Origin of the sequence: Pseudomonas moorei, from assembly GCF_008801475.1 — a bacterium.
Taxonomy (GTDB): Bacteria; Pseudomonadota; Gammaproteobacteria; order Pseudomonadales; family Pseudomonadaceae; genus Aquipseudomonas; species Aquipseudomonas moorei.
Genome location: NZ_VZPP01000017.1, coordinates 1 through 115,343, shown reverse-complemented (window position 1 = coordinate 115,343; position 115,343 = coordinate 1). Strand labels below are relative to the sequence as shown.

General features: G+C 59.7%; 96 protein-coding genes, 1 tRNA gene and 1 pseudogene (1 of these 98 running past the window's edge). 43 read left to right on the top strand and 55 right to left on the bottom strand.

The features are described from left to right. Positions 1 to 436, bottom strand: partial view of a 1-acylglycerol-3-phosphate O-acyltransferase, YihG family gene (locus F7R06_RS27010; RefSeq protein WP_090325813.1) — the 5' end (the start) only. 452 nt of this gene lie to the left of the window's left edge; the window shows 436 of its 888 coding nt (coding positions 1–436); its start codon is at positions 434 to 436; the stop codon falls past the left edge of the window. Positions 437 to 741: 305 nt separating this feature from the next. On the opposite strand from F7R06_RS27010, the gene rloA2 reads away from it, so the two are divergent. After that, positions 742 to 1,245, top strand: a complete 504-nt coding sequence (gene rloA2, locus F7R06_RS27005; protein WP_090325810.1) for a retropepsin-like aspartic peptidase RloA2 — start codon at positions 742 to 744, stop codon at positions 1,243 to 1,245. 104 nt (positions 1,246 to 1,349) lie between these two features. Here rloA2 and F7R06_RS27000 read toward each other — a convergent pair whose 3' ends face one another. From F7R06_RS27000 to F7R06_RS26960, 9 genes are all read right to left on the bottom strand, one after another. Then, on the bottom strand, positions 1,350 to 1,979 hold the full coding sequence (locus F7R06_RS27000) for a glutathione S-transferase (RefSeq protein WP_090327577.1): 630 nt from the start codon (positions 1,977 to 1,979) through the stop codon (positions 1,350 to 1,352). Positions 1,980 to 2,148: 169 nt separating this feature from the next. Next, entirely contained in the window at positions 2,149 to 3,447 is a 1,299-nt protein-coding gene (locus F7R06_RS26995; RefSeq protein ID WP_090325807.1) for an MFS transporter, read from the bottom strand. Positions 3,448 to 3,734: 287 nt separating this feature from the next. After that, positions 3,735 to 3,914 (bottom strand): hypothetical protein, encoded by a 180-nt coding sequence (locus tag F7R06_RS26990; RefSeq protein WP_090325805.1) that lies wholly within the window; start codon positions 3,912 to 3,914, stop codon positions 3,735 to 3,737. Continuing rightward, entirely contained in the window at positions 3,911 to 5,041 is a 1,131-nt protein-coding gene (locus F7R06_RS26985; protein ID WP_090327574.1) for a PepSY-associated TM helix domain-containing protein, read from the bottom strand. The genes F7R06_RS26990 and F7R06_RS26985 overlap by 4 nt, the downstream gene beginning before the upstream one ends. A gap of 72 nt (positions 5,042 to 5,113) precedes the next feature. Continuing rightward, positions 5,114 to 7,549, bottom strand: a complete 2,436-nt coding sequence (locus F7R06_RS26980) for a TonB-dependent siderophore receptor (protein ID WP_090325802.1) — start codon at positions 7,547 to 7,549, stop codon at positions 5,114 to 5,116. 214 nt (positions 7,550 to 7,763) lie between these two features. After that, the gene (locus F7R06_RS26975) at positions 7,764 to 8,747 is read right to left on the bottom strand and encodes a FecR domain-containing protein (RefSeq protein ID WP_090325800.1); all 984 of its coding nucleotides are present in this window, start codon (positions 8,745 to 8,747) and stop codon (positions 7,764 to 7,766) included. Beyond that, positions 8,744 to 9,262: an RNA polymerase sigma factor gene (locus F7R06_RS26970; protein WP_090325797.1), complete on the bottom strand. Its 519-nt coding sequence runs from the start codon at positions 9,260 to 9,262 to the stop codon at positions 8,744 to 8,746. The genes F7R06_RS26975 and F7R06_RS26970 overlap by 4 nt, the downstream gene beginning before the upstream one ends. A 186-nt stretch (positions 9,263 to 9,448) precedes the next feature. Further along, on the bottom strand, positions 9,449 to 10,156 hold the full coding sequence (locus tag F7R06_RS26965) for a 3'-5' exonuclease (protein WP_090325795.1): 708 nt from the start codon (positions 10,154 to 10,156) through the stop codon (positions 9,449 to 9,451). Next, positions 10,153 to 12,087 (bottom strand): putative nucleotidyltransferase substrate binding domain-containing protein, encoded by a 1,935-nt coding sequence (locus F7R06_RS26960; protein ID WP_342671318.1) that lies wholly within the window; start codon positions 12,085 to 12,087, stop codon positions 10,153 to 10,155. The genes F7R06_RS26965 and F7R06_RS26960 overlap by 4 nt, the downstream gene beginning before the upstream one ends. A gap of 260 nt (positions 12,088 to 12,347) precedes the next feature. Here F7R06_RS26960 and F7R06_RS26955 point away from each other — a divergent pair, with 260 nt between their 5' ends. Next, positions 12,348 to 12,794 carry a response regulator gene (locus F7R06_RS26955; RefSeq protein ID WP_090325790.1) on the top strand — a complete coding sequence of 149 codons (447 nt, stop codon included), beginning with the start codon at positions 12,348 to 12,350 and terminating at the stop codon, positions 12,792 to 12,794. A 172-nt stretch (positions 12,795 to 12,966) separates the two neighbouring features. Here F7R06_RS26955 and F7R06_RS26950 read toward each other — a convergent pair whose 3' ends face one another. After that, a complete protein-coding gene (locus tag F7R06_RS26950) occupies positions 12,967 to 15,144 on the bottom strand; it encodes a malate synthase G (RefSeq protein ID WP_090325787.1) in 2,178 nt (725 codons plus the stop codon). A 565-nt stretch (positions 15,145 to 15,709) separates the two neighbouring features. On the opposite strand from F7R06_RS26950, the gene F7R06_RS26945 reads away from it, so the two are divergent. Continuing rightward, on the top strand, positions 15,710 to 16,228 hold the full coding sequence (locus tag F7R06_RS26945; RefSeq protein WP_090325785.1) for a glycine cleavage system transcriptional repressor: 519 nt from the start codon (positions 15,710 to 15,712) through the stop codon (positions 16,226 to 16,228). 215 nt (positions 16,229 to 16,443) lie between these two features. Here the strand turns inward: F7R06_RS26945 and rarD are convergent, their stop codons facing one another. The 5 genes from rarD to F7R06_RS26920 form a co-directional block, all read right to left on the bottom strand. Next, positions 16,444 to 17,331, bottom strand: a complete 888-nt coding sequence (gene rarD, locus F7R06_RS26940; protein ID WP_090325782.1) for an EamA family transporter RarD — start codon at positions 17,329 to 17,331, stop codon at positions 16,444 to 16,446. A 184-nt stretch (positions 17,332 to 17,515) separates the two neighbouring features. Continuing rightward, complete coding sequence (locus F7R06_RS26935; protein WP_090327572.1) at positions 17,516 to 18,490, bottom strand: serine/threonine protein kinase; 975 nt, start codon at positions 18,488 to 18,490, stop codon at positions 17,516 to 17,518. 174 nt (positions 18,491 to 18,664) lie between these two features. Further along, positions 18,665 to 20,566 (bottom strand): PhoX family protein, encoded by a 1,902-nt coding sequence (locus tag F7R06_RS26930; RefSeq protein ID WP_090325779.1) that lies wholly within the window; start codon positions 20,564 to 20,566, stop codon positions 18,665 to 18,667. Between the two features lie 67 nt (positions 20,567 to 20,633). Further along, positions 20,634 to 21,398, bottom strand: coding sequence for a TOBE domain-containing protein (locus F7R06_RS26925; RefSeq protein WP_090325777.1), 765 nt, complete (start codon positions 21,396 to 21,398; stop codon positions 20,634 to 20,636). A 63-nt stretch (positions 21,399 to 21,461) separates the two neighbouring features. After that, the gene (locus F7R06_RS26920; RefSeq protein WP_090325775.1) at positions 21,462 to 22,202 is read right to left on the bottom strand and encodes a ComFC family protein; all 741 of its coding nucleotides are present in this window, start codon (positions 22,200 to 22,202) and stop codon (positions 21,462 to 21,464) included. Between the two features lie 86 nt (positions 22,203 to 22,288). On the opposite strand from F7R06_RS26920, the gene bioB reads away from it, so the two are divergent. The 7 genes from bioB (at position 22,289) to F7R06_RS26885 (ending at position 29,409) form a co-directional block, all read left to right on the top strand. After that, positions 22,289 to 23,344 carry a biotin synthase BioB gene (gene bioB, locus F7R06_RS26915; protein ID WP_090325772.1) on the top strand — a complete coding sequence of 352 codons (1,056 nt, stop codon included), beginning with the start codon at positions 22,289 to 22,291 and terminating at the stop codon, positions 23,342 to 23,344. A 193-nt stretch (positions 23,345 to 23,537) separates the two neighbouring features. Continuing rightward, positions 23,538 to 24,716, top strand: coding sequence for an 8-amino-7-oxononanoate synthase (gene bioF / locus F7R06_RS26910; protein ID WP_090325768.1), 1,179 nt, complete (start codon positions 23,538 to 23,540; stop codon positions 24,714 to 24,716). Further along, positions 24,709 to 25,440: an alpha/beta fold hydrolase gene (locus F7R06_RS26905; protein WP_090325761.1), complete on the top strand. Its 732-nt coding sequence runs from the start codon at positions 24,709 to 24,711 to the stop codon at positions 25,438 to 25,440. The genes bioF and F7R06_RS26905 overlap by 8 nt, the downstream gene beginning before the upstream one ends. Continuing rightward, complete coding sequence (bioC, locus tag F7R06_RS26900) at positions 25,433 to 26,245, top strand: malonyl-ACP O-methyltransferase BioC (protein WP_090325759.1); 813 nt, start codon at positions 25,433 to 25,435, stop codon at positions 26,243 to 26,245. The genes F7R06_RS26905 and bioC overlap by 8 nt, the downstream gene beginning before the upstream one ends. Then, positions 26,242 to 26,922, top strand: a complete 681-nt coding sequence (bioD, locus tag F7R06_RS26895; protein WP_090325756.1) for a dethiobiotin synthase — start codon at positions 26,242 to 26,244, stop codon at positions 26,920 to 26,922. The genes bioC and bioD overlap by 4 nt, the downstream gene beginning before the upstream one ends. A 107-nt stretch (positions 26,923 to 27,029) precedes the next feature. Further along, entirely contained in the window at positions 27,030 to 27,326 is a 297-nt protein-coding gene (locus F7R06_RS26890) for a pyrroloquinoline quinone biosynthesis protein PqqE (protein WP_090325755.1), read from the top strand. Positions 27,327 to 27,603: 277 nt separating this feature from the next. Continuing rightward, positions 27,604 to 29,409 (top strand): phenylacyl-CoA dehydrogenase, encoded by a 1,806-nt coding sequence (locus F7R06_RS26885; RefSeq protein ID WP_090325754.1) that lies wholly within the window; start codon positions 27,604 to 27,606, stop codon positions 29,407 to 29,409. Positions 29,410 to 29,486: 77 nt separating this feature from the next. Here F7R06_RS26885 and F7R06_RS26880 read toward each other — a convergent pair whose 3' ends face one another. Next, positions 29,487 to 31,268 carry a hypothetical protein gene (locus F7R06_RS26880; RefSeq protein WP_090325753.1) on the bottom strand — a complete coding sequence of 594 codons (1,782 nt, stop codon included), beginning with the start codon at positions 31,266 to 31,268 and terminating at the stop codon, positions 29,487 to 29,489. A gap of 1,185 nt (positions 31,269 to 32,453) precedes the next feature. Between F7R06_RS26880 and F7R06_RS26875 the strand changes: the two genes are divergently transcribed. From F7R06_RS26875 to F7R06_RS26860, 4 genes are all read left to right on the top strand, one after another. Continuing rightward, positions 32,454 to 34,541: a cytochrome-c peroxidase gene (locus tag F7R06_RS26875; protein WP_090327568.1), complete on the top strand. Its 2,088-nt coding sequence runs from the start codon at positions 32,454 to 32,456 to the stop codon at positions 34,539 to 34,541. A 155-nt stretch (positions 34,542 to 34,696) separates the two neighbouring features. Then, complete coding sequence (locus tag F7R06_RS26870) at positions 34,697 to 35,989, top strand: GGDEF domain-containing protein (RefSeq protein WP_090325751.1); 1,293 nt, start codon at positions 34,697 to 34,699, stop codon at positions 35,987 to 35,989. 86 nt (positions 35,990 to 36,075) lie between these two features. Further along, positions 36,076 to 37,872, top strand: a complete 1,797-nt coding sequence (locus tag F7R06_RS26865) for an acyl-CoA dehydrogenase C-terminal domain-containing protein (protein ID WP_090325750.1) — start codon at positions 36,076 to 36,078, stop codon at positions 37,870 to 37,872. Between the two features lie 187 nt (positions 37,873 to 38,059). After that, complete coding sequence (locus F7R06_RS26860; RefSeq protein WP_090325749.1) at positions 38,060 to 39,838, top strand: acyl-CoA dehydrogenase C-terminal domain-containing protein; 1,779 nt, start codon at positions 38,060 to 38,062, stop codon at positions 39,836 to 39,838. A 226-nt stretch (positions 39,839 to 40,064) separates the two neighbouring features. Here the strand turns inward: F7R06_RS26860 and F7R06_RS26855 are convergent, their stop codons facing one another. Beyond that, entirely contained in the window at positions 40,065 to 40,994 is a 930-nt protein-coding gene (locus tag F7R06_RS26855; protein WP_090325748.1) for a LysR family transcriptional regulator, read from the bottom strand. Between the two features lie 169 nt (positions 40,995 to 41,163). Between F7R06_RS26855 and F7R06_RS26850 the strand changes: the two genes are divergently transcribed. Both F7R06_RS26850 and F7R06_RS26845 read left to right on the top strand, forming a co-directional pair. Beyond that, positions 41,164 to 42,447, top strand: coding sequence for an aspartate aminotransferase family protein (locus F7R06_RS26850; RefSeq protein WP_090325747.1), 1,284 nt, complete (start codon positions 41,164 to 41,166; stop codon positions 42,445 to 42,447). Between the two features lie 208 nt (positions 42,448 to 42,655). Then, entirely contained in the window at positions 42,656 to 42,814 is a 159-nt protein-coding gene (locus tag F7R06_RS26845) for a YqaE/Pmp3 family membrane protein (protein WP_003228885.1), read from the top strand. Between the two features lie 90 nt (positions 42,815 to 42,904). Here F7R06_RS26845 and F7R06_RS26840 read toward each other — a convergent pair whose 3' ends face one another. The 10 genes from F7R06_RS26840 to F7R06_RS26795 all read right to left on the bottom strand — a co-directional run bounded on the left by F7R06_RS26840 (position 42,905) and on the right by F7R06_RS26795 (position 53,884). Next, complete coding sequence (locus F7R06_RS26840) at positions 42,905 to 44,731, bottom strand: S9 family peptidase (RefSeq protein WP_090325745.1); 1,827 nt, start codon at positions 44,729 to 44,731, stop codon at positions 42,905 to 42,907. Further along, complete coding sequence (gene pqqE, locus F7R06_RS26835) at positions 44,697 to 45,869, bottom strand: pyrroloquinoline quinone biosynthesis protein PqqE (RefSeq protein WP_090325743.1); 1,173 nt, start codon at positions 45,867 to 45,869, stop codon at positions 44,697 to 44,699. The genes F7R06_RS26840 and pqqE overlap by 35 nt, the downstream gene beginning before the upstream one ends. Next, positions 45,841 to 46,116, bottom strand: a complete 276-nt coding sequence (gene pqqD, locus F7R06_RS26830; RefSeq protein ID WP_090325741.1) for a pyrroloquinoline quinone biosynthesis peptide chaperone PqqD — start codon at positions 46,114 to 46,116, stop codon at positions 45,841 to 45,843. The genes pqqE and pqqD overlap by 29 nt, the downstream gene beginning before the upstream one ends. Further along, complete coding sequence (gene pqqC / locus F7R06_RS26825; protein ID WP_090325739.1) at positions 46,113 to 46,865, bottom strand: pyrroloquinoline-quinone synthase PqqC; 753 nt, start codon at positions 46,863 to 46,865, stop codon at positions 46,113 to 46,115. Before pqqC ends, pqqD begins: the two co-directional genes overlap by 4 nt. A 149-nt stretch (positions 46,866 to 47,014) precedes the next feature. After that, positions 47,015 to 47,926 carry a pyrroloquinoline quinone biosynthesis protein PqqB gene (gene pqqB, locus F7R06_RS26820; RefSeq protein WP_090325737.1) on the bottom strand — a complete coding sequence of 304 codons (912 nt, stop codon included), beginning with the start codon at positions 47,924 to 47,926 and terminating at the stop codon, positions 47,015 to 47,017. An 86-nt stretch (positions 47,927 to 48,012) separates the two neighbouring features. After that, a complete protein-coding gene (pqqA, locus tag F7R06_RS26815; protein ID WP_009045898.1) occupies positions 48,013 to 48,087 on the bottom strand; it encodes a pyrroloquinoline quinone precursor peptide PqqA in 75 nt (24 codons plus the stop codon). Positions 48,088 to 48,242: 155 nt separating this feature from the next. Continuing rightward, entirely contained in the window at positions 48,243 to 50,672 is a 2,430-nt protein-coding gene (gene pqqF / locus F7R06_RS26810; protein WP_090325735.1) for a pyrroloquinoline quinone biosynthesis protein PqqF, read from the bottom strand. 38 nt (positions 50,673 to 50,710) lie between these two features. Then, positions 50,711 to 51,505: a carbon-nitrogen hydrolase family protein gene (locus F7R06_RS26805; protein ID WP_090325733.1), complete on the bottom strand. Its 795-nt coding sequence runs from the start codon at positions 51,503 to 51,505 to the stop codon at positions 50,711 to 50,713. 12 nt (positions 51,506 to 51,517) lie between these two features. After that, on the bottom strand, positions 51,518 to 53,200 hold the full coding sequence (locus F7R06_RS26800; protein WP_090325731.1) for a flavin monoamine oxidase family protein: 1,683 nt from the start codon (positions 53,198 to 53,200) through the stop codon (positions 51,518 to 51,520). Between the two features lie 222 nt (positions 53,201 to 53,422). Beyond that, a complete protein-coding gene (locus F7R06_RS26795) occupies positions 53,423 to 53,884 on the bottom strand; it encodes an Lrp/AsnC family transcriptional regulator (RefSeq protein WP_007980298.1) in 462 nt (153 codons plus the stop codon). Between the two features lie 175 nt (positions 53,885 to 54,059). Here F7R06_RS26795 and F7R06_RS26790 point away from each other — a divergent pair, with 175 nt between their 5' ends. Both F7R06_RS26790 and F7R06_RS26785 read left to right on the top strand, forming a co-directional pair. Further along, positions 54,060 to 56,414: a glucose/quinate/shikimate family membrane-bound PQQ-dependent dehydrogenase gene (locus F7R06_RS26790; protein WP_090325729.1), complete on the top strand. Its 2,355-nt coding sequence runs from the start codon at positions 54,060 to 54,062 to the stop codon at positions 56,412 to 56,414. A 113-nt stretch (positions 56,415 to 56,527) separates the two neighbouring features. Further along, positions 56,528 to 57,148, top strand: coding sequence for a zinc metalloprotease (locus tag F7R06_RS26785; RefSeq protein ID WP_090325727.1), 621 nt, complete (start codon positions 56,528 to 56,530; stop codon positions 57,146 to 57,148). A 123-nt stretch (positions 57,149 to 57,271) separates the two neighbouring features. Here F7R06_RS26785 and F7R06_RS26780 read toward each other — a convergent pair. From F7R06_RS26780 to rpsU, 5 genes are all read right to left on the bottom strand, one after another. Beyond that, a tRNA-Ile gene (locus F7R06_RS26780) sits at positions 57,272 to 57,348 on the bottom strand. Between the two features lie 15 nt (positions 57,349 to 57,363). Continuing rightward, positions 57,364 to 61,110 carry a bifunctional diguanylate cyclase/phosphodiesterase gene (locus tag F7R06_RS26775; protein WP_090325724.1) on the bottom strand — a complete coding sequence of 1,249 codons (3,747 nt, stop codon included), beginning with the start codon at positions 61,108 to 61,110 and terminating at the stop codon, positions 57,364 to 57,366. A gap of 123 nt (positions 61,111 to 61,233) precedes the next feature. Further along, a complete protein-coding gene (gene rpoD / locus F7R06_RS26770) occupies positions 61,234 to 63,081 on the bottom strand; it encodes an RNA polymerase sigma factor RpoD (RefSeq protein ID WP_090325723.1) in 1,848 nt (615 codons plus the stop codon). Positions 63,082 to 63,148: 67 nt separating this feature from the next. Continuing rightward, positions 63,149 to 65,116 carry a DNA primase gene (gene dnaG, locus F7R06_RS26760; RefSeq protein WP_090325722.1) on the bottom strand — a complete coding sequence of 656 codons (1,968 nt, stop codon included), beginning with the start codon at positions 65,114 to 65,116 and terminating at the stop codon, positions 63,149 to 63,151. A 478-nt stretch (positions 65,117 to 65,594) separates the two neighbouring features. Continuing rightward, positions 65,595 to 65,810 carry a 30S ribosomal protein S21 gene (gene rpsU, locus F7R06_RS26755; protein ID WP_002551877.1) on the bottom strand — a complete coding sequence of 72 codons (216 nt, stop codon included), beginning with the start codon at positions 65,808 to 65,810 and terminating at the stop codon, positions 65,595 to 65,597. A gap of 199 nt (positions 65,811 to 66,009) precedes the next feature. On the opposite strand from rpsU, the gene tsaD reads away from it, so the two are divergent. Further along, positions 66,010 to 67,035, top strand: coding sequence for a tRNA (adenosine(37)-N6)-threonylcarbamoyltransferase complex transferase subunit TsaD (gene tsaD, locus F7R06_RS26750; RefSeq protein WP_090325721.1), 1,026 nt, complete (start codon positions 66,010 to 66,012; stop codon positions 67,033 to 67,035). A gap of 23 nt (positions 67,036 to 67,058) precedes the next feature. Here the strand turns inward: tsaD and plsY are convergent, their stop codons facing one another. Then, the gene (gene plsY, locus F7R06_RS26745) at positions 67,059 to 67,628 is read right to left on the bottom strand and encodes a glycerol-3-phosphate 1-O-acyltransferase PlsY (protein WP_090325720.1); all 570 of its coding nucleotides are present in this window, start codon (positions 67,626 to 67,628) and stop codon (positions 67,059 to 67,061) included. 74 nt (positions 67,629 to 67,702) lie between these two features. Between plsY and folB the strand changes: the two genes are divergently transcribed. Continuing rightward, positions 67,703 to 68,059: a dihydroneopterin aldolase gene (folB, locus tag F7R06_RS26740; RefSeq protein WP_015097071.1), complete on the top strand. Its 357-nt coding sequence runs from the start codon at positions 67,703 to 67,705 to the stop codon at positions 68,057 to 68,059. Continuing rightward, positions 68,050 to 68,568, top strand: coding sequence for a 2-amino-4-hydroxy-6-hydroxymethyldihydropteridine diphosphokinase (gene folK, locus F7R06_RS26735; RefSeq protein WP_090325719.1), 519 nt, complete (start codon positions 68,050 to 68,052; stop codon positions 68,566 to 68,568). The genes folB and folK overlap by 10 nt, the downstream gene beginning before the upstream one ends. 73 nt (positions 68,569 to 68,641) lie before the next feature. Here the strand turns inward: folK and F7R06_RS26730 are convergent, their stop codons facing one another. The 11 genes and pseudogenes from F7R06_RS26730 to F7R06_RS26680 form a co-directional block, all read right to left on the bottom strand. Next, the gene (locus F7R06_RS26730) at positions 68,642 to 69,871 is read right to left on the bottom strand and encodes a multifunctional CCA addition/repair protein (RefSeq protein ID WP_090325718.1); all 1,230 of its coding nucleotides are present in this window, start codon (positions 69,869 to 69,871) and stop codon (positions 68,642 to 68,644) included. Positions 69,872 to 69,934: 63 nt separating this feature from the next. Beyond that, the gene (locus F7R06_RS26725) at positions 69,935 to 71,497 is read right to left on the bottom strand and encodes a SpoVR family protein (protein WP_090325717.1); all 1,563 of its coding nucleotides are present in this window, start codon (positions 71,495 to 71,497) and stop codon (positions 69,935 to 69,937) included. Continuing rightward, positions 71,494 to 72,765: a YeaH/YhbH family protein gene (locus F7R06_RS26720; RefSeq protein ID WP_007947798.1), complete on the bottom strand. Its 1,272-nt coding sequence runs from the start codon at positions 72,763 to 72,765 to the stop codon at positions 71,494 to 71,496. The genes F7R06_RS26725 and F7R06_RS26720 overlap by 4 nt, the downstream gene beginning before the upstream one ends. 201 nt (positions 72,766 to 72,966) lie before the next feature. Beyond that, positions 72,967 to 74,889, bottom strand: coding sequence for a PrkA family serine protein kinase (locus F7R06_RS26715; RefSeq protein ID WP_047534149.1), 1,923 nt, complete (start codon positions 74,887 to 74,889; stop codon positions 72,967 to 72,969). Positions 74,890 to 75,185: 296 nt separating this feature from the next. Next, positions 75,186 to 75,515, bottom strand: coding sequence for a thiosulfate sulfurtransferase GlpE (glpE, locus tag F7R06_RS26710; RefSeq protein ID WP_090325716.1), 330 nt, complete (start codon positions 75,513 to 75,515; stop codon positions 75,186 to 75,188). 33 nt (positions 75,516 to 75,548) lie between these two features. Further along, positions 75,549 to 76,441 (bottom strand): annotated as a pseudogene (locus tag F7R06_RS26705) (symmetrical bis(5'-nucleosyl)-tetraphosphatase). Next, complete coding sequence (gene apaG / locus F7R06_RS26700) at positions 76,441 to 76,821, bottom strand: Co2+/Mg2+ efflux protein ApaG (protein ID WP_090325715.1); 381 nt, start codon at positions 76,819 to 76,821, stop codon at positions 76,441 to 76,443. Before apaG ends, F7R06_RS26705 begins: the two are co-directional and overlap by 1 nt. Before the next feature lie 123 nt (positions 76,822 to 76,944). Continuing rightward, positions 76,945 to 77,763, bottom strand: coding sequence for a 16S rRNA (adenine(1518)-N(6)/adenine(1519)-N(6))-dimethyltransferase RsmA (gene rsmA, locus F7R06_RS26695; RefSeq protein ID WP_090325713.1), 819 nt, complete (start codon positions 77,761 to 77,763; stop codon positions 76,945 to 76,947). Then, positions 77,760 to 78,749, bottom strand: coding sequence for a 4-hydroxythreonine-4-phosphate dehydrogenase PdxA (pdxA, locus tag F7R06_RS26690; RefSeq protein ID WP_090325711.1), 990 nt, complete (start codon positions 78,747 to 78,749; stop codon positions 77,760 to 77,762). Before pdxA ends, rsmA begins: the two co-directional genes overlap by 4 nt. Next, the gene (gene surA, locus F7R06_RS26685) at positions 78,746 to 80,068 is read right to left on the bottom strand and encodes a peptidylprolyl isomerase SurA (RefSeq protein ID WP_174552489.1); all 1,323 of its coding nucleotides are present in this window, start codon (positions 80,066 to 80,068) and stop codon (positions 78,746 to 78,748) included. The genes pdxA and surA overlap by 4 nt, the downstream gene beginning before the upstream one ends. Further along, positions 80,043 to 82,841, bottom strand: coding sequence for an LPS-assembly protein LptD (locus F7R06_RS26680; RefSeq protein WP_090325709.1), 2,799 nt, complete (start codon positions 82,839 to 82,841; stop codon positions 80,043 to 80,045). Before F7R06_RS26680 ends, surA begins: the two co-directional genes overlap by 26 nt. A gap of 130 nt (positions 82,842 to 82,971) precedes the next feature. On the opposite strand from F7R06_RS26680, the gene F7R06_RS26675 reads away from it, so the two are divergent. From F7R06_RS26675 to F7R06_RS26665, 3 genes are read left to right on the top strand one after another with little or no spacing between them, the layout of a single operon-like run. Next, on the top strand, positions 82,972 to 83,991 hold the full coding sequence (locus F7R06_RS26675; RefSeq protein WP_090325707.1) for an aminoglycoside phosphotransferase family protein: 1,020 nt from the start codon (positions 82,972 to 82,974) through the stop codon (positions 83,989 to 83,991). Then, entirely contained in the window at positions 83,988 to 84,659 is a 672-nt protein-coding gene (murU, locus tag F7R06_RS26670) for an N-acetylmuramate alpha-1-phosphate uridylyltransferase MurU (protein WP_090325704.1), read from the top strand. Before F7R06_RS26675 ends, murU begins: the two co-directional genes overlap by 4 nt. Before the next feature lies 1 nt (position 84,660). Further along, positions 84,661 to 85,425, top strand: coding sequence for a DnaJ domain-containing protein (locus F7R06_RS26665; RefSeq protein WP_090325703.1), 765 nt, complete (start codon positions 84,661 to 84,663; stop codon positions 85,423 to 85,425). Between the two features lie 98 nt (positions 85,426 to 85,523). Here F7R06_RS26665 and F7R06_RS26660 read toward each other — a convergent pair whose 3' ends face one another. Next, entirely contained in the window at positions 85,524 to 86,516 is a 993-nt protein-coding gene (locus F7R06_RS26660; protein ID WP_090325701.1) for an alpha/beta hydrolase family protein, read from the bottom strand. A gap of 73 nt (positions 86,517 to 86,589) precedes the next feature. On the opposite strand from F7R06_RS26660, the gene F7R06_RS26655 reads away from it, so the two are divergent. From F7R06_RS26655 to F7R06_RS26590, 14 genes are all read left to right on the top strand, one after another. Next, positions 86,590 to 88,989, top strand: coding sequence for a PAS domain-containing sensor histidine kinase (locus F7R06_RS26655; RefSeq protein ID WP_090325699.1), 2,400 nt, complete (start codon positions 86,590 to 86,592; stop codon positions 88,987 to 88,989). Continuing rightward, entirely contained in the window at positions 88,990 to 89,619 is a 630-nt protein-coding gene (locus F7R06_RS26650) for a response regulator (RefSeq protein WP_090325697.1), read from the top strand. A gap of 319 nt (positions 89,620 to 89,938) precedes the next feature. Further along, entirely contained in the window at positions 89,939 to 91,063 is a 1,125-nt protein-coding gene (locus tag F7R06_RS26645) for an ABC transporter ATP-binding protein (protein WP_090325695.1), read from the top strand. 48 nt (positions 91,064 to 91,111) lie between these two features. Beyond that, positions 91,112 to 92,155: an ABC transporter substrate-binding protein gene (locus F7R06_RS26640; RefSeq protein ID WP_047534118.1), complete on the top strand. Its 1,044-nt coding sequence runs from the start codon at positions 91,112 to 91,114 to the stop codon at positions 92,153 to 92,155. A 196-nt stretch (positions 92,156 to 92,351) separates the two neighbouring features. After that, positions 92,352 to 93,599: an ABC transporter permease gene (locus F7R06_RS26635; protein WP_090325693.1), complete on the top strand. Its 1,248-nt coding sequence runs from the start codon at positions 92,352 to 92,354 to the stop codon at positions 93,597 to 93,599. Positions 93,600 to 93,611: 12 nt separating this feature from the next. Next, positions 93,612 to 94,436, top strand: coding sequence for an ABC transporter permease (locus tag F7R06_RS26630; protein ID WP_090325691.1), 825 nt, complete (start codon positions 93,612 to 93,614; stop codon positions 94,434 to 94,436). A 228-nt stretch (positions 94,437 to 94,664) separates the two neighbouring features. Continuing rightward, positions 94,665 to 95,819 carry an iron-containing alcohol dehydrogenase gene (locus F7R06_RS26625; protein WP_090325688.1) on the top strand — a complete coding sequence of 385 codons (1,155 nt, stop codon included), beginning with the start codon at positions 94,665 to 94,667 and terminating at the stop codon, positions 95,817 to 95,819. A gap of 85 nt (positions 95,820 to 95,904) precedes the next feature. Beyond that, the gene (gene rpe, locus F7R06_RS26620; RefSeq protein ID WP_033044299.1) at positions 95,905 to 96,579 is read left to right on the top strand and encodes a ribulose-phosphate 3-epimerase; all 675 of its coding nucleotides are present in this window, start codon (positions 95,905 to 95,907) and stop codon (positions 96,577 to 96,579) included. Continuing rightward, positions 96,576 to 97,394, top strand: coding sequence for a phosphoglycolate phosphatase (locus tag F7R06_RS26615; protein WP_090325686.1), 819 nt, complete (start codon positions 96,576 to 96,578; stop codon positions 97,392 to 97,394). The genes rpe and F7R06_RS26615 overlap by 4 nt, the downstream gene beginning before the upstream one ends. Positions 97,395 to 97,464: 70 nt before the next feature. Further along, a complete protein-coding gene (gene trpE / locus F7R06_RS26610; protein ID WP_090325684.1) occupies positions 97,465 to 98,946 on the top strand; it encodes an anthranilate synthase component I in 1,482 nt (493 codons plus the stop codon). A 113-nt stretch (positions 98,947 to 99,059) separates the two neighbouring features. Continuing rightward, positions 99,060 to 99,653, top strand: a complete 594-nt coding sequence (locus F7R06_RS26605) for an aminodeoxychorismate/anthranilate synthase component II (RefSeq protein ID WP_090325683.1) — start codon at positions 99,060 to 99,062, stop codon at positions 99,651 to 99,653. Positions 99,654 to 99,662: 9 nt separating this feature from the next. Next, positions 99,663 to 100,712 (top strand): anthranilate phosphoribosyltransferase, encoded by a 1,050-nt coding sequence (trpD, locus tag F7R06_RS26600; RefSeq protein ID WP_090325681.1) that lies wholly within the window; start codon positions 99,663 to 99,665, stop codon positions 100,710 to 100,712. Beyond that, complete coding sequence (gene trpC, locus F7R06_RS26595; protein ID WP_090325679.1) at positions 100,709 to 101,545, top strand: indole-3-glycerol phosphate synthase TrpC; 837 nt, start codon at positions 100,709 to 100,711, stop codon at positions 101,543 to 101,545. Before trpD ends, trpC begins: the two co-directional genes overlap by 4 nt. A 145-nt stretch (positions 101,546 to 101,690) precedes the next feature. Beyond that, positions 101,691 to 102,392, top strand: coding sequence for a lipoate--protein ligase family protein (locus F7R06_RS26590; RefSeq protein ID WP_090325677.1), 702 nt, complete (start codon positions 101,691 to 101,693; stop codon positions 102,390 to 102,392). Here F7R06_RS26590 and crp read toward each other — a convergent pair. Further along, complete coding sequence (crp, locus tag F7R06_RS26585; RefSeq protein WP_090325675.1) at positions 102,389 to 103,033, bottom strand: cAMP-activated global transcriptional regulator CRP; 645 nt, start codon at positions 103,031 to 103,033, stop codon at positions 102,389 to 102,391. The genes F7R06_RS26590 and crp overlap by 4 nt on opposite strands. A 229-nt stretch (positions 103,034 to 103,262) precedes the next feature. On the opposite strand from crp, the gene F7R06_RS26580 reads away from it, so the two are divergent. Together F7R06_RS26580 and speD are read left to right on the top strand one after the other, a co-directional pair. Then, on the top strand, positions 103,263 to 103,685 hold the full coding sequence (locus F7R06_RS26580) for an OsmC family protein (RefSeq protein WP_039590822.1): 423 nt from the start codon (positions 103,263 to 103,265) through the stop codon (positions 103,683 to 103,685). A 237-nt stretch (positions 103,686 to 103,922) separates the two neighbouring features. Continuing rightward, positions 103,923 to 104,717, top strand: coding sequence for an adenosylmethionine decarboxylase (gene speD / locus F7R06_RS26575; protein WP_090325673.1), 795 nt, complete (start codon positions 103,923 to 103,925; stop codon positions 104,715 to 104,717). Positions 104,718 to 104,798: 81 nt separating this feature from the next. Here the strand turns inward: speD and coq7 are convergent, their stop codons facing one another. From coq7 to hemJ, 6 genes are all read right to left on the bottom strand, one after another. Further along, positions 104,799 to 105,446, bottom strand: a complete 648-nt coding sequence (gene coq7 / locus F7R06_RS26570) for a 2-polyprenyl-3-methyl-6-methoxy-1,4-benzoquinone monooxygenase (RefSeq protein WP_090325671.1) — start codon at positions 105,444 to 105,446, stop codon at positions 104,799 to 104,801. Between the two features lie 208 nt (positions 105,447 to 105,654). Continuing rightward, positions 105,655 to 105,993: a histidine triad nucleotide-binding protein gene (locus F7R06_RS26560; RefSeq protein ID WP_047534088.1), complete on the bottom strand. Its 339-nt coding sequence runs from the start codon at positions 105,991 to 105,993 to the stop codon at positions 105,655 to 105,657. Between the two features lie 81 nt (positions 105,994 to 106,074). Beyond that, positions 106,075 to 106,863 (bottom strand): SDR family NAD(P)-dependent oxidoreductase, encoded by a 789-nt coding sequence (locus F7R06_RS26555; protein ID WP_090325668.1) that lies wholly within the window; start codon positions 106,861 to 106,863, stop codon positions 106,075 to 106,077. Between the two features lie 61 nt (positions 106,864 to 106,924). Further along, positions 106,925 to 107,875, bottom strand: coding sequence for a DUF805 domain-containing protein (locus F7R06_RS26550; protein ID WP_090325666.1), 951 nt, complete (start codon positions 107,873 to 107,875; stop codon positions 106,925 to 106,927). Between the two features lie 74 nt (positions 107,876 to 107,949). Further along, positions 107,950 to 108,918: an NAD(P)H-dependent flavin oxidoreductase gene (locus F7R06_RS26545; RefSeq protein WP_090325664.1), complete on the bottom strand. Its 969-nt coding sequence runs from the start codon at positions 108,916 to 108,918 to the stop codon at positions 107,950 to 107,952. A gap of 33 nt (positions 108,919 to 108,951) precedes the next feature. Beyond that, positions 108,952 to 109,383, bottom strand: coding sequence for a protoporphyrinogen oxidase HemJ (gene hemJ / locus F7R06_RS26540; protein WP_090325662.1), 432 nt, complete (start codon positions 109,381 to 109,383; stop codon positions 108,952 to 108,954). 135 nt (positions 109,384 to 109,518) lie between these two features. Between hemJ and argC the strand changes: the two genes are divergently transcribed. Next, positions 109,519 to 110,553, top strand: coding sequence for an N-acetyl-gamma-glutamyl-phosphate reductase (gene argC / locus F7R06_RS26535; RefSeq protein ID WP_090325660.1), 1,035 nt, complete (start codon positions 109,519 to 109,521; stop codon positions 110,551 to 110,553). A 168-nt stretch (positions 110,554 to 110,721) separates the two neighbouring features. Next, complete coding sequence (erpA, locus tag F7R06_RS26530; protein ID WP_007906865.1) at positions 110,722 to 111,072, top strand: iron-sulfur cluster insertion protein ErpA; 351 nt, start codon at positions 110,722 to 110,724, stop codon at positions 111,070 to 111,072. A gap of 66 nt (positions 111,073 to 111,138) precedes the next feature. On the opposite strand, the gene F7R06_RS26525 is transcribed toward erpA, so the two are convergent. Together F7R06_RS26525 and F7R06_RS26520 are read right to left on the bottom strand one after the other, a co-directional pair. Beyond that, positions 111,139 to 112,230, bottom strand: a complete 1,092-nt coding sequence (locus F7R06_RS26525) for an anhydro-N-acetylmuramic acid kinase (RefSeq protein WP_090325658.1) — start codon at positions 112,228 to 112,230, stop codon at positions 111,139 to 111,141. A 3-nt stretch (positions 112,231 to 112,233) separates the two neighbouring features. Then, complete coding sequence (locus F7R06_RS26520) at positions 112,234 to 113,652, bottom strand: peptidoglycan DD-metalloendopeptidase family protein (RefSeq protein ID WP_090325656.1); 1,419 nt, start codon at positions 113,650 to 113,652, stop codon at positions 112,234 to 112,236. Positions 113,653 to 113,865: 213 nt separating this feature from the next. Here F7R06_RS26520 and tyrS point away from each other — a divergent pair, with 213 nt between their 5' ends. After that, entirely contained in the window at positions 113,866 to 115,065 is a 1,200-nt protein-coding gene (tyrS, locus tag F7R06_RS26510; protein ID WP_090325654.1) for a tyrosine--tRNA ligase, read from the top strand. Positions 115,066 to 115,343: the final 278 nt, after the last annotated feature.

Genomic DNA, 115,343 nt, shown 5'->3' with positions numbered 1-115,343 from the left:
TGGCCAGAAACGCCTTGGAGTAGCGCTTCATGAACGGGTAATCCAGCGCCCACCACGCCAGGCCCAGGAACGGCACCCAGATCAGCTCTTTCTTGAGGAAGAATTTGAAGAAGGGTGTGCGTCGGTTGAGTGTCTGGATCAGCGCCGGGATGTCGACCCAGGATTGGTGATTGCTGATGACCAGGTAGGAGGTGTCGCGACGCAGGTCGTCACCGCCGCGTATGTCCCATTGAGTGGGGATGCACAGACGGAAGATCAGCTTGTCGATTTCCGACCAGGTCTCGGCGATCCACATCACCGACCAAGAGGCGTAATCGCGAAAGCGGCCGGGCAGGATCAGTTTGAGCAGGGCAAACACCATCAAGGGCCCGATCAGGGTCAGGGTGTTGAGTAACAGCAGCAGGGTGACGAAACAGCCGGTGAGCAGGCGGCGCATAGGTAACTCTTGAAAGCGTTTGGGCGCGCCATGATAAGCAGCTTCGGGCGGCAGGCCAAATCGGCTGATGACGAATGTTTCACCCTTGGGTGGGTAGGCTGGGTGGGAATATCAGGCCCCATCACGATGTTGATGGCACCGGCCCCTTCGCGGGCAAGCCCGCTCCCACCGTCGATTGTGGTGTTTTTGAGTCACACAAGACCCTGTGGGAGTGCGGCTTGCCTGCGAGGCGATTTCAAGAACGAACGAATTGCCCGCTGAGGGTCTAAAATTTCGCTGCCCCATTTATCCAGGACGCCCATCACGTGAAATCCCTTCTCGCACTGTTGTCCCTTTTAGCCCTGCCGGTGCTGGCCGCCGAGCCCACCCTGTACGGGCGTTACGAATACATCGCGCTGCCGGAAATCGGCGGTGAAGTACTCAAGGCGAAAATGGACACTGGCGCCCTGACGGCGTCGCTGTCGGCCAAGGACATCGAAACCTTTACCCGAGATGGCGAGAACTGGGTGCGTTTCCGCCTCGCCACCAAGGATGCGAGCAACAAGGTCTACGAACACAAGGTCGCGCGGATCAGCAAGATCAAGACCCGCTCCGAAGAGGACGAAGACGAAGAAACCGCCGCACCGACCAAGCGCCCGGTGGTCGAGCTGGAATTGTGCCTGGGCAACGTCAAGCGCACGGTTGAGGTCAACCTGACGGATCGCAGCAACTTCAACTATCCGTTGCTGATCGGCGCCAAGGCCCTGCGCGAGTTCGGTGCGGCGGTGAATCCGGCGAGAAGGTTTACGGCGGACAAGCCGGATTGTTGATTCATGGGTTGAGCACCGTGCAAGGTCCGGTTGGCCGGACCTTGCACGGAGCTTTTTCAGTGTTTGCCCACTATCAGAACGGCTAGTGCGTTGGCGTCGTCAGGTTAAACCTTCGGCATCGTGGCTAACATCGAAGGCCGCTGGCTCACCTCGAAATACCACGCCGCCAACTGCGGATTCGTATCACGCCAGGCCAGGTCCGGATGGCGCAAATCCAGGTAACCCAAGGCACAGGCCACGCTGATCGCCGCCACATCGAAATGACTGGTCAGTTCGGCGATCGCGTCTTTTTCCAGCAAAGCCAGGGCGCGGCGGATTTTGTCACGCTGACCGTCGAGCCATTCATCCCAGTGTTTTTCCGGGGCGCGCAGGGCCACTTCGTAACGGATCAGCACGGCGGCGTCCATGATGCCGTCCGCCATGGAGGCCAGCGTCAGGCGCCGCCAGCGGGCGGAGCCCTCGCGGGGAATCAGCGGGTTGCCGACGTGCTGGTGGTCGAGATAGTCGAGGATCACCCGGCTGTCGTGGATGACGTTGCCGTCGTCCAGACGCAGCGCGGGGATCTTGCCCAACGGGTTGTCTTCGTTGAGGGTCAGGTCGGGACTGACCGGCGTCAGTACGCTGGTCTGCAAAGCCACGCGGTCCTGTTGACCGGTTTCGTGCAGCAGCACCATGACTTTACGCACGAAGGGCGAGAGAGGGTTGTGGTACAGGGTCATGCTCGGGGTGGACATGGCAGTGACTCGGTCGGTGGCGGTGTCACGCAGCATAACGTGTGGAGGCGATAGCTCAAGATCACCGTCACCTGTAGGAGCGAGCCTGCTCGCGAAAAACCTGAGCGCGCCGAGCGGTGTCAGGTGCCCGGCGTCATCGTTATCGGCCATCGCGAGCAGGTATTGCGTTTTAGCTGGCGGGTTGCAGCGTCTGCGCGGCTTCAGGGCCTGAAACTGCCTGAGGCTTGAGCTCGCGAGCAACGGTCCAGACGATGAACGCTGCCACGATGTCGAAAATCGCCAGCACCACGAACAGCGGGCTGTAGCCGATCTTGGTCACCATCACGCCAAACACCAGGGTGAAGGCGGCCGCACCCAGGTAGCCGAACATGCCGCCCATGCCCGTGGCGGTGGCCACTTCGTTTTTGCCGAACGAGTCGGAGGTGATGGCGTACAGCGCGCCGGACAAGGTCTGGTGAGCGAAACCACCGATGCACAGCAACGCAATGGCGGTGTAGGGGCTGGCGACCAGGCCGATGCACGCCGGGCCGATCATGCACGAGGCACCGAACAGCAGGACCATTTTGCGCGAGGTGAACAACGACACTTTGCAGTACTTGTGGAAGAACGGGCTCAGGTAGCCGCCGAGCACGCAGCCCAGATCAGCGGCGAGGAACGGCAGCCAGGCGAACATCGCGATTTCCTTGATGTTCATGTGGCGCTCGGTCATCAGGTACAGCGGAATCCACGCGTTGAAGGTCTGCCAGGCTGGCTCGGAGAGCATCCGGGCGCTGGCGATGGCGTAGAAGTTGCGGCTGCCGATGATCTTCTTCCAGCTGCCTTTTTTATGGGTGGTGTCTTTGAAGTGATCTTCCTGGCCGCTGAGGATGTAGTCGCGCTCTTCATCGCTCAGGCGTTTTTGATCGCGCGGATGTTTGTAGAGGATCATCCACAGGAACGTCCAGGCCACGCCCAGACCACCCACTATCAGGAACGCCAGCTCCCAGCCGCTGTGCAGGATGGCCCAGACCACCAGAGGCGGCGCCAGCACGGCGCCAATCGACGAGCCGATGTTGAACCAGCCGATGGCCACCGAGCGCTCTTTGGCCGGGAACCATTCAGTGGAAGTCTTGACCGCCGCCGGCAAACCGGCCGCTTCCGTCAGGCCGAGCAGGCCGCGGACAAACGCCAGTCCCTGCCAGCCCGTCGCCAGTGCCGCCAGCGCGCAGGCGATCGACCAGGCGAAGGCAAAAATGGCGAAGCCCATTTTGGTACCGATGGCATCGATGATGTAGCCGGCGACCGGTTGCATGAACGCATAGCAAAGCTGCCATGCAACGACGATGTGCGAGTACTGCTCGGTGGAGATGTTCATTTCGCTCATCAGGGTCGGAGCGGCCACTGAGAGGGTATTGCGAGCCAGGTAGTTGACCATCAGGCCGGCAGTCACCAGACCGACCATCCACCAACGGATGCCTTTGACTTTCATCACTTCACCATTCTTTATTTTTGGATTTTTTGGTGTTGCCGTTGTTGTAGGTTGTCGTACAACATGCGTCTTTATAGAAGCACACAGGTTAAAGTGTCAACAAATATGTCAGGGTATTTGCAGGGTGAGGCGACCGGCGGAATAGATAGTCGTCGTATAACTTGTAGGAGCGAGCCTGTCGAATCGTCGCACCGTCGCGATGGTCGTCAACGATGACGCGGGGAGCCTGATGCCCCGCGGCGAATTCGAGTGCATCGCGAGCAAGCTCGCTCCTACAGGGGGGGGCGTCAATTGCGTTGCAACAACCCTCGCAGGCCAAGCGCAGCGGGGATGCCGAGGCCCAGCCAGCTCAGGGCGTCCCAAACGCCATCGCCCAGCAGCGCGGCAAACAACCCGGCGGCGCTGAACAGAGCGATGACGGCGGGAGTCGCGAAGACCTTCCAGAAGTTCGACTGCCGGGGCCTCATGCCATGCTCTCCGCTTTTTCCAGCAGCGGTTTCGCGGCTCTGCGCCGTACCACCCAAAGGTAAACCCCGCTGCCGAGCACGATGATCGTCAGCACATCCAGGGTCGCCCAGAGGATTTTCATCGGCAGGCCGCCGTAGTCACCGAAGTGCAGTGGCTGCGACATGCCCATGGCGTCCATGTACCACGGGCGTTCGGCCACGGCTGTGACTTGCAGGGTGCTGGCGTCGATCAGGACTGGCGTCAGCAGGTGCGAGGTCAGGTGCGTGCTGCCTTTCATGAACACTGCGTAATGGTGCTCGCTGGAGAAGCGGGTGCCGGGGAAGGCGATGAAGTCTGGCTGCATGTCTGGCGCGACTTTGTTGGCGATGTCCAGTAAGCGGGTAGCGGGCGCCCGTTGTGTCAGCGGCGGTGCATCGCGGTACGGCGCGATCATTGCGCTGAGGCTGTCGTTGCGCCAGGCGGCGATCAGCAAGTCGGCGCAGGCGCTGATGACCCCGGTCACGCCGACCACCAAGGCCCAGGTCAGGGTCACGACACCGATCAGGTTGTGCAGGTCGAGCCAGCGCAGGCGGGTGGATTTGTCCTGGCGCACGGTGGCGAATTTCAAGCGCCGCATGAAGGGCAGATACAGCACGGTGCCGGAGATGATTGCCACCACGAACAGGATGCCCATGGCCGCCAGCAGTAACTTGCCCGGCAGCCCGGCGAACAGGTCAACATGCAGGCGCAGCATGACCATCATCAAGCCGCCATTGGCCGACGGCATCTCCAGCGCCTGGCCGGTGCGGGCGTCGAGCATGAAGGTGTGAGACGAATTCGGTTCGGTTCCGGCCGTGGGCGCCATGATCGCGATCACGGCGTCGGGCTCATCGTCCTCGAAACCGAAATACTGCACGACGTCGCCGGGGCGATGCTTTTCGGCGGCCTGCACCAACTGCTGCAAGTTCAGGTGCGGGGTGTCCGCAGGCATAACCTTCAGCTCGGCGGCGTCGCCCAGCAAATGGTCGATCTCGTGATGGAAAATCAGCGGCAGGCCGGTCAGGGCCAGCATCAGCAGGAACACCGTGCAGATCAGGCTGCTCCAGGTGTGCACGACGGACCAGCGGCGAATTGTTTTGCTTTTCATTTCATGGCCTTCGGATATACCGAAGCCGTCCATGGAGGACGGCCTGGTTGTGGGGCAGGTCAGGTCACGCCCTTACCACTTGTAGTTGACGCTGGCCATGACGTTGCGGCGGTCGCCGTAGTAGCAATAGAAGCCGTCACAGGTTGAGATGTATTCCTTGTCGAATACGTTATTGGCATTGACGGCAACACTGACGCCCTTGAGCGTATTGTTCAGACGGCCCAGGTCGTAATGAACAGCGGCGTCATAGACGGTGTAGGAATCGGTATGGCCGTCTGATTTATCGCGCACGAATTCCATGCTTCCGATCGCGATGTTGTCGGTCTCGCCGATGTAGCGCACGCCGAATCCAAGTCCAAAACCATCCAGGACGCCGGTATGCCAGGTGTAGTCAGCCCAGGCAGAGGCCTGGTTTTCCGGCGTCAGTGGCAGGGGGCGATTTTGGTCCAGGGGGCTGGTGACTTTGGTCATCCTGGTGTTGGCGTAGGTATAGGCTGCCGTCAATTTGAGGTTTTCGTTGACGTCGCCGGTGGCTTCCAGCTCGAAGCCACGCACTTTGGCTTCACCCAGTGGACGCGATACGCCAAGGGTGTCGCTGAGCACGATGTCTTTTCGCGTCAGGTCATAGGCGGCGGCGGTGAACAGCATATCGCTGCCTGGAGGCTGGTACTTGAGCCCCACTTCATATTGTTTGCCAGTGCCCGGGCGAAAAGCCTGGCCATTGGCACCACCTGCTTCGGCTTGAAAGGACTCGGCATAGGAGACGTAAGGGGTGAAGCCGGAATCGAACACATAGCTGAGGGCGGCATTGCCGGTGAAGGCGGTGTCGTTACGGGTGTCCCTGGCGTCGTTCAGGTTGTAGAAGGTCGAGTCGGTGTGCAGCCAGTCCTGCCGCCCACCCACCGTCAGGCGCCAGTTATCGAGGGCCATCTGGTCCTGGGCATAGAGGCCTGTGTCATGGGTCTTCTGGTTGTAGTCATTGAACGCGGTGTAGCTGACGTTGCTGAAGTCCTGGCCGTAAATCGGGTTGATGATATTGCTGGTCGGTGCGCTGCCATACAGCCATTGGTAGTTGGTGTTGACGCGCTGATGGTCAAGTCCCAGCAACACAGTGTGCTTGAGCGGGCCCGTTTCAAAATCGGCCTGGAAGTTGTTGTCCACGGCGAACTGGCTGATGTCTTCGTTGACGATGTTGGCGCCCCGGGCCACGGTGCCGTCGTCACTGACCGAACCATAAAACCCGCCCGCGGTGATGCCCTGGAAGGATAGATCGCTCTTGGTATAGCGCAGGTTCTGACGGAATTGCCAAACGTCGTTCATCCGGTGCTCAAAGGCATAACCCAGGGCGTAGTAAGTCTTGTCGTAGAACTCCCATTGCGGGTCGCCGAGGTTTTTGTGGTACTTCACCTCGCCGGCAGGCGATGAAAGCTTGGTGCCTTGCAACGGCAGAAACTGGCTGGTGATGCCGGTATCGTCACGGTTGAACTGGCTGAGGAGGGTCAGTCGGGTATCGGGATCAATGTTCCAGGTCAGGCTGGGAGCGATGTTGTAGCGTTTGTCGTCGTTGTGCTCGATGGTGGTGTTGCTGTCCCGTACCACGCCGCTGACACGGTAAAGAAAACGCCCTTCGTCGTCGACGGGGCCGGTGCTGTCGAAGCTGATCTGCTTGCGCTGATAACTGCCGATCTGCAGTTGCACTTCGTTGCTGGCAAAGGCTTCAGGACGACGGCTGACCATATCGATCAACCCTCCGGGCGGTGTCTGGCCGTACACCGAGGATGCGGGGCCGCGCAGCAAGGCCACGCGCTCGAGATCCCAGGTTTCCATTTTCGGCATGGTGTAGGCGCCCTTGGGGAGCGGCAAGCCATCGAGAAATTGAGTCGGTTCAAATCCGCGGACCTTCAGCCACTCGGCGCGGCTGTCACTGCCGTAGCTGCTCGCGACAACACCGGGCATGTAACGGACGGCGTCGTCCAGGTTCTGTACGGCGCGATCTTGCATCTGCTCGCGAGTGGCGACCGAAATCGAACGCGGCACTTCGGCCAGAGCCGTATCCGTCTTGGTCCCGGCGGCCGTGCGCTTGGCCAGGTAGCCTTGCACCGGTCCCCAGGCGCTTTCAGTGTCTTCTACGCCGATCACGCTGGTTGCCGGCAGGGCCAACGCGCCCTCGGGAACGGCCGCCAGACTGTAGGTGCCGGTGCCGCTCTGTTCCAGTTGCAGGCCGCTGCCGCGCAAGGCTTCACGCAGGGCGCCAGGGGCGTCGAACTGGCCTTTGACCGGTGCCGAGGTCTTGCCCGCCGCGAGCGACGGATCGAGCGACAACGCCAGGCCGGCCTGACTGGCGATCTGGTTCAGCGTGCTGGCCAGGGGCGCGGCCGGCAAGTCGTAGGCGCGAACGCTGGTCGCCTGTTCAGCGGCAATCAATTGGCTGCTGGCCAGGGGGGCGCAAAGCGCAATGGCAACCGCCAGCAAACCGGGGCGCAACAAGGTGTCTGGGGAACGGGGCATACGGCGGCTCCTGAAAGGGAATATTTCTCAATTGCCTGGGTGCCGAGTGAAAAATGAAAAGTGATAGGGCGGGATGAAAATAATTTCGATTCAGTTATTTCGAGGTCATCGCGGACCAGCATGAGCCGGTTTGCCCAGCTATGCCCTTAAAAGCCCCGCGTTTATCCAATGAGCATGGCGTTATCGTTAACGACCATCGCTGGCAGGCCAGCTCCTACAGGGGATTGCGCTTGGCCTCAGTCTTCGCCGCCACCGTCACCCACCATGGCGTGTGCTGGTCGATCTGCACCGGCAGGGTCGGCAGCAGCGCGTTCAGTGCCAGGTTGGTGTCCTTGAGCGGGAAGCTGCCGGTGATTCGCAGGTTGGCCACTGCCGGCGTGACGCCCAGATGTCCGGGACGATAACGGCCGAGCTCACGGACCAGGTCCTCCAGGCGCGCGTTATCCACCACCAGCATGCCGCGGGTCCAGGCATCCGCGCCGAGGTTGAGCGCACCGATCGGCCCCATGCCGTTGTTGCGTATCAGCACTTGCTGGCCTTCGCGCAGGATCTGTTCTTCCGGGCTCGATTCAGGATGCGCAGCCACCGCCGACTTCAATACGCTCAGGCGCGTGCCTTCTGCTTCGCGCTTGACCAGAAACCGCGTACCGAGGGCACGCATGCTGCCTTCGCGGGTTTCGACGATAAACGGACGGGCATCGCCATGGGCGGTTTCGACCAGGATTTCGCCTTCCTGGAGAATGAGCCGGCGCTGCTTCTCGTCGAAGCGCACATCGATGGCACTGTGGGTGTTGAGGTTGATCAGCGTGCCGTCGGCCAGGCGCAGGGTGCGTTGCTCGCCGGTGGCGGTACGCTGGTCCGCCAGCCAATAGTCGATTGGCAGGTACCGATCCGCAGTGAACAGCGCCAGGCCAATCACGGCGACGACACTGGCCAGGCCGCTGCCAAGCTTGCGCACTCGCCGGCGAATGTTTTCGCGCGATTGCAGCAGGGCGGTGCGGGCCGGACCGCTGGCGACGCTGAAACGCTGGTCAAGCATGCCCAGTTGGCGCCAGGCGCGCGCATGCTCTTCGTGGGCGGCGTGCCATTTGGCGAACGCTTCGCGCTCGACCGGGGTACCGGAATCCAGCGACAGCTGCCAGGCGATCGCGGCGTCCAGCACCTGTGCCGACACCGGCCTGGAACTGAGCGGGCTCACGTCGGCTCGCCGTACAGCGCGATGTAGCACTGACGAATACCTTGGGCCAGGTATTGGCGCACCCGTGGCACTGAGACACCCAGGCGTTCGGCGATTTGTGCGTGTCCTAGGCCGTCGAGACGGTTGTAGAGAAACGCCGCCCGCGCCTTGCTCGACAGTTTGCCGAGCAGGCGATCGATGTTTTTCAGGTCTTCGAGGATCATTTGCTGTTCTTCCACCGACGGTTGCTCGGCTTCGGGAATCAGCATCAGTTCGGTCAGGTAAGCCTGTTCCAGTGCGGCTCTGCGGAAGTGGTCGAACAGCAGGCCCTTGGCAATCGCCACCAGAAAGGCCCGCGGTTCGCGTGGCGCCGTCAATTGCTCACGGCCGAGCAAGCGCAGGAACGTGTCCTGACTCAGGTCTTCGGCGCGTTGCGGGCAAGCCACGTTGCGCCGAAGCCAGGCCAACAGCCAACCGCGATGGTCGCGATATAACGCACCGACGAGCTCATTTTGGGGGCTTGGGACTGGCGTCACGTAGCATTACCGATTGGGAAATATTAACTAACGAGAATGGTTCGCGATTGTGTCAGAGGCGGGGGAGGTAATGCAATTGGCATTGGTCGGGAGACCGCGTCATCGTTCATCGCGGGCAAGCCGCGCTTCCACAGGGATTGTGCGTAACCTTGTGGGAGCTTGGCTTGCCCGCGATGGGGCCGGAGATCAGAAGGACGGTGTGTGCTGCCGTCGCTTCCACTGATTCAAGCGCTGCTGCAAATTCAACGGGCTATGAATCTGCTGCTGCCGCGCCCGGCTGAACAGGATCAGCGCCAATTCGGCGGTGGCCAGGGCATCGGCGCTGGCGTTGTGGCGTTCGAAGACTTCGAGCTTGAACCAGTCGATCCACTCGTCCAGTCCGCCTTCGCGGATGTTGGCTTGCGGGCACAGCAGCGGGGCGATGTCCGCCACATCCAGAAATGGATGCTGCAACTTGTAGCCCAGATGGTCTTTCAAGGCGCGACCGAGCATGTGTTGGTCGAAAGGCGCATGAAAGGCCAGGATCGGGCTGTCGCCGACGAACTCCATGAATTCGACCAATGCCTGCGCCGGGTCACTGCCGGCGGCAATCGCGCTGGGACCGATGCCGTGGATCAAGACGCTGGGGCCGAGTTTGACCTCGGCGCACTGCAGGGTGCGTTCGAATTGCTGGCTGAAATCAATCGCGCCGTCCTCGATCACCACCGCGCCGATGGACAGCACGCGGTCCTTGTTCAGGTTCAGCCCGGTGGTCTCCAGGTCGAGTACCACCCAGCGCTGTTCGCGCAGGCTGCACTCGCTCAGTCCGGCGGGCGTTGGCAAGCGTTGCAGGCGTTGTTGCAGCTCCCCGGACAGGATCGGGCCGGCCGGGCGCAGCCATGAAAACAGGCTCATAGCTGATACCGCAGGGCCAGGCTGCTTTGCAGGCGTTGTGCCTGGCGCAGGGATTCACGCAGGATCCGTCGATCCAGATGATTGAGGCTGTCCGGATCGACGCGGTTGGAGTAGGGCAGATTCTCCCGGGTCTGGAGTTGGTGTTGCTGCATGCGGGTTTGCTGGATGAAGTGATACGCCTCTTCATACGCTGCGCCGTCCAGCGGCTCGATGACCTCTTTGTCGACCAGCTGGCGAAACCGCTCCAGGGTATTGTTGGCTTCGATGCCGTTGGCCAATGCCAGTAATCGTGCGCCGTCGACGAACGGGGTCAGGCCCTGAACCTTCAGGTCGAGGGTGGCCTTCTCGCCATTTTTTCGGGCCAGGACAAACTCGCGGAAACGGCCCACGGGCGGACGATTGCGCAGGGCGTTCTCGGCCATCATGCGCTGGAACAAGCGGTTGTCGCCGACTTGATCGAGAATCGCGCGGCGCAACTGTTCGCAGCCTTGCTCGCTGCCCCAGACCACGCGCAAATCGAAATAGATGCTCGAACCGAGCAGGTTCTCAGGCGTCGCCTCGCGGATAAACGCAGCAAAGCGCCGTGCCCATTCAGCTCGGGACAAACACAGTTCGGGGTTGCCGGCCATGATGTTGCCCTTGCACAGGGTGAAGCCGCACAGGGCCAGGCTCTGGTTGATCTGTTGGGCGATGGGCAGCAACTTGCCGCGGATCTCAGCGGCGTGGGCGGCGTCCCGCGCTTCAAAAATGATGCCGTTGTCCTGATCGGTATGCAGGGTTTGTTCGCGGCGGCCTTCGCTGCCGAAGCACAGCCAACTGAACGGTATGCCCGGGTCGCCTTTCTCGGCCAGGGTCAATTCGATCACTCGGCACACGGTGTGATCGTTGAGCAGGGTGATGATGTGGGTGATCTGGGTTGAAGACGCCCCGTGGGCCAGCATGCGTTCCACCAGTTGGCCGATCTCGCCGCGTAGCGTGACCAGGTTTTCCACGCGCTGGGCGCTGCGAATGGTGCGCGCCAGGTGCACCAGGTCGACCCGTTGCAGGGAAAACAGGTCACGTTCCGAGACCACGCCACACAGACGCTGATCCTTGACCAGGCAGACGTGGGCGATGTGGCGTTCGGTCATGGCGATGGCCGCATCGAAGGCGCTGTGATCCGGCGACAGGAAAAACGGCGCCTGGGTCATGTGCCGTTCGATGGCTTCGTTGAAGTCATTCGTGCCGTTGGCCACGACCTGGCGCAAGTCGCGCAGGGTGAAAATCCCCAGCGGCGCCTTTTGCTCGTTGACCACCACAATGCTGCCCACCTGCTGTTCGTGCATCAGGGTCACGGCTTCGCGCAGGGGCGTCATCGGGTTGCAGGTCACCGGATGGCGCATGGCCAATTCGCCGAGGCGGGTGTTAAGCGAGTATTGGGTGCCGAGGGTTTCCACGGCTTTTTGCTGGACTTGCTGGTTGACCTGATCCAGCAGGCTGCTGACGCCGCGTAGGGCAAAGTCGCGAAAGGTGCTGGAAATGGCGAACAGTTTGATAAAGGCGAGCTTGTTCAGCTGTAGGCAAAAGGTGTCTTCGGCGGCCAGATGCTCGGTACGGGTCGCCCGTTCGCCCAGCAGCGCGGCGAGGGGAAAGCACTCGCCGGTGGTGATCTCGAAGGTCGTTTCGGTGCCGCCCTTGGCCGTGTGCGGACGCTCGCCCACGACCCGACCCTGCTTGACGATGTAAAAGTGCTCAACCGGGCCATCGGCAGGCTTGATGATGCTCTCGCCGGGCGCATAAAAACGCAGCTGACATTGTTCAACCAGGTACGCCAGGTGCGCGTGCTCCATCTGATTGAAGGGCGGGAAGCGCTGAAGAAATTGCAGGGTGCCCTGGATGTTTTGCAACACCGCCGTTTTCCCTGCTTGTGTGAAGGCGTCCGCTTTACTCATAACCATAACCGCAGTCTTTTTTGGATTTGTTGTCGTCGGATGACTCAGTCATGGTCGGCCCCTGCGGTCCGGGTGCCCATTGGACGTAAGTCTAGGTAGGTGATGTGTGAGAGGGAATGTCGGAAAAGCCTTACGCGATTGTGCGAAAAACCTCTCCGTTCCCCTATTGGAAAAATATCCGACGAAGTGCACATTGGAGGTCTGCTTAGCGATGTCTGACCACGGTGCTAGGGAATTGAACTGAACATGTAGAGAAAGCCATGTCCGACCACGATATTTTGAGTGACGCCGAGCGCGAGGCGCTCAGTGCCGTCATGCTGGAACCTGACTTGCCGCCGCAGCGCGTGCTGATTGTCGATGACGATAAAGACGCCCGGGAATTGCTGTCGGAGATTCTGGCGGTCAACGGGATTCGCTGCCTGACCGCTGCCAGTGGCGAGACTGCACTCAAGATGCTGGAAGAGAAACCGGCGATTGGCCTGGTGATCACGGATTTGCGCATGGGCCACATAGACGGCCTGGATCTGATCCGCCGGGTGCGTGAATCGGTGCGGGCGGCAATGCCGGTCATCATCGTCTCGGGGGACGCCGACGTGAAAGACGCCATCGCCGCGATGCATTTGAGCGTGGTGGATTTCCTGCTCAAGCCGATTGATAGCGACAAGTTGCTGGAGTTGGTCAAGCATGAGCTGGGGATGGAGCCTTAGTCACCCCTGTAGAGCCGGCTTGCTGGCGACGAACGATTACATATTTTGCCTGATTCACCGCTGCGTCTGGATCGCCAGCAAGCCGGCTCCTGCGGGAAGGCGGTGACACCCATGAATAAAAAGGCCCTGATCCGAAGATCAGGGCCTTTTTTTGTACGGCGCAAACGCTCAGTTACAGGCCATTGGCAGCCTTGAACTCGCGACGACGACGGTGCAGGACCGGCTCGGTGTAGCCGTTCGGTTGCTTGGTACCTTCGATCACCAGCTCGACAGCGGCCTGGAAGGCGATGTTGCTGTCGAAGTTCGGTGCCAGCGGACGGTACAGCGCATCACCCGCGTTCTGACGGTCCACCACCGGCGCCATGCGCTTGAGGCTTTCCATCACTTGCTCTTGAGTGACGATACCGTGACGCAGCCAGTTGGCGATGTGCTGGCTGGAAATACGCAGCGTCGCACGGTCTTCCATCAAGCCGACGTCGTTGATGTCCGGCACTTTCGAACAGCCGACGCCCTGGTCGATCCAGCGCACCACGTAACCGAGAATGCCCTGGGCGTTGTTGTCCAGTTCGTTCTTGATCTGCTCGGCGGTCCACTGCGGGTTCACCGCCAGCGGAATGGTCAGGATGTCGTCCACCGAGGCGTGAGCACGCTTGGCCAGTTCGGCCTGGCGCGCGAACACGTCAACCTTGTGGTAATGCAGTGCGTGCAAGGCGGCGGCGGTCGGCGAAGGTACCCAGGCGGTGTTGGCGCCGGCCAGTGGATGAGCGATTTTCTGTTCGAGCATCGCGGCCATCAGGTCCGGCATGGCCCACATGCCTTTACCGATTTGTGCGCGACCCTGCAGGCCGGTGCTCAAGCCGATATCGACGTTGGAGTTCTCATAGGCACCAATCCATTTTTCCGCCTTCATGTCGGCCTTGCGCACCATCGGGCCGGCTTCCATGGAAGTGTGGATTTCGTCACCGGTACGGTCGAGGAAGCCGGTGTTGATAAACACCACGCGCTCGCTGGCCGCCTTGATGCAGGCCTTGAGGTTGATCGTGGTACGACGCTCCTCGTCCATGATCCCGACTTTGAGGGTGTTGCGTGGCAAGGCCAGTACGTCTTCGATGCGACCGAACAGCTCGTTGGTGAATGCAGCTTCTTCCGGCCCGTGCATTTTCGGTTTGACGATGTAGATCGAACCGGTGCGGGTGTTTTTGCGCGACGTATTGCCGTTCAGGTTGTGCAGCGCGGCCAGGCAAGTGACCAGGCCATCGAGGATACCTTCCGGCACTTCGTTGCCGTCTTTATCCAGGATCGCGTCGATGGTCATCAGGTGACCGACGTTGCGCACGAACAGCAACGAACGGCCGTGCAGGCTCAGTTCACTGCCATCGACGGCGGTGTAGGTACGGTCGGCGTTCATGGTGCGGGTAAACGTCTTGCCGCCCTTGGCGACTTCTTCCGACAGGTCGCCCTTCATCAGGCCGAGCCAGTTGCGGTAGATCACCACTTTGTCATCGGCATCGACTGCAGCGACGGAGTCTTCGCAGTCCATGATGGTGGTCAGCGCCGCCTCCATCAGGATGTCTTTGACACCGGCGGCATCGGTCTGGCCGACCGGGGTGCTGGCATCGACCTGGATTTCGAAATGCAGGCCGTGGTTTTTCAGCAGGATCGCGGTGGGGGCCGAAGCAGCGCCCTGGAAGCCGATCAACTGGGCATCGTTGCGCAGGCCGGTGTTGCTGCCGCCTTTGAGGGCGACGACCAGTTTGCCGTCAACGATTTTGTAGCCGGTGGAGTCGACGTGGGAGCCGGCCGCCAATGGCGCCGCTTCGTCGAGGAAGGCACGGGCGAAGGCGATGACCTTGTCGCCGCGCACCTTGTTGTAGCCTTTGCCTTTTTCCGCGCCGTCAGCTTCGCTGATCGCGTCGGTGCCGTAGAGCGCGTCGTACAGCGAACCCCAGCGGGCGTTCGAAGCATTGAGCGCGAAACGGGCGTTCATCACCGGCACTACGAGTTGCGGGCCGGCCATGCGGGCGATTTCATCATCGACATTTTGCGTCGTTGCCTGGAAATCGGCTGCTTCTGGCAGCAGATAACCGATGTCTTGCAGGAAGGCTTTATAGGCCACGGCGTCGTGTGGCTGACCGGCACGGGATTGGTGCCAGCCATCGATACGAGCCTGGAGATCGTCGCGTTTGGCGAGTAGGGCTTTGTTCTTCGGCGCCAGGTCATGAATGACCTTGTCGGCACCGGCCCAGAACGTATCGGCGGTGAGGCCGGAACCGGGAATGGCTTCGTTGTTCACGAAGTCGAACAGGACTTTGGCGACCTGCAGGCCACCGACTTGAACGTGTTCAGTCATTGCTTGCCTCACTCTGCTCAGCTATTTCGCTTTTCAGCTCTTCAATTTAACAATGAAGCCTTTGGCATTTAAACCACAAACCCTGGGACCAGTACATGCCATTTCTGACGGCTGGGTGGGGACCAATCAACGGCGCGGAGGCCGTGCTGACGGGGCTTTCAGGGATGCGACTGCGCCTGAGGCAGACATCGATCCAACGTTATGTAGTGCGCGCTGCGGCATACTACATGATGAATTGCGCTTGTGAAAATTAGACTAATTACGTCGTTCTGCGACCCCATGACGCATTGCAGTCACGCCGGGGATCGGGATGTTCTCAAAAAACCATGAGATTGTTCCAGTTAAATATAAAAACTTGTACACATAATCTTTGATGCACGGCTATGGGGCTTTGTTTTTTGGTGGCGAGGGAGCTTGCTCCCGCTTGCTTGCAAAGCTTTTACGACCGCAACGCGGTCGAGCGGGAGCAAGCTCCCTCGCCACAGAAAAGCTGCGCCAAGCCGATTCCGGTGCCTTGCCTATACTTGGTCTTCTATAACAAAAGTCATGACCAGAGGGCTGCGCCATGGACCACCTCGTACTCACCGTTTTTGCACCGGACAAGCCAGGGCAGGTCGAGCGCATTGCCCAATGCATTGCCGAGCACGGCGGCAACTGGCTGGAAAGCCGCATGTCACGCATGGCCGGGCAGTTCGCCGGGATCCTTCGAGTGGGCGTGCCGGCAGAGGCCTACGATGCGTTGGTCGATGCCCTGCAAGGCCTGTCCGCCCAAGGCATTCGCGTCTTGATCGCCGAAAGCGGCATCGAACAATCCTGCACCTGGAAACCCATCGCCATGGAGCTGGTAGGCAATGACCGGCCGGGGATCGTGCGTGATATCACTCGACTGTTGAGTGAGCAGGGGGTGAATCTGGAACGGCTGGTGACTGAGGTGCGGCCGGCACCGATGAGCAGTGAGCCGCTGTTCCACGCCGAAGCGATTCTCGCGGTCCCGCTGACCCTGTCCCTGGATGTATTGCAGTCGCGCCTGGAAACCCTGGCCGACGATCTGATGGTGGAGTTGGTGCTGCGCAGTGAGCCTTGATCGGGTTATCCAAGTTAAACGTGCACCTGCCTGTGGATAACCTGTAGAGACAGCCCGCCAGGCCACGCCGGCCGAGGCTTTTCAGGAATTGATCAAAAAACCAACAGTTTCAGCGACTTGCGCACATTCGCCGGGGATCAGGCTGTGGATAACCTTGGGAAGGAACGATGCAGGCCACGGTTGACGTGGCCTGCAGAGGTTTGTGCGTTTTTTGATCAGCCTCGGCGGCGCAGGCTGAACCATGCGTCGACGCTGTAAACGGCCAGGCCGGCCCAGATAAAGATGAAGGCCAGCAACGTACTCGACGACAGGTGTTCGCCAAACAGCAGCACGGCCAGCAACAACACCAATGTCGGTGCCACGTACTGGAGAAACCCCAGCGTGGTGTAGGGCAAATGCCGTGCAGCGGCGTTGAAGCAGACCAGCGGCACCAGCGTCACCGGGCCGGCAGCGACCAGCCACCAGGCTTCGGACGTCGTCCAGAACTCAGGTTGAGTACTCGCAGCGGTCGGATTGAACAGCAACCAGGCGACAGCAATCGGCACCAGCATCCAGGTTTCCACCACCAGCCCCGGCAATGCCTTGACCGGTGCCTGCTTGCGGATCAACCCGTAGCAACCGAAGGTCAGGGCCAACACCAGCGACACCCACGGCAGGCTCCCTACCTGCCACACCTGCTGCGCCACACCGATCGCCGCCAGACCCACGGCGATCCACTGCATGCGCCGTAGCCGTTCGCCGAGGATCAACATGCCCAGCAGCACGTTTACCAGCGGGTTGATGTAATAGCCAAGGCTGGCTTCAAGCATGCGTCCGTTATTCACCGACCAGACATACGTCAGCCAGTTGGCGGCGATCAGCGTGCCGCTCAGGGCCAGGATCGCCAGTCGTTTCGGATTCTCCCGTAACTCGCGCCACCAGCCCGGATGTTTCCAGACCATCAGCAGCAAAGAGCCGAACAGCGCCGACCACAACACACGGTGGATGATGATCTCCACGGCGGGCACATTGGCGATGGCTTTGAAGTAGAGCGGGAAAATTCCCCAGATGATGTAGGCACTCAGGCCCAGGATGTACCCCCGACGGAGGTTGGCAGCTTGCATGCAGAGTCCTTGCTTAGGCAGCTAACAAAGAGGGGATTGTAAGGAGATTTTTCCTGATGTGCTGATCGATGTAGGAGCGAGCCTGCTCGCGATGAACTCAAAGGCGCCGCGGGGTATCAGGTTCCCCGCGTTATCGTTCACGACCATCGCGAGCAGGCTCGCTCCTACAGGGGGGCGCTGCTGTTTAGAAAAGTTTCAGCGGTTCTTCGTTGAGTGCCGCGAGTTGTTCACGCAATGCCAACACTTGATCGCCCCAATACCTTTCCGTCCCGAACCACGGAAAACTGCGCGGGAAGGCCGGGTCGTCCCAGCGGCGGGCGAGCCAGGCACTGTAGTGCATCAGGCGCAAGGCGCGCAGTGGTTCGATCAAGGCCAGTTCGCGCGGGTTGAAATCGTGGAATTCGTTGTAGCCGTCCATCAACTCCGACAACTGCCCCAGGCAATCCTGTCGATCCCCTGCCAGCATCATCCAGATGTCCTGCACCGCAGGGCCCATGCGGCAGTCGTCGAGGTCGACGATGTGGAACATCTCGTCGCGGCACATCATGTTGCCGGGGTGGCAGTCGCCATGCATGCGGATGTTCTGGTGTGGCGTGGCGTCGTAGACCTCTTCCACGCGCTTGAGCAGATCACGGGCCACCGACTCGTAGGCCGGCAGCAGGCTGCGGGGGATGAAGTTGCCTTCGAGCAAGGTGGTCAGCGAGTCATAACCAAAGTTTTTCACACCCAGTGCTTCACGGTGCACGAACGGCTTGGTCGCGCCCACCGCGTGCAGGCGACCGAGCAGTTGCCCGAGGCGATACAACTGATCGAGGTTGCCTGGCTCCGGCGCACGGCCACCACGGCGGGGGAACAGGGTGAAGCGAAAGCCGTTGTGTTCGTGCAGGGTTTCACCGTTATGGATCAGCGGCGCGACGACCGGCACCTCGACATCGGCAAGTTCGAAGGTGAACTGGTGTTCTTCGAGAATCGCTTCGTTGGTCCAGCGCTGCGGACGGTAGAACTTGGCGATCAGCGGCTCGGAGTCTTCGATGCCGACTTGATAGACGCGGTTCTCATAGCTGTTGAGCGCCAGAATGCGAGCGTCGCTGAGAAAGCCGATGCTTTCGACGGCATCGAGCACGAGGTCTGGGGTGAGCGTTTCAAACGGGTGGGCCATGCTGACTCCTGCGCGCAGCAGGCTGCCGCGTCCGGCCATGCATGGTAGCGCAGACGGGGCTTCTTTAGTGACTGGGCTTGAGATGTGTGTGGTTTGGGCTGACGTCATCGCGAGCAAGCTCCACAGGTTCGGTGTTGCCCATGTGGGAGCGAGCCTGCTCGCGATGAGGCCTTATCAGGCGCCGACGACCCCGCCATCCTCTCGGGTAATCGCCATCACCGAAGACCGCGGCTTACCGTTCGGCAAATGCTCGGGGAAGGTTGATCCGCCGTTTTCACCTGGATGCTGAATCCCGACGAACAGCGTCTTTTGATCCGGCGAGAAGCAGATCCCCGTCACCTCGCAACCAATCGGCCCGACCATGAAGCGGCGAATCTCACCCGTCTGCGGATCGGCACAAAGCATCTGGTTGTTGCCCATGCCCGCAAAGTCGCCGGCATTGCTCATGTCGCCGTCGGTCAGAATCCACAAGCGCCCGGCCTTGTCGAAACCCAATCCATCGGGGCTGTTGAACATGTTCTGGGCCGTGATGTTCGACGACCCGCCCTTCGGCGTCCCGGCATGCACCTGCGGGTTGCCCGCGACCACGAACAAGTCCCAGGCGAACGTGTTCGCGCCATGGTCATCTCGGTCGGTGCGCCAGCGCAGGATTTGCCCGTAGACGTTCTTCTCCCGCGGGTTCGGACCGCCTACTGGCTGGCCGTCTTCACCGCGTTTGGCGTTGTTGGTCAGCGTGCAGTAAACCTGGCCGTCCATGGGGCTGACGACGATCCATTCCGGGCGATCCATGCGCGTGGCTTTCACCACGCTGGCGGCCAGGCGTGCATGAATCAGTACTTCGGCCTGATCGGCAAACCCGCTGCTGGCGTCGATGCCGTTCTTGCCGTGGGTCAGTTCGATCCATTCACCCTGGCCTTTGGGGTGATCAGCGTTCCCGTCACCGGCGTCGAAACGCGCCACGTACAAGGTGCCGTGGTCCAGCAGGTCGCGGTTGGCCTTGGGATTCTTGTGGTCGATCTTGTCGCGGCTGACGAATTTGTAGATGAACTCGCCGCGTTCATCGTCGCCCATGTACACCACGGCACGACCGTCGCCGGTTTCCGCCAGGGCCGCGTTTTCATGTTTGAAGCGGCCCAGTGCGGTGCGTTTGACCGGGGTCGATTTCGGGTCGAACGGGTCGATCTCCACCACCCAGCCGTGACGGTTGAGTTCGTTGGGGTTCTTGGCCAGGTCGAAGCGCTCGTTGTGCGGGTGCCAGTTGATTTCTTTGCTGGTCGCCACCGCGCCGTAGCGCTTCTGTGCGGCATCGAATTTCTGTTCGGCATCGCTGCTGCCGAAGCAGTCGGTGAAGTTCTCTTCGCAGGTCAGATACGTGCCCCACGGCGTCTTGCCGTTGGCGCAGTTCTGGAACGTCCCGAGGACGTTCTTGCCATGCGGGTCGGCGCTGGTTTTCAACAGGTCGTGACCCGCTGCCGGGCCGCTCAGGCTGATCGGCGAATTGCCGTGGATGCGTCGGTTGTAGTGCGAGCCCTGGACGAACTGCCAGTGACCATTCTTGCGCTGCACTTCGATCACCGACACGCCTTCGCAGGCCAACGCCTTGCGCACGTCTTGCGCCGACTGCGGCATGCCGCCGTGGGGATAGAGGTAGCGGTAGTTGGTGTATTCGTTATTGATCGCCATTAGCGCCCGGTCTTTTTCACCGGGGAATTCAAACAGGCTCATACCGTCGTTGTTGTCGCCGAACTGCACTTCCTGATGCTCGGCCGTGCCATTGCCGCTCGGGTCGAAGGCCGGACCGTTTTTCTGCAGGGGCTGGCCCCAACTGATCAGTACCGAGGATTTGTAGCCAGGCGGCAGGGTGATCGCATCGCTGGTGGCGGCGGGGATGCTGTCGAAGCCCAGCAATTGGCTGTTGCCGGCGCTGACTCCAGCGGCCAGCACACTACGGCTCAACAGGTTGCCGCCGAGAAACATGGCGGCACCGCACAGGGCGCCCGCGCTGATGAAACCGCGACGGCTGAGGCCGACCATTTGTTCGAGGTCGGTGGGTTGGTTGTCTTCTAATAGGCTCACATAAGGCTCCCTGCGAATTTTGCAGTCACCTTAATGATGGGGGATGAAGCTTTTGTTTCAGTTGTCTTTACAGCGGCGTGCCGAGCAAAACGTTGGACGGCGAGAACTGCACGCGTACGGATTTGCCGGTGCCCAGCTGGCGTGATTGCAAATGCCGGGATTCGGCCAGGGCGCAGAGGGTCTGGCCATTGGGCAGGCCGATGCGCACTTCGCAGGGACCGTCTTCGGCGTCGAGGATCTGGTCGATGACGCCCTCCAGGCAATTGTGTCCGGGTGTTGCTGCATCGTCGCTGCCGAGCAGGTCAAGCCAGCCGGCCTTGATCAGGGCCACGACTTCAGTGCCGGTTTGCAGGTCCAGGCGCAGGGTGCTGTCGTGGGTAATTTGCGCATCGAGGCTCAAGCCTTTGGCCAGCTCAAGGCGGACCCGGTCGTTATGCCCTTGGGTTTCAATGGCCACCACCTTGCCGTGCAACTGATTGCGTGCGCTGGTCCTGAGCATCAGGCGACCGAGCAGGTCGAGGTCGCTGGCTTCTTCAGCCGCTTCCAGGACCTGGGCCTGCAACGCCTGCAGTTTTTGATAGAGGCGCAAGACCCGCTCCCCTTCGGCGGACAGTTTGGCGCCGCCACCGCCCTTGCCGCCGACGCTGCGTTCCACCAGTGGTTTCTGCGCGAGGTTGTTCAGCTCGTCAATCGCGTCCCAGGCCGCCTTGTAGCTCAGGCCCGCGCTTTTCGCCGCGCGAGTGATCGACCCCTGTTCGGCGATGTGTTGCAACAGCGCAATGCGCTGCGGGCGGCGGACAATGTGCTGGGACAACAATGTAGGCAAGGACATGGCAAGGCGCTATGGGCTGTGACGATGAAGCGGACGTTGGCGGCTCGGGGCGCGGGAGTCAAGTCACGGCGACTCGCCAGGTTTGGGCGTGCGTGCCAGGCAATAGACGTCGACCTGCCTGGCGCCCGCGTCCATCAGCAGGCGCGCGATGGCTTGCGCGGTGGCGCCGGTGGTCAGGACATCGTCCACCAGTGCCAGGTGGCGTCCTTTTGGCGAAGCGTCGGCGGCCAGGGCGAAGGCATTGCGCAGGTTTTTTTTGCGCGCCTCGGCATTCAAGTCTTGTTGAGCATCCGTGTCGTGGGGTCTGAGCAGCAACCGTTCATCGGAAGGTATATCAAGGTGGGCGCTGAGCCGGCGCGCCAGCATGGCGGCCTGATTGAACCCCCGTTGGCGCAGACGCCGGTTGGCCATCGGTACGGGTACCAGCGCATCGGGGCGGGCCAGGTCGTCGTCGAAGCGATGTTGCAGCGATTGGGCGAGAAGTTCGCCGAGCAGGTGACCATAAGGCCATTTCGCGTTGTGTTTGAAACGGGTAATCAGGCTGTCGATCGGGAATCCATAAGTCCAGGGTGCGATCACCTGTTTAAAAGCGGGAGGCCGGTGCAGGCATTGGCCGCACTCGAGGCCCGAAGCCGGCATGGGCAGGGCACAGGTCTGGCAATGATCGCCGAGCCAGGGCAGCTCGGTTTCGCAGCTGACGCAGATGGGCGTGGTGCCATCGGCGGGTTCATCACAGAGCAGGCAGGGTTGATTGTTTTTTAACCAGATGTAAACCGGTCCTTGGTATCGAGGTTGACAGTGCATCGCTCTTCCTTAAATATGCCGAAACATCTTGATGCGACTGCGATTCCATCCCCAGCCGCCTGTCCAAGCATAAAAAGGAAGCACCCATGAGCGCCAGCACCTCGGCAACCCTGCGTCATGACTGGTCTTTGGCCGAAGTCAAAGCACTCTTCGTTCAGCCATTCAACGACCTGTTGTTCCAGGCTCAGACGGTGCACCGTGCGCATTTCGACGCCAACCGTGTTCAGGTGTCGACCTTGCTGTCGATCAAAACCGGCGCCTGCCCGGAAGATTGCAAATATTGCCCACAGTCCGGTCACTACAACACCGGCCTGGAAAAAGAAAAACTGATGGAAGTGCAGAAGGTCCTCGAAGAGGCTGCACGGGCCAAGGCCATCGGTTCGACCCGTTTCTGCATGGGCGCGGCGTGGAAACACCCGTCGGCCAAAGACATGCCCTACGTGCTGAAAATGGTCGAAGGCGTAAAAGCCCTGGGCCTGGAAACCTGCATGACCCTCGGTCGCCTGGATCAGGAGCAGACCGAAGCCCTGGCCAAGGCCGGCCTCGACTACTACAACCACAACCTCGATACCTCGCCTGAGTTCTACGGCAGCATCATCACCACCCGCACCTACAGCGAACGCCTGCAAACCCTGGCGTACGTACGTGATTCGGGGATGAAAATCTGCTCCGGCGGCATTCTCGGCATGGGCGAGTCCCTCGACGACCGCGCCAACCTGCTGATCCAGCTGGCCAACCTGCCGGAGCATCCGGAGTCGGTGCCGATCAACATGCTGGTGAAAGTCGCCGGCACACCGCTGGAAAATGCCGACGACGTCGACCCATTCGACTTCATTCGCATGCTCGCCGTTGCCCGGATCCTGATGCCGAAATCCCACGTGCGCCTGTCCGCCGGCCGCGAAGCGATGAACGAGCAGATGCAGGCCCTGGCGTTCTTCGCCGGCGCCAACTCGATTTTCTACGGCGAGAAATTGCTGACCACCGCCAACCCGCAGGCCGACAAGGACATGCAGCTGTTCTCGCGTCTGGGCATCCTGCCGGAAGCCCGCGAAGAGCACGCCGACGAAGTTCATCAGGCCGCCATCGAACAGGCGCTGGTGGAGCAGAAGAGCAGCGAGCAGTTTTATAACGCGGCGGTTTAATCACGGCGCCTGTTCCATTGCTGGAATGCAAAACCCTGTAGGAGCGAGCCTGTCGAATCGTCGCACCGTCGCGATGGTCGTCAACGATGACACGGGACATCTGATACCCCGCGGCGTCCTCAAGCCCATCGCGAGCAAGCCCGCTCCCACATGGAACTGCGATTGCTTCTGAAACCTGATCCCCGAGGCCTGCATGTCTTTCGATCTCGCCGCACGCCTTGCTGCCCGTCGTGCCGAAAACCTCTACCGCCAGCGCCCGCTGCTTGAGAGCCCGCAAGGCCCGCAAGTGGTGGTCGATGGTCAGCCATTGCTGGCGTTCTGCAACAACGATTACCTGGGCCTGGCCAATCACCCGCAAGTGATCGAAGCCTGGCGCGCTGGCGCGTCGAAGTGGGGCGTCGGTGGCGGGGCCTCGCATCTGGTGATCGGCCACAGTGGCCCGCATCACGCGCTGGAAGAAGCCCTGGCTGACCTGACCGGGCGCCCGCGTGCCTTGCTGTTCACCACCGGTTACATGGCCAACCTCGGCGCGGTGACGGCGCTGGTGGGGCAGGGCGATACGGTGCTCGAAGACCGGCTCAATCACGCGTCGTTGCTCGATGCCGGACTGTTGTCCGGCGCGCGCTTCAATCGCTACCTGCATAACGACGCGGCGAGTCTGGCCAAGCGTCTTGAGAAGGCGACCGGCAATACCCTGGTGGTCACCGATGGCGTGTTCAGCATGGACGGCGACATCGCCGACTTGCCGGCGCTGGCCCGGGAAGCCAAGGCCAAAGGCGCGTGGCTGATGGTCGATGACGCCCATGGTTTCGGTCCTCTGGGGGCCAACGGCGGCGGCATCGTCGAGCATTTCGGCCTGAGCCAGGATGACGTGCCGGTGCTGGTCGGCACCCTCGGCAAGGCGTTCGGCACCGCAGGCGCCTTTGTCGCTGGCAGCGAGGAGCTGATCGAAAGCCTGATCCAGTTCGCCCGCCCTTACATCTACACCACCAGCCAGCCTCCGGCCCTGGCCTGCGCCACGCTGAAAAGTCTGGAGCTGCTGCGCAGTGAGCATTGGCGACGTGAGCACCTGAAAACGCTGATCAGCCAATTCCGTCGGGGCGCCGAGCAGATCGGCCTGGAGTTGATGGACAGCTTCACGCCGATCCAGCCGATCATGGTGGGCGACGCCGGGCGCGCGGTGCGGCTGTCGCAGATGTTGCGCGAGCGCGGCCTGATGGTGACCGCGATCCGCCCGCCGACCGTGCCCGCCGGCAGCGCCCGTTTGCGCGTGACCCTGACCGCCGCCCATAGCGAGGCGCAGGTGCAGCTATTGTTAGAGGGACTGGCCGATTGTTTTCAGCAACTGGGACCGGAGCCAAGCCATGCGTGATCGACTGATTCTGCTGCCCGGCTGGGGACTCGGCGTTTCACCGCTGGAACCCTTGGCTGCGGCGTTGCAAGGTCTGGATGAGCACCTGCGTGTCGAGATCGAGCCGTTACCGGAACTGGAGTCGAGTGATCTTGAAGAATGGCTCGATGAACTCGATTCGACGTTGCCGCAGGACGCCTGGCTCGGCGGTTGGTCCCTGGGCGGCATGCTCGCCTGCGAATTGGCGGCGCGTCGCGGTGATCGTTGCTGCGGCTTGCTGACCCTGGCAAGCAACCCGTCCTTTGTCGCCCACGAACACTGGCCCAGTGCGATGCCCGGTGAAACCTTCGATGCGTTTCTGGCGGGCTGTGCAACCGACCCACGCATGACGTTGAAGCGCTTTTCACTGCTCTGCGCGCAAGGCGCCGTAGACCCGCGCGGTTTGTCGCGATTGTTGCTCGGTGGTGCGCCCCATACGGCGGCGCCAGTGTTGATGAGTGGCCTGGAGTTGCTTGCACAACTGGACACCCGGCCAGCGTTGCAAGCATTTCGCGGTCCGCAACTGCATTTGTTCGCCGGCCTCGACGGGCTGGTGCCGGCCGAAGCGGCGGGAGACTTGCTGGCGTTGCTGCCGGATATCGAAATCGGTCTGATTGAACAGGCCAGCCACGCGTTTCTTCTGGAAGACCCCCACGGTGTGGCGGGGGCGATCCAGGCTTTTTTGCATGAGTCCGGTGATGACTGATTTATCCCTTCCCACTCTATCCGGCGGTTTGCCCGACAAGCGCCAGGTAGCCGCTTCCTTCTCCCGTGCAGCGGCAAGCTACGACAGCGTGGCCGAGTTGCAGCGTGACGTCGGCAGCCAATTGCTGCGTCGTTTGCCGGATGATTTCGTGCCGGGGCGCTGGCTGGACATGGGGTGTGGCACCGGGCATTTCAGCCGTGCGCTGGGCGAGCGGTTCCCCACCAGTCACGGCGTGGCGCTGGATATTGCCGAAGGCATGCTCAACCATGCCCGGCCGTTGGGCGGCGCCACGCATTTCATCGCGGGTGATGCCGAGCGTTTGCCGCTGCGGGATTCGACCTGCGACCTGATCTACTCCAGCCTGGCAGTGCAGTGGTGCGAGGACTTCGCCTCGGTGCTCAGCGAGGCCCGGCGCGTGCTGAAACCGGGCGGTGTTTTCGCATTTGCTAGTCTGTGTGTGGGTACGTTGTTTGAACTGCGTGACAGTTGGCGGCAGGTGGACGGTATGGTCCATGTCAACCGCTTCCGCGAGTTCGCCGTTTATCAGCAGCTGTGTGCGGTCAGTGGTTTGCAGGCGCTCAGTCTGGAAACCCGTCCCCATGTTTTGCATTACCCCGATGTGCGCAGCTTGACCCATGAGCTCAAGGCGCTGGGGGCGCATAATCTGAACCCAGGTCGGCCGGGCGGTTTGACCGGCCGGGCGCGGATTCTGGGGTTGATCGAAGCTTATGAGCAGTTTCGCCAGGCCCAGGGACTGCCGGCGACTTATCAGGTGGTGTACGCCGTTTTGGAGAAACCCTTATGAGCGCAGCCTATTTCATCACCGGCACCGACACCGATGTCGGCAAGACCACGGTGGCCGCCGGGTTGCTGCATGCGGCGCGTTCGGCGGGCCTGAGTACGGCGGCGGGCAAGCCGGTCGCTTCCGGTTGCGAGGTTACGCCCAAGGGCTTGCGTAATGCCGATGCGCTGGCGCTGCTGGCGGAATGTTCACTGCCGTTGACTTATGCACAGGTCAACCCGGTGGCGTTCGAGCCGGCCATCGCTCCGCACCTGGCTGCCCGTGAGGCGGGCGTGGCGTTGACGGTGCAGTCCTTGTTGGCACCGATGCGGCAGATTCTCGATATGCAGGCCGATTTCACCCTGATCGAAGGCGCCGGCGGCTGGCGCGTTCCGTTGGCGGACCAGGCCAATCTGTCCGACCTGGCGATGGCGCTGGACCTGCCGGTGATTCTGGTGGTTGGTGTGCGCCTGGGTTGCATCAGCCATGCGTTGCTGACCGCCGAGGCGATTGCCCGAGACGGTTTGCAACTGGCAGGCTGGGTGGCCAACATCATCGATCCGAAGACCTCGCGCCTGGAAGAAAACCTGGCCACCCTCGCCGAACGAATCCCGGCGCCTTGCCTGGGACGCGTGCCGAAACTCAAGGCGGTGACGGCCGAGGCGGTGGCAGAGCACCTTCAACTGGATCTGCTTGACTAGGCGTTGCCTATGACAAGGCACTGTGCCATTAGTGTTTTTGTCGGGTGTTTTCCCGGCGCCTCTGGTTCAATGCTCACTGTTGATCCTTCGCAGGGACGGTTTCTCCCATGGAAATCTCAGGAAGCACCGCTTTTTACGCCGGTCTGAGCACTATTCAGGCAGGGCAGAACCGTGTCGATCAAGCCGCCGGCCAGATCGCCAACACGACGATCGAGCGTTCGGTGACGAGTCAGTCCTCCGAAGCGCAAGTCGATCGCTTGCTGTCGGTTGATCGCAGTCAGCAATCGGACCTGGCCAGCAATGTTGTCGACATGTCCCAAGGCAAATTTCAGGTGGAGCTTGGGGCGAAAGTCGCCAAGGCATCCGATGAAATGCTCGGTACGCTGATCGATACGTTCGCCTGATTCCCCGCTGAATCGGCCCCCGGAACGCCGCGAACATTCGCGGCGTTTTTCTGCGTAAGTCCTTCTCCCCAAAAATAATCTTTCGATACGGCGCGTTGTTCGGTCAACGGCGTTGCGCACGGCTGCGTCTTGCATACCCGTGAAGTGATGACCAACGGCAAAAGATCGACGCTTGACAAGATTTCGGCGTAAACGTATGTTTCAAACAACTGTTTGACCGTCGCAGCAAATCGACACGGTCGCTCATTCCCGGTTACATCAGCAGAGGTTTATCGCTATGCCTGACTACAAGGCCCCCTTGCGTGATATTCGCTTCGTTCGTGACGAACTGCTCGGCTACGAAGCGCACTATCAGAGCCTTCCGGCTTGCGCAGACGCAACTCCGGATATGGTTGACGCCATTCTCGAAGAAGGCGCCAAGTTTTGTGAGCAGGTGCTGGCTCCGCTGAACCGCGTGGGTGACATCGAAGGCTGCACCTGGAGCGAGTCCGGCGTTAAGACCCCGACCGGTTTCAAAGAAGCCTACAAGCAATTCGTCGAAGGCGGCTGGCCAAGCCTGGCCCACGACGTGGAACACGGTGGCCAGGGCCTGCCGGAGTCCCTGGGTCTGGCGGTGAGCGAAATGGTCGGCGAAGCCAACTGGTCGTGGGGCATGTACCCAGGCCTGTCCCATGGCGCGATGAACACCATTTCCGAGCACGGCACTCCAGAGCAACAACACGCCTACCTGACCAAGCTGGTGTCCGGCGAATGGACCGGCACCATGTGCCTGACCGAACCGCACTGCGGCACCGACCTGGGCATGCTGCGCACCAAGGCCGAGCCTCAGGCCGACGGTACCTACAAAGTGTCAGGCACCAAGATCTTCATCTCGGCCGGTGAACACGACATGGCCGATAACATCGTCCACATCGTGCTGGCCCGCCTGCCGGATGCACCGGCCGGCACCAAAGGCATCTCGCTGTTCATCGTGCCGAAATTCCTGCCGAACGAAGACGGTTCGATCGGTGCGCGTAACGCGGTGTCCTGTGGTTCCCTGGAACACAAGATGGGCATCCACGGCAACGCCACTTGCGTGATGAACTTCGACGCGGCCACCGGTTTCCTGATCGGCCCGGCGAACAAAGGCCTGAACTGCATGTTCACCTTCATGAACACCGCACGTCTGGGGACCGCGCTGCAAGGTCTGGCCCACGCCGAAATCGGCTTCCAGGGCGGCCTGAAATACGCTCGCGATCGCCTGCAAATGCGCTCGCTGACTGGCCCGAAAGCGCCGGACAAAGCCGCTGACCCGATCATCGTGCACCCTGATGTACGTCGCATGCTGTTGACCATGAAGGCCTTCGCCGAAGGCAACCGTGCGATGGTTTACTTCACCGCCAAGCAAGTCGACATCGTCAAGTACGGCGTAGATGAAGAAGAGAAGAAGAAAGCCGACGCTCTGCTGGCGTTCATGACGCCAATCGCCAAAGCCTTCATGACCGAAGTTGGTTTCGAATCGGCCAACCACGGTGTGCAAATCTATGGCGGCCACGGCTTCATCGCCGAGTGGGGCATGGAGCAGAACGTTCGCGACAGCCGCATTTCGATGCTGTACGAAGGCACCACCGGTATCCAGGCACTCGACCTGCTGGGCCGTAAAGTGCTGATGACTCAAGGCGAGGCCCTGAAAGGCTTCACCAAGATCGTCCACAAGTTCTGCCAGAACAACGAAGGCAACGAAGCCGTCAAGGAATTCGTCGCACCGCTGGCTGCACTGAACAAGGAATGGGGTGAGCTAACCATGAAGGTCGGTATGGCCGCCATGAAGGATCGCGAAGAAGTCGGCGCCGCCTCCGTGGACTACTTGATGTACTCCGGTTACGCCTGCCTGGCCTACTTCTGGGCTGACATGGCGCGTCTGGCTGCCGAAAAACTGGCTGCAGGCACCACCGAAGAGGCGTTCTACACCGCCAAGCTGCAGACTGCGCGTTTCTACTTCCAGCGCATCCTGCCGCGTACCCGCACTCACGTGGCAACCATGCTGTCGGGCGCCAATAACCTGATGGACATGAAAGAAGAAGACTTCGCGCTGGGTTACTAAGTCTTAACGCAGTACTTCAAAAAAACGCCGCTTCCTCCCGGAGCGGCGTTTTTTTTTGCGCGGTGGTCAGGCCTTGATCACCAGGGCGTCGGATCCAGGGGGCCTACACCCGTCGGGGTGCTCATGCCTTCGCCGTTACGTATGAATGGCAGGTGCCAGAAGTCGTTAGGTACCACTGGATCGCCAGGCTTGACGCCTTCCGGAAAGATGAACTCAAACACCGGCGCCACATACTGTCCGGCAGTCAGTCCATTGGCGACAGTTGACCTGGCCGCATTCTGGATGCAACTGTCCACGGCGGTCTGGGACAGGCTCTGCTGTGGAACGCAAAGTGACCGCGCCAAGACACGCAAGGTTCGTGTCGGCTGGCTAAGAAGCCCGGCGGGCGCTTTGGTCGCACGTAATCTGGCGCGTTGTGGCTGAGGGCCCGTGTTCTGTGTGGTAATACCACCCGAGGCTCCCAGGCAACTGGCCGCAAGGCCCAGCGCAGGGTTGCATTCACCCGTCATCTCATAGGGTGTAATCCAGCGATTGGTTTGCACACCTGTCGATGGATTGACATCTATCAGATAGATGTCGACCGGGGTCTTGATGTCGGTGGTCGAGGCTTCAAGGAAAATCCGGTCCTGCGTCTCCTGGGCCACTCCGCTGATGGCCGTTGCGGCCGGGTCGGCCGTACCGATGCCAAATTCCCCGATAGCCATGTAGCTGGGCTGTGAACCAGGCTGAGTGTAGATCCCGACATTCGCCTCGATCGTGTGCGCAGAGATGAAGTCCGGGGCGCCCGTTGTTGCTGACTTGAACAGGGTACCGGACCAACTGATGAAGTCGCCGACTTCGAAGGGTGCCTGTTGTGTCGGGTCGGGGTCCGTCGACGTGCGTGTAGCATCGCTGAATCTCTTCATGACGTACTGGCTGCAATAGACCTGCCCCACTGCTGGCCCCGAGAGTTCCCCACTGGCCGGAAGCGTGACACCTGCCTGGCTGAAATTGCGGCAGTTGTTGGTCGTGGTCGGGGTGACCACTTTTGGCCGGTTTTTCTGTGGGCAGAGTGCATCGTCCCCGGAAATCGTGCGTGGCACGCACATGGGGTAGCCGGTGGCGGCATGGATGGTCGGGTTGGCATCATCGACGGAGAAGCGTGGGTCGGGGCTTTGGGCACGGCCAAAACGTCCGTTCGGATCGTTGATCTGAATAATCGTGGGTTGTGTCGGGTTCCCGCTGTCAACTTCGAGGTTGCCGTTGGTGTAGTCGATCCGGGTGATGAAACCGCTCCCCGCGTTGACTGATTGCTGGGAGACAAAGATCAGCCCGGCAATCTGCTTGTTGGACACGCTATTGCCTACCACATGAATCTCGAACGAGGGGTAGGCCGCCGCTGATTTTCCGAGCGCCAGGGTTCCACCCCTGACGAAGTCGGCCCAGGTCAGGGTGTTGGCCGGCATCTGTATGATGGTGTTGCAAGGGACAATAATCGTGACGCCGTTCAACTGGACGGTCCCCCCAAAGCGGCCCGGGTCGCTGGTATTGGGGCAATTCGCATTGGTGGTGTCCAGCGTCATGTTCTGGATAAAGCCGGTAACGTCAAACCCGTTAATCGCAGTCGGGTTTGTAAAAACCGGGTCAGGCAGTGTGGGTGTCGAGAACGGCGAGGGCACCCCCGGGGGCTTGGCAGTCCCGCCACCACCGCCACCGCCACCGCCAGCACCGTTTTTGGCAAATGCATCTCCACCACCAGCAATGGTCAGCGCGACAGCGACGGCACTGGCAAGCAGGGCATGGCGACTGAAGATGCCGTTGAATCGTTTGTGAGATAGCAGCGGTATGGCGAGCGTTTTTTCGTACAAAGATAAGCTCATGGCTCACTCCAGAATCTTGCAGGACCAATTGCCGGCCAATCGACATCGCAGATCTGCTGATGCGCTGAATCCTGCGCAAGAAAAACGCAAAGCCGTGAAATTGGGCTCGATCCAGCGGATTGAGTGCCTGTGTACGGTCGACACTTGCCGTTCGGATGCTTTCACCTGCGTTGCGTCGGCCGGTTACGGGCGCAATAGCGAGAGACATTTCCTTGAGCCTGAGGCGTACAAAGCAGTTGTTGTGCCTGTTCTGAAACAATTAGACACAAATAGCCGCCGGCGCATTCAGAATGCGGGCCGCGCGGCCAGGGATGGTATCGCGCACGAAGCTACCGAATTAATATTCACCAATATAGGGGGGGATATATACCCAAGTTCGGGAGTGTGCGAAGGAAAGTGTGAGTGCTCGATGGGTGGATTTGATCATAAGTACTAAATGAGAAAAGTTGTCTATATCTATTCCGGGCGGAATGATGTTGCAAGAAAAAGTATTGAGGGTGTTAGTTATGAAGTTTTGGTTTGATATTAAATAAATGCCATAGCTCACGCGGTGCAACGTGCGCACAAATGGAACAGTGGTAATTAAAAATATTCCTCCCTATAACGTGTCTTTTTGATAATCGCTGTAGTAAATACACGATTTCCCTATGCTGTACGAATTAGCAATTACTCTGCCAGTTTGCCAAAAAAGCGTGGAAAGCCTGATTTTCTCCAGTAAACGCTGGGCTATTGAAAGTGTCGCTGGTTGCCGGGGACCGACTGTTGGGGAATAACACCCAGTAATGGGGGGGAATTCCACCGGTATTCATTGCTGTAGGGAGTTACGGGTGTTGTGGTGTCTTTTTGGCAATTGCTACCCGAGGAGGGTAAGTAAAAAATATTTTTTGTTTTTTGTTGAAATCTTTTGTTACAGCTACAGTTGGGTTAAGCGCCCTCGGAGGTGCGACGGAGTAATGTTTTAATTAAGCCTGAGCCAAGAGAGTACTTTGCCTGTTACGTCTTGCCGTGTCTTGCCAACTTTTGCATTGGTTTGGCCGTGGGTGCGAGCAGCAGGATTCATGGCGATTAGTTCCTCTCGCAACAGGACAATCACGGAGCCCGGCTACTCCGTGCTGAATCGAGAATGTCATCATGGTTAAGTACTTGAGGGTCTTTCGAACTCCTTGCCTGGCCCGTGTGACGGCGATGATGCTTTTCGCCACTGGCCTACCCGTCATGAACGTTTGGGCTGCAGATCCGATTGAGGTCGTTCCGACCGTGCCGGATGTGCCCAGCCTGCAGTCGCTGCGCGGCCTGACGCCACCCGATCCTTCGGGAACCGAAGGCGGGCGTAAAGTCGACCTGATGACCGACTACGTGCTCAATCGCTCGGCGGCAGTGCTACTGGGCAAGGCACTGTTCTGGGATATGGAGATCGGCAGCGACGGTTCCACCGCGTGCGCGTCCTGCCACTTCCACGCGGGTGCCGATCACCGCACCACCAACCAGATCAACCCGGGCCAGGCAAATACCAACGCAAACGTCTCGTCGATCTTCAACAAACCGTTCATTGCTTCGGACATTCCAGGTGATGTGCCGAGTTACACCACCAAATCCGGAGGCAAGGGCGGCCCGAACTACCTGCTGAAGAAAAGCGACTTTCCGACCCATGTGCTGGCGGACCCTCTGAATCGCGATTCGGCGATTGTCTATTCGACTGACGATGTGATTGGTTCCCAGGGTGTATTCGACGCCAACTTCGTCAAGCCTCATCAGGCACGTTTCGACAAATGCATCCAGCAACCGGACGGCATCTTCCAGGTGGGCGGCATCAATGTGCGTCGCAGTACCGGGCGCAACGCACCCACTGTTATCAATGCCGCGTTCAACGTGCGCAACTTCTGGGATGGTCGGGCCAATAACGTCTTCAATGGCTTCTCTCCATTCGGCAATCGCGACCCTGACGCCGGGATTTTCGTGACCAGCGATGGCAGTGGCGTGGCAACCAAGGTCAAGCTGGCGCTCAAAGATGCTTCGGCCGCCTCGCAAGCAGTCGGGCCACCCGGCAGCCCTGTGGAAATGTCCTGTGGTGGGCGTACCTTCGCCGACATCGGCCGGCGCATGCTCGACACCTTGATGCTCAAGCAGCAACGGATCTCGTCCACCGACTCGGTACTCGGGCCGGTGTCCGGTGCCCGTCGGCCGACCTACCGTGAACTGATCAAGAACGCGTTCCAGCCACGCTTGTGGAACGCCACCCAGCAAGTCTCACTGGGCGGCGCGCCATACACCCAGATGGAGGCGAATTTCCCGCTGTTCTTCGGCCTGGCGATTCAGATGTACGAGTCCACGCTGATCTCGGACCAGGCTCCGCTGGATGCCTATTTGCAGGGGGATCACACGGCCATGAATAACCAGCAGGTCCAGGGCATGAACCTGTTTTTGGGCAAGGGCAAGTGCGTCAATTGCCATGGTGGTGCGGAGTTGACCAACGCCGGCAGCCGGTTGCTCTTCCATCCCCGTGAGCGTATTGAGCGGATGGTCATGGCCGACAACCTGACTACGCTCTATGACAACGGGTTCTACAACACCGGGGTGCGTCCAACCTCGGAAGACCTGGCGCTCGGTGGCTCGGATGCCTGGGGCAACCCGTTATCTTTCACCCGTGAGTACAACACCGTGCTTAAGGGGGGCCAGATACCTGACCCGCTGGATGTCGATGTGTGCACCTTCGAAGCGCGTATGAGCCCGGCAATCCCCTGTGATGCGACGCTCAAGCCCGAAGTCGGTTTCCGCGATGCGGTCGATGGCGCCTTCAAGACGCCGACCTTGCGTAACATCGCGTTGACCGGGCCATACTTCCACAACGGCAGTCGCGCAACACTGCAACAGGTCATGGAGTTCTATAACCGCGGTGGCGACCGGCGTGGGGAGGATGCCAGCAACACCAGTGGCTTCGAACACCCGGCAGTCAATCAGCACAATGGCTCAAACCTCGATCCGGACATGACCCGGTTGAACCTCACCCCGGATGAAGTGGATGCGCTGGTCAAGTTCATGGAAGTCGGGCTAACCGACCCCAGGGTCGCGTGGGAACGGGCACCGTTTGACCATCCGTCGCTGGTGCTGCCGCAGGGTGCAAAGGGTGATGAAAACTCCGTCGGTCAAAAACCGGCCAGTCCGAAGATCACTACCCGGCAGGCGCAGGACGCCGAGATCCTGCTCAAACCGGTCGGTGCCGAAGGTCGCGCAGCTCTGGAAGGGCCCCTGCAACCGTTCAACAACGACTTGTAATCGTATTTCTCCCTGCGTCACTGGCGGACCGTTCGTCGCCAGTGACGCTGTTTTTTTTAAAAATACCTCAGTAATTCACTCAGCAATCCGGGGGTTCTGCCGTTACAGTAGTGGGCACATTGCCATCTATTGATTTGACGGTCGGAGTTTTACCCTTGCCGCGTCCTTCCGCTGTACGCTTCAGTCATTTCCTGCCTTCATTACTGCTGTTGCTGGCGGGGCTTGCGGCGGCTTACGTCAAGGATCTGAACGTCTTCTTCACCTCGCTGTTCAACGTGCTTCCCACGCTGGTGCTGCTGCTCGGAGGGGCTTACTGCGCGGTTTATCGACGTCAGCGTGAGCTTTTTCTGATGGTCACGGTGTACATCGCCTACTTCCTGCTCGACACCCAGACCGACTACTACCGCGATAACGGCAAGGTGCGCGATGACGCGGCCGTGGTCTTCCACTTGTGTTGCTTGCTGCTGCCATTGCTGTTTGGCGTGTTCGCCGCCTGGCAGGAGCGTACGCATCTGTTTCAGGACATGGTGGCGCGCTTCGCCGTGTTGTTGGCAGTGGGCAGCGTCGCGTTGGGGCTTGAGCAAAGCTACCCGCATGCGCTGCTGATCTGGCTGTCGGAGATCCGCTGGCCGGCGTTGCACGGTGCCTGGATGAGCCTGATCCAGTTGTCGTATCCGGTGTTCATCGGTTCGTTCCTGCTGCTGGCGTATCAGTACTGGCGCAATCCGCGACCGCTGCACGCTGCACAACTGGTGGGCCTGCTCGGGCTGTTCTGGATGTTGCCGAAGACATTCATCCTGCCGTTTACCCTGAACATCATGTGCAGCCAGGTGATGCTGATGATCGCCGCCGCCGTTGCGCATGAGGCCTATCAGATGGCATTCCGCGATGAACTCACCGGTCTGCCGGGTCGTCGTGCCTTGAACGAACGCATGCAGCGGCTGGGGCGCAACTACGTGCTGGCCATGAGCGACGTCGATCATTTCAAGAAATTCAACGACACCCATGGTCACGACGTCGGCGATCAGGTGCTGCGACTGGTCGCCAGCAAGCTGTCGAAAATCGGTGGGGGCGGCAAGGCGTATCGCTATGGCGGTGAGGAGTTTGCCCTGGTGTTTGCCGGCAAGACGCTCGAAGAGTGCATGCCGCACCTGGAGGTCATCCGCGAATCCATCGCCACCTACAACATTCACCTGCGTAACCAGGACAGCCGTCCGCAGGATGATAGCCAGGGGCGTCAACGTCGTTCCGGTACCCATGCTTCGAGTGTGTCTGTCACAGTGAGCATCGGCGTCGCCGAACGCATTGAACAACGAACCCCGGAAGAAGTGCTCAAGTCCGCGGACCAGGCGCTCTACAGCGCCAAGGGCGCCGGCCGTAACTGCGTCATGGCATTCGGTCAGACGCGTCGTGGCGCGGTGCGCATGGAGGCCGCCACGGTTGAGTGATGATGGCGCATTCAGCGTCTGGACTGTGATTGTGAGGGGCGGTCGGCGGCAGTAGGTTTGAGTCATCTGCTGCCGGAGAAATGACCATGCCCCAATACAAAGCTCCCTTGCGCGACATGCGCTTTCTGATCGACCACGTCTTCGATTTTCACGGCAACTACGCCGCGCTGGGGGTCACTGATGCCAGTCCGGACATGGTCAATGCCATCCTCGAAGAAGGCGCGAAGTTCTGCGAGAACGTGCTGTCACCCCTCAACCGCAGCGGCGATGAAGAAGGCTGCCATTTCGACAATGGCGTGGTCACGACGCCCGCAGGCTTCAAGCAGGCCTTCGCACAGTATGTGGACGGCGGCTGGCATGGCCTGGCGGCCGACCCTGCGTACGGTGGCCAGGGGCTGCCGAGCTCTCTGGGGCTGGTCATCAGCGAAATGGTGGCCTCCAGCAACACGTCCTGGGGCATGTACCCCGGCCTGACTCACGGCGCCATGTCGGCGATCCACGCCCACGGCACCGAAGAACAGAAACAGACCTACCTGAGCAAACTCACCGCCGGCCAATGGACCGGCACCATGTGCCTGACCGAAGCCCATTGCGGTACGGACCTGGGCATTATCAAGACCCGCGCCGTGCCTGCGGCCGACGGCAGCTATGCAATATCCGGCAGCAAGATCTTCATCTCCGCCGGTGAGCACGACATGAGCGACAATATCATTCATCTGGTGTTGGCCAAACTGCCGGACGCGCCGGCCGGGACCAAGGGCATCTCACTGTTTATCGTGCCCAAATTCCTGCCAGACGCCGCGGGTGAGGCTGGCGAGCGCAATGGCGTGTCCTGTGGCTCCATCGAGCACAAAATGGGCATCAAGGCGTCGGCCACCTGTGTGTTGAACTTCGATGGCGCCAAAGGCTTCCTGATCGGCGAGCCGAACAAGGGCCTGAACTGCATGTTCACCATGATGAACCACGCGCGCCTCGGCACCGGCATGCAGGGTTTGTGTCTGGGCGAGGCGAGTTTCCAGGGCGCAATCAAATACGCCAACGAACGTTTGCAGATGCGCGCGCTGACCGGCCCCAAGGCACCGGACAAGGCGGCCGACCCGATCATCGTCCATCCGGACGTGCGCCGCATGCTGCTGACCATGAAGGCCTTCAACGAGGGCAATCGCGCGCTGACCTACTTCACGGCGCAGTTGCTGGATGCTGCCCATCTGAGCAAGGACGAAACGGCGCGCCAGGACGCGGAAGACCTGCTGGCGTTCCTGACGCCGATCTGCAAGGCCTTCATGACCGACACGGGCCTGGAAGTGACCAACCTCGGCATGCAGGTCTTCGGTGGTCACGGCTTTATACGTGAATGGGGCATGGAGCAACTGGTGCGCGATTGCCGCATCGCACCGATCTATGAGGGCACCAATGGCATTCAGGCGCTGGACCTGCTGGGGCGCAAGGTCCTGGGCAGCCAGGGCAAACTGCTGCGCGGCTTTACCAGGATCGTGCACAAGTTTTGCGTGGCGAACGCTGAACATCCGCAGTTGGGCAGCTATGTGGCGCAGCTTGATGGACTGAACCAGCAGTGGGGCGAGTTGACGACCAGGGTCGGCATGGCTGCGATGAAGAACCCCGATGAAGTGGGGGCCGCGTCGGTGGATTACCTGATGTACAGCGGCTACATCATTCTCGGCTATCTGTGGTTGCGCATGGCATGGGTGGCCCAGGCCCGGCTGGAGGATGGCAGTGGCGATGCGGATTTCTGCAAGGCCAAACTGGCGACCAGCGAGTTCTACTTCAAGCGATTGTTGCCGCGCACTGCCGCTCATCGGGCGGCCATTGAGGCGGGTAGCGATTGCCTGATGCAGCTGCCGGCGGAGTTGTTTGCGCTTTAATCTTTAAAACCAGTGACAAAGGAGCCCGCGATATTGCGGGCTTTTTTATGACTGCGCGGTCGGTGACTAAACATTACAAAACGGTCACTGCCTGACCCTATGTGTCACAAAAGTTGTTGGGTTACACTCGGACACAACGAAAATACTACTCCTACGATTCACCTGTTTAGATCTTGCGAGGTTTGCCATGGCTGACTACAAAGCGCCCCTGCGCGATATGCGCTTCGTCCTCAATGAAGTTTTCGAGGTCGCCAAACTCTGGGCCGAGCTGCCTGCGTTGGCCGAAACCGTTGACGCGGAAACGGTCGAGGCCATCCTTGAAGAAGCCGGCAAGGTCACCAGCAAAAGTATCGCGCCCCTGAGCCGCGCGGCGGACGAAGAGGGTTGCCACTGGGCGGACGGTGCCGTCACCACGCCGGCCGGTTTTCCCCAGGCTTATCAGACCTACGCCGAGGGCGGCTGGGTCGGCGTGGGAGGTGACCCGGCCTATGGCGGCATGGGCATGCCCAAGGCTGTTTCGGCCCAGGTCGAAGAAATGGTCAACTCCGCCAGCCTGGCGTTCGGTCTGTACCCGATGCTGACTGCCGGCGCCTGCCTGTCGATCAACGCCCATGCCAGCGAAGAGCTGAAAGCGGCGTACCTGCCGAACATGTATGCCGGTGTCTGGGCCGGCTCCATGTGCCTGACCGAACCGCACGCCGGTACCGACCTGGGGATTATCCGCACCAAGGCCGAGCCTCAGGCCGACGGCTCTTACAAGGTCAGCGGGACCAAGATCTTCATCACCGGCGGCGAGCATGACCTGACCGAGAACATCATTCACCTGGTGCTGGCCAAGCTGCCGGACGCGCCGGCGGGGCCGAAGGGCATTTCGCTGTTCCTGGTGCCGAAGTTCATGGTCAATGCCGATGGCAGCCTGGGCGCGCGCAACCCGGCGAACTGCGGCTCGATCGAACACAAGATGGGCATTCAGGCGTCCGCGACCTGCGTGATGAACTTCGATGAAGCGGTGGGTTATCTGGTCGGTGAGCCGAACAAAGGCCTGGCGGCGATGTTCACCATGATGAACTACGAGCGTCTGGGTGTCGGCATTCAAGGCCTGGCCACGGGCGAACGCTCGTACCAGAACGCCATCGAATACGCCCGTGACCGTCTGCAAAGCCGTTCGCCGACTGGCGCGCAGAACAAGGACAAAGTGGCCGACCCGATCATCGTCCACCCGGACGTGCGTCGCATGCTGTTGACCATGAAAGCATCGAACGAAGGCGGCCGTGCCTTCTCGACGTACGTGGCCATGCAACTGGACACTGCCAAGTTCAGCGAAGACGCCACGACCCGCAAACGCGCGGAAGACCTGGTGGCGCTGCTGACGCCGGTGGCCAAGGCATTCCTGACCGATCTGGGTCTGGAAACCACCGTCCATGGCCAGCAGATTTTCGGCGGCCATGGCTACATCCGCGAATGGGGCCAGGAACAACTGGTGCGTGACGTGCGCATCACCCAGATCTACGAAGGCACCAACGGGATTCAGGCGCTGGACCTGGTCGGGCGCAAGATCGTCGGCAGCGGCGGGGCGTTCTACAACCTGTTCGCTGACGAGATTCGTCATTTCACCGCCACGGCCAGCGCCGATCTGGCGGAGTTCACCAAACCGCTGAACGATGCCGTGACGACCCTCGACGAACTGACGGCATGGTTGCTGGATCGGGCGAAAAACAACCCGAATGAAATCGGCGCGGCGTCGGTCGAGTATCTGCAAGTGTTTGGCTACACCGCCTACGCCTACATGTGGGCACTGATGGCCAAGGCTGCTTTCGGCAAAGAAGCACAGGACGATTTCTACGCCAGCAAACTGGGTACGGCGCGGTTCTATTTCGCTCGTCTGTTGCCGCGGATTCACTCGTTGAGCGCGTCGGTAAAGGCTGGCAGTGAGTCGTTGTTCCTGCTGGATGCAGCGCAGTTCTGATTGTGTATGTCATGTAAGCATTCTCTTACATGACGTGCTGCTGTTCTCCCATAGAAGCAAATTGGATCCACAGCTAATCTACTTCTCATGGACGTAGCGCAGGAAGCGCAAAGCAACAACACGGACACGTAGGATTCTGCCAGGACGGCGGAGTGAAATGGATGTCAGGGAAACAGTCTGCAAAGCCCCGCTTCGGCGGGGTTTTCTTATGCCCGCGAAAAAGTATTCAGCTCAGTCCATCCAGCGCCGGTGGGCTGCTCAAGTTTTCATCCGGTCGATTCATCACCTCCTCCAGCAATGTTCGCAACAACGCCAGCGAGGCCTGTTGCCGTTGCACATCCCGACACACCAGTCCGATTTTCAGCGGCACCCGGGGTTCGCTCAAGGGTTTCCACAGCAGCTCCTTGTTGCCGTGTGCCTTTTGCGAGCGCCCAGGCAATACCGTCGCCAAGCGTGTATGAGGCAGGCTGTCGAGAATCCCGGCCATGTTGTTCAGTTCGGCTTGTACCTGCGGACGTCGCCCCAGACTGGCCAGTTGCGCTTGCCAGATTTGCCGCACTTGAAACTCCTCGCCGAGCAGCAACATGGGCAACTCGGCGGCCTGACTCATGGACACCTTCTTGAATTCCCGCAGCGGATGGTCCGCCGGGATGACCAGCGTCAGTTCATCTTCGTACAGCATCACGCCGTGCAAGCCAGGCTGCCGGGGTGGCAGGTAGCTGATGCCGATGTCCAGCGAGCCATTGAGCAAGCGTCGCTCGATTTCCAGGCCCGTCAGTTCGTAGATCTGCACCACCAGATGCGGTTGCGCCTTGCGCACCCGTTCGAGCATCTGCGGCACCAGGCTGGTATGCACGGTCTGCAAAACGCCAATCGCCAAGGTGCGCAGCGCCTGCCCCTTGAAATTCCCCAGCGCTTCACGTGCCCGTTGCAGACCATCCAGCAGGGGCAAGGCGTGGTTGTACAGGGTATGTGCCGCCAGCGTTGGTAGCAGGCGTTTGCTGCTGCGTTCGAACAGGCTCACATCTAGCAATTGTTCAAGTTGCCGGATCTGCTGGGACAGCGCGGGTTGAGAGATGGACAGTCGCTCGGCAGCACGGCCCACATGGCCTTCTTCGTAGACCGCGACGAAATAACGCAGTTGTTTAAAATCCATAAGTAATACTTATCGAAAATGCTGAGAAATCGAAATGGCCCAAGGCCTTGTCTGAGCCTAGTCTAACCGCATTCACAAGGCTTACAGGGCCACATAGCGCGATGATTACCGTTTGCTTCGATGGTGTTTACATAGGTAAGGCAAAAAATCATAAACGGGGGTTGAACGGATGAATCTGTTCAATCTGCGCCGTCATTCGCCGAGTCTTGATGATTTGGTGGCGGATGCTTCCTTTCAATCCGGGGGCGATAACCTTTCCAGTGAGTGCCTGATGCCCAGTGTCGAGCGACCGAAACAGGTTTTTGTCCGCGGTCAGGGTTCGTGGTTGTGGGACAACGATGACCGGGCTTATCTGGATTTCTCGCAAGGCGGTGGCGCCAACAGCCTTGGACACAGTCCCAAGGCACTGGTCGATGCCATCGCGGTGCAGGCACAAGCGCTGATCAATCCCGGTTTCGGCCTGCATAACCGCGGCATGCTCAACCTGGCCGAACGCCTGTGCGCCAGCACCGGCAGCGACCAGGCCTACCTGCTCAACAGTGGCAGCGAAGCCTGTGAGGCGGCGATCAAACTGGCACGCAAGTGGGGTCAACAACATCGCGGCGGCGCTTCGCGGATTATCGTCGCCAATAACGGATGTCATGGCCGTAGTCTGGGGACGATTCCGGCGTCAGACAGTTCGACGCTGGTCAATCGATTCGAGCCGCAACTGCCGGGTTTCAGCCACGTCCCGCTCAACGATCTTCCAGCGCTGCATGCGGCCGTGGATGAGCGCACCGTCGCCATCATGCTCGAACCTATTCAGAGCGAGGCCGGCGTGATTCCCGCGACCGCGCATTACCTCAAGGGGGTCGAGCGCCTGTGTCGTGAGCTCGGCATCCAGTTGATCTTCGACGAAGTGCAGACCGGAATCGGGCGCTGCGGCACTTTGCTTGCCGAACAGTCCTACGGCGTGCGGGCGGATATCGTTGTGCTCGGCAAAGGGCTGGGCGGTGGCGTGCCATTGGCGGCCTTGTTGGCGCGGGGCCAGGCGTGCTGTTTCGAACTCGGCGAAATGACCGGAACCCATCACGGCAATGCGCTGATGACAGCCGCAGGCCTGGCCGTACTCGACAGCGTGCAGGACCGGGCATTTCTCGAGCATGTCGGGCAAAGTGCCCAGCATCTACGCGAAGGGCTGCAGCGCTTGGCGCATCGCTATGGCCACGGCGAGTTGCGCGGGCAAGGGCTGCTCTGGGGACTGACCCTGTCCGATGACTCAGCCGACGCGGTGGTCAAGGCCGCGCTCCACGAAGGCTTGCTGCTCAACGCCCCGCAACCCGACTGCCTGCGCTTCACACCGGCGCTTAACGTCAGCAAAGCCAACATCGATGAAATGCTTTTGCGCCTGACTCGCGCCTTCTCCCGTGTACGCACCGCCCAGTTGCAGTGCCGTAAAGGAATCGCCGTCTGATCAGACGCACCCTGCACGAATCCCCGAACCGTCTCGCGGTATAACGCACGCCCCACGCCTGATTCTTTTAGCGTGGGGCGTTTTTTTGTGGCCATCCACCAGAGGGGGGCTTTGATGCTCACAAGTATCGACAGTGAACCCTGACCAGCGGCGCAGGTCGATTGTGTGTAAGGCTCGTATGAGCCGACTTCAATCAGGAGCTGACCCCATGGATTTCATTCGCATCATCATCGCCATTCTGTTGCCACCGCTGGGTGTGTTTCTGCAAGTGGGGTTTGGCGGGGCGTTCTGGCTGAACATTCTGCTGACGTTGTGTGGTTACATTCCGGGGATCGTGCATGCGGTGTACATCATCGCCAAACGTTGATTTTCGCGTCGTGTTAGATACCGCGATCGCTGGCTAGCCAGCTCCCACAGGGACATCCCCGCATTTGTAGGAGCTGGCTTGCCAGCGATTTCAGCCAGCTTGCTCCATCACCTTTCGATAAAACAACCACTCCTGTTCCAGCGCATGAGCCTGATTGCCGGCCTTGCGAAAGCCGTGGCGTTCGTCCGCGTAGTAATGAGCTTCGACTGCAATGCCGTTGTTCTGCAACGCTTTGACCATCTCGCGGGTTTGCGCCGGCACCACCACCGCATCCAGTTCGCCCTGAAAGAAGATCACCGGCACGCTGATGTTGCTCGCGTGCTGTAAAGGCGTTCGTGCGGCGTAGCGCTCGGCGTCTTGCACCGGATCGCCAATCAGCCAATCCAGGTAGTCCCCTTCGAACTTGTGGGTCGCCCGGCCCAGGGCCACGGGATCGCTGACCCCATAGAGGCTGGCGCCGGCGCGGAAGACCTTGTGGAACGCCAGTGCGCACAGCGTGGTGTAGCCGCCGGCACTGCCGCCGCGAATGAACGCCTTGTCGCCGTCGACCAATCCGCGTTCGGCGAGATGACTGACCACCGCGCAGGCGTCTTCGACATCGACCTCACCCCAACTCAAATGCAGGGCCTGGCGATAGGCCCGGCCGTAGCCGCTGCTGCCACGGTAGTTGAGATCGGCCACGGCGAAGCCACGTTGCGCCCAGTATTGAATGCGCGGATCGAGCATCGGGTAGCACGCCGATGTCGGGCCGCCGTGGATGAATACCACCAGCGGCGGTTTAGCCTGGCCGGACATCGCCGGGTAGAAGAAGCCGTGAGCCTCGCCCGACCCACTCGGGTAGCGCAGGGTCTGTGGAATGCTGATGTGCTCGGCCGGCAGCGGAGTCATGCCGCCGGCCAGCTTTTTCACTCCCCCGGTTTGTCGGTCGATGGCGATCACGGCCGGCGAACTGATCGGCGATGCCGCGATGCAGTAGATGAACTGTTCATCCACGGCGAGATGGCGGAAGCGGCTGTATTGGCCAGTGAAGTCCGCGTTGGCGTCGCCACACACAACCAGTCGACCAAAGCCTCCTTCCGTCCAGCTGGCCAGATAATTGGACTCGCCCAACGGCAGCCAGGTGCAGCCCCCGAGTTGCCAGGGGGCGGGACCATGATCGGCCGCAGCGCTGGCTAACGGGCTCAATCCCTCGTTGGATTTCACCCAGGGTTGCCAGAAACCGCCGCGATCAGTCAGGCAAAACAAGCGACCGCTGTCGTCAAATCGTGGTTGTTGAAGGGACTCTTGATCGTCCTCACCGGCTAAGCAACGAGGCGGGGCAAAACCGCCATCGCTCTGGCGTTCGGCGAGCATCAAGCGAGTGGCCGTCCAGGGCTGATGCGGGCGACTCCACTCGATCCAGGCCAGGCGACGGGCATCCGGGCTCAATGTCGGGGCGGCATAAAAGTCCGCGCCCTCGGCCAGCACATGCCGTAGGCCATCAGCCAGATCAATCGCCACCAGCCGATGTTGGTCGTGGTTCTCTTCTACCGCCAGCACTTGACCCTTGGCGAACTGAAGATCGCCATAACGGCACACCCCTGATGTCAGCACTTCGGGCGATTCACCCTGCAACGATTGCCGATACAGTTGCTGGTCGGTCTCGTTGACGAAAACGACGCCATCGTCAGTCAGACAAAACGCACCACCGCCATATTCGTACACCCGACTGCGAACACTGAACCCCGGTGGCGTCAGACATTTCGCCGTGCCGTCGCGCCAGTGCCAGATTCGGCAAGCGCCATCTTCCGGGCGGTATTCGTTCCAGAACAGGCCGTTGGCGCCCGCCTGCAACTCGGCAAAGTCGATACCGGCCGCGACGGCGTTGGCCGCGCTGAACGGGTCAGCTTTTGGCGATGAGGCGTGAGTTTCGTTCATTGCGAAAGGCCAGTTGGTCGATGGTCTGGGTGGCGTGCCCGGCTTCTTCGCGGGCCTTGAGGATCACGCCGTGATGGTGCGATTTGCTGCACACCGGGTCGGCGTTGCTCGCATCACCCGTGAGCATGAACGCCTGGCAACGACAGCCGCCGAAATCCTTTTCTTTCTCGTCGCAGGAGCGGCAGGGCTCGGGCATCCAGTCGTAGCCACGAAAGCGATTGAAGCCGAACGAGTCGTACCAGATGTGCTGCATGCTGTGGTCGCGCACGTTGGGAAACTGCACCGGCAGCTGTCGGGCGCCGTGACAGGGCAGTGCGGTTCCGTCCGGGGTGACCGTCAGAAAAATACTGCCCCAGCCGTTCATGCAGGCTTTCGGGCGTTCTTCGTAATAGTCCGGGGTGACGAAAATCAGCTTGCACGGATGACCTTCGGCTTCGAGTTTTGCCCGGTACTCGTTGGTGATGCGTTCGGCGCGTATCAGTTGTTCTTTGGTCGGCAACAGGCCGACGCGGTTGAGCTGGGCCCAGCCGTAGAACTGGCAAGTGGCGAGTTCGACGAAGTCCGCTTCAAGGGCAATGCACAACTCGATGATGCGGTCGATCTGGTCGATGTTGTGCCGATGGGTCACGAAGTTCAGCACCATCGGATAGCCGTGGGCCTTCACCGCGCGGGCCATTTCGAGCTTCTGCGCAAAGGCTTTTTTCGACCCGGCCAACAGGTTGTTCACCTGCTCGTCGCTGGCCTGGAAACTGATCTGGATATGATCCAGGCCGGCCTTTTTGAAGTCGCTGATTTTCTGCTCGGTCAGACCGATGCCGGAGGTGATCAGGTTGGTGTAGAAGCCGAGTTGGCGCGCTTCAAAAATCAGTTCGGCGAGGTCCTGGCGCACCAGCGGTTCGCCGCCGGAAAAGCCCAGTTGCGCCGCGCCCATCTCCCGGGCTTCGCGAAAAACCTTGATCCACTGCTCGGTGCTCAGCTCTTTGCCCTGCTCGGCGAAGTCCAGCGGATTGGAGCAGTAGGGGCATTGCAGCGGGCAGCGGTAGGTCAGCTCGGCGAGCAGCCACAGCGGCAGGCCGACTTCGGGTTTGGGCGGTACTTGCACCGATGACTCAGGCAAGTTCGATCCAGTGCTGCGCACGGGCAACCTCCATGAATTGCTCGACGTCGTCACCGAGCTCGGGCACGCCGGGGAACTGCTTGTCGAGTTCATTGATGATCGCCGCGACATCGCGTTGGCCATCGATCAAGCCGCCGATCAGCGCGGCGCTTTCATTGAGTTTGATCATGCCTTCGGGGTACAGCAGCACGTGGCCTTTCTGCGCCGGTTCGTACTGGAAGCGGTAGCCGGGCCGCCAGGTCGGAGTCTTGCTGCGATCGAAACTCATAAGGTGATTCCTTTATGCCAGACCCGTTGTTCGGTCACGCTGTGATAGGGCGGGCGATTCAGTTCGTAAGCCATGCTCATGGCATCGAGCATGCTCCAAAGAATGTCCAGTTTGAACTGGAGAATTTCCAGCATGCGTTCCTGGCCGACCCGCGTTGTGTAGTGCTGCAAGGTGATGGCCAAGCCGTGTTCGACATCGCGTCGCGCCTGACCCAGGCGGGTGCGGAAATACTCGTAGCCGGCCGGGTCGATCCACGGGTAATGCTGCGGCCAACTGTCCAGGCGCGACTGGTGGATCTGTGGCGCGAACAGTTCGGTCAGCGAGCTGCTGGCAGCTTCCTGCCAACTGGCGCGGCGGGCGAAGTTGACGTAGGCGTCCACGGCGAAACGCACGCCGGGCAGCACCAGCTCCTGGGAGCGCAGTTGATCCGGGTTGAGGCCGACGGCCTGGCCGAGGCGCAGCCAGGCTTCGATGCCACCTTCTTCGCCGGGGGCGCCGTCGTGATCGAGCAGGCGCTGAATCCACTCGCGGCGGATTTCGCGGTCCGGGCAGTTGGCCAGAATCGCGGCGTCCTTGAGCGGGATGTTCACCTGATAGTAAAAGCGATTGGCGACCCAGCCCTGAATCTGCTCGCGGGTCGCCCGGCCTTCATACATCGCCACGTGATACGGGTGATGGATGTGGTAATAGGCCCCCTTGGCGCGCAGGGCGGCTTCGAATTCGGTTGGGGACATCGGGGTGTCGGTCATGTCTGTTCTCCGGGAACAAGCATTTGATTCTGTGGTGTCTGGTCGGATGTCATCGCTGCGATGCGGCGACCCGACAAGCCAGCGCCCACAATGCTTTGTGGCGCGCATAAAACCTGTGGGAGCTGGCTTGCCAGCAATGGGGCCAGCCGCTACAGCACAATACTCATACCATCAAAAGCCACTTCAACATTGCGCCGCGCCAGCTCTGCGCGTTCTGGCGAATCCTCATCGAGAATCGGGTTGGTGTTGTTGATGTGGATAAGGACTTTGCGCTGCGTGGGCAGTTGCTCCAGCACTTCGAGCATGCCGCCGGGGCCATTCTGCGCCAGGTGACCCATCTCCCGCCCGGTGCGGGTGCCGACGCCACGGCGTTGCATTTCGTCGTCGTCCCACAGCGTGCCGTCCACCAGCAGGCAATCGCTGCCGGCCATGATCTCCAGCAACGGCGCATCGACCTTGCCCAGGCCCGGTGCGTAGAAGAGTTTGCCGCCCGTGTTGAGGTCTTCAACGATCAGTCCGATGTTGTCCCCCGGGTGCGGGTCGAAGCGATGGGGCGAATAGGGCGGCGCGGCGCTGCGCAACGGCAGCGGGGTGAAGCGCAGGTTCGGGCAGGCCGGGATACTGAAGCTCTGGTCGAGTTCGATGCGGTTCCAGGTCAGGCCGCCGTTCCAGTGGGTCAGCATGTTGAACAGCGGGAAACCGCTGCTCAGGTCTTCGTGGACCATGTCCGTGCACCAGACCTGATGCGGGCACCCTTCACGCAGCATGAGCAGGCCGGTGGTGTGGTCGATCTGGCTGTCCATCAGAATGATCGCACTGATTCCGGTGTCACGCAGGGCGCGGCCCGGTTGCATCGGCGCGAAACCCTGAAGTTGGGCGCGGATGTCCGGCGAGGTGTTGCACAGCACCCAGTTGACCCCGTCATCGGAAATCGCGATGGATGACTGGGTACGCGCCTTGGCATTCAGGCTTCCGTCGCGAAAACCTGCGCAGTTGGCGCAGTTGCAGTTCCATTGGGGGAAACCGCCGCCGGCGGCGGATCCCAGGATCTGGACAAACATGGAGGCTCCAAACATTCAACAGCTGAAAATAAAAACGCCTCGGCGAACCGAGGCGTTGAACCGCATGTTCTACCTGGCGGCAGGACTCAACGGCTGGCGAAGTACATGGTGACTTCAAAGCCGATACGCAGGTCGGTGTAAGCAGGTTTGGACCAGGACATGGGAGCGCTCCTTCAGGTGATGGGACAGTTGAGATCTATACATATAGTCCACCTCCAGCAGGAGATGTTCAGATAGTTAGGCTGCTATGTTACTTAAAATTTCACAATAATTGGCTGCAAATGTTCGAGAAAGTTAATTGCAGCCTCGGTAATGATCATTTTGTCACTTGCCAAGGCGAGCCGGGGCAACTCCCGCTGGACAGGCAGCGCCAGCCGTCTTCTGCCTGTTTCAGGCGTTGCGCTGCGGCGATGAGCGTCGGTCGATCAACCAGCAGAATCGCCTCGGGCAGTTGACTCAAATAATCCGACGAGCGGCCGGCCAGTGTGCCCTGCCACAGCAGTTCAGCGGCTTGGGCATTGGGCAACACGGCACTGGCGAATTGGTCGGCCAAGGCCTGGCGCAGGGCGATGAAACTGCCTTCATCGATATCCCGGATCATCTGCGGCAACCCGCCCAGGAACTGCTCAATGTGTTGCAGCAGGTCGACTGGCGCGACGCTCGGCGATTGCACGCCGAACAGCAGTCCGGTTTGGCCGTGCATCTGGCGCAAGGCGCTGAACACCGCATAGCCGAGTTGCAGCTCCACCCGCAGGCGCTGGTAGAACGGCGTGTGGCAGATGTGTGCCAGCAGGCGCCATGCGGCTTCGTCAGCGATCGCTTCGCTCGCGGATGGGCAGAACAGCAGCAAGGCGTGTTCGCTGGACCCGGTATCGAAGGTGCTCCACAGATAGTGCGACGGGCTCGATGGCGGCGGTGTCAGCTGACTGTCCGGCGTGCCGGGGATGCGGCTTAAAGCCAGGCCCATGGCCGCTTGGGTCTGCGCCGACAGACCTATCGCCAGGCCATCCCAGCGGGCGCTTGACCAGAGTTGTTGCAGGTCATCTGAGTAGGCGATGGGTTCAAGGCAATGATCGGGCAAGGCCTTGAGCAATTGTCGAATCGGCATCAACGCAGGGGGCGTCGGCGCATCGGGTGAGACATCCGCCTCAGGTTTTGTCAGCGCTTTCAGCGCATGCTCGAGGACAGCGGGCATCGGCTCCTGCAGTCCGGTCATCTTCAGCAGCCATTCGTTTCCCGATGCGGTGAAGGAAAAATCCACACCGGCCTGACGCGCTTCTTCGCGCAATGTTTGCAGATGGTTTTCCAGGCGCGTCTGCAGGTGAGTGGCAGGTGCCGCATCAAGACGCCAACGCAGATACACCGCACCATGCGCTCCCATCTCCGGCAGCGCCTGGCTGAACTGCATCGGTGAGCGTTCGCGGCGGCTGCGCGAGCGGTCCTGAGCGAAGGTGCGCAGGCCACGATGGGCGCTGGTCTGGCCACGAATCAGGCCGGCGTTGGGGGCAGGCGCATCGGAGCGCAGGAAGGGGTTGGGTGTCGGCAACTGCCATTGACCGCTGAAGTTATCCACAGCACCGATTTGATTCAGCACTTGCTTGAGGGCCGTCGCACCCTGTTCGGATAACCCGGCTTCAAGCTGTTCGTTGTCCAGTCGGGCCAGTTGCAGGGCTGTGCTGACTTGCTGCTGGCGTTGCAGCAGGGCGGCATATTCGGAGCTCAATGCGCTCCAGTCTTGCCGGGCGAAAAAGCCCAGCCAGTCCAGCAGTTGTTCGCGTATCGCCACTGGCGGTGTATCGGCGTTGCGTGTGAACTCGACATGCAGCAAGGCTTGCCCGGCGAATTGATACAACGGTGCCGCTTTCAGGTGGGTGACCCAGCCCCGGTCACGCAACCCGGCCAACAGTCCGCCGGGTTTGGCGCTGTTGAGCCAATGGCACAGGAACGCCAATGCGTCCGCCGAAGAGTCGGGCAGCGCTTCAAGGGCGAACAACAGATGCAGGCGATGAGCGTCCACCTGTTGATAACTGTTGTCCAAAGCGCTCATCAGCGGTGCAGGCGCTTGTTGCGCGATCGGGCTGCCCGCGGGGATGGCATCTGCGAAACCCTGGGCCAGTGCTTTCAGTTCTTCCAGACTTTGCGGCCCCGCCAGGCTCAGGGTCATCTGCCCGGCTTGATAAAAACGCTGATAAAAATCCTGCAAGCCTTGCTGAAATTCCGGCTGCGACACTGGAAGACTGTCGCGGTTGCCGGCGTGAAAGCCGCGCAAAGGGTGCGTTTCACTCAGCCCGTCGAACAGCGCCAGTTGCTGTTGGGCCGTGGCGTCCTGGGACCAGGCGACATACTCGGCCTGCAGCACTTCTCTTTCGCGTTGCTGATCATCCGGATTCATTCGCGGGTGAGCGAGCATGTCTGACATACGTTCCAACCCACCGGCCAACGCCTGCGCCGGCAATTCGAAAAAGTAGTCGGTGGTGCGCTCGTTGGTGCGCGCGTTGACCTGCCCACCATGACTCTGGACGTAGGCCATCAACCCTTGCCCGGCAGGAAAACGCTCGGTGTGCAGAAACAGCAGATGCTCAAGAAAGTGCGCCAGGCCGGGCCAGGCCAGCGGGACATCGTGGCTGCCCGCAGCGACTCGCAAAGCCGCCGCGCAGCGCTTCAAATCCGGCGCATGACGCAGCGTCACCCGCAGACCGTTGGCCAGGGTTTCAGAATGGGGGCGAGGGTGATTCAGCGCAGGCATGGGCACTTCCAGAACAGTGAAGTGCCAATGCTAGCGGATTAGCGCTTGTTCAGCGCGTCGTAAAGCTCGGGGCGGCGATCGAGGAGGTAGCGATTGGCGGCGCGGGAATCGACCATCAACTGACGATCCAGCTCACCGACGATCAGTGCCTCATCAAGACCGGCCTGCGCAATGCGGCTGCCGTCCGGTGCGGCGATGCTGCTCTTGCCGCAGTAGTGGATGTCGCCTTCATGCCCGCAGTAGTTGGCGTAGGCCACATAACACTGGTTTTCAAAGGCGCGGGCGCGGACGGTGACATCAGCGATGAAATCGAAGGGAATCATGTTCGCGGTCGGCACCAGGATCAGCTCGGCGCCCTCAAGGGCCAGGCGCCGGGCATTTTCCGGAAACTCCAGGTCGTAGCAGATCAGGAAACCGAGCTTCCAGCCGTTGAGTTCAACGACCGGAAAATCGTTGGTGCCGGGGCTGAACATCGAGCGGTCGAGGTCGCCGAACAGGTGCGTCTTGCGGTAGTTGCACAGGCGTTCGCCATTGGCATCGATCAACTGCACGGCGTTGTAGATCTGCCCGTCCTCGGTGCGCTCGGGATAGCCATACAAAATGGCAATCCCGGCAGCCTTGGCGATGCGCGCGACCTGTTGCGCCGACTCACCGTTGTACACCTCCGCCAGCACGCTGACAGCATCGACGCCGATGTTGTAGCCGGTCAGAAACATCTCCGGCAGCACCAGCAAATCGGCGCCTTTGGCCTCCAGCGCAAGCTGGTGCAAGCGTTGCAAGTTACCCGCGACATCGAGGGGCAACGGTGGACATTGGTAAAGGGCTACGCGCATTTCGGATTCCTCTTACTCGGGCAGGGCGATCGGTCCGATCTCGTTGAACACATCACCTGGACCCGGATTCTCGGCGTGAGTTGCACCGCCGAAGTGTTTCATGATGCCCCATACCGCGTTGAGCGACGTCTGCACGGCGCCTTCGACCCAGGCCGGTGTCCACGAAACATCATCACCTGCGATGAAAATCCCGCGTTGTTCGGCCGGCATGTCGTCCTGCATGAAGTGCGCGTACATGCGCTGGTTGTAGCGGTAGTGACCGGGCAGGGCGCCTTTGAAGGCACCGAGGAAATGCGGGTCGGCTTCCCAGGACACGGTGATCGGATCGCCGATGATGCGCGCGGCGATGTCGACTTTCGGGTAGATCTTTTTCAGCGCATCGAGTGCCAGCTTCACGCGTTTTTCCACCGGGTGCGGGAGCATTTTCAGCGCATCGCTCATCCACGAGTACGACAGGCAAATGACCCCTGGCTTGTCGTCGCCGTTGTCGAACAGGTAGGTGCCACGGGTCAGGCGATCGGTGAGGGTCATGCTCATCAGGTCGCGGCCGGTTTCCGGGTCCTTGTCCTTCCAGAACGGGCGGTCGACCATCACGAAGGTCTTCGACGATTGCATGTAGCGGGTACGGTCCAGGGCCATCCACATCTTTTGCGAGAACAGGGTTTCGTCGCATTCGATCTGGGTGGTCAGCAGCCAGCTCTGGCAGGTGGTCAGCACCGCGGCATATTCGCGGGTGTCGCCATTGTTGTCGGTCACCGCAAAACGGCCACCGGGAGCGTGGGCGATTTTTTTCACGCCGGAGCGCGGGGCGCCCCGGTGCAACGATTTCAGACTGGTGCCTTCAGGCCAGTGCACGCAACGTTCCGGCACATGGCGCCAGATCCCTTGCGGTACTTGCTCGACACCACCGACCACCAGGTGCTGGTGATCGTCGCAGTTGGTCATGACCACGCGGAAGATTTCCAGCATCGAGTTGGGGAAGTCGGAGTCCCAGCCACCGGTACCGAAACCGACCTGGCCGAACACTTCGCGGTGGTGGAATGACAACTTGGCAAACGCCTTGGAGGTAGCGACGAAGTCGTAGAACGTGCGGTCGTCCCACAGTGGCACCAGGGTATTCCACAGTTCTTTGAGGCGTGGCACGTCGCGGTCGCGAATGGCCTGCTGGATTTCGCCGAAGCGTGAGCCGTCTTCCAGTGCATCGGCCCAGGCATCAGCCACTTCCTGGAACAGCGCGGGAAGGTCCGCCAGTTTCTGTGCGTAATGGGTCTGGCCTTCCAGGTCGATCACGGTGCTGCCGGAGGCAGGCGTCAGCGGGTTAGGGAAGGGTTTGGTCTCAAGACCGAGCTTGTCGACGTAGTGGTAGAACGCGGTGGACGACACCGGGAAGCGCATGCCGCCCAGTTCGGCGACGATGCCATCGGTGCCGTTGAACGTCTGGGAACGCAGGCGGCCGCCCATCTTCGACGCTTCGTAAACCACCGGCTTGAGGCCGAGTTTCATCAGCTCATAAGCCGCCACCAGCCCGGCGATACCGGCGCCGACAATCGCTACTTCGGCGCCATGATGGTGCTCGGGAATGCTGCCCAGCCCGGCCGGGTGTTCGATCCAGTCGTCGAAGGCGAAAGGAAAGTCCGGGCCGAAAATGGTGACTGGTTTCTTACCGTCTGCAGGGTGGCGATTGTTCTTGTTCATGGCTGACCTTACTGGCGTCCGGACGCGGGGTGCGCGTCTGAGTATAGGAAAAGATGCCGGCCATTCTAGAGAGCGTAGAACACGTTAATAAGACGCAAAGTGTCGTCGTTTTGCCATATTAATGATCAATATGACGATTGTGCTGTGCACACTGTCCACTGTGGGAGCGGGCTTGACCGCGAAGAGGCCCGATTAGGCACCGGAGATTGATTGGCTGGATACTCAAACCGGCTGCCCCCGATCAATCTTGCTGCTCAGGATGATCGAGGTCGTCGTTTTCTCCACCCCGTCGACACTGCCGATCTGATCCAGCAACTGATCCAGCTGCTCTGGCGAGTCGGTCCGCAGCCACGCCACATAATCAAATTCGCCACTCACGGCGCACAACTGCTGCACCTGCGCCATGGCGCTCAGGCGTCGCAACACTTCCTTGCCGGAGCGCGGTTGCACGGTGATTCCCACGTACGCCTGCAACCCGCCGTCGACCACACGCTGACCCAGGCGAACGCCATAACCGGTGATCACTTTGGCTTTTTCCAGGCGTGCCAATCGCGATGTAACGGTGGTGCGCGCGATGCCCAGCTGCCGGGCAAGCATGGCCACGCTTTCGCGGGCGTTGATCTGCAGGGCCGCGATCAACTGGCGGTCGATTTCATCAAGAACGGGCGGACGAGTGTCAGGCAAGGGTTGTCTCCAGCGGGACCAAGCAATGGGCAAGCATGTTACAGCCACATCTCTTCGAGCGGAGGTTTGAACTAGGCTGACTACCGTTCATGCCATTTTTACCTGCGACAATTTGCCATAAGTAACTAGGTAGTACATTATTCCGCGCTTGTCACAAATGGGGATAATTTCCGACATGAATACTTCTGGGGCTGCCGCCGGCAGCAAATGGTTGCTGGCGGGACTGGGTGTCCTGATTGCACTGATCGGGCTCGGCCTGGCGGGGGGCGGTGGCTACCTGATTTCACTCGGTGGCAGCTGGTATTTCCTGCTGATGGGCCTGGCGATGCTGGTCTCCGGGCTGATGATTGCCCGCCGTAAACCGGCTGGCGCCTGGCTGTATGGTCTGGCGCTGATACTGACCGCGATCTGGGCGGTATGGGATGCCGGCTTCGAATATTGGCCGCTGGTCTCGCGCGTGCTGACCTTTGCCGTGATCGGCCTGGTCGTGGCACTGTTCTATCCGACGCTGGTGCGTGCCTCGGGCGCGTCCGCAGGGCGTGGCGCCTATGGCCTGGCCGGTATTCTGGCCGTCGGTGTCGTCGCCACCATGGCCTACATGTTCGTGCCGACCCATGTGGTCAAGGCCACCACCGAACCTGCCGTCACGCCGGTCGCACCGGGCACCGAGCAGAAAGACTGGGCGCACTGGGGCAACACCACCGCGGGCAACCGCTTTGCCGCGCTGGACCAGATCAACAAGGGCAACATCGACAAGTTGCAGGTAGCCTGGACCTTCCGTACCGGCGACATCCCGCAAAGCACCGGTGCCGGTGCCGAAGACCAGAACACCCCGCTGCAAATCGGTGACACGGTCTACACCTGCACTGCCTACGGCAAAGTCTTCGCCCTGGATGCCGACACCGGCGCCCAGCGCTGGAAGTTCGACCCGCAAGGCTCCGCGCCGAACTGGCAGCGTTGCCGCGGTTTGGGCTATTCCGAAGCCCCGGCACCTGCAGGTGCTCAGCCAACGGCCTGCACGAAACGTCTGTTCCTGCCGACCGGCGATGCGCGCTTGATCGCCATCAATGCCGAAACCGGCAAGCCATGCGAAGAGTTTGGCAACAAAGGCACGGTCGACCTGAAAACCGACATGGGTGAAGTGAAGCCCGGTTACTACCAGCAGACTTCGACGCCATTGGTCGCCGGAGACGTGGTGATCGTCGGTGGCCGCGTGGCCGACAACTATTCCACCGGCGAGCCGCCAGGCGTGGTCCGTGCCTACGACGTGCGCAGCGGCGAACTGGTGTGGGCGTGGGATCCGGGTAATCCGAACACCACCAAGCGCCCACCAGCAGGTGAGACGTATACCCGTGGCACGCCGAACGTGTGGTCGGCCATGTCCTACGACGCCAAACTCGGTCTGGTGTACTTGCCCACCGGCAACGCCACCCCTGACTTCTTCGGCGGTCAGCGCACCGAGTTCGACGACAAGTGGAACTCCTCCATCGTCGCCGTCGACGTGAAAACCGGCCAGGTGCGCTGGCACTTCCAGACCACTCACCATGATCTGTGGGACTTCGACCTGCCGGCACAACCGCTGCTGTACGACGTGCCGGACGACAAGGGCGGCCTGCAGCCGGCCCTGGCGCAAGTCACCAAACAGGGCGAGATCTTCCTGCTCAACCGCGCAACCGGCGTGCCGATTTCACGCGTTGAAGAACGTCCCGTTCCACAGGGGCATGTGCCTGGCGAACGCTACTCGCCGACCCAGCCGTTCTCGGTGGACATGCCTTCGATCGGCAACAAGACGCTCACCGAATCCGACATGTGGGGCGCCACGCCGTTCGACCAGTTGATGTGCCGCATCCAGTTCAAGGGCATGCGCCACGAAGGCGTCTACACCCCGCCGGGTATGGACCGCGCCCTGCAATTCCCGGGCTCGTTGGGCGGCATGAACTGGGGCAGCGTCTCGGTGGATCCGAACACCAACTACATGTTCGTCAATGACATGCGCCTGGGCCTGGCCAACTACATGATCCCGCGCGACAAGATCGGCGCCGGGGCCAGCGGCATCGAAATGGGCGTCGTGCCGCAGGAAGGCACGCCATTCGGCGCCATGCGCGAACGCTTCCTCTCGGCGGCCGGTATTCCGTGCCAGAAGCCACCGTTCGGCACCATGTCCGCCATCGACCTCAAGACCCACAAACTGATGTGGCAAGTCCCGGTCGGCACCGTGCAAGACACCGGCCCGCTGGGCATCCGCATGCACCTGCCGATCCCGATCGGCATGCCGACCCTCGGCGCTTCGCTGGCGACCCAGTCCGGCCTGCTGTTCTTCGCCGGCACCCAGGACTTCTACCTGCGCGCCTTCGATACCGGCAACGGCAACGAGATCTGGAAGTCGCGTCTGCCAGTGGGCAGTCAGTCCGGGCCGATGACTTACGTTTCGCCGAAAACCGGCAAGCAGTACATCCTGCTCACCGTAGGCGGTGCACGTCAGTCGACGGACCGTGGGGACTACGTGATTGCGTATGCGTTGCCCAAATAAGGGCTGACGTTTGACTCGGAAAAGCCGCGCCATTGCGCGGCTTTTTTCTGGGCGAAAGAGCGACTGTGGAGATCGACTAGGATTGATGCAGTCGAGAGTGCGAGGCGAAGGACATGACGACAAAATTGCATGCCGCTGTACGGGACCGTGCATTGCGGATCGCCCATCACGAAATGGGACACTACGTCGTGGCCCGCTCATTGGGGTTTGAAACAGGTGGGGTCACCCTGACCGTGACCATGGACCTGCGGCACAAAGGGGGCGCAACCATCAATCTGGTGCAGCCCATTGCGTCGATGGACGCCATGAAGGCCTACCTGGAAGCCCGGATCATCATTCTTTTAGCAGGCGCGATGGCCCAGACGTTACCTTCAGCACCTGTCGGCGCAAAACGTGTCGACCTGTCGGAAGCGGCAGCCATCCTCAAAGGGGCGCTCGGTGCGGAACGGGACGACGCAAAAATCAGTGAGCTGCGGCACCTGCTGCGCAACATCACCTATCCCGATACAGGCCTCACATCATCCGAGTGCATCGCGGCCGAACTGAAAACGATCAATGATCGCCTGTGGCTGCGGGCTCAAGAAATGGTTGAGGCTTTGGCAGACACCATTACAGAGTTGGGCGCTGCAGTGGTGGATCGTATGGTTCTAGTGGAGCAGTGGGGAAGGCCTGCGGATACGTATGAAGTGGTGTTGACGGGCGAGAGGCTTGAGCGGATTGGGCCGGTGCGTTGAAACGCGGCAAATCCCTGGTAGGGGCGAGCTTGCTCGCGAAGGTCGTGAAGCAATTAAAAAATGGCTCTATTGCTTCAGGCCATTCAGAAACGCAAAAGCCGCGCATTGCGCGGCTTTCTTGTTTGGTGGGCCCACACGGACTTGAACCGTGGACCAAAGGATTATGAGTCCTCTGCTCTAACCAACTGAGCTATAGGCCCTCAGTAGGCCGCGGATTATAGCGACGGTTTCGCGGCTGTGCTATCCGAAAAGTCTGAAACGGTTGAACGAAGAAACGTCGCGGCGAATTCGTCGGGGGGCAGGGGCAGGCTGACGATGTAGCCCTGGATCTGTTCGCAGCCTTCGTCGGCCAGGAATCGTTGCTGCGCATGAGTCTCCACGCCTTCGGCAATCACGGTGAATTGCATGCTGCGGCCGAGGGCGATGATGGCGCGCACGATGGCGGCGTCGTGTGGGTCGTCGGGCAAGCCGCGAACGAAGGATTGGTCGATTTTGAGTATGTCCAGGGGCAGGCGCTTGAGGTAACTCAGTGACGAGTAGCCGGTGCCGAAGTCGTCGATCGCCAGTTGCACGCCCAGATGCTTGAGTTGATGCAGCACCGCCAGCGCTTCTTCCGCCTGGCTCATGATGAAGTTTTCGGTGATTTCCAGCTGCAGGAATCCCGGTTTGAGGCGGTTGTCCTTGAGCAGTTGTTCGATGCGGCCGAGGAGGTTGGGTTGGCGCAGCTGAGCGCCCGCCAGGTTGACGGACAGCGGGCCGAGGCCTTCGTAGGTCAGGTTCCATTCGTGCATTTGCCGGCAGGCGGTTTCAAGCACCCAGTCGCCGATCTGCAGGATCATGCCGTTCTCTTCGGCCAGGGAAATGAAATGCTCTGGCGGTACGTCGCCAAAGGTCGGATGACGCCAGCGAATCAGCGCTTCTGCCCCCACCAGGCGATAGTCTTCGAGGCTGATTTTCGGTTGGTAGTAGAGCTGCAGCTCGTTGCGCTCGATGGCGCGCCGCAATTCATGCTCCAGCGCCACCCGTTCACTGGCTTGCGCGGTGAGGTCGCGGGTATAGCTTTCGACCCGGTTACGGCCCTTGGCTTTAGAGCGATACATCGCCGCGTCGGCGTTCTTGATCAAGGTGGCGACATCACAGCCGTCCTGTGGATAGAGGCTGGTGCCGATACTGGCGCTGATGAAAAATTCGTGCTCACCGGCCTGGAACGGGGCGGTAAAGCAATTAAGCAGCTTGGTGGCGATATTGTCGGCGTCGCTGGCTTGCTGCAGGCCAGGTAACAGGATGATGAACTCATCGCCGCCCAGGCGGGCCACGGTGTCGATATCGCGCAGTTGCTCCTTGAGGCGCACGGCAATGCCTTTGAGCAGCAGGTCGCCGACCGGGTGACCGAGGCTGTCGTTGATGTGTTTGAAACGGTCCAGATCCAGGAACAGTACCGCGCCCTGGCCGCCATTTTCCTTCTGGGTATTGAGGGCGGTCTGCAGGCGGCTTTCGAATAGTGTGCGGTTTGGCAGACCCGTCAGCGGGTCGTGGTGGGCCTGGTAATCGAGTTTGGCCTGGGCGTGTTTGAGGCTGGAAATGTCAGCGAATACCGCCACGAAGTGGGTGATGAACTTGTCCCGGTTGCGCACGGCGCTGATGGTCAGCCAGCTCGGGTAGAGCTCGCCGTTTTTGCGCCGGTTGGAAATCTCGCCTTGCCAGTGACCTTCGGCGGTCAATTGATGCCACATGGCTGCGTAGAACGCGCTGTCATGCAGGCCGGAGGCAAGCAGGCGCGGGGTATGGCCCAGGGCTTCGCTTTCGCTGTAGCCGGTGATTTCGGTAAACGCGCGGTTGACGGCGCTGATGTGCTGCTGGGTATCGGTGATCAGTACGCCTTCGGCAGTGCTCTCGAACACCGTCGCCGCTTGTTGCAGTTTCTCCTGCATCAGATGGCGCTCGGTAATGTCCCGGGCGATGGTCAGCATGCAGTCCTCATCGCCAATCGGCAGCGGACGGCTGGAGACTTCGCAGAGGCGAATCTGCCCGTCGCTGCGGCGAATATGGCAGCTAAAGTCGCGGACAAAGCCGTCGCGGTGCAGCAGGTCGAGCATCTGCTTGCGCTCGTTGAGGTTGACCCAGATACCCAGGTCCAGTGCCGAACGGTCCACCGACATCGCGCTGTTGAACCCGGTAATGCGGCTGAACCCTTCGTTAACCTCAATCAGCAGGCCGTCACTTTGCCGGGACAGCAACAAGCCGTCCGGCGAGGCGTGAAACGCCTTGGCGAATTTCTCTTCGGAGGTTTGCAGTTGTTGCTGGGTTTCCTTGAGCTGGGTGATATCACGCACGACCACCACCAGCGCCGGGGTCGTATCGAGGTCGAAGGGTTCGGCGGAAATCAGGCCGGTAAACACCTGGCCATTGCTGCGACGAAAGGGCATCTCCAGGTTGCGGATGCTGCCAGCCTGCAAGCGCTGCAACAGCCCCGGCCCGACGCCGGGAATGCCCCAGATATTCAGGTCGGTGGCGGTCTGGCCGATGACGTCCTCGGCACGCAGGCCGATCTGTTCTTCGAACGCTTCGTTGACTTCGAGCAGGCAGCCGTCGGAAAGGCGCGCGATGACCAGAATGTCGGGGCATTGCTGGAAGACCGAGGCAAATTTCTGCTCCGACAGGCGCAGGGCTTCTTCGGTGCGTTTGGCTTCGCTGATGTCGATCATCAACCCGCGCATCACTGGTTCGTGGCCATGTTCGATCAGGCTGACGATATCGCGCACCCACAGGCAGCGCCCATCGGCGGTGATGACCCGGTAATCGAGGCTGTGATCGCGCCCGGCCAGCACTTCGTGATCACAGAAGTTCTGCGCGCGGGTCAGGTCGGCGGGGTGAATGATGTTGCGCCAGAAGCCCGGAATCAGCCAGTGCGACAGCGGATAGCCAAGCAAGGCTTCGGCGTGGGGCGACACATAGCTGTAGGTGAAGTCGCTCATCCGCGCTTCCCAGGCAATGGCCGACAGGCTCTCCACCAGCCCGCGGTAGTGGTATTCGCTGCTGCGCAGTTCCTGTTCCAGATCGACGCGGCGGGCGATCTCCGAGCTCAGTCGGCGGTTGATCCGGATCACTACGGCCAGCACGATCATCAACAGCAGTAATCCCGGCAGGCCATAGACCAGTAGATCGGACCAGAAAGTTCGATGATCGAGGACGTTGCCTACCCAATGCTCCTGGATGGCACTGATTTCTGCAGGACTCACGTCCGCCAGAACCTTATCCAGGATGCCAACCAGCACCTTGTTGTCCCGGGGCACGCCCATGGCCAATTGATAGCGATAAGGGGTTTCGCCGCTGACGTACAGCCCGTCCAGCTTGAGCTGGCGCAGGCTCCACACACTGGAGGCGAGGTCGCCAACCACCGCGTCCACTTCATCGGTGGCCAGCGCCTGCAGTGCAGAGCTGACATTGGGCATCGCCACCAGGTTCAAATCGGGATTGTGGGTGCGCAGCAGTTCGTGGGGGGCGTAGTTTTCCACCACGGCGATTTTCAGCCCGTAGAGGTCCTGGATTTTGCGAGGTTGGGCGCCACCGACATGCGCCAGGATGACAATCGGGAAATCCAGATAGGGGCGCGTGAACGACAGGTAGTTCTGGCGTTCCGGGGTCGACATGATGCCCGGCAACAGGTCCAGCTTGCCTTGTTTGGCTTGCTCCAGCACGGCTGTCCAGCTGACCGGCTCGATAGGCGTCAGATGAACGGCCAAACGCTGACGGATCAGGTCGATATAGTCCGCCGCAAGTCCCTGGTATCGGCCCTGATCGTCGCGAAACTCAAAGGGAGGCCACGAGGCATCGACACCCAGCCGCAAGTTCGGGTGGGCCGCAAGCCAGCTACGTTCTTCGTCGTTCAGAGTCAGCGCGCCAGCCGTTGCGGTCCAGGTCATCAGCGACAGCAAAAAAAGCACGGTCGGCAGTCTGGGCATAACGGTCTCGTTATGGCTCGGGGGAATGCTTCGAGTGTAGACGGGCAAATCGGCGGAAGGGGGAGGACGGGGGATTTAATCTGTGGAAAGCAAAACCCCCGGCCAGGGCCGGGGGTTTTGTGATCACTCGTCGAGGAAGGAGCGCAGATGCTCGCTTCTCGTCGGGTGGCGCAGCTTGCGTAGCGCCTTGGCTTCGATCTGACGAATCCGTTCACGGGTCACGTCGAACTGCTTACCAACCTCCTCGAGGGTGTGGTCGGTATTCATGTCGATACCGAAGCGCATGCGCAGAACCTTGGCTTCACGGGCAGTGAGGCCGGAGAGTACTTCGCGCGTCGCTTCTTTAAGGCTCTCAACGGTGGCTACATCGATTGGCGACTGCATGGTCGAGTCTTCGATGAAGTCGCCCAGATGGGAGTCTTCGTCATCACCGATCGGGGTTTCCATGGAGATCGGCTCTTTAGCGATCTTCAATACCTTGCGGATCTTGTCCTCAGGCATTTCCATGCGTTCGCCCAGCTCTTCCGGCGTCGGTTCACGACCCATTTCCTGCAGCATCTGGCGGGAAATGCGGTTGAGCTTGTTGATCGTCTCGATCATGTGCACCGGAATACGGATGGTGCGGGCCTGGTCGGCGATCGAGCGAGTGATCGCCTGACGGATCCACCAAGTGGCATAAGTCGAGAATTTGTAGCCACGACGGTATTCGAACTTGTCTACCGCTTTCATCAGGCCGATGTTGCCTTCCTGGATCAGGTCGAGGAATTGCAGGCCACGGTTGGTGTACTTCTTGGCGATGGAGATCACCAGACGCAAGTTCGCTTCAACCATCTCTTTCTTCGCGCGGCGGGCCTTGGCCTCACCGATCGACATGCGACGGTTGATGTCCTTGATCTCGGCGATCGTCAAACCGGTTTCGGTTTCCAGCGCGGTCAGCTTTTGCTGGCAACGAATGATGTCCGGTTGCAGGCGACCAATGGCTTCAGCGTATTTGCTTTTGCCTTTGGCCAGGGCATCGGACCAGCTTTCGTCGACTTCGTTGCCCGGGAACTGGCGCAGGAAATCGGCACGCGGCATGCGCGCATCACGAACGCAGAGCTGCATGATTGCACGCTCTTGCTGACGCAGACGATCCAGGGCGCTGCGAACACGCTCGACCAGGCCTTCGAATTGCTTCGGAACCAGTTTGATCGGCATGAACAAGTCGGCCAGCGCCAACAGTTCGGCAATAGCTGCCTTGTTGTGGCGACCGTGCTTTTTCAGGGCCTTGCGGGTGATTTCCATCTGATCGGCAACAGCACCAAAGCGCTGTGCTGCGATGATCGGATCCGGACCGCTTTCGGCTTCCTCTTCGTCATCCGAGGCTTCGGCGTCATCATCGTCAGAATCGTCGTCCGCTTTCACGGCTTTCGGATCGATCGGTGGTGGCACTTCGGCTGCAGGCGGCGCAATGCCGTCGTCCGGGTCGATATAACCGCTCAGGACGTCGGACAGGCGACCACCTTCGGAGGTGACGCGGGTGTACTCGGAGAGAATATGGTCAACCGTGCCAGGGAAGTGCGCGATTGCGCTCATCACTTCACGGATGCCCTCTTCAATACGTTTGGCGATTTCGATTTCGCCTTCACGCGTGAGGAGCTCTACAGTACCCATTTCGCGCATGTACATGCGCACCGGGTCGGTAGTGCGACCAATGTCGGTCTCGACCGCTGCCAGCGCAGCTGCTGCCTCTTCGGCCGCGGCTTCGTCGGTATCGGCGTCGGCCAGCATAAGGGAATCCTTATCTGGCGCAACCTCGAATACGTTGATCCCCATGTCATTGATCATGCGGATGATGTCTTCCACCTGTTCCGGATCTGAAATATCCTCCGGCAGGTGGTCGTTGACCTCCGCGTAAGTCAGGTAGCCCTGCTCACGACCAAGTGTGATCAACTCTTTGATACGAGACTGCTGTTGCGCTTTTCCGGACATAACACCCTATCCACTGAAGGTCTTGGCGGGCAAAAAACAAGCCGAGGATTATACCTGAGCTATGACCTCACGCGCCAGTTGAGGTCGGGTTTGATGCGGAAACATTGCGACTTAATAGGTCGCGCAGTTGGTTTTTCTCTTCTGTGCTCAGTTCACTTTGACGTGCTTTCCTGAGCAGTTGTTCCAGGTTTCGCTCGCGTTGGCGGGCTGACAAGCTAGTAATGGTGTCGAAAAACTGTTGTTCAAGGTTGTCCCCTTCAATCAGCCATTCCTTTTCCGCCAGGGCCTTGAGCAAACGGCCTTGCTCCGTGCCGTGCCAACGTGCAATCAATTGAAATGAGTTTAGCTTGGGATTCTTCTGCACGGCTTCGAGCAACGCCACCAGCAGTTGAGTGTTGGTGTGGTCCTCGGCGGCAAAGTGCCCGGCATCCTCGACTTTTTCCGCCAGTTGCGGGTGATGCAGTAGCGTACGCAAGGCGGCAAGGGTCGGTGGTTCGACGGCGGCCGGGATCCGCGGGGCACGTGGTTGATCGCGATCGCCGCCACGCTTGCCGTTCTTGTCCCAGGGTTTTTTGTCCCATTTTTTGCCGCCGGCACCGGATTTCTTGGGCGTCCATTCCTGTTGCGGCACATACATTTCTTGCGATTGCGGCTGATGATAGTCGCTGTAATCGGGCATCGCGTCGTAATCAATGCCCGGGTCGTAAGCGGGCGGCGCCTCTTGTGGCGCGCTTTGCGCCAGTTGGCTGACCGTTTCGCTGCTCAGGCCGGTGATTTCGGTCAGGCGCTGGCGCATCAGAATGCGCAGGTTGGCTCCCGGCACCTTGTCGATCAACGGCGCTGCGAGGGTGGCCATGTGGGCCTTGCCTTCGAGGGAGCGCGGGTCCGATTCTTCTGTCAGCTGTTGAAAGAAATAATCTGCCAGTGGCTGGGCGTGCTGGTTGATTCGCGCGCGAAAGGCGTCAGTGCCTTCGGAGCGTACCAGTGTGTCGGGGTCTTCGCCTTCGGGCAGGAACAGGAAGCGTGCCCGTCGCCCATCCTGCAGGCTTGGCAGAGTGGCTTCCAGTGCGCGCCACGCGGCGTTGCGACCGGCCTGGTCGCCGTCGAAGCAGAACAACACGCTGGGCACGACGCGAAACAGTCGCTTGAGATGTTCTTCGCTGGTGGCGGTACCCAGAGTGGCGACAGCGTTGCGCAGACCTTGTTGGGCGAGGGCGATGACGTCCATGTACCCCTCGACGACGATGATTTCGTCGAGGTTGCGGTTGTTCTTGCGCGCTTCATACAGGCCGTAGAGTTCCTGGCCTTTATGGAATACCGGGGTTTCCGGTGAGTTCAGGTATTTCGGCTTGTCGTCGCCCAGCACCCGGCCACCGAAGGCAATGACGCGCCCGCGACTGTCGCGGATCGGGAACATCACGCGATCACGGAAGCGATCGTAGCGTTTGCCGGTTTCGGCGTTCTCGATCAGCAGGCCGGCATCGATCATGGCCTTTTGCTGCAGAGTATCGCTGCTCAAGTGCTTGAACAGGTTGTCCCAGCCGGGCGGCGCGAAACCGAGGCCGAAGTCGCGGGCGATTTCGCCGGTCAGACCACGACCTTTCAGGTAATCCACTGCAGCTTTGCGCGAAGGGTGGCTCTTCAGGGCCTGACGGTAGAAGTCGGCCGCGGCGGTGAGCAACGGGTACAGCGGCGAATCGGTCGGCTGGCGCGGTTTGTGCGCGCGGCCGCTTTCTTCCCGTGGGACTTCCATGCCGGCCGCCTTCGCCAGGTCTTCGACGGCCTGGACGAAATCCAGGTTGTCGTGGTCCATGATGAAGCCCAGGGCATTGCCGCCAGCGCCGCAGCCGAAGCAGTAATAGAACTGCTTGTCGGGACTGACGCTGAACGAAGGGGTTTTCTCTTTGTGGAACGGGCAGCAGGCTGTGTAGTTCTTGCCGGCTTTTTTCATTTGCAGGCGAGAGCTGACCACATCGACGATGTCGGTGCGGTTCAGAAGGTCGTCAATGAAGCTCTGGGGAATTAGCCCGGCCATGGCGTTCTCGTCATCTGCGCTGAATGAAGTCCGAAACGAAGGGTAGTCGAACGAAGGTCGTTGTTTGAGGTGCGCAAGAAGGGCGGCTCGACCGGTGTCGTCTGCGTAATCGCTATCGGGAAGTGTATCTGCCGAAAATCCCCTGACATTAATGCCAATCAGTATTCGACTTTTTGAAAGTGTTGCGCTGAATCCGGCTGCGGCCAGTCATGGGCCTCGGATAGCTCATCATTTGCACGCATGAGGTGCCTTGGGCTGATCGTCGTGAGAGGAATCAGTGGGTGTGCTCGTCAGTAGCCTTGAAAGGCTCGTCAGAAAAGACGTGCACCGCTGGCAAAAGAGCCAGGTCTGACGCGGTAAAGCAGATTTGTCTCGGTCGCGTCTGCGGCTTCGACAGTGAAGCATCAAGCGTTTACGCAAAGCCATTAGCCCGGCAAAGAGCCGGGCTTGGCAGAAGCTTGCTACGAACGTCTGTGTATTAGTACAGACGAACGGCGCGGCGCTGTTCGCGCTGAACTTTCTTGGCGTGACGCTTAACAGCGGCTGCTGCTTTGCGCTTACGCTCAGAAGTTGGCTTCTCGTAAAATTCGCGGCTACGAACTTCAGCCAGTACACCGGCTTTTTCGCAGGAGCGCTTGAAACGACGCAGAGCTACGTCGAAGGGTTCGTTCTCTTTTACTTTGACGGCTGGCATCCAGAGCTACCTTCATTCATTACCGGGGTCAACATCCTCGCGGCAAAAGAGCACTTGAAGACGTCGGTTTTTAAGGGTTGCGGATGTTAACCCCTCATCGCACGGAATGCAAAGCCTCTGATCGAAAACCGCTGGTCGGGGCATCACGCGACGACTATTATGCGCGCCTTCGAATTCAGCCTAAACAAGGCGCAAACCCATGCTAGTACTGGGATTAGAAACCTCCTGCGACGAAACCGGTGTCGCATTATATGACAGTGAGCGCGGTCTGCTGGCCGATGCGCTGTTCAGCCAGATCGACCTGCACCGTGCCTATGGTGGCGTGGTGCCGGAGCTGGCCTCGCGTGACCACGTCAAACGCATGCTGCCCTTGATTCGTCAGGTGTTGGCCGAAGCCGACTGCGTGCCGACCGAGATCGATGCGATCGCTTATACCGCGGGTCCTGGCCTGGTAGGGGCGCTGCTGGTCGGCGCTTCCTGTGCTCAGGCACTGGCCTTCGCCTGGGGCATTCCGGCCCTTGGCGTACACCACATGGAAGGCCACTTGCTGGCGCCGATGCTGGAGTCGCAACCGCCGGAGTTTCCGTTCGTCGCTTTGTTGGTGTCCGGCGGTCATACGCAGCTGGTTCAGGTCGACGGGATCGGTCAATACACGCTTTTGGGCGAGACCCTGGACGATGCCGCCGGCGAAGCGTTCGACAAGACCGCGAAAATGATGGGCCTCAACTATCCTGGTGGCCCGGAAATCGCTCGTCTGGCTGATCAAGGGGTTGCAGGACGTTTTGTCTTCCCGCGTCCGATGTGTGACCGTCCTGGCCTCGATTTCAGCTTCAGCGGCCTGAAGACCTTTGCCCTGAACACCTGGCAGCAGTGTGTGAGCGCCGGGGACGACGGTGAGCAAGCCCGTTGCGACATCTCGCTGGCGTTCCAGCAGGCCGTGGTGGAGACTTTGACCATCAAGTGCAAGCGTGCCCTGAAGGCGGCGGGCATGAAGCGTCTGGTGATCGCTGGCGGGGTCAGCGCCAACAAGGCGCTGCGCACGTCCCTGGAAAAAATGCTCGGCGACATGAAGGGCGATGTTTTTTATGCCCGTCCACAGTTCTGTACCGACAATGGGGCGATGATCGCTTTTGCCGGCTGCCAGCGCTTGCAGGCCGGTCAGCAGGAAAGTCTGGCGATCAGTGTCCATGCGCGTTGGCCGATGGAGCAGCTCTCGGCGCTGTGATGATGGGCGCTACCGGGCGGCATTTAAAAATGCCGTTCGCGCCCGGCAAACAGGTCGCGTAGATTGCCTCGATGACGCCAGACGATCATCCCCGTGAGCGCGCTCATGGGCAGCAGCGCCCCGGGTTCTTGCCAGGCCAGCAGCGGCAGGGTCAGCGGCGTAGCGATCAAGGCGGCCAGTGAGCTGGTGCGGGTCAGGTAGAACGTCAGCAGCCAGGCGCAGACCGCCAGTAGCGCCGCAGGCGGGTACAGGCCCAGCAACATACCGGCAGCGGTGGCAACACCCTTGCCACCGCGAAAGCGGAAGTACAGCGGGAACAGGTGGCCGATGACGGCGCAGACGCCGATCCAGGCCTGATCATGCAGGGAAAGCCCGGCAAAACCGGCGATCAGCACGGGTAGCAGGCCTTTGCAGAGGTCTCCGAGCAAAGTCAGGACGGCGAGTTTTTTGCCGGCCAGGCGCAACATGTTGGTGGCGCCGGCATTGCCCGAGCCACTCATTCGCGGATCGGGGTTACCGGTCAGGCGGCTGAGCAAAATGGCGAAGGACAGAGAGCCGAGCAGGTAGGCGAGGATCGCCAATAACCAAAACATGCTAACTATTCCGGGCGAGGAAGCCCTGATTCTAACGGCGCATTGCGCCCTTGTCGTGTAGCGGAGAAAAGTGCTTGGACAGAGTGTTTATCGAAGGCCTGGAAGTCGACACCGTAATCGGTGCCTACGACTGGGAGCGAGGCATCCGACAGTGCTTGCGTCTTGATCTGAGTTTCGCCTGGGATAATCGCCCGGCAGCCGCCGGTGACGATCTGACCCTGGCGCTTGATTACGCGAGTGTTTCGTCGCGCATCCAGGCCTTTGCCGAGCAGGCGCAGTACCAACTGGTGGAAACCTTCGCCGAGCGTCTGGTTGAAGTGCTGATGAGCGAATTCAAAATCACCTGGATGCGTCTCAAGCTGACCAAGCCCGGTGCAGTGCCGGCCGCTACCGGCGGTGTGGGTGTGGAGATCGAGCGCGGATGTCGCTGACTCAGGTGTATCTCGGTCTCGGTAGCAATATCGAGCGTGAAGCCCATTTGCAGGCCGGCCTGGAGGCTTTGGCAGGATTTCTGGTGGACATCCGCTGCTCGGCGGTTTTCGAAAGCCAGCCGGTGGGGATCAAGAGCGGGCCGTTTTTCAATTTCGTGGTGTCGGCCTTTACCGATCTGCCTCTTATTGAACTGGATCGCCGGCTGAAATTCATCGAGGCGGACAATGGCCGCTACGCGCCCGATCGCAAGGGTTTGCCGCTGGACATCGATGTATTGCTGTTCGGTGATCTGGTGGGCAACTTCGATGGTTTGGTGTTGCCGCGAGCGGAAATTCTGAAAAATGCCTTCGTGCTGTGGCCGTTGTCGTTGATCGCGCCGGATCGAGTTCATCCGGGCGTCGGCAAGAGTTTCGCCACATTGTGGGCGCAATCGCAGATTGATCAAGTGCTGGCGCCCGTGGCCTTTGAGTGGCGTGGCATTCAACTGACACCTTCAGATTTGTTGTGACATTCATGACGCCATCGCGGGCTAGCCCACAGGTACGATGCAATCCCTGTGGGCTAGCCCGCGATGGCGTCAGTCAGAACGACGCGGTCTCTTTGTAGGCCTTCAACGCCTTGAGTCGTTCACGCTTGATCGCCTCACCCAGTTCCGGCCCCTTGAACCCCTTCTCCAGCAATGGCTGCACCGCAACACTGCGTGCCGCAGTCGCTGCCCCGCGCAGATAATCCACTTGTGGATAACTTCGCTGCTCCAGACCCCTGCGTCCGCGCGCGTCCATTTCGCATGCGGCGATAAATTCCTCGAACCGTTGCGGTCGACGGTAAACGTCGAAACTCTGCAGCAACTCCAGTAACGTCGACGGCTTTAGCTCCAGGGCACGATGGCCGTGCGTGTGGTATTCACCCACCAACAGCGCCAGTTCCTGACAATCCTTGGGGGCCTTGAAGCGTTCGTTGACCGCTTTGATCAGTTTCAGTCCCTTGAATTCGTGGGCGATGTGCCGAGGCCATTCTTCTTCCGGCGTCAGGCCTTTGCCCAGATCATGCAGCAGGCAGGCCCAACGCACGGTGAGCGGTTGCTTGTGGCGTGCGGCTTGTTCCAGCACGCTCAGGGTATGCGCGCCCGTGTCGATTTCCGGATGATGGGCTTGTGGCTGCGGCACGCCGAACAATGCATCGACTTCTGGCATCAGTTCTTTTAGTGCGCCGCATGCCCGCAGCACTTCAATGAATACTTGTGGCTGATCTTCCATCAGTGCGCGGGAGATTTCTTTCCAGCTGCGTTCCGCGGTCAGTGCTTGCAGCTCACCTGATTCGCTGAGTTGACGCATCAGTTCCAGCGTTTCGGGAGCGACGGTGAAGCCAAGCGCGGCATAACGGGCCGCGAAGCGCGCAACGCGCAGAACCCTCAGGGGATCTTCGGCAAACGCGGGGGAAACATGACGGAGCAGGCGCGCTTCAAGATCGCGTTGTCCGTGGTACGGATCGGTCAGGTTCTGTTGATCGTCTTCGGCCATGGCATTGATGGTCAGGTCGCGACGGATCAGATCTTCTTCAAGGGTCACTTCGGGGCTGGCGTGGAAGGTGAAGCCGCCGTAACCGCGTCCGCTTTTGCGTTCGGTGCGGGCGAGGGCGTATTCCTCTCCGCTTTTTGGGTGAAGGAATACCGGGAAGTCCGAGCCGACCGGGCGAAAGCCCTTGGCGAGCATTTCTTCGGTGGTGGCGCCCACCACAACCCAATCGATATCGGTGACAGGTTTGCCCAGCAGGCGATCTCGAACGGCACCGCCGACTTTATAAGTACGCATAAAAAACCTCCGTTAGCTCGACAGGATAACCGTTGCGTCGAGCTTTCGGAGGCCGAAACAGGATCAAAGATGTATGACGGCCAAATCCAGTCGACCGTAATCTCCCTCGCCGTGCTCGCCTCTGGGCGGAACGTGGTGGGTTTTCATCACTTGGTCGCCTTGCAGGGTCTCCAGGTGGATGTCGAAGCCCCAGAGGCGGTGCAAGTGCTTGAGCACTTCCTCGGTGGAGTCTCCCAGCGGTTTGCGATCATGTTGCTGGTGGCGCAGGGTCAACGAGCGGTCACCGCGCCGGTCGATGCTGTAGATCTGTACGTTGGGTTCGCGGTTACCCAGATTGTATTGGGCAGCGAGGGTTTCACGGATGATCCGATAGCCGCCTTCATCGTGGATGGCCGGTACCAGCAGGTCGTCCTTCTGGTCGTCATCGAGAATGCTGAACAGCTTCAGGTCGCGGATCACCTTGGGTGAGAGGTACTGCAGGATGAAACTCTCATCCTTGAAGCTGCTCATGGCGAATTTGATGGCCGCGAGCCAGTCGGTGCCGGCAATTTCCGGGAACCAGCGGTAATCCTCTTCCGTGGGTTCTTCGCACATGCGCCGGATGTCGCGGTACATGGCAAACCCCAGGGTGTAAGGGTTGATCCCGTTGTAGTACGGGCTGTCGAAACCGGGTTGAAAGACCACGCTGGTGTGGGACGTCAGGAACTCCATCATGAAGCCATCGGTGACCAGGCCCTCGTCGTACAGGTCGTTCATCAAGGTGTAGTGCCAGAACGTAGCCCAGCCCTCGTTCATTACCTGGGTCTGACGCTGTGGATAGAAATACTGGGCGATTTTTCGCACGATCCGTACGATTTCCCGTTGCCAGGGCTCCAACAGTGGCGCGTGTTTTTCGATGAAGTACAGGATGTTTTCCTGAGGCTCGGCGGGGAAGCGCGCATTGTCCTTGTCGCTGAATTTGTCTGCGCCTTTGGGAATGGTACGCCACAGATCATTGATCTGTTTCTGCATATGTTCTTCCCGGTCCTTTTGCCGGCGACGCTCTTCTTCGGCGGAGATCGGATAAGGGCGTTTGTAGCGATCGACTCCGTAGTTCATCAGGGCGTGGCAGGAATCGAGCAGGTCCTCGACCGCGTCGATGCCATGGCGTTCTTCGCACTGCATGATGTACTGCTTGGCGAACACCAGGTAATCGATGATCGAACTGGCGTCTGTCCAGGTGCGAAACAGGTAATTGCCTTTGAAAAAGCTGTTGTGCCCATAGCAGGCATGCGCAACCACCAGTGCCTGCATGCAGATGGTGTTTTCTTCCATCAGATAGGCGATACACGGGTCCGAATTGATGACGATCTCGTAGGCCAGACCCATCTGGCCGCGGCTGTAGGATTTTTCAGTGCTAAGGAAGTGTTTGCCGTAGGACCAGTGGTGATAACCCAGGGGCATGCCGACAGAGGCGTAGGCATCCATCATCTGCTCTGCGGTGATCACTTCAATCTGGTTGGGGTAAGTGTCGAGCGCATAGCGGGCCGCAAGACGACTGATTTCTTTGTCGTAGGCCTGGATCAGCTCGAACGTCCATTCCGAGCCGGTGGAAATGGGTTGGCGCTTCTGCTCTTTGGCGGTCATGTCACTAACCTGCGCTGGAAGAGTTCACGGAAGACCGGATAGATATCCCCGGCCGAGACCAGTTGTTGCTGGGCAAAAGTGTCAGAGAACGCTTCGGCGATGCGTTCATACTCGAACCACAAAGCCTGATGTTCGCGTGGAGTGATCTCAACGTAAGTGTAGTACTGGACGAACGGCATGATCTGGTTGATCAGGATGTCGCGGCAGATCGGCGAGTCGTCGTTCCAGTTGTCGCCGTCGGAAGCCTGGGCGGCGTAGATATTCCACTCATTGCTCGGATAGCGCTCGGCCATGATTTCCTGCATCAGCTTCAGGGCGCTGGACACGATGGTCCCACCGGTTTCGCGGGAGTAGAAAAACTCTTCCTCGTCCACTTCGCGGGCGCTGGTGTGGTGGCGGATGAACACGACGTCGATCTTGTCGTAATTACGCTTGAGGAACAGGTAGAGCAGGATAAAGAAGCGCTTGGCGATGTCCTTGGTCGCCTGAGTCATGGAGCCAGACACGTCCATCAGGCAAAACATCACGGCCTTTGAACTTGGATTGGGCTGCTTGATCAGCAGGTTGTACTTGAGGTCGAACGTGTCGAGAAACGGAACGCGATGGATACGTGCGCTGAGTTTTTCAATTTCGGCTTCGATTTTCTGAATATCGCCGAAATTGTCCGGTTCTTCTTGCTTGAGTCGCAGAAGTTCCTCTTTCGCTTCACGCAGTTTGGCCCGGCTGCTGCCGGACAGCGCAATTCGCCGTGCATGGGCTGAACGAAGGGTGCGAATGATGTTGATCCGCGATGGGTTACCCTCGTTACTGATGCCTGCGCGAACGGTTTTGAACGTGTCGGTGCCGGTCAGGTTGCGCTTGACCAGGTTCGGCAGCTCAAGATCCTCGAACATGAATTCGAGGAATTCTTCCTGGGTGATCTGGAAGACAAATTCATCCATCCCTTCGCCGGAGTTGCCGGCCTTGCCTGGCCCTCTGCCGCCGCCACCTCCCGGTGGGCGCGCAATGTGTTCGCCGCTGGTGAATTCCTTGTTACCCGGGTGCACGACTGTCTGCTTGCCACCGCGACCATGGTGAAGCACCGGCTCGTCAATGTCGCGGCCAGGGATGCTGATTTGCTCGCCGTGCTCCATATCGGTAATGGAGCGCCGGCTGACCGCCTCTTCGACAGCCTTCTTGATGTGATCACGGTAACGCCGCAGAAACCGCTGACGATTCACCGTGCTTTTGTTCTTGCCATTGAGACGTCGGTCGATCACATAGCTCATGACTGCTCCTTAGAAGCTGTCCTCAAAGGGGCAAGCAATCAAGCAGCACACCGAGTGCCAAGGGATGTACACGCTCCCCCAAGCGCTGTGGATACTGCCTGAACCTCGCTACTGCCTTTCGAACACCTTCCAGAGGCCTGTGTAACAGAAAATGCGTAAACAGGCCTCGGGCTGACGACAACCGGTCTGACCGGCAGCGGGTTATTGTGATTTTCTGACCCGCAGGTACCACTCGGACAGCAGTCGTACCTGTTTGTCGGTGTAGCCCCGCTCGACCATCCGTGTGACGAAGTCGTTGTGTTTCTGCTGGTCCTCTTTGCTGGCCTTGGCATTGAAGCTGATGACCGGCAGCAGGTCCTCGGTGTTGGAGAACATTTTCTTCTCGATGACCACCCGCAGTTTTTCGTAGCTGAGCCAGGTTGGGTTCTTGCCGTTGTTGTTGGCTCGGGCACGCAGTACGAAGTTGACGATTTCGTTGCGGAAATCCTTCGGATTGCTGATACCGGCCGGTTTTTCGATTTTCTCCAGCTCCTCGTTGAGTGCCACGCGGTTGAGGATTTCGCCGGTTTCCGGATCGCGGTATTCCTGATCCTGAATCCAGAAGTCGGCGTACAGCACGTAGCGGTCGAAGATGTTCTGGCCGTACTCGCTGTAAGACTCGAGGTAAGCGGTCTGGATCTCCTTGCCGATGAATTCGATGTAACGCGGTGCCAGGTATTCCTTGAGGAAACGCAGGTAGCGTTCGCGGGTTTCTGCCTGGAATTGTTCCTGTTCGATCTGTTGTTCCAGCACGTAGAGCAAGTGCACCGGGTTGGCGGCAATTTCGTGCGGGTCGAAGTTGAAGACCTTCGACAGGATTTTGAATGCGAAACGGGTCGAAAGACCGTTCATGCCTTCATCGACACCGGCATTGTCGCGGTATTCCTGGATCGACTTGGCCTTCGGATCGGTGTCCTTGAGGTTTTCGCCGTCGTACACGCGCATTTTGGAGTAGATGTTGGAGTTTTCCGGCTCCTTGAGGCGAGAAAGCACAGTGAACTGGGCGAGCATCTTCAGGGTGTCGGGCGCGCAATGGGCCTTGGCCAGCGAGCTGTTGAACAGCAGTTTGTCGTAGATCTTCACTTCGTCGCTGACCCGCAGGCAGTACGGCACTTTGACGATGTAGATCCGGTCGATGAACGCTTCGTTGTTCTTGTTGTTACGGAAGGTGTGCCATTCCGATTCGTTGGAGTGGGCCAGCAGGATCCCGGTGAACGGAATCGCGCCAAGACCTTCGGTACTGTTGTAGTTGCCTTCCTGGGTTGCCGTCAGCAATGGGTGCAGCACCTTGATCGGTGCCTTGAACATTTCGACGAACTCCATCAGGCCCTGGTTGGCCCGGCACAGTGCGCCCGAGTAGCTGTAGGCGTCGGCGTCGTTTTGTGGAAATTCTTCCAGTTTGCGGATATCGACCTTGCCCACCAGTGCCGAGATGTCCTGGTTGTTTTCATCTCCCGGCTCGGTTTTGGCCACGGCGATCTGGTTGAGGATCGATGGGTAGAGTTTCACCACGCGGAACTGGCTGATATCACCGCCGAATTCGGCCAGGCGTTTGGTGGCCCACGGCGACATGATGGTATTGAGGTAGCGCCGTGGAATGCCGAAGTCTTCCTCAAGGATCGCGCCATCTTCAGTGGCGTTGAACAGACCCAGAGGCGATTCGAAAACCGGCGAGCCCTTGATGGCGTAGAAGGGCACTTTTTCGATCAGTTGTTTCAGCTTCTCGGCCAGGGACGATTTACCGCCGCCTACAGGGCCGAGCAGATAGAGGATTTGTTTCTTCTCTTCCAGGCCCTGAGCGGCGTGGCGGAAATACGACACGATCTGGTCGATGCATTCTTCCATCCCGTGGAAGTCTTCAAAGGCCGGATAGCGACGGATGACCTTGTTGGAGAAGATTCGCGACAGCCTCGAATTGGTCGAAGTGTCGAGCAGTTCCGGTTCACCGATGGCCAGTAGCAGACGCTCGGCGGCGGAAGCGTAGGCGCTGCGGTCCTTTTTGCACAGCTCAAGATACTCTTGCAGCGTGAGTTCTTCCTGGCGTGTGGACTCGAAGCGTTGTTGGAAGTGGCTAAAGATACTCATGACGTCACCTCGCTCGATACGTGGAGCCGACGCCGGATCACTCAGTCGATGCTGGCAGCAACCGAACAGGCAGTTGCTGTTTACCCCCCAGAAATCTCTCGAAGCTGACGACTCCGAAAGCTACTCCCGATGACCCGTGCGCCGGTGTACCGGCTCTCCCCTGTTTTGGATGGCCTGCGCTTAAGGATAGTTGGGAATTCGGGAGGTAAAGGCGAGATACGCAATTAGTTGTGGCAGACCGTTCGTCTGCCACCGCGCTAGCCCGCGGGGGCCGGGGCTTGCGTGTTACAAAAAAATTATTCGCAAGTGCCTTGCGCCGTTTCCGAAGGAAAAGTCGCACGCCACAGCTCGAAACCGCCATCCATGCTGTAGACGTCAGAAAAGCCCTGGCTGATCAGGTAGGCGGCAGCGCTTTGGCTGGAGTTGCCGTGGTAGCAGACCACCACGGTCGGTGCGTCGAGGTCGGCGGCGCGGATGAAATCCGAGATCGAATGGTTGTCCAGATGCTTCGAGCCACTGATGTGCAGCGCGGCGTAGGTACCGGGATCACGGATATCGACCACCACTGCGCCTTTTTCGCGCAGGGCTTGGGCCTGTTCCGGGGGGATGCGTTTGAATTCGTTCATGTCGGGCTCCTTTGGCTCGGCTGAATGGGCAGTCTAGCGCGGGGCGCTGGCTGGCGATGTTTCGGGAATGGTTAAGGCGACTGGCGGCACGGCGGCACGGCGGCATGGCCATGTTCATCGCACTTGCAGGACAGGCGTTCGCCCGTATCGACATTCATCAGGGTCAGGGCGCCGCCCCAAACGCAGCCGGTGTCGAGGGCGGATATGCCTGGCTCCTCTACCTTGCCTTCCAGTGCCGCCCAGTGGCCAAAGATGATCTTCAGGTCCTTGGTCTTGCGTTCTTTGTGCTGGAACCAGGGTTTATAACCGGGCGGCGCTGATTCGAGCCCTTCCTTGCTCTTGAGGTCGAGTTTGCCGTCGGCGGTGCAGAAGCGCATGCGAGTGAAATAGTTGGTGATCACCCTCAGGCGAGTCACGCCTTTGAGGTCGCTGTCCCATTTCGCCGGATCGTTGCCGTACATGCCATCGAGATAGGGTGGGAACAGGTTGTCGTCGCGCAGGGCGGCCTCAACCTCGGCGGCGTATTTCAAGGCTTTGCGTAGCGACCATTGGGGTGGTATGCCTGCATGCACCAGCGCCACGTTGCGTTGCTCGTCGTAGTGCATGAGTTTTTGTTGGCGCAGCCAGTCCAGCAAATCGGTGCTATCGGGCGCTTCAATGATCTCGCGCAGGGTGTCGGCTTTTTTCAGACGTTCGATGTTCTGACCGGCGGCCAGTAAGTGCAGGTCATGGTTGCCGAGCACGCACACCAGCGATTCGCGGATGCTATAGAGGAAGCGCAGGGTCTCCAGTGACTGCGGGCCACGATTGACCAGGTCGCCTACCAGCCACAGGCGATCCTTAGCCGGATCGAAGGCGACTTTTTTGAGCAGGCACTGCATCGCTTCAAGGCAACCTTGCAGGTCTCCGATAGCGTAAGTCGCCATTAGTGCAAGGCCCCGGGTACCGCAAGGCGAAACGGGGCGATGATGGCGTCGAAGTGCGTACCGTCATCGGCAATCATTTGATAGCTGCCCTGCATGGTTCCGACTTTGGTAGTCATGACGGTTCCGCTGCTGTAGGTGTGGCTTTGGCCTGCCGCGATCAACGGTTGCTGGCCGACCACACCCGCACCGCGAACCTCTTCGACATGCCCGTCGCCATCGGTGATCACCCAGTGGCGTGACAACAGTTTGGCGGGTAACTCGCCATTGTTTTGCACGGTAATGGTGTAGGCGAAGGCAAAGCGGTCTTGTTCAGGTTGCGATTGTTCTGCCAGATAGCGGGTGACGACGCTGACGTCGACCTGATAACGAGGATCGGACATGCAAGAGGCCTTAAAAACGAAGCGGAACGCGGGGCTTAGCTGATGGAGATCAGTCTAGGCCAAGTATCGGATAGTAAACCAGACATGGGCGCTGGTGTCCTATCCGATAACGCGTCGGGTCTGTCAGATACCGGCAGGCTTCTGTAGGACTTGTTCGCTGAGCTTGTCGGCCAGGCGCACGAAGGCGGCCAGATCGAGCTGCTCGGGACGCAGGCTGCCATCGACGCCAGCGGCTTCGATTTCGGCATTGCTCAGCAGCAGCTTGAGGGTATTGCGCAAGGTTTTGCGGCGCTGGTTGAAGGCTTCGCGTACGACGCGTTCAAGCAGCCGGTGGTCTTTGGCGGGGTGCGGCAGCACCGCGTGGGGCACCAGTCGCACGATGGCCGAATCGACTTTCGGCGGTGGATTGAACGCGCCCGGGCCAACGTTGAACAGATGCTCCACCCGACAGTGATACTGGACCATGATCGACAATCGACCCCAATCACCACCACCCGGGCCTGCTGCCAGACGCTCGACCACTTCTTTTTGCAGCATGAAGTGCATGTCGCGAATCAGATGGGAGTTGTGCAGCAGGTGGAAAATCAGCGGGGTAGAGATGTTGTACGGCAAGTTGCCAACCACACGCAGGCTGCCGGGAGCAGCGTTCAGGCTGTTGAAGTCGAACTTAAGCGCGTCGCCCTGGTGCAGGTTGAAGTTGCTCTTGCCGGCGAACTGCTGGTTAAGGATCGGGATCAGATCCTTGTCCAGTTCCACCACGTCAAGTTGCGCGCCGCTGTTGAGCAGGCCTTCGGTCAATGCACCCTGGCCTGGGCCGATTTCCAGCATGCGGTCATCGGGTTTGGCGTGGATGGAGCGCAGGATGCGGTCGATGACGCCGGCATCGTGCAGAAAGTTCTGGCCGAAGCGCTTGCGCGCCCGGTGTTGGTATTGCTCGGTCATAAACGGGTCTCGGCCATCTGATAGGCGGTTTCCAGGGCGACTTGCAGGCTGCCGGTATCGATTTTGCCGCTGCCGGCCAGATCAAGCGCAGTGCCGTGATCGACCGAAGTGCGGATGATCGGCAAGCCGAGGGTCACATTGACTGCTGCGCCAAAGCCTTTGTATTTCAGCACAGGCAGGCCCTGGTCGTGGTACATCGCCAGCACTGCGTCGCAGTGCTCCAGATATTTGGGGGTAAACAGAGTGTCGGCGGGCAGGGGGCCACGCAGGTCCATGCCTTCGCCGCGCAGGCGCTCTAATGTGGGTTCGATAATGTCGATTTCTTCATGGCCCAGGTGTCCACCTTCGCCGGCGTGGGGGTTTAGCCCACAAACCAGGATCCGTGGCTGGGCAATGCCGAATTTTTGTTGCAGGTCGGCATGCAGAATGCGGGTGACCCGCTCCAGCCGCTCTGGCGTGATCGCATCGGCTATTTCGCGAAGGGGCAGGTGTGTGGTGACCAGGGCCACGCGCAGTCCTCGAGTGGCGAGCATCATGACCACTTGCGCGGTATGGGTCAGATCGGCGAGAAATTCGGTGTGCCCGGAAAAGGCAATCCCGGATTCGTTGATCACGCCCTTGTGCACGGGGGCGGTGATCATCCCCGCAAAGTGCCCGTCCAGGCAGCCTTGACCGGCTCGGGTCAGGGTTTTCAGGACGAATGCAGCATTGGCCTTGTCCAGTTGCCCGGCGACGACCTTGGCATTGAGCGGTGTATCCCAGACGTACAGGCTGTTGGCGGGGGCGGGGGCATCCGGCCAATTGTCCGGAGTGACCGGCAGCAAGTCGACAACCACACCCAGCTGCGCGGCCCGCTCAAGGAGCAGGTCACGGCTGGTGATGGCAATCAGGGGGTGCGGCTGGGCTTGCGAGGCAAGCAGCAGGCACAGGTCGGGACCTATGCCGGCCGGCTCGCCGGGTGTCAGCGCGAAACGTTTGGGCTTCACTGCGCGGCCTGGGTCGCGCCAGGGAGTTTGATTTCGACATACGCTTCGTCACGGATCTGACGCAGCCAGGTTTGCAGCTCTTCATCGTATTTGCGATTACGCAATACTGTCATCGCCTGCTGCTCGCGAGCCTGGGCGGTGTTGTCGGTGGCGCGGCGGCCAAGGACTTCCAGGACATGCCAGCCATATTGAGTCTTGAATGGCTTGGACAATTGACCTTGTGGGGTCTTGGCCATGACTTCGCGGAATTCCGGAACCAACACGTTCGGATCGATCCAGTTCAGGTCTCCGCCATTGAGGGCGGAACCGGGGTCTTCCGAGTAGCTTTTTGCCAGCTCGCCGAAGTCTTCGCCCGCTTCAATGCGGGTATAGAGCGACTGAGCCAGGGCCTTGGTTTTTTCTTCGTCGCGAATCGGGCTTGGTTTGACCAGGATGTGACGCACATGCACTTCGTCACGCACCTGGGTCTCGCCGCCACGCTTGTCGGTGACTTTCAGGATGATGAAGCCGCCCGGTGTGCGCATTGGCTGGGTCACATCGCCAACTGCCATGGTGCTCAGCAGGCGATCGAATGGTGGTGGCAGTTGAGCGGCTTTACGCCAGCCCATGTCGCCACCTTCCAGTGCGGTTTCGCTGGCGGATTTGGCGATGGCCAATTGACCGAAGTCAGCGCCTTGCTTGAGTTGCTGGTAAACCGCATCAGCCTGTTTGGCAGCATTCTGAATCGCCTCGGAGTTGGCGCTTTCCGGCGTAGGAATCAGGATGTTGGCCAGTCGGAACTCTTCGGATAGCTGCATTTTGCCGAGATCCGAAGCCAGGAAGTTCTTCACTTCCTGCTCGGAGACCTGGATGCGCTCAGCCACACGGCGCTGACGCACGCGGCTGATGACCATCTCGCGACGAATCTGGTCGCGGGCGTCGTCAAAAGACAGGCCGTCGCGAGTCAGCGCGGCGCGGAATTGATCGATCGACATGTTGTTGCGTTGAGCAATGGTGCCGACAGCCTGGTTGAGTTCTTCCTCGGTGATACGGATACCGGAACGTTCGCCAATCTGCAGTTGCAGGTTTTCGACGATCAGGCGCTCAAGCACCTGTTGCTCCAGCACACTGGCCGGTGGTACGGCAGAGCCACGCTTGGCGATGGTTTGCTGAACTTCATGGACACGTTGGTCCAGTTGGCTCTGCATGACCACGTCGTTGTCGACGATAGCCACCACCTTGTCGATGGACTGCACCGCGGCGTTGGCCGCAGTACCCAGGAACAGCGCGCCCAGCAGCAGCGGGCGCAGACAATCAGAAAGCTTGGTCTTCACGTTCACGATAACCTTGGATGCCTTTGTCGAGGAAACTCTCTACTTTGGCGCCGGTGAGGCCGCCGAGTCCCTTCAGAACGATTTGTAGGAATACGCCGTGGTCGCCTTTTTCGTTTTGCGGTGCTTCCTGACTGAATTCGTCGTAGGAAACCCAGTAACGGTTGATCAGGCGCAGTTTCCAGCAGCAGTTGTCGTACTCGAAACCACCGAAGGCTTCCAGTGTACGGTTGCGGTTGTAGTCGTACTGCCAGCGGCTGATGGCGTTCCATTGCGGCACGACCGGCCAGATCACCGAGAAGTCGTGCTGTTCGATTTTGTAGTAATCCTTCACATAGCCAGGCGTGCCAGGGGTGCCGTAGTCACCACCGCCCACCGACCACTTGCCGGTTGTCTGGTCGTAACGGACCTGGTCATTGCGATAGCGGTAGCCGGCGTTGATGACCTTGTTCGGGTTGTCTTCAGGCTGGTAGTGGAACATCGCACTGCCCGAGCGAGGGCTGCGGCTGTCCGGGTCCCAGTTGTAATCGGCGGTAGTGCGCCAGTCGCGGTTCCAGCGATATTCGTATTCCAGTGCGTAAGGCGAAACGTTCGAATGCGCATCCTGACGGGTTTTCGGGTCAATGCCTGGCAACTGGACTTCACGGTCCTTGAAGTACAAGGCCTGGCCGACGCTGATGCGTTGACGTTCAAAGCCGCTGTCTTCGATCCAGCGGTTTGTCACGCCCAGGGACAGCTTGTTCTCGTCACCGACACGGTCGGAACCGGAGAAGCGGTTGTCACGGAACAACGACGCATAGTTGAAGGTGTATTCACCGGTGTCGAATACCGGAATGTCTTGTTGATCCTTCTCTGGGACATAGAGGTAGTAGAGACGGGGTTCAAGGGTCTGGCGATAGTTCTTGCCGAACCATTGGGTGTTGCGATCGAAATACAGGCCGCTGTCGATGCTGGCGATCGGCACGCCACGATTCTGGGTGCTGCCGAAGGTTCCGTTCAGCTGATCCTGTTCTGCGGACTGCGCGGCAATCTGGCTTTTGCCGATGCTGTCGAGATCCAGTTGATACTGGGTGTACTGGTACTTAAGAGTCGGCTTGAGGAAGCCGTAGGTCCAGTTCAGCGGCAGGCTGACGGCCGGTGCAAGATTGAGGCGATCGCCGTTAGCGCGCGCCAGACCTTGAACGTTGGTATCCAGTCGTGGCGACACGTTGCCGTCCACATCGGTGAACGTGCCATTTTTCAGGTCACGATCAAACCGCACGACTTCAGTGTTGTAAGTGAAATCCAGGCCGTTCGGATGATAAGGCAGCGCACCATCGAAGGTGATTTGCGGCAGACGGTCATACGGGGTGATGTTCGAAACGGTTGCAAGCTCGTAAGCCTGGGCATTCACGCGCGCGGTGTAGCTGTCACCCCGATAGGTGACGGAACCTTGTTGGTTCACGTAATCAGCACTTTTCACACCAATCTGGTCGGTCTGCAGATCCTGGAAGTAATAAGGATCGCTGATCTTGGTGTAATCGACTTGCGTGAAGACTCGCGAATCCAGACCACCCTTGTGCTGCCAGTTATACATGTAGCGGTCTTTTGTGTAATCGGTCTGCTTGCTGCGTTCGGTGTCGTCGTCATTGAGGTACGCAGCACCGAACTGACCTTCGCTGGACTTGGTCAGGTAGCGGAATTCGCCCTCCATCAACAGGCCGCGTTTGCTCATGTAGCGCGGGTACAACGTGGCATCGTAGTTCGGTGCCAGGTTGAAGTAATACGGTGTCACCAGCATGAAGCCGGTATCAGTGCCGGTGCCGATTGTTGGCGGCAGGAAGCCGGACTGGCGACGGTCATCGATCGGGAAGTAGATGTAAGGCGTGTACAGGACCGGAATGTCCTTGACCCGCAATGTCACGTTGGTCGCAGTACCGAAACCGGTGGCCGGGTTCAAGGTGATGTTGTTGCCCTTGAGTTGCCAGGCGTTGCTGTTCGGTTCACACGTGGTGTACGTACCATCCTTGAGGCGGATGATCGCGTTTTCGGCACGTTTGGCGTATAGCGCGTTACCGCGGATACGGGACTTGTGCATCACGTATTCGGCGTTATCGACCTTGGCCTCGCCTGTGTCGAGCTGAACATCGGCATGGTCGCCCACGATCAGTGCGCCATTGTCGCGAATGCGCACATTGCCATTCAGTTCGCCACGGCTCTCGGCCTGGTAAAGGCTGGCTTCGTCGGCTTCGACCTGCATGCTGCCCTGGCGCATGACCACGTCGCCGGCCAGGGTGGCAATTTGCTCATCCTGCTTGTAGCGAGAGGCTTTCGCGCCGATAAAGGTTGGTGCGTCACTTTTATTCGTCTTGTCATTCATGCCAGGACGAATCGGTTCGATATAGGAACCAGAGCAGTAAGGACCGGTTTCGGCCAATTGTGCTGCTGTGAGCTGATCGCGTGGAACCCAGTCGAGGTGGCTGTAGTCTTCGCTACGCGACTTCAGACCGCGACCCTCGGACTCGGTGACGAGCGCGGGCTTGGCGCCGGTTTCTGCGCTGGTACCTTCCTGTGCAGGGGCCTCGCCAGTGGCGCTGACGGCACTGCCTTCATGCACTGGACGTGGTGGCAAAGCCGCTGCTGGAGATTTTGGCGCACAGGCCCAGGCACCCGAAGCAGAGACTGAGCAGTCATACTGTTCCGCGGCGACCACGTAGGAAGTGGCTAGAGGTTGCAAGGCCAGCATGCTGCCGGTTACCAACAACGGAAATTTTTTACGAAACGCGGGGGATTTCAATGCCATCTTATTAGTCCGGGCTTCCTGCGTGCCATCTGCCCGCGGTGTGGGCCGCACGCCTCTCGATGGTCTGAAAAAGATGCTGGATAATAAAGCATGACCCGCTTGACGGCTAGCGCCGTCGGAGACCCTTGCAATGCCTGACCAAGATGTACGTTTGCAACACCTGAAAGTTTGGCTCGATGAGCAATTGGCGATCCTGTATGCAGAGCAAGGCTGGGGTGCCGTCCCCCCGGCCACGTTGACCGCCGCCAGTAGTGACGCGAGTTTCCGGCGGTATTTTCGCTGGGAAGGCGCGGGTAAAAGTTTCATTGTGATGGATGCGCCACCGCCTCAGGAAAACTGCAAACCCTTCGTGGATATTGCATTTTTGCTGGCGAAATCCGGAATTAACGTGCCGAAAATTTATGCCGAGGACCTCGAGCGCGGTTTTCTTTTGCTCAATGACCTGGGTAACAAGACCTATCTGGACGTAATCGACAGCGAAAATGCCGACGATTTGTTCGCCGATGCCTTGCAAGCACTGCTGGCGTTTCAGCAGCTGCCGATGGTTGCGCCGCTGCCCAGTTATGATGTGGCGCTGCTGCGACGCGAACTTGAGCTGTTCCCGGAGTGGTACGTGAAACGCGAGCTGGGCATCGAATTCGACGCCGCGCAGCAAGTGCTTTGGCAGCAGGTCAGCGATCTGTTGATCGACAGCGCCCTGGCTCAGCCGAAGGTCCTCGTACATCGCGACTACATGCCACGCAATCTGATGCTCAGCGAGCCGAATCCCGGTGTGCTGGATTTCCAGGATGCCGTTTACGGCCCGGTTACTTATGACGTGACTTGTCTGTTCAAGGATGCCTTTCTCAGTTGGCCCGAGGCGCGCGTGCGTGGCTGGCTGGAAAGTTACTGGCAGCAGGCCGCGGCGTTGAATATTCCGGTTCAACCCGACTTCGAAGATTTCCTGCGCGCCAGTGACTTGATGGGTGTGCAGCGTCACCTGAAAGTGATCGGCATCTTCGCCCGTATCTGTCACCGCGACGGCAAGCCACGTTACCTGGCCGATGTGCCGCGTTTCTTTGCTTATATAGATGAGGTGATCGCGCGTCGTCCGGAGTTGGCTGAACTGGACGTGTTGCTGGCCAGTCTGCGCGCTGGAGTGACGGCATGAAGGCAATGATTCTGGCAGCGGGTAAAGGCGAGCGCATGCGCCCGCTGACGCTGACCACGCCTAAACCGCTGATTCGCGCAGGCGGTGTGCCCTTGATCGAGTATCACCTGCGCGCGCTCGCCGCGGCAGGGTTTACCGAGATCGTGATCAACCATGCCTGGCTGGGTCAGCAGATCGAAGACTATCTGGGCGATGGCTCGCGGTACGGCGTGCACATTCAATACTCGCCGGAAGGGGAGCCGCTGGAAACGGGAGGCGGGATTTTCCGCGCATTGCCGTTGTTGGGTGATGAGGCGTTCGTGGTGGTCAACGGCGATATCTGGACCGATTACGACTTCAGCGTGTTGCATCAGCCGATTGCCGGTCTGGCTCACCTGGTGCTGGCGAACAACCCGGACCACCATCCGGCCGGGGACTTCCAGTTGATCGACGGGCAGGTCCGCGACGCTCAACCGGACGTTGCCACCTTGACCTACAGTGGTATTGCAGTGCTGCACCCGCAGTTGTTCGAAGGGTGCTCTGCCGGGGCGTTCAAGCTTGCGCCGTTGCTGCGCACGGCAATGGCGAACGGGCAAGTCTCCGGCGAACGGCTGAACGGGCAGTGGGTCGATGTCGGAACTCATGAACGATTGGCGCAAGCAGAAACCTTGATTGAAGCGAGACGCTGACATGCTATGGCCAGGGACTCTGATTGGAGCCGGAGCGGGTTTTGCCATTGCCAGCATTCCGGGGGCCTTGCTGGGTGCGTTGTTGGGGCAGGCGCTGGACCGGCGCCTGCACTTGCAGAGCTGGGGGCACTTGCTGGAAAAGCTCGGTGGTCGCCCGACGCTGCGCAATGATGAACTGTTGTTTGTATTGTTGGGGCGATTGGCCAAGAGTGACGGGCAGGTAATGGATGGCCATATCCAGCAGGCGCGGCAGGAAATGCGTGCGCTGGAGATGAATGAATCGGCTCAGCGTCGGGCGATAGCGGCATTCAATCGCGGCAAGTCGGGCAACGATCGGTTGCGTGGTTATCTGCGCCGCTTGAGTGCTCAACCCCATGCGGCAGAAGGGGTGTTGCGCGCCTGTTGGCGGATGATCTGGGCGGACGGTCGGGCCGGCACCCGTGAGCGGGAGTTGATTGCCCAATGGGGGCGGTGGCTGGGCTGGCGGTCGTATCAGGTGCAGGCGTTGGCGGCGGACTATGAGCCGCAGAAGCGGTCGGTGGCGAATAAAGCAGCCACCTATCAAGACGCCATGCGGTTGTTGGGCGTGTCAGCCACCACCGAGCCGGCGCAGATCAAGCGTGCCTATCGCCGCCTGCTCAGTCGTCATCATCCGGACAAGGTTGCCGGCAACGGCGCAACGGAGCAGCAGGTCCGCGAAGCGACCGAGAAGACCCGTGAATTGCATGGCGCTTATATGCTGATTCGTCAGCGGAGGGATTTTTGATAGCGGCAACGGTTTGTAGGGCGAGCGCCGCCGCCATCGCTGGCCAGCCAGCGCCTGCAGGATTTGCGTTTTGCTGCAGGCGTTGGCGGCTCGGTCACTCAGTTCGCCACAGGCTGAGGATTCAACCAACCCCGAACCCGGCGCACTAACTGCTCCTGTTCTGCCTTGGCATTACCCGGTAACGCCTTGAGTGAAACCTGGCTGAACGCCGAAGCCTTCAAGCGTTTGCTGGCCTGCAAGCGGGCAAGCGCCGCGTTGCGATCCAGTGGTTTGTCCATGTAGTAAATATCGGCGGTAGGCAGTTTCAGGGTTGGCGTGAGTTCATCCAGCGCGGGTTTCGCTTGAACCGGCGTCTGCGCGGCAACCATCACGAATCGCTCGACCTGCGATGTCTGTTTTTCACTCAGATACCGTGCGGCCCAGTAGGCCCCCGTACCATGCCCCAATACCACAATGCTGCGCGCGCTTTGCTGTTCGGCGAACGCGATAGCGGCATCGATACGGGCGAAGATCCGCTCGGCGTCGGCCTTGGCCTGTTCTTCGGTGGTTTCGGCGATGGCCTTGTCGGCCACATCCGCTTCGCCGCCAGCGGCCTGTTCAATGGGCGCTGCGGTGGTCGAATCCTTGCTGCCGGTGTCCGCCGCCTTGGGGACTGGTGGCACTTCGACGATACGCGGTGCAATGGCATCGCTTTGCAGGTCCGGCAAGGTGATACTCAGGCTGCTCCACGCTGCGTTCGGCAAGTTGCGCCGCAAAGGACCGATCGCTTGAGGCCAGTCAACGGTTTCGCCCGCGCCTGGGATGATAATTACCGCGCCTTTGGGTTCGGCGGTATTGGCCGGTTTCCACAAGGCCAGGAAAGAATCGCTGCCTGCTTGCAGTTGTTGCTGTTCCTGGGCCGGGATTTTCCGCTCGAGTGCGGTCGCTTCTTCCTGACTACGCTCAGGCAAGGGCTGGCGCTCGACCGGTTTTTCTTCGGCGGGCTTTTGCGTGGCGGCGGGTGCCGGGTCGGCAGCTTCGACGGAAAAAGCGCAAGGCAGGATCAGCGACAGGCACAATGCTGGCAGTGCCAGGCGGTAGACAGGGGGCATCGGATATTCCAGGCCAGAAGTAATTCCGGCAGCCTAATGGGTTGGTCAGTATTTGTCAGTGTGTGAGAGTTCGATGATGCGTTTTCGCTGCCTGTGGGTTATCGGCTGTTTGTGGTTTCCCTTGATGGGCTGGGCGGCAGTCATGCCACCGGCGCACGTTGCAACCTTGTCACCCAAGCAGCAACAGTGGCTGGCCCAGCAAGGAGAGCTGCGGGTCGGGCTGGTGTTGCAAGCGCCTTACGCACTCTACGATCGCCGTTTGCAGCGACTGTCCGGGGTTAACGTCGAGCTGATGAAATGGCTGGCCAAGTCACTCAAGGTCGAGCTGAGTTGGCGTAACTTTCCCGACATCGAGCAACTTGAAGCGGCTGCGCGCGAGGGCGAAATCGATATCGCGCCAGGACTGACCCAAACGCCCGGTGGGCTGCGCCTCTGGCAGTTTTCCGACCCGTACATGCGGGTGCCTCAATTGGTGGTCAGCGACCAGAAAGGCACCGGGTCGGTCGAGCTGGAAAAACTCGACAGCCAGACCCGCGTTGCCATTCGCATGCCCAGCGCCACTGCCGATTACCTGCGCAGCAACTATCCGCATTTGAACCTGCAGGGCGTTCCGGTGGAGCGACAGGCGCTGCAATTGTTGTTGAGTCAGCAAGCGGCCTACGCCATCGTCGATGAGGCGCAATTGGGGCGACTGTCCGTCGAACCGGAATTCGCCGGGCTGGTCGTCGTGGGCGACATAGGCTTGCCGCAACTGCTGCGGATCGCGACGCGGCGCGACCGGCCGGAGCTGGCCGGCATCGTCGAGAGCGCATTGCGGGCGATTCCGGCCAAGGATCTGGAGAACCTGCACAACCAATGGCTGCAACCCAAGTACCCCCGGCTCACCGAATCTCCGGGTTTCTGGCAAAACCTTTGCCTGCTGTTGCTGGTGCTGGCGCTGAGCAGCATGGCCATCGTGTTCTGGCAGCGGCGCCAGCAACACAGCCTGGAACAACGACTGGCGGCCGCGCAGGAAGATATTGCCTTGCGTGCCGCCAGCGAAGAAGCCTTGCGCCTGACGCAGTTTTCCATCGACCAGAGCACTGTGGGCATTCTCTGGGTCAATTGGGACAGTCACGTGCGTTATGCCAACCGCGCGGCCGAAACCATGTTGGGCTATGTGTCGGGGGGAATCATCGACCGACCCTTGATCGACTTCGAGCCGGGCTTGCACATGGATCGCTGGTTGAACCTGTGGAAACTCGCCAGGGCCAGTGATGACGCCCCGCAAAGTTTCGAAACCAATTGCTTGCGGGCCGATGGCAGCATCCTGCCGGCTGATGTTTCGTTGAGCTTCCTGCGGTTTCGCGACGGCGAATACCTGGTGGTTTACCTCACTGACGTCACCGAGCGTCGTCGCGCCCTGGCCGCGTTGCAGGAAAGTGAAGCGCGGCTGCAAGGGATCGCGGCGAATGTGCCCGGATTGGTCTTTCGTCTGGAGCGGGCACCGGTGACAGGCCAGATCGACTTTGCCTACATCAGCGAAGGCAGCGAGAAGCTGGTGGGTTATTCCCCGGCCACCCTGGCCCACCGTGACAAAGGTCTGCGCAGTCTGGTGCATCCGGATGACAAGGCCAGCTATCACCAGACCCAGGACCATGCGCTGGACACCGATAGCGACTGGTCATGGCAAGGGCGAATCCTGACCCGTCAAGGCGAGCAACGCTGGGCGGAGATCAAGGCGATTACCCGGCGGCTCAAGGACGGTGCCTATGTTTGGGACGGTATTGTCTGGGACATCAGCGAGAGCAAGCGCATCGAACTGGAGTTGGCCAGTTCCCGGGAGCAGTTGCGGGAGCTGTCCGCGCACCTGGAAAGCGTGCGTGAAGAGGAAAAGGCGCGCATTGCCCGGGAAGTTCACGACGAGCTGGGTCAGATGCTGACCGTGCTCAAGCTGGAGACGTCCATGTGTGAGCTGGCCTACGCCCAACTCGACCCCGGGCTGAACGAGCGCTTGAACAGCATGAAGCGCCTGATTGCTCAGTTGTTCCAGTTGGTACGTGATGTGGCGACAGCATTACGGCCACCGATTCTCGATGCCGGGATTGCCTCGGCCATTGAATGGCAGGCCCGTCGCTTTGAGGCGCGCACACAGATTCCGTGTCTGGTGCAGGTGCCGGACAATTTGCCGGTGCTCAGTGATGCCAAGGCGATTGGCCTGTTTCGTATCCTTCAGGAAGCACTGACCAATGTCATGCGCCATGCCCAGGCGCATACTGTCGAACTGACACTGGCCCTTGATGGCAACGAGCTCTGTCTGACCGTCAGCGATGATGGCGTAGGATTCGTCGCAGTTGCTGGCAGGCAGACTTCCTTTGGCGTGGTGGGCATGCGCGAACGGGTGCTGATCATGGGCGGCCAGTTGTCGCTTGAGAGTGAGCCGGGCGAGGGCACGACCCTGATCGTGCGAGTGCCGCTGGATGAGGAGAAGTGAGTGATCCGTGTACTGGTAGCCGAAGACCATACCATCGTCCGCGAAGGCATCAAGCAATTGATCGGCCTGGCCAAGGACTTGCTCGTGGTAGGGGAGGCGAGCAATGGCGAACAATTGCTCGAGACTTTGCGACATGTACCCTGCGAAGTGGTCCTGCTGGATATCTCCATGCCGGGCGTAAACGGCCTGGAAGCGATTCCACGCATACGTGCGCTGAACAATCCACCGGTGATCCTGGTGTTGTCGATGCACGATGAAGCGCAAATGGCGGCCCGGGCGTTGAAGGTCGGCGCTGCTGGCTACGCCACCAAGGACAGCGATCCGGCCCTGTTGCTGACGGCTATCCGCCGGGTGGCGGCCGGTGGACGCTATATCGATCCGGAACTGGCCGACCGGATGGTTTTCGAAGTCGGCCTGACCGATTCGCGCCCCCTGCACTCGCTGTTGTCGGAGCGTGAGTTTTCAGTGTTCGAGCGCCTTGCCCAGGGGGCGAACGTCAACGACATCGCCCAGCAATTGGCGTTGAGCAGCAAAACCATCAGCACCCACAAGGCGCGGCTGATGCAGAAACTCAACATCACCTCCCTGGCGGAACTGGTGAAATACGCGATGGAGCACAAGCTCCTCTAAAAGCGCCAAAATTCTTTGTGGGAGCCAGCTTGCTGGCGATGGCGTACTTGAGATCCTTTCGCCAGCAAGCTGGTTCCTACAGGAATAACGCGACGCCATATCCATTTACGACATCGCGCCAAAAAGCTTTTGCCGTCGCCCGTGGCTTGTAGCTGACAGCTTGCCGCTGCGTATGCCAAAACGCGCCATCCTTGTAGGGCAATCCCTACCCCCAACCTTCCATCCGTCTGAGGCGATTCTCTCCTGCACCCCGATTTGCGTGGTCTCCAGCGTCCACTAGGCTTAGTCCACAGCAGTCATCAACAACAAAGGTGTGGGTATGAGCCAGGTCGATTCAAGCGCAGGGGCCAATGATGTTCTGGTCAGCTTTCGTGGAGTGCAAAAGAGCTACGACGGCGAGAACCTGATCGTCAAAGACCTCAACCTGGATATTCGCAAAGGCGAATTCCTCACCCTGCTCGGGCCGTCCGGTTCCGGCAAGACCACCAGCCTGATGATGCTTGCCGGTTTCGAAACCCCGACCGCCGGTGAAATCCTCCTGGCCGGTCGCGCCATCAATAACGTGCCGCCGCACAAGCGCGACATTGGCATGGTGTTCCAGAACTACGCGTTGTTCCCGCACATGACGGTCGCCGAGAACCTGGCGTTCCCGCTGACCGTTCGCGGCATGAACAAGAGCGATGTCAGCGACAAGGTCAAGCGTGTGCTGAGCATGGTGCAACTCGACGCCTTCGCTCAGCGTTACCCGGGACAACTGTCCGGCGGTCAGCAGCAGCGTGTGGCGTTGGCCCGCGCACTGGTGTTCGAGCCGCAACTGGTGCTGATGGACGAACCCCTTGGCGCGCTCGACAAACAACTGCGTGAACACATGCAGATGGAAATCAAACACCTGCACCAGCGTCTGGGCGTGACCGTGGTCTACGTGACCCACGACCAGGGCGAAGCCCTGACCATGTCCGACCGCGTGGCGGTATTCCATCAAGGTGAAATCCAGCAGATCGCGCCGCCGCGCACGCTCTACGAAGAGCCGAAAAATACCTTCGTCGCCAACTTCATCGGCGAGAACAACCGACTCAATGGCCGTTTGCACAGTCAGACCGGCGACCGCTGCGTGGTGGAACTGGGGCGTGGTGAAAAAGTTGAAGCGCTGGCGGTGAATGTCGGCCGGACCGGCGAGCCGGTGACCTTGTCCATTCGCCCGGAGCGCGTGAGCCTCAATGGCTCCAGCGAGTCCTGCACCAACCGCTTCTCCGGAAGGGTGGCGGAATTCATCTATCTGGGCGACCACGTCCGGGTTCGCCTGGAAGTCTGTGGCAAGACCGACTTCTTCGTGAAACAACCGATTGCCGAGCTCGATCCCGCGCTGGCGGTGGGTGATGTGGTACCGCTTGGCTGGCAGGTCGAGCACGTTCGCGCGCTCGATCCCCTTCTAGAGGCGAATTGATCGCCCTGGCTTCAACAACACCAACCCTGCACGTGGAGAGAACAATAAATGTTGAGATCCCTGAAATTCACCGCTCTGGCACTGGGCATGATGGGGGCAGCAAGCGCGATGGCGGCTGGCCCGGACCTGACCGTGGTGTCCTTTGGCGGCGCGAACAAGGCAGCGCAGGTCAAAGCCTTCTATGCACCGTGGGAAGCGGCAGGCAACGGCAAGATCGTGGCAGGCGAATACAACGGTGAAATGGCCAAGGTCAAGGCCATGGTCGACACCAAGAGCGTGTCCTGGGATCTGGTGGAAGTAGAGTCGCCAGAACTGTCCCGTGGCTGTGACGAAGACATGTTCGAGCCGCTCGATCCAAAGCTGTTCGGCAAGACCGAAGACTACGTCAAAGGCGCGATTCAGCCTTGCGGCGTGGGTTTCTTCGTGTGGTCGACCGTGCTGGCCTACAACGCCGACAAGCTGAAAACCGCACCGACCAGCTGGAAGGACTTCTGGGACACCAAGCAATTCCCGGGCAAGCGTGGCCTGCGTAAAGGCGCCAAGTACACCCTGGAATTCGCTCTGATGGCCGACGGCGTTGCGCCGAAAGACGTCTACAAAGTGCTGGCCAGCAAAGACGGTCAGGACCGCGCGTTCAAGAAACTCGACGAACTCAAGCCAAGCATTCAATGGTGGGAGGCCGGTGCTCAACCGCCGCAATACCTCGCATCCGGTGATGTGGTCATGAGCTCGGCCTACAACGGCCGTATCGCTGCCGTGCAGAAAGAAAGCAACCTGAAAGTCGTGTGGAACGGCGGCATCTACGACTTTGACGCTTGGGCCATTCCAAAAGGCCTGGACAAGGCGCGGGCAGAAGCGGCGAAGAAATTCATCGCCTTCTCGGTGCAGCCACAGCAGCAGAAGACCTACTCGGAAAACATCGCCTACGGCCCGGCCAACACCCAAGCCGTACCGCTGCTGGCCAAGGATGTCCTGAAAGACATGCCGACCACTCCGGAAAACATCGCCAACCAGGTGCAGATCGACGTCAGCTTCTGGGCTGACAACGGCGAGCAACTGGAACAGCGCTTCAATTCCTGGGCTGCGAAATAAACAGAGGGCTCGCCCTCTTGTGAGGGCGAGCTTTTGTGGCGAGGGAGCTTGCTCCCGCTTGAGTGCGCAGCACTCACAAAATTGGAAGTTGTCAGCAGAATTTTGGGGCCGCATCGCAGCCCAGCGCGAGCAAGCTCGCTCGCCACAAAAGTTCGCTCCCACTTTAATGATCGTTTAAAGATTTCCGGAGTACGCCATGGCTATCGCCGTTCCCCTGAACGCGGGCACTGATCCCACCTTGAAGCAACGGCTCAAGCACGCCGAGCGGGTCAACCGCTGGAAGGCCCAGGCCTTGATCGCGCCCCTGGTGCTGTTTCTGTTGCTGGTGTTCCTGGTGCCGATCGTGGCGCTGCTCTACAAAAGCGTCGGTAACCCGGAAGTGGTTGGCGGCATGCCGCGCACCGTAACGGCTATCGCCAGTTGGGACGGCCGTGGGCTGCCCGCCGAACCGGTTTACAAGGCGGCCAGCGAGGACCTCGCTGAAGCCCGCAAGAATCAGACCTTGGGCGACCTGTCCAAGCGCTTGAACATGGAGTTGGCCGGCTATCGCAGCCTGTTGACCAAAACTGCACGCGCCTTGCCGTTTGCCACCGAGCCAACCTCTTATAAAGAAGCACTGGAAGGTCTCGACGAGCGCTGGGGTGATCCCGCCTATTGGCAGGCCGTACGTCGCAACACCAGCAGCATTACGCCTTTCTATTTGCTGGCTGCCGTCGATCATCGCATTGATGACCTCGGCGAGCTGGCCCCGGCCACCCCGGATCAGGCGATCTACCTCGACATCTTTGCCCGCACCTTCTGGATGGGCCTGATCATCACCGTCATTTGCCTGGTGCTGGCCTATCCGTTGGCCTACCTGCTGGCGAACTTGCCGTCGCGTCAAAGCAACCTGCTGATGATTCTGGTGCTGCTGCCGTTCTGGACCTCAATCCTGGTGCGGGTCGCGGCGTGGATCGTGTTGCTTCAATCGGGTGGCCTGATCAACAGCGGCCTGATGGCCCTGGGCATCATCGACAAGCCGCTGGAACTGGTGTTCAACCGCACCGGGGTTTACATCTCGATGGTGCACATCCTGCTGCCGTTCATGATTCTGCCTATCTATAGCGTGATGAAAGGCATCTCGCCGACCTACATGCGTGCGGCGATTTCCCTCGGTTGCCATCCGTTTGCCAGCTTCTGGCGGGTGTACTTCCCGCAGACCTATGCCGGTGTCGGCGCCGGTTGCCTGTTGGTGTTCATCCTCGCCATCGGTTACTACATCACCCCGGCATTGCTGGGCAGCCCGAACGATCAGATGGTCAGCTACTTCGTCGCCTTCTACACCAACACCAGCATCAACTGGGGCATGGCAACCGCGCTGGGCGGGCTGCTTCTGCTGGCAACGGTCGTGCTTTATCTGATTTACAGCTGGCTGGTAGGCGCCAGTCGCCTGCGCCTGAGCTAAGGGGAGAACGAAATGCTGAGTCCTTATATGTCGCCCATTGAGCGGGTGTGGTTCTACAGTTTGCGGATTCTCTGCGGCCTGATTCTGTTGTTCCTGATTCTGCCGGTGTTGGTGATCATTCCGCTGTCTTTCAACTCCGGCAGCTTCCTGGTGTACCCGCTGCAAGGTTTTTCGCTGCACTGGTATCAGGACTTCTTCGCGTCGGCCGAATGGATGCGCTCACTGAAGAACAGCATCATCGTCGCCCCGGCCGCCACCGTGCTGGCCATGGTCTTCGGTACGCTGGCGGCCATTGGTCTGACCCGTGGCAACTTCCCTGGCAAGGCGCTGGTCATGGCGCTGGTGATTTCGCCGATGGTGGTACCGGTGGTGATCATCGGTGTGGCCAGTTACTTGTTCTTCGCCCCGCTGGGTTTTGGCAACAGCTTCTTCTCGTTGATCGTGGTGCACGCGGTATTGGGTGTGCCGTTCGTGATCATCACGGTGTCGGCGACTTTGCAGGGCTTCAACCAAAACCTGGTGCGCGCCGCTGCCAGCCTCGGTGCTTCGCCGCTGACGACGTTCCGTCGGGTAACCCTGCCGTTGATTGCGCCGGGCGTGATCTCCGGTGCGTTGTTCGCCTTCGCCACCTCGTTCGATGAAGTGGTGGTGACGCTGTTCCTCGCCGGTCCAGAGCAAGCGACTCTTCCAAGGCAAATGTTCAGCGGGATTCGTGAAAACCTCAGCCCGACCATCGCCGCTGCAGCGACGTTGCTGATCGCTTTCTCGGTGATCCTGTTGCTGACCTTGGAATGGTTGCGTGGGCGTAGCGAGAAATTGCGGACCGCACAGGTCTGACGCTCGACCAACTCCAGGAGCGAGCCTGCTCGCGATGAACGTCAACGATAACGCGGGAAACCTGACATCCCGCGGCGCTCTCAGGTTCATCGCGAGCAAGCTCGCCCCTACAGGTGTTCTTTAGTGGTTCTCGGGGTCGTCGGTCATTCACGACCTGAATACCAGACAACCCCAAATCCCCAGCTACTCTTGTGCCCAGCTCCCCTACCTAGTAAAGAGGCTGCGCACATGAGTCTTTCCTCTTTCAAAATCGCTCATAAATTGATCACTGGCGCCGGGGCTATCGAGCAACTGGCGGCGGAGTTGACGCGCCTGGACATCGACAACCCGCTGATCGTCACTGACGCCGCCCTCGTCAAATCCGGGACGGTAGAGCTGGCGCTGGCGCGGTTGGGGGATCGCACTTACGAAATCTTCGACCGGGTTTTGCCCGACCCGGAAATCGCCATCGTTGAAGACTGCATGCGGGTCTACCGCGACGGCGGGCATGACGGCTTGATCGGCCTGGGGGGCGGCAGCGCCATCGACATCGCCAAGAGTGTGGCCGCGTATGCCGGTTACCACGGCGCCTTGGAGGACCTGTTCGGCATCGACCAGGTGCCACGCAAGGGGCCGCCGCTCATCGCCATCCCGACCACGGCCGGTACCGGTTCGGAAGTCACCAACGTGGCGATCCTCTCCGATAAGGTCGCGCATTTGAAGAAGGGCATCGTCAGTGATTACCTGCTGCCGGACGTCGCTCTGGTCAGCCCGCAGATGACCTTGACCTGTCCCCGCAGTGTCACGGCGGCCAGTGGCGTCGATGCGCTGGTGCACGCCATCGAATCCTATCTATCGCTGAATGCGTCGCCGATTACCGATTCCCTGGCCATTGGGGCCATCAAACTGATTGCCAGGGCGCTGCCCAAGGCCTACGCCAATCCGTCCAATCTGCAGGCCCGCGAGGACATGGCTACCGCCAGCCTGATGGCCGGCATGGCCTTTGGTAATGCCGGTGTCGGTGCGGTACATGCGCTGGCGTATCCGCTGGGTGGGCGATTCAACATCGCCCATGGCGTCAGCAATGCATTGCTGCTGCCCCATGTCATGCACTGGAACAAGATGGCCTGCGTCGAGCGCATGCAGGATATTGCCCAGGCCATGGGCGTGAAGACCGCTCATCTGAGCGTCACGGAAGCGGCCGATAGAGCCGTGGAAGCGATGACCGAGCTGTGCGCGGCGGTGGAAATCCCGTCCGGCCTGCGCAGCTTCGGGGTTCCCGAAGACGCGATTCCGTCCATGGCCGTGGAAGCGGCGGGAATCGAGCGCCTGATGCGCAATAACCCGCGCAAACTGAGCGCTGTCGATATCGAGAAGATCTACCGCGCGGCTTACCAGGCATAGCCCAATCATCGCGGTCACGGTGCGCGCGTCAAAGCATGAGGTATACAATGCGCGCCATCGTGATTCTGCTCAGAAAAGGTGCGTCATGCAGCCCTTCGTTATTGCTCCGTCGATTCTCTCCGCCGACTTCGCCCGCCTGGGTGAGGAAGTGGACAATGTCCTGGCCGCTGGCGCCGACTTCGTGCACTTCGATGTCATGGACAACCACTACGTGCCCAACCTGACCATCGGCCCGATGGTGTGCTCGGCGCTGCGCAAGTACGGCGTGACCGCGCCGATCGACGCGCACCTGATGGTCAGCCCGGTGGACCGCATCGTCGGTGACTTCATCGAAGCGGGCGCGACCTACATCACCTTCCACCCGGAAGCCACGCAGCACATCGACCGTTCCCTGCAACTGATCCGTGAAGGCGGCTGCAAGTCGGGCCTGGTGTTCAACCCCGCGACCCCGCTGGACGTGCTCAAGTACGTGATGGACAAGGTCGACATGATCCTGCTGATGAGCGTCAACCCAGGCTTCGGCGGGCAGAAGTTCATTCCCGGCACCCTCGACAAGCTGCGCGAAGCGCGGGCGCTGATCGACGCCTCCGGTCGCGATATCCGCCTGGAAATCGACGGCGGCGTGAACGTCAACAACATCCGGGAAATCGCTGCGGCCGGTGCCGACACCTTCGTCGCGGGTTCGGCGATCTTCAACGCTCCAAACTATCAGGAAGTCATAGAAAAAATGCGCTCCGAACTGGCGCTGGCTCGTCCATGAGCGGATTTGAGCAGCTGTTCCCGGGAAGCCTGCCACGACTGGTGATGTTCGATCTGGACGGCACATTGATCGATTCGGTCCCTGACCTTGCGGCGGCCGTGGATAACATGCTGCTCAAACTCGGGCGTCAACCTGCCGGCATCGAAGCGGTGCGTGAGTGGGTGGGCAACGGCGTTCACATGCTGGTGCGCCGTGCCCTGGCCAATCACATCGACGCCGAGGGTGTCGATGAGGTCGAAGCAGAGCATGCCCTGGAGCTGTTCAATGGCTTCTATGAACAAGGTCACGAACTGACGGTGGTCTACCCTGGCGTGCGCTCCACCCTGAAGTGGTTGCACAAGCAGGGTGTAGAGATGGCGCTGATCACCAACAAGCCGGAGCGCTTCGTCGCGCCGCTGCTGGATCAGATGAAGATCGGTCGCTATTTCCGCCTGATCATCGGTGGTGACACGCTGCCGCAGAAAAAGCCCGATCCGGCCGCGCTGTTTTTTGTGATGAAAATGACCAATATCCCGGCTTCGCAGGCCTTGTTCGTTGGCGATTCGCGCAGTGATGTGCTTGCAGCGAAAGCGGCGGGGGTCAAGTGCGTAGCCTTGAGTTACGGCTATAACCATGGCCGTCCGATTGCCGAAGAATCGCCGACGCTGGTCATCGACGATCTGCGCAAACTAATTCCCGGTTGCCTGGATCCAGCGGCTGAGATAACGTTGCCCGACGCTGTTCAATCCCCTCCTGGAAATTCCATCGTGGTGGTCACTCGCAAACTCTGGATGAAAGTCATCAAGGCCCTGGCCCGTTGGCGTTGGCGCGCCTGACTTGTTCCTGGCCGGTTATCCGGCGCGTTTGCATACCTGACAGTTAGACCCTCAAACCACGAGGCACATCATGATCCGCGAAGAATTCCTGCGTTTGGCCGCTGCCGGCTACAACCGCATCCCGCTTGCCTGCGAAACCCTGGCCGACTTCGACACGCCGCTGTCGATCTACCTGAAACTGGCCGACGAGCCTAATTCTTACCTGCTGGAATCGGTACAGGGCGGCGAAAAGTGGGGCCGTTACTCGATCATCGGCCTGCCGTGCCGCACCGTGCTGCGGGTTCACGACCATCACGTCAGCGTGACCGTCGATGGCGTGGAGACTGAAAGCCACGACGTGGAAGACCCGCTGGCCTTCGTCGAAACCTTCAAGGCCCGCTACAACGTACCGACCATCGCCGGTCTGCCGCGCTTCAACGGCGGCCTGGTGGGTTACTTCGGCTACGACTGCGTACGTTATGTGGAAAAGCGTCTGGGTAAATGCCCGAACCCGGATCCGCTGGGCGTGCCGGACATTCTGCTGATGGTCTCCGACGCGGTGGTGGTGTTCGACAACCTCGCCGGCAAGATGCACGCCATCGTTCTGGCCGACCCGGCACAGGAAGACGCCTTCGAGCAAGGTCGCGCACGCCTGGAAGAACTGCTGGAAAAACTGCGTCAGCCGATCACTCCACGCCGTGGCCTGGACTTCAGCAAGCAACAAGCGGCCGATCCGGTGTTCCGCTCCAGCTTTACCCAAGACGATTACGAAAAAGCCGTCGACACCATCAAGGAATACATCCTGGCTGGCGACTGCATGCAGGTTGTGCCGTCCCAGCGCATGTCGATCGATTTCAAGGCCGCACCCATCGACCTGTACCGCGCGCTGCGCTGCTTCAACCCGACGCCTTACATGTACTTCTTCAACTTTGGCGACTTCCACGTCGTCGGCAGTTCGCCGGAAGTGCTGGTGCGGGTCGAAGACAACCTGATCACGGTGCGCCCGATTGCCGGCACCCGTCCGCGTGGGGCGACCGAAGAGGCCGATCTGGCGCTGGAAAAAGATCTGCTGTCCGACGACAAGGAAATTGCCGAGCACTTGATGTTGATTGATCTGGGCCGTAACGACACCGGTCGGGTCTCGGAAATCGGTTCGGTGAAGCTCACCGAGAAAATGGTCATCGAGCGTTATTCCAATGTGATGCACATCGTGTCCAACGTCACCGGGCAGTTGAAGGCCGGGTTGACCGCGATGGACGCTTTGCGGGCAATTCTGCCGGCGGGCACCTTGTCGGGCGCGCCGAAGATTCGAGCGATGGAAATCATCGACGAGTTGGAGCCCGTCAAGCGCGGCGTCTACGGCGGCGCCGTCGGCTATTTCGCCTGGAACGGCAACATGGACACCGCCATTGCCATTCGCACGGCGGTGATCAAAAACGGCGAGCTGCATGTGCAGGCCGGTGGCGGCATCGTCGCCGACTCGGTGCCGGCGCTGGAATGGGAAGAAACCCTGAACAAGCGCCGCGCGATGTTCCGCGCCGTTGCCCTGGCTGAACAAACTCCAGAAAGCTGACCCATGGACGGACCCGTATGCTGGCCGCCTCGACCGATCGAGCGCAGGCCGCAGCGGGTGGTTCATCCGAAGGCTGCATTAGAAGTCAGTGAATTCAAGAGGTTCTTAACGCCATGTTGCTGATGATCGATAACTACGACTCTTTTACTTACAACGTTGTGCAATACCTGGGTGAGCTGGGCGCCGAGGTCAAAGTCGTGCGCAACGATGAACTCACCATTGCTGAAATCGAAGCCCTCAACCCGGAGCGCATCGTGGTGTCTCCCGGTCCGTGCACGCCGACCGAAGCCGGCATCTCGATTGAAGCGATCAAGTATTTCGCCGGCAAACTGCCGATTCTCGGTGTGTGCCTGGGCCATCAGTCCATCGGCCAGGCCTTTGGCGGCGATGTGGTCCGTGCCCGCCAGGTCATGCACGGCAAGACCAGCCCGGTTTTCCACGAAGACAAAGGTGTCTTCGAAGGCCTGAACCGCCCGTTGACGGTCACGCGCTATCATTCATTGATCGTCAAGCGCGAAACCCTGCCTGATTGCCTGGAGCTGACGGCCTGGACCCAGCTCGAAGACGGTTCGGTGGACGAGATCATGGGCCTGCGTCACAAGACCCTGAACATCGAGGGCGTGCAGTTTCACCCTGAATCGATCCTCACCGAGCAGGGTCACGAGCTGTTCGCGAACTTCCTCAAACAAACTGGCGGCACGCGCTAAGGACTTTTCATGAATATCAAGACAGCCCTGAGCCGTATCGTCGAGCAGCTCGACCTCAGCACCGAGGAAATGCGCGATGTGATGCGCGAAATCATGACCGGGCAATGCACGGACGCGCAGATCGGCGCGTTCATGATGGCCATGCGCATGAAGAGCGAAAGCATCGATGAAATCGTCGGTGCCGTGTCGGTCATGCGTGAGTTGGCGGACAAGGTCGAACTCAAGACCCTCGACGGTGTCGTCGATGTGGTCGGTACCGGCGGTGACGGTGCCAATATCTTCAACGTGTCGACCGCTTCGGCCTTCGTGGTCTCGGCGTCCGGTTGCACCGTGGCCAAGCACGGTAACCGCGCGGTTTCGGGCAAAAGCGGCAGTGCCGATTTGCTGGAAGCCGCCGGTATCTACCTGAACCTGACCCCGGTTCAAGTGGCGCGCTGCATCGATAACGTCGGCATCGGCTTCATGTTTGCCCAGACTCACCACAGTGCCATGAAGCATGCCGCTGGCCCGCGTCGCGAACTCGGCCTGCGCACCCTGTTCAACATGCTCGGCCCGCTTACGAATCCGGCCGGTGTGAAACATCAGGTGGTGGGCGTTTTCACCCAGGCCCTGTGCCGGCCATTGGCCGAAGTCTTGCAACGTCTGGGCAGCAAGCATGTGCTGGTGGTGCATTCGAAGGACGGTCTGGACGAATTCAGCCTGGCTGCGCCTACTTATGTGGCCGAACTCAAGGATGGCCAGATCACCGAGTATTGGGTCGAGCCGGAAGATTTGGGCATGAAGAGCCAGAGCCTGCATGGTCTGGCGGTGGAAAGCCCGGCGGCGTCCCTTGAGCTGATTCGCGATGCCTTGGGCAAGCGCAAGACCGAAAACGGTCAGAAGGCCGCTGAGATGATCATGCTCAATGCCGGTGCAGCGTTGTACGCCGCCGACCATGCCAGCAGTTTGAAAGAGGGTGTCGCCTTGGCGCACGATGCGCTGCACACCGGCCTCGCTCGGGAAAAGCTCGAGGAGCTGGGTGCCTTTACCGCGGTATTCAAAGTGGAGAATGAGGGATGAGTGTACCGACGGTTCTGGAAAAGATTCTGGCACGCAAGGTTGAGGAAGTTGCCGAGCGCAGCGCTCGTGTAAGCCTCGCCGAGCTGGAATACCTGGCCAAGGCGGCCGATGCACCCCGTGGGTTTGCCAAGGCTTTGCTGGCTCAAGCCAAGTTGAAGCAGCCGGCAGTCATTGCTGAAATCAAAAAAGCGTCGCCGAGCAAAGGTGTGATCCGCGAGAACTTCGTTCCCGCCGCCATTGCCAGGAGCTACGAGAAAGGCGGCGCCACCTGTCTGTCGGTGCTCACCGATATCGACTACTTCCAGGGCGCTGATGAGTACCTGCAGCAGGCGCGTGCCGCGTGCAAACTGCCGGTTATCCGCAAGGACTTCATGATTGATCCGTACCAGATCGTTGAGGCCCGGGCTTTGGGCGCGGACTGCGTGCTGTTGATCGTCTCCGCTTTGGACGACGTGAAAATGGCTGAGCTGGCGTCGGTGGCGAAAAGCGTCGGCCTCGATGTGCTGGTGGAAGTCCACGACGGCGACGAGTTGGACCGGGCCCTGAAAATCCTCGACACGCCGCTGGTTGGCGTGAACAACCGTAACCTGCACACTTTTGACGTGAGCCTGGAAACCACCCTCGACCTGTTGCCGCGGATCCCGCGCGATCGTCTGGTGATCACCGAAAGCGGCATCCTCAACCGTGCCGATGTCGAGTTGATGGAAATCAGCGACGTTTATGCGTTCCTGGTCGGCGAAGCATTCATGCGCGCCGAAAGCCCGGGCACCGAACTGCAGCGCCTGTTCTTCCCTGAGCGTGGCATTCCTGTCAGTGGTTCTACACTCGACTGATCACCCGCAGATCGAATCGAACCTTTCGCGGGCGGGCTCGCTCCCACATTGAATCTCTGGTGTTGGCAGAAACTTTGTGGGGGCGAGCCTGCTCGCGATGGCGGCATAAGACGCGCCACAGACTTTGTGTCCTACGGAATACCTTATGACCTCACCTGTTTCCCTGACCATTGAAGCCGGCCTGCAAGCCGAACAGGATTTGCTGGCGTCGGTTTGTGCCGGCGATGCGGAGTTCGGCCTGCTGTTCTGGCAACCGAGCGATCGCGCCTTGGTCATGCCGCGCCGCTTGAATCGTCTGCCTGGTTTCGAGCACGCCTGCGAAGTCTCCGCCGCTGCCGGCTGGCCAGTGCTGTTACGTGAAACCGGCGGTGAGCCGGTGCCGCAATCGGCGTCGACGATCAACATTGCGCTGGTCTACGCACCGCCACGCAGCGAGGGGGATTTGAATCGCATCGAATCCGGTTACCGGCGCCTGTGTGATCCGATCTGTCAGTTGGTCGATGAGCTGGGCGGCACTTCGTCGCTGGGCGAAATCGAAGGCGCGTTCTGCGATGGCCGTTTCAACGTGAACCTTGATGGACGCAAGATGGTCGGTACTGCCCAACGCTGGCGCCAGAGCCAGGGTGGCCAGCGCCCGGTAGGGCTGGTGCACGGTGCAATGCTGTTGGATGACGAGCGTGAGTCGATGGTCGCGGCGGTCAATCGCTTCAACGCGGCATGCGGTCTGGATCAGCGGGTGCGCGCTGAAAGCCACATCGCGCTGCACGAGAGGTTCTCGGCACCCGACGCGTTGGAACGTCTCGATGAACGCTATCGGTTGATGCTGGCGCAGATGTTCAGCGCTTAGCGGGTACCGAAGACCACCATGGTCTTGCCTTTGACGTCCACCAGGTTGCGTTCTTCCAGGTCCTTGAGCACGCGGCCGACCATTTCCCGTGAGCAACCAACAATCCGTCCGATTTCCTGACGGGTCACTTTGATCTGCATACCGTCCGGATGGGTCATCGCGTCCGGCTGCTTGCACAGTTCGAGAAGGCAGCGCGCAACGCGTCCTGTCACGTCGAAAAACGCCAGGTCACCGACTTTGCGCGTGGTGTTACGCAGGCGTTGTGCGATTTGTCCGCTTAACACGTAAAGAATGTCTGGGTCCTGCTGGGACAATTCACGAAATTTTGCGTAGCTGATTTCCGCGACTTCACATTCGACCTTGGCACGCACCCAGGCACTGCGCTCCTGTTCCAGGCCTGCTTGTTCAAACAGGCCCAGCTCCCCGAAAAAGTCCCCGCTGTTCAGGTAGGCGATGATCATTTCCCGGCCGTCATCGTCCTCGATGAGGATGGTGACCGAGCCTTTGATAATGAAAAACAGGGTTTCCGAGCGGTCACCGGCACAAATGATGTTGCTCTTGGCCTGATAGCGACGACGCTGGCAATGCATCAACAGCTTGTCGAGGTTTTTGATCTTGGGGGTTGGGGCAATAGCAACCATGGTTGTATCCCGAAAAGACAGCACGGTGTGTTTGGTTTTTTTATGAAACGCGAAAGCCGCGGCAAGCTGGCTATGCGCCAGCGAATTGGCGCCAGCTTAACAGACACGTCTTGCAATATTCGAGAATTTACCTACAGCGCTGGAGGTTATGTCCTAGGAAGGCGAGCGCTGTCAATCACGGGGCCTGTGCTAAGCTGGCGACCCTTTTTTATACAGTGGAGTCTTGGCGATGAAGGCACGCATCCAATGGGCTGGCGAAGCCATGTTCCTCGGCGAATCCGGTAGCGGTCATGTCGTGGTCATGGACGGTCCGCCTGAGGCTGGCGGACGTAATCTGGGTGTCCGGCCGATGGAAATGCTCCTGCTGGGTGTCGGCGGTTGCAGCAATTTCGACGTGGTCAGCATCCTCAAGAAATCCCGCCAGGCGGTCGAAAGCTGCGAAGCTTTCCTCGAGGCTGAGCGTGCGACTGAAGATCCGAAGGTTTTCACCAAGATCCACATGCACTTCGTGGTAAAGGGCCGCGGGCTGAAAGAAGCTCAGGTCAAGCGTGCCATCGAGCTGTCTGCCGAGAAATATTGCTCGGCCTCGATCATGCTCGGTGCGGCCGGTGTCGAGATTACTCACGACTACGAAATCATCGAGCTCGGTTGAATCGACATTCAACTATCATAAAAGCCGTGCAGACTCTGCTGATCCCAAGCCGACGTCTGCATGATGCGCCAATTTTTTCAGGGCAGTGGCCGGTCCAGCGACAGGCCGCTTACCCGAACAGACAACCCAAATCGCCATTGCAAAGAGGTGTTAACCGTCCTACGCAGCTGCGTCGTTCGCATCTGACGGGCATGCTTGATCACGCGGCCGGGCCGCATACATAGAGAGTTCTTAACGGTGAAAAGCAAACTCAAGCTCCACGGGTTCAATAACCTGACAAAGACCTTGAGCTTCAACATCTATGACATCTGCTACGCGGAAACCCCGCAAGACCAGCAGGCCTACGTTGAGTACATCAATAAAGAGTACAACGCCAAGCGCCTGACGCAGATCCTCACAGAGGTTGTCGATATCATTGGTGCCAACATCCTGAACATCGCCAGTCAGGACTATGAGCCGCAGGGCGCCAGTGTCACGATTCTCATCTCCGAAGAACCGGTGACTCCGACTGACAGCCAGATCGAAGAGTCGCCGGGCCCGCTGCCCGAAATTATCCTGGCCCACCTCGACAAGAGCCACATCACGGTGCACACCTACCCGGAAATCCATCCGGTCGACGGCATCGCTACCTTTCGTGTGGATATCGACGTGTCGACATGCGGGGTCATTTCACCGCTAAAAGCGCTCAACTTCCTGATTCACCAGTTCGATTCGGACATCGTGACAGTCGATTACCGTGTGCGTGGTTTCACCCGCGACGTTGAAGGCAAAAAGCACTTCATCGACCACGAGATCAATTCGATTCAGAACTATCTTTCCAAAGACACTCGCGATGCGTATCAGATGACCGACGTGAACGTGTATCAGGAAAACCTGTTCCACACCAAAATGCTACTGAAGAACTTCGAACTGGATAACTACCTGTTCGGTGATGCCACCAGCAACCTGTCCTCTGAGCAACGTGCCCAGGTGACCGAACGTGTGAAACACGAAATGCTCGAAATCTTCTACGCGCGCAATATGTCGAGCTAAGACCATCGAGCACAAAAAAAGGCGACTTCCTTGCGGCAGTCGCCTTTTTTATTGCTGGCGCGGGCTCCTGTAATAAAGGAGTCAGATCCGGTAAGTGCTCTTGGTCATGACCTTGGCCAGCAGACTCATCCCGAATTTCACCGGTGCCGGAAAGCGGAAACCGCCCGCTTCCCGTGCGCTCTCGGCATGCTGCTCTTCATCAAGACGCATCTGCTCGAGAATTGCCCGGGACTTTTCATCCTCGGCCGGCAGTTGCTCAAGATGTTCATTCAAGTGCTTGCACACCTGATCTTCAGTCGCTGCAACGAACCCCAGGCTGACTTTGTCGCTGATCAACCCGGCGACCGCACCAATCCCGAACGACATGCCGTAAAACAGCGGGTTGAGAATGCTGGTGTGGCTGCCCAACTGATGAATGCGCTGTTCGCACCAGACCAGGTGGTCGATTTCTTCTTCGGCGGCATGCTCCATGGCCTCACGCACCTTCGGCAGCTTGGCGGTCAGGGCCTGACCCTGGTACAGCGCCTGGGCGCAAACTTCACCGGTGTGGTTGATACGCATCAGGCCGGCGACGTGCCGGGTGTCCTCGTCGCTCATCTTCGCATCCGGCTGCACGATGGCAGGCGACGGACGGTACGGCTGACCACTGAAGGGCAGCAAAGTACGCATCGCGGCATCGGCTTGCAGCAGAAGGCGGTCAATTGGCGAGTAGTGACGTTGGGTAGTCATGCTGACCTCCGGGGGGAATCTCGGCGGCCAGTTTAACTCAATCGGCCGGGGAAGGTTTGCGCTGGGTCATTGTGGGGCTGGGGTTGTGACAATGCTGTGATGCCTCTGTGGGAGCGAGCCTGCTCGCGAAGAGGCGCTGACACCCAACGACTGTATTGGCTGCCACTGCGGCTTCGCGAGCAAGCTCGCTCCTGCAGGTTTTACGAAATCAGCCCGGCGGCCAGTGCATCTGGCGCTGACCCAGCACGTGCATGTGAATGTGATAGACGGTCTGGCCACCCAGTTCATTGCAGTTCATGACGACGCGGAAGCCGTCTTCGCAACCCAGTTCCTTGGCCAGGCGCTGGGCGGTGAACAGGATATGCCCGGCCAATGCCTTGTCGTCCTCGGTCAGGTCGTTCAGGGTGCGCACCGGTTTTTTTGGGATCACCAGAAAATGCACGGGTGCCTGTGGGGCGATGTCGTGGAAGGCCAGTACCTGGTCGTCCTCGTAAATGATCTTCGCCGGGATTTCCCGGTTGATGATCTTGGTGAACAGAGTATCCACAGCTGTTTTCTCCGTTGTTTGGGCTGGCCTGAGTGTACTCATGGGGTGTGTCCGAGCCCAGCCTTTTACCTGTCAGGTCGATCAGCGTGGGCAGTGAGCCTTGATGACCATGCCAGCGATTGTCCGGGTCAACCACCGCGAGCCGAAGCGGGGCAGGGCGGCGAGCCAGCGGTTGCGGCGTCCCGGAATGATGATTGCGCGATTTTTTTCCAGGGCCCGCACGGTATAGAGCGCGACTTCTTCCGGGCTCATCAGCAGTTTGCTCTTGGCCAGTTTGTCGGTGTTGAGTTGTGCGGTGCGGAAAAAGCCCGTGCGCGTCGGGCCAGGGCAGAGCACGGACACGTTGACCGCGCATTTTTTCAGCTCGACACGCAGGCCTTCGGAAAAATGCAGCACGTAAGCCTTGCTGGCGTAGTAAGTGCTCATCCAGGGACCGGGCTGGAACGCCGCAAGCGAGGCAACATTCAGAATCTGTCCACCGCCCTGCAGCGCCATACTGTTACCGATGGCGTGACACAGGCGGGTCAGCGCCAGAATGTTCACTTCGATCAGGTCCTGCTCGGTCATCCAGTCCTGGGCCAGGAACGGACCGCAAGTGCCGATGCCGGCACAATTGACCAGCAAATCGATCTGCCGGTCGCCTTCCTCCAGTTCCAGCAGGAACCCCGACAGGCGCAAGGGTTCGCCCAGGTCACAGGCGCGGAACAATACTTCCACACCAAAACGTTGGGTCAGTTCAATCGCAATACTTTCCAGCTGATCACGCTGGCGGGCAACCAGAATCAGGCTGCGGCCACGCCGGGCCAGCGCTTCGGCCATCGCCAGGCCGATGCCGCTGGAAGCGCCAGTGATCAGAGCGTAACGGGTCATGCAGTTCTCCATCGCAACAGCTCCGCGCCGCGACGCAGGTGTCATGGGCGGGGAGCGCTGTTCATTCTTGCGCAGAGTCTACAGGGGGCTGGGCTTGTTCGGCTGCATCGTCGGTGGAATTTGGTGGCGGTTCGACCTCGATGTCGATCTCGTCGGTGGTGATCGTGCCGCTTTGGTATCTGCTTTCGAGGGTGTTTTCGTATGCATCCTGAATGGCCGAGATACCGCCCGCCATTGCTCCGACGATCATCAGGGCAATCAATACGAGCCATAACGACGACAGTACCTTGACCGCCGTGCTGTTGGGCGGTGGAGGTGCGCCGTAACGGTTGGTCATGCTGGTTCCCGGTAAAGCCACCAGCAACAGCGGAAAGAAACTGCCCACGAACGGTACAAGGTTCAGCAACCAGAGCCAGCCTGACCAGCCGATATCGTGCAGGCGTTGAATGCTGATCAGGACGCTGGCGATCAGGAACACCACGCCCAGGATGAAAGCCAGTATGCCGCCCATGATCAGGCCGGCGGTCGAATCGGTGCTGACGAGTGCCAGACCGATCAGGGCAAATACGCCGGCCACAGTCATCGCCAGCAGGCACAGCACCATGGACCATGCGAGAAACCGCAGGCGTCCGATGCGTCCTTCGACGCCGAATGGCTTGAGCAGCGCGTACTCGGGCACGGGCCCAGCGACCTCAACCTGCGGCGGAGTGTAGGGGGAGTCGGGTTCTGTTACTGCGCCGACGTGGTCACGGACTTCGGAGAGATTCAGTTCGATCGCCGGTTCTGGCTCGAGGCGGGCATCTATGCCGGCATTCTTCAGGGCTTGCAGGTAGGCCTGCGCGTCAATCTGTGACAGATCACGTTTGAGTGCGACGGGTTGACCGCTGAACAGGCGCTCGATGGCGGCAACCTCGCTTTTGTAGAGTGCGGCGAGATTGAGTTTGGCGGTGTTGATATCAACACCTGGCAGTAGCGTGCCGTCAAAGACGATCTTGAAACGGTTGTCGCTCATTGCCGAGGCATCCTTGTCGCGAGTGTTTTAAGGGTGAGGTGCAGGGCCAGCCAAGGGAGGATGGCCCGGTTTTTTCAGCGTGGCCAGCGTCTGGGCAGTTGTGCGGCCTGTTCCAGTGCCTTGCGATACTCCGCGTCGAGCCGCACCACCAATTGGTCAACGCTGGGTAAATCATCGATTCCCCCCACGCCCTGGCCTGCGGACCATACGGTTTTCCAGGCTTTGGCTTCATCGCTGATCGGCTTGAGCTTGGAGCCGAAGTTGACCTCACCCTTGTTTTGCAGCGCTGCCATGTCAAACCCGGCGGCTTCCAGGCTTTGGCGCATGAAGCTCGCCGGTACACCCGACACGGCTGGAGTATGGATGATGTCTGCCGCCTTGGACGACAGCAGCATTTCCTTGTAGGCGTCAGGCGCATGACTTTCGGCAGTGCCGATAAATCGCGTGCCGAAGTAGGCCAGATCCGCACCGAGCAATTGGGCGGCGAGGATTTCGTGCCCATGGTTCAGGCATCCGGCCAACAACAATGTCTTGTCGAAGAATTGTCGGATCTCGGCGATCAGAGAGAACGGGCTCCAGGTTCCGGCATGCCCACCGGCACCGGCGGCCACGGCGATCAACCCATCCACGCCGGCCTCGGCGGCTTTTTCGGCATGGCGGCGCGTCGTCACGTCATGGAATACCAGGCCGCCGTAACTGTGCACGGCGTCGACCACTTCTTTCACTGCGCCGAGGCTGGTGATCACAATCGGCACTTGGTGTTCGATGCAGATCGCCAGATCCGCCTGCAGTCGCGGATTGCTGTTGTGCACGATGAGGTTCACCGCGTAGGGCGCGGGACTTTCCAACGCTGCCAGCCCGGCTTCGATCTCTTCCAGCCAGGCTTTGAAGCCGCTGCTCTCGCGCTGATTCAGCGCAGGAAAACTGCCCACTACCCCGTTGCGGCAGCAGGCGAGCACCAGTTGCGGATTGGAAATCAGGAACATCGGCGCCACCACCACGGGCAGGCGTAGACGTTGTTCAAGCAGAGCGGGCAGCGACATGGGAAGTACCCCGGTGAGTTGTGCCTGTTGGATTTAGAACGGCCGAACAACGACCAGAATGACAATAGCCAGCAATATCAGAACCGGCACTTCATTGAACCAGCGATAAAAGACATGGCTACGGGTGTTTTCGCCACGGGCAAAGCGCTTCACCTGAGCGCCACACATGTGGTGGTAGCCGATCAGCAGAACCACCAGGGTCAGTTTGGCGTGCATCCAGCCACCCTGGCTGAAATAAGCGCCAGGGTTGAGGCTGATCAGCCAGCCACCGAAAATCAGCGTCGCGATCATCGCCGGGCCCATGATGCCGCGGTAAAGCTTGCGCTCCATGAGGCTGAAGCGTTCCTTGCTGACGGTGTCCTCGCTTTGAGCGTGATAGACGAACAGGCGCGGCAGGTAAAACAGACCGGCAAACCAGCACACGACGCTGATGATGTGAAAAGCTTTGAGCCACAGATAAAGCATTTTTAGTTATTCCCAGATTCACGGTAGCCGGGATAGTAGAGGCTTGAGGCTCCATACGTCACCTTGCCGGTTGTCGCAGGCGCGCCAGGCCCCTATTATCGACGGCTTTCCAGTGGGTTCGTTGAGGGCAGGTTTATGGTCAAGGTCGGTATCGTCGGCGGCACGGGTTACACCGGTGTCGAACTGCTGCGTCTGTTGGCACAGCATCCGCAAGCTGAAGTGGTAGTCATCACTTCCCGATCCGAGGCCGGCCTGGCCGTGGCCGACATGTACCCGAACCTGCGAGGCCACTACGACGGCCTGGCGTTCACCGTTCCAGACATCAAGACCCTGGGCGCCTGCGACGTGGTGTTCTTCGCCACGCCACACGGTGTTGCCCACGCACTGGCGGGTGAGTTGCTGGCGGCGGGGACCAGGGTCATTGATTTGTCGGCTGACTTCCGTCTGCAAGACGCTGAGGAATGGGCCAAGTGGTACGGCCAGCCGCACGGTGCACCGGAACTGCTCGATGAGGCGGTTTACGGCTTGCCGGAAGTCAATCGTGAGCAAATCAAGAAGGCGCGTCTGATCGCGGTACCGGGTTGCTACCCGACCGCCACGCAGCTGGGTTTCCTGCCGTTGCTTGAAGCTGGTCTGGCCGATGCTTCGCGCCTGATCGCCGACTGCAAGTCCGGCGTCAGCGGTGCCGGTCGTGGTGCTGCCGTCGGTTCTTTGTACTCCGAGACATCGGAAAGCATGAAGGCCTACGCCGTCAAAGGTCACCGCCACTTGCCGGAAATTCGCCAGGGTCTGCGGCGTGCCGCAGGCAAGGATGTCGGTCTGACCTTTGTTCCGCATCTGACACCGATGATTCGTGGCATTCACTCCACGCTGTACGCGACTGTGGTGGATCGTTCGGTGGATCTGCAGGCGCTGTTCGAAAAGCGTTATGCCAACGAACCGTTCGTCGACGTAATGCCAGCCGGTAGCCACCCGGAAACCCGTAGCGTGCGTGGCGCCAACGTCTGCCGCATTGCGGTACATCGGCCACAGGACGGTGATCTGGTGGTAGTGCTGTCGGTGATCGACAACCTGGTCAAAGGTGCGTCGGGTCAGGCGGTGCAGAACATGAACATCCTGTTCGGACTGGATGAGCGCCTTGGCCTGTCTCACGCGGGCATGTTGCCGTAAGGCGCTGTAGCACCGAGTAAAAAGGCCCGTTGAACGGGCCTTTTTGCATTCCGGGCTGGCGATTGGATTGGTTGATATACCATAACAATAGTTGACCGCTTTTCTAGGAGAAGCGGATAATGCGCGTCATCACGCATTATGGCGGCGTAACGCCGGGAGATAGTCAGCATGAGCGTCGAATCCTTCACCCCCACGGCTTTGCAATTCACCCACGGTGCCGCGCACAAGGTGAAGAGCCTGGTCGATGAAGAGGGGAATGATCGCTTGAAGCTGCGCGTATTCGTTACGGGCGGCGGTTGTTCAGGTTTTCAGTACGGTTTTACCTTCGATGAAGAAGTGGCCGATGACGACACCATCGTCGAGCGCGAAGGTGTGAGTCTGGTTGTCGATCCGATGAGCTTCCAGTACCTGGCCGGGGCCGAGGTTGATTATCAGGAAGGTCTGGAAGGTTCGCGCTTCGTCATCAAGAACCCCAATGCAACCACAACCTGTGGCTGCGGTTCTTCGTTCTCGATCTGATCAGCGCGCTTGCATCACCAAACGCCGCAAAGCCTCAGGGCTCTGCGGCGTTTTGCTGTGGGGCGTCTATGCGGGGTAGATCGCGCCCAATACACGCAAACCGCGAGCACCGGTGACGCTCGGGCGATTGGCCGCGATGCCTTCGAGGCAGCAGTGGGCCAGCCAGGCGAAAGCCATGGCTTCTACCCAGTCAGGGTCTACACCGTAAGCCGCAGTACTGCTGACGGTTGCGCCTGGTAGCAGGTTGGCCAATCGGTTCATCAGCGTGGTGTTATGTGCGCCGCCGCCACAGACCAGCAGCTCCTGGGTGTCCGATTGGGCGCTTTGCAGGGATTCGACGATGGTTAGAGCTGTCAGCTCAAGCAGCGTCGCTTGCACGTCTTCGGGAGCGAATGTTGGCAGCTGTGCCAGCTGCTGCATCAGCCATGGCAAGTTGAACACTTCCCGGCCGGTGCTCTTCGGTCCTTTGGTTAAGAAGAATGGGTCGCTGAGTAGCGCTTTCAATAGCACTGGCTCGACTTTCCCGCTGGCAGCCCATTGGCCGTTCCGGTCGAAGTTGTCACCGCGCTGGTGATGAATCCACGCGTCCAGCAGCACATTCCCCGGGCCGCAGTCGAAGCCGGCGACAGGCTTGCCCGGTTCAATCAGGCTGAGGTTGCTGAAGCCGCCGATGTTGAGCACAGCTCGGTTGCCGGTCCGTTCTTCAAACAAGGCTTCGTGGAAGGCCGGCACCAGTGGGGCGCCTTGCCCGCCAGCGGCCACATCACGGCTGCGGAAATCACTGACCACTGTGATGTGTGTCAGCTCCGTCAGCAGGGCCGGATTACCGATCTGTACCGTAAAGCCCCGCGCCGGCTCGTGGCGAATGGTCTGGCCGTGGCTGCCAATCGCTCGAATGTCTTCGGGTTTGAGCTGTTCTTGTGCAAGGAGGGCGTGAACGCCCTGCGCTGCGAGCGCCACCCAGTTTTGCTGGGCAATGGCGGAGCGGGCTATCTCGTCGGGTCCGCTGGCGCACAGGCCAAGTAGCTCGGTGCGCAGGGTGTCGGGCATGGGAATGTAGTGCGTGGCGATCAGCCTGATCGCCTGGGTTTGCTCGATCAGCGCGATGTCCAGGCCATCAAGGCTGGTCCCGGACATCACACCTATATAGAGCGGCATGGCTTAACGCTTGCTCGAAGCCAGCATGGTGGCCTTTTCCTGGTCCATGCGCGCCATCAGTGGCTGGCTCTGTGCGAGGAAGCGGGCGCGTTCGGCTTTGGCAATTGGATCAGCCATCGGCAGCTTCTGGCCCAGTGGATCGACGTGAACGCCATTGACCTGGAATTCGTAGTGTAAGTGCGGTCCGGTCGAAAGTCCGGTGGTGCCGATGTAGCCGATGACCTGACCCTGTTTGACGCTGCCACCGGTTTTCACGCCTTTGGCAAAGCCTTGCATGTGGCCATACAACGTCGTGTAGGTGCTTCCGTGCTGAATGATCACGGTGTTGCCATAGCCACCGCGACGACCGGCCAGCAGTACTTTACCGTCACCAGCCGCCTTGATTGGCGTGCCACGTGGCGCTGCATAGTCGACGCCTTTGTGTGCGCGAATCTTGTTCAGGATCGGGTGCTTGCGGCCCATGGAAAACTTAGAGCTGATGCGGGCGAAGTCCACCGGGGTGCGGATGAACGCCTTGCGCATGCTGTTGCCTTCAGCAGTGTAGTAGCTGCTGTTGCCTTGTTTGTTGGTGTAACGCACAGCCGTGTAGGTTTTGCCACGATTGGTGAAGCGCGCGGACAGGATCGGACCGTTGCCAACAGCTTTGCCATTGACAACTTTTTGCTCGTAAATCACATCGAATTCGTCGCCCTGGCGAATGTCTTGGGCGAAGTCGACGTCATAGCCAAATACGCTGGCCATATCCATGGTCAGGCTGTGGGACAGGCCGGCACGAGCAGCGGACTGCGACAGCGAGCTGTTGATCACGCCATGTACGTAGGCGGATCGTACAGTCGGCTTGGCGGTAATGCGGTTGAACGTATAGCCCTTGTCGTTCTTGGTCAGGGTGATGGTTTCGAGGTCGCTGACCTTGCTGTGCAGGTTGTTCAGCTGGCCGTCGGGGCCCAACTCGAATTCAAGTTTCTGTCCGTGCTTGAGCTGACTGAACTGTTTGGCCTGTTTGTCACTGGCCAACACGTCATGCACCGATGCGGCTGGAAGGCCGACTTTCGAGAACAGGGTGGAGAGGGTGTCGCCCTTGCCGACGATCACTTCCCTGTGGTTGGGTGCCTTCTTTTCTACCGCGGCCGGCGCGGGCGCGGATTGAGCGGTTTCCTGAGTGTCTTCTGCGCTGTTGTCGATCTGCGCAAAAGGAGAGGTAACCGGCTCATTTGTGGCTTGAACGGCTTCGGTAGCGTCTTGTTCTTGTGTCAGTTGTTCAGCAGGACTTTCCAGTTCAAGACTCAGGGTCGTCTTTTTGGCTTCAACATCACTGGAAGGGAATACCAGAAGCGCCAGGCTCAGGAGGGCGGCAATGCCACTCGCTGCGAGCAGGTGGGTTTTCGGGTAAAGCGGTGGCGCTTTAGACGATTCTTTGGTCATAAGTGATTTTTTGACTTTGAAAAAGATGAATTGGAAAAGATGAATGACATGATGAAGATGAAATAACTGTATAAAATATAACCAAATCATCTCTGAAGCAAGTCTACGGACGCTCTGTCCGTGGATTGGCGTCCGTGCGCCGGGCAAACCTTGTATTTGACGCGCGATCTTGTATGGTTGGGTCCCTTTGAATCTGAGCCTTGCGGGTCTGTTATGAAGTCGGTTGAAGAGCAGCTAGCGCTGATCAAACGTGGTGCGGAAGAACTGTTGGTCGAGTCCGAGCTGATTGAAAAGCTCAAGCGCGGCCAGCCGCTGCGTATTAAGGCAGGCTTCGATCCGACTGCGCCGGATTTGCACCTGGGGCATACCGTGCTTATTAATAAGCTGCGCCAGTTCCAGGAGTTGGGTCACCAGGTGATCTTCCTGATTGGCGATTTCACCGGGATGATCGGCGATCCTAGCGGCAAGAGTGCTACGCGTCCCCCGCTGACCCGTGAGCAGGTGCTCGAAAACGCCGAGACCTACAAGACCCAGGTCTTCAAAATTCTTGATCCGGCTAAAACCGAGGTGGCATTCAACTCCACCTGGATGGACAAGATGGGGCCGGCCGACTTCATTCGCCTGACTTCGCAGTACACCGTAGCTCGCATGCTCGAGCGCGATGACTTCGATAAGCGATACACGACCAATCAGCCTATTGCCATTCACGAGTTCCTCTATCCACTGGTTCAGGGTTACGACTCGGTTGCCTTGCGTGCTGATGTCGAACTGGGCGGTGCCGACCAGAAGTTCAACCTGTTGATGGGGCGTGAGCTGCAGCGTGGTTACGGTCAGGAGGCTCAATGCATTGTGACCATGCCATTGCTTGAAGGTCTGGATGGCGTAAAGAAGATGTCCAAGTCTTTGGGCAATTACGTGGGTATTCAGGAAGCGCCGGGTGTCATGTACGGCAAGCTGGTCTCCATTCCGGATGCGCTGATGTGGCGTTACTTCGAGCTGCTCAGCTTCCGCTCCATGGATGAGATCAATGCTTTCCGCGCTGATGTAGAGGCGGGCGCTAATCCGCGTGATATCAAGATCAAATTGGCGGAAGAGATTGTTGCGCGCTTCCATGGTGAGGAGGCTGCGGCCAATGCTCATCGCGCAGCCGGCAACCGTATGAAGGATGGTGAGCTGCCTGACGATCTGCCGGAGATCGAGTTGACTGCAGCTGAGGATATGCCGATCGCTGCCGTCCTCAATAAGGCAGGTCTGGTGAAGAACTCGGCGGTCGCTCGGGATCTGCTCGGTTCTGGCGGTGTGCGTATCGATGGCGAGGTTGTTGATCGCACCTTTATATACGCGCTGGGTGCAACCCATGTTTGCCAGGCGGGAAAGAAGGCATTTGCGCGAATTACGCTCAAATCCGAATAAACCTTAAATAAGGGGTTGACGGCGAATTTTAGAAGCCTATAATTCGCCCCACTTCCGGCGCAGTCGAAACGGAAAACTCCTTGATAAACAATGAGTTACGCAGTTTTTCGGCAGCGGGTTGCTTCAGGTCATCGAAGCGCGAAGGGAGTTAAAAAAGAGGTGTTGACAGCAGCGAGTAACGCTGTAGAATTCGCCTCCCGCTGACGAGAGATCGAAGGCGCAAGTGGTTGAAGTTGTTAAGGATTCCTTGAAAACTTCTGAAAATAATCACTTGACAG

Excerpts from the sequence above, each read along its gene's own strand:
- F7R06_RS27000 (WP_090327577.1), bottom strand. The coding sequence starts at position 1,979 with ATGTCCACCCCGAGCATGACCCTGTACCACAACCCTCTCTCGCCCTTC.
- F7R06_RS26995 (WP_090325807.1), bottom strand. The coding sequence starts at position 3,447 with ATGAAAGTCAAAGGCATCCGTTGGTGGATGGTCGGTCTGGTGACTGCC.
- F7R06_RS26990 (WP_090325805.1), bottom strand. The coding sequence starts at position 3,914 with ATGAGGCCCCGGCAGTCGAACTTCTGGAAGGTCTTCGCGACTCCCGCC.
- F7R06_RS26985 (WP_090327574.1), bottom strand. The coding sequence starts at position 5,041 with ATGAAAAGCAAAACAATTCGCCGCTGGTCCGTCGTGCACACCTGGAGC.
- F7R06_RS26980 (WP_090325802.1), bottom strand. The coding sequence starts at position 7,549 with ATGCCCCGTTCCCCAGACACCTTGTTGCGCCCCGGTTTGCTGGCGGTT.
- F7R06_RS26965 (WP_090325795.1), bottom strand. The coding sequence starts at position 10,156 with ATGAGCCTGTTTTCATGGCTGCGCCCGGCCGGCCCGATCCTGTCCGGG.
- F7R06_RS26960 (WP_342671318.1), bottom strand. The coding sequence starts at position 12,087 with ATGAGTAAAGCGGACGCCTTCACACAAGCAGGGAAAACGGCGGTGTTG.
- F7R06_RS26955 (WP_090325790.1), top strand. The coding sequence starts at position 12,348 with ATGTCCGACCACGATATTTTGAGTGACGCCGAGCGCGAGGCGCTCAGT.
- F7R06_RS26950 (WP_090325787.1), bottom strand. The coding sequence starts at position 15,144 with ATGACTGAACACGTTCAAGTCGGTGGCCTGCAGGTCGCCAAAGTCCTG.
- F7R06_RS26945 (WP_090325785.1), top strand. The coding sequence starts at position 15,710 with ATGGACCACCTCGTACTCACCGTTTTTGCACCGGACAAGCCAGGGCAG.
- rarD (WP_090325782.1), bottom strand. The coding sequence starts at position 17,331 with ATGCAAGCTGCCAACCTCCGTCGGGGGTACATCCTGGGCCTGAGTGCC.
- F7R06_RS26935 (WP_090327572.1), bottom strand. The coding sequence starts at position 18,490 with ATGGCCCACCCGTTTGAAACGCTCACCCCAGACCTCGTGCTCGATGCC.
- F7R06_RS26925 (WP_090325777.1), bottom strand. The coding sequence starts at position 21,398 with ATGTCCTTGCCTACATTGTTGTCCCAGCACATTGTCCGCCGCCCGCAG.
- F7R06_RS26920 (WP_090325775.1), bottom strand. The coding sequence starts at position 22,202 with ATGCACTGTCAACCTCGATACCAAGGACCGGTTTACATCTGGTTAAAA.
- bioB (WP_090325772.1), top strand. The coding sequence starts at position 22,289 with ATGAGCGCCAGCACCTCGGCAACCCTGCGTCATGACTGGTCTTTGGCC.
- bioF (WP_090325768.1), top strand. The coding sequence starts at position 23,538 with ATGTCTTTCGATCTCGCCGCACGCCTTGCTGCCCGTCGTGCCGAAAAC.
- F7R06_RS26905 (WP_090325761.1), top strand. The coding sequence starts at position 24,709 with ATGCGTGATCGACTGATTCTGCTGCCCGGCTGGGGACTCGGCGTTTCA.
- bioC (WP_090325759.1), top strand. The coding sequence starts at position 25,433 with ATGACTGATTTATCCCTTCCCACTCTATCCGGCGGTTTGCCCGACAAG.
- bioD (WP_090325756.1), top strand. The coding sequence starts at position 26,242 with ATGAGCGCAGCCTATTTCATCACCGGCACCGACACCGATGTCGGCAAG.
- F7R06_RS26890 (WP_090325755.1), top strand. The coding sequence starts at position 27,030 with ATGGAAATCTCAGGAAGCACCGCTTTTTACGCCGGTCTGAGCACTATT.
- F7R06_RS26885 (WP_090325754.1), top strand. The coding sequence starts at position 27,604 with ATGCCTGACTACAAGGCCCCCTTGCGTGATATTCGCTTCGTTCGTGAC.
- F7R06_RS26880 (WP_090325753.1), bottom strand. The coding sequence starts at position 31,268 with ATGAGCTTATCTTTGTACGAAAAAACGCTCGCCATACCGCTGCTATCT.
- F7R06_RS26875 (WP_090327568.1), top strand. The coding sequence starts at position 32,454 with ATGATGCTTTTCGCCACTGGCCTACCCGTCATGAACGTTTGGGCTGCA.
- F7R06_RS26865 (WP_090325750.1), top strand. The coding sequence starts at position 36,076 with ATGCCCCAATACAAAGCTCCCTTGCGCGACATGCGCTTTCTGATCGAC.
- F7R06_RS26860 (WP_090325749.1), top strand. The coding sequence starts at position 38,060 with ATGGCTGACTACAAAGCGCCCCTGCGCGATATGCGCTTCGTCCTCAAT.
- F7R06_RS26855 (WP_090325748.1), bottom strand. The coding sequence starts at position 40,994 with ATGGATTTTAAACAACTGCGTTATTTCGTCGCGGTCTACGAAGAAGGC.
- F7R06_RS26850 (WP_090325747.1), top strand. The coding sequence starts at position 41,164 with ATGAATCTGTTCAATCTGCGCCGTCATTCGCCGAGTCTTGATGATTTG.
- F7R06_RS26845 (WP_003228885.1), top strand. The coding sequence starts at position 42,656 with ATGGATTTCATTCGCATCATCATCGCCATTCTGTTGCCACCGCTGGGT.
- F7R06_RS26840 (WP_090325745.1), bottom strand. The coding sequence starts at position 44,731 with ATGAACGAAACTCACGCCTCATCGCCAAAAGCTGACCCGTTCAGCGCG.
- pqqD (WP_090325741.1), bottom strand. The coding sequence starts at position 46,116 with ATGAGTTTCGATCGCAGCAAGACTCCGACCTGGCGGCCCGGCTACCGC.
- pqqC (WP_090325739.1), bottom strand. The coding sequence starts at position 46,865 with ATGACCGACACCCCGATGTCCCCAACCGAATTCGAAGCCGCCCTGCGC.
- pqqB (WP_090325737.1), bottom strand. The coding sequence starts at position 47,926 with ATGTTTGTCCAGATCCTGGGATCCGCCGCCGGCGGCGGTTTCCCCCAA.
- pqqF (WP_090325735.1), bottom strand. The coding sequence starts at position 50,672 with ATGCCTGCGCTGAATCACCCTCGCCCCCATTCTGAAACCCTGGCCAAC.
- F7R06_RS26805 (WP_090325733.1), bottom strand. The coding sequence starts at position 51,505 with ATGCGCGTAGCCCTTTACCAATGTCCACCGTTGCCCCTCGATGTCGCG.
- F7R06_RS26800 (WP_090325731.1), bottom strand. The coding sequence starts at position 53,200 with ATGAACAAGAACAATCGCCACCCTGCAGACGGTAAGAAACCAGTCACC.
- F7R06_RS26790 (WP_090325729.1), top strand. The coding sequence starts at position 54,060 with ATGAATACTTCTGGGGCTGCCGCCGGCAGCAAATGGTTGCTGGCGGGA.
- F7R06_RS26785 (WP_090325727.1), top strand. The coding sequence starts at position 56,528 with ATGACGACAAAATTGCATGCCGCTGTACGGGACCGTGCATTGCGGATC.
- F7R06_RS26775 (WP_090325724.1), bottom strand. The coding sequence starts at position 61,110 with ATGCCCAGACTGCCGACCGTGCTTTTTTTGCTGTCGCTGATGACCTGG.
- rpoD (WP_090325723.1), bottom strand. The coding sequence starts at position 63,081 with ATGTCCGGAAAAGCGCAACAGCAGTCTCGTATCAAAGAGTTGATCACA.
- dnaG (WP_090325722.1), bottom strand. The coding sequence starts at position 65,116 with ATGGCCGGGCTAATTCCCCAGAGCTTCATTGACGACCTTCTGAACCGC.
- rpsU (WP_002551877.1), bottom strand. The coding sequence starts at position 65,810 with ATGCCAGCCGTCAAAGTAAAAGAGAACGAACCCTTCGACGTAGCTCTG.
- tsaD (WP_090325721.1), top strand. The coding sequence starts at position 66,010 with ATGCTAGTACTGGGATTAGAAACCTCCTGCGACGAAACCGGTGTCGCA.
- plsY (WP_090325720.1), bottom strand. The coding sequence starts at position 67,628 with ATGTTTTGGTTATTGGCGATCCTCGCCTACCTGCTCGGCTCTCTGTCC.
- folK (WP_090325719.1), top strand. The coding sequence starts at position 68,050 with ATGTCGCTGACTCAGGTGTATCTCGGTCTCGGTAGCAATATCGAGCGT.
- F7R06_RS26730 (WP_090325718.1), bottom strand. The coding sequence starts at position 69,871 with ATGCGTACTTATAAAGTCGGCGGTGCCGTTCGAGATCGCCTGCTGGGC.
- F7R06_RS26725 (WP_090325717.1), bottom strand. The coding sequence starts at position 71,497 with ATGACCGCCAAAGAGCAGAAGCGCCAACCCATTTCCACCGGCTCGGAA.
- F7R06_RS26720 (WP_007947798.1), bottom strand. The coding sequence starts at position 72,765 with ATGAGCTATGTGATCGACCGACGTCTCAATGGCAAGAACAAAAGCACG.
- F7R06_RS26715 (WP_047534149.1), bottom strand. The coding sequence starts at position 74,889 with ATGAGTATCTTTAGCCACTTCCAACAACGCTTCGAGTCCACACGCCAG.
- glpE (WP_090325716.1), bottom strand. The coding sequence starts at position 75,515 with ATGAACGAATTCAAACGCATCCCCCCGGAACAGGCCCAAGCCCTGCGC.
- apaG (WP_090325715.1), bottom strand. The coding sequence starts at position 76,821 with ATGTCCGATCCTCGTTATCAGGTCGACGTCAGCGTCGTCACCCGCTAT.
- rsmA (WP_090325713.1), bottom strand. The coding sequence starts at position 77,763 with ATGACCGAGCAATACCAACACCGGGCGCGCAAGCGCTTCGGCCAGAAC.
- F7R06_RS26680 (WP_090325709.1), bottom strand. The coding sequence starts at position 82,841 with ATGGCATTGAAATCCCCCGCGTTTCGTAAAAAATTTCCGTTGTTGGTA.
- F7R06_RS26675 (WP_090325707.1), top strand. The coding sequence starts at position 82,972 with ATGCCTGACCAAGATGTACGTTTGCAACACCTGAAAGTTTGGCTCGAT.
- murU (WP_090325704.1), top strand. The coding sequence starts at position 83,988 with ATGAAGGCAATGATTCTGGCAGCGGGTAAAGGCGAGCGCATGCGCCCG.
- F7R06_RS26665 (WP_090325703.1), top strand. The coding sequence starts at position 84,661 with ATGCTATGGCCAGGGACTCTGATTGGAGCCGGAGCGGGTTTTGCCATT.
- F7R06_RS26660 (WP_090325701.1), bottom strand. The coding sequence starts at position 86,516 with ATGCCCCCTGTCTACCGCCTGGCACTGCCAGCATTGTGCCTGTCGCTG.
- F7R06_RS26655 (WP_090325699.1), top strand. The coding sequence starts at position 86,590 with ATGATGCGTTTTCGCTGCCTGTGGGTTATCGGCTGTTTGTGGTTTCCC.
- F7R06_RS26645 (WP_090325695.1), top strand. The coding sequence starts at position 89,939 with ATGAGCCAGGTCGATTCAAGCGCAGGGGCCAATGATGTTCTGGTCAGC.
- F7R06_RS26640 (WP_047534118.1), top strand. The coding sequence starts at position 91,112 with ATGTTGAGATCCCTGAAATTCACCGCTCTGGCACTGGGCATGATGGGG.
- F7R06_RS26635 (WP_090325693.1), top strand. The coding sequence starts at position 92,352 with ATGGCTATCGCCGTTCCCCTGAACGCGGGCACTGATCCCACCTTGAAG.
- F7R06_RS26630 (WP_090325691.1), top strand. The coding sequence starts at position 93,612 with ATGCTGAGTCCTTATATGTCGCCCATTGAGCGGGTGTGGTTCTACAGT.
- F7R06_RS26625 (WP_090325688.1), top strand. The coding sequence starts at position 94,665 with ATGAGTCTTTCCTCTTTCAAAATCGCTCATAAATTGATCACTGGCGCC.
- rpe (WP_033044299.1), top strand. The coding sequence starts at position 95,905 with ATGCAGCCCTTCGTTATTGCTCCGTCGATTCTCTCCGCCGACTTCGCC.
- F7R06_RS26615 (WP_090325686.1), top strand. The coding sequence starts at position 96,576 with ATGAGCGGATTTGAGCAGCTGTTCCCGGGAAGCCTGCCACGACTGGTG.
- trpE (WP_090325684.1), top strand. The coding sequence starts at position 97,465 with ATGATCCGCGAAGAATTCCTGCGTTTGGCCGCTGCCGGCTACAACCGC.
- F7R06_RS26605 (WP_090325683.1), top strand. The coding sequence starts at position 99,060 with ATGTTGCTGATGATCGATAACTACGACTCTTTTACTTACAACGTTGTG.
- trpD (WP_090325681.1), top strand. The coding sequence starts at position 99,663 with ATGAATATCAAGACAGCCCTGAGCCGTATCGTCGAGCAGCTCGACCTC.
- trpC (WP_090325679.1), top strand. The coding sequence starts at position 100,709 with ATGAGTGTACCGACGGTTCTGGAAAAGATTCTGGCACGCAAGGTTGAG.
- F7R06_RS26590 (WP_090325677.1), top strand. The coding sequence starts at position 101,691 with ATGACCTCACCTGTTTCCCTGACCATTGAAGCCGGCCTGCAAGCCGAA.
- crp (WP_090325675.1), bottom strand. The coding sequence starts at position 103,033 with ATGGTTGCTATTGCCCCAACCCCCAAGATCAAAAACCTCGACAAGCTG.
- F7R06_RS26580 (WP_039590822.1), top strand. The coding sequence starts at position 103,263 with ATGAAGGCACGCATCCAATGGGCTGGCGAAGCCATGTTCCTCGGCGAA.
- coq7 (WP_090325671.1), bottom strand. The coding sequence starts at position 105,446 with ATGACTACCCAACGTCACTACTCGCCAATTGACCGCCTTCTGCTGCAA.
- F7R06_RS26555 (WP_090325668.1), bottom strand. The coding sequence starts at position 106,863 with ATGACCCGTTACGCTCTGATCACTGGCGCTTCCAGCGGCATCGGCCTG.
- F7R06_RS26550 (WP_090325666.1), bottom strand. The coding sequence starts at position 107,875 with ATGAGCGACAACCGTTTCAAGATCGTCTTTGACGGCACGCTACTGCCA.
- F7R06_RS26545 (WP_090325664.1), bottom strand. The coding sequence starts at position 108,918 with ATGTCGCTGCCCGCTCTGCTTGAACAACGTCTACGCCTGCCCGTGGTG.
- hemJ (WP_090325662.1), bottom strand. The coding sequence starts at position 109,383 with ATGCTTTATCTGTGGCTCAAAGCTTTTCACATCATCAGCGTCGTGTGC.
- argC (WP_090325660.1), top strand. The coding sequence starts at position 109,519 with ATGGTCAAGGTCGGTATCGTCGGCGGCACGGGTTACACCGGTGTCGAA.
- erpA (WP_007906865.1), top strand. The coding sequence starts at position 110,722 with ATGAGCGTCGAATCCTTCACCCCCACGGCTTTGCAATTCACCCACGGT.
- F7R06_RS26525 (WP_090325658.1), bottom strand. The coding sequence starts at position 112,230 with ATGCCGCTCTATATAGGTGTGATGTCCGGGACCAGCCTTGATGGCCTG.
- F7R06_RS26520 (WP_090325656.1), bottom strand. The coding sequence starts at position 113,652 with ATGACCAAAGAATCGTCTAAAGCGCCACCGCTTTACCCGAAAACCCAC.
- tyrS (WP_090325654.1), top strand. The coding sequence starts at position 113,866 with ATGAAGTCGGTTGAAGAGCAGCTAGCGCTGATCAAACGTGGTGCGGAA.